This window comes from Glaciihabitans sp. GrIS 2.15, assembly GCF_035984695.1.
GTDB lineage: Bacteria > Actinomycetota > Actinomycetes > Actinomycetales > Microbacteriaceae > Lacisediminihabitans.
In genome coordinates this window covers 57,021-169,521 of record NZ_JAXCHU010000008.1, presented here as the reverse complement: position 1 = coordinate 169,521, position 112,501 = coordinate 57,021, and the positions used below count along the sequence as shown (strand labels likewise).

The 112,501-nt window shown below is 64.2% G+C and carries 111 protein-coding genes, 2 tRNA genes, 1 other RNA gene and 1 pseudogene; 74 read left to right on the top strand and 41 right to left on the bottom strand.

Translation table 11 applies throughout. From position 1 onward, the window contains the following. Positions 1-48 precede the first annotated feature (48 nt). Positions 49-516, bottom strand: a complete 468-nt coding sequence (locus RCH11_RS12950; RefSeq protein ID WP_327057430.1) for an Rv3235 family protein — start codon at positions 514-516, stop codon at positions 49-51. A gap of 165 nt (positions 517-681) precedes the next feature. Between RCH11_RS12950 and RCH11_RS12945 the strand changes: the two genes are divergently transcribed. Next, positions 682-1,275, top strand: a complete 594-nt coding sequence (locus RCH11_RS12945; RefSeq protein ID WP_327057429.1) for a hypothetical protein — start codon at positions 682-684, stop codon at positions 1,273-1,275. A 3-nt stretch (positions 1,276-1,278) separates the two neighbouring features. On the opposite strand, the gene RCH11_RS12940 is transcribed toward RCH11_RS12945, so the two are convergent. Beyond that, on the bottom strand, positions 1,279-1,587 hold the full coding sequence (locus tag RCH11_RS12940) for a helix-turn-helix domain-containing protein (protein ID WP_327057428.1): 309 nt from the start codon (positions 1,585-1,587) through the stop codon (positions 1,279-1,281). A 122-nt stretch (positions 1,588-1,709) separates the two neighbouring features. Between RCH11_RS12940 and RCH11_RS12935 the strand changes: the two genes are divergently transcribed. Together RCH11_RS12935 and RCH11_RS12930 are read left to right on the top strand one after the other, a co-directional pair. Further along, positions 1,710-2,405, top strand: coding sequence for a hypothetical protein (locus tag RCH11_RS12935; protein ID WP_327057427.1), 696 nt, complete (start codon positions 1,710-1,712; stop codon positions 2,403-2,405). A gap of 3 nt (positions 2,406-2,408) precedes the next feature. Beyond that, entirely contained in the window at positions 2,409-3,635 is a 1,227-nt protein-coding gene (locus tag RCH11_RS12930; protein WP_327057426.1) for an AAA family ATPase, read from the top strand. 85 nt (positions 3,636-3,720) lie between these two features. On the opposite strand, the gene RCH11_RS12925 is transcribed toward RCH11_RS12930, so the two are convergent. Continuing rightward, a complete protein-coding gene (locus tag RCH11_RS12925; RefSeq protein ID WP_327057425.1) occupies positions 3,721-4,119 on the bottom strand; it encodes a Rho termination factor N-terminal domain-containing protein in 399 nt (132 codons plus the stop codon). A gap of 178 nt (positions 4,120-4,297) precedes the next feature. Further along, positions 4,298-4,456 (bottom strand): hypothetical protein, encoded by a 159-nt coding sequence (locus RCH11_RS12920; RefSeq protein ID WP_327057424.1) that lies wholly within the window; start codon positions 4,454-4,456, stop codon positions 4,298-4,300. Positions 4,457-4,620: 164 nt separating this feature from the next. On the opposite strand from RCH11_RS12920, the gene RCH11_RS12915 reads away from it, so the two are divergent. Both RCH11_RS12915 and RCH11_RS12910 read left to right on the top strand, forming a co-directional pair. Beyond that, on the top strand, positions 4,621-4,824 hold the full coding sequence (locus RCH11_RS12915) for a hypothetical protein (RefSeq protein WP_327057423.1): 204 nt from the start codon (positions 4,621-4,623) through the stop codon (positions 4,822-4,824). Between the two features lie 47 nt (positions 4,825-4,871). Beyond that, positions 4,872-6,362 carry a sensor histidine kinase gene (locus RCH11_RS12910; RefSeq protein ID WP_327057422.1) on the top strand — a complete coding sequence of 497 codons (1,491 nt, stop codon included), beginning with the start codon at positions 4,872-4,874 and terminating at the stop codon, positions 6,360-6,362. Positions 6,363-6,424: 62 nt separating this feature from the next. On the opposite strand, the gene RCH11_RS12905 is transcribed toward RCH11_RS12910, so the two are convergent. Continuing rightward, positions 6,425-6,673, bottom strand: a complete 249-nt coding sequence (locus RCH11_RS12905) for a WhiB family transcriptional regulator (protein WP_147784762.1) — start codon at positions 6,671-6,673, stop codon at positions 6,425-6,427. 185 nt (positions 6,674-6,858) lie between these two features. On the opposite strand from RCH11_RS12905, the gene RCH11_RS12900 reads away from it, so the two are divergent. Further along, positions 6,859-7,275, top strand: coding sequence for a hypothetical protein (locus tag RCH11_RS12900; protein ID WP_327057421.1), 417 nt, complete (start codon positions 6,859-6,861; stop codon positions 7,273-7,275). A 20-nt stretch (positions 7,276-7,295) separates the two neighbouring features. Here RCH11_RS12900 and bcp read toward each other — a convergent pair whose 3' ends face one another. After that, the gene (bcp, locus tag RCH11_RS12895) at positions 7,296-7,775 is read right to left on the bottom strand and encodes a thioredoxin-dependent thiol peroxidase (RefSeq protein ID WP_327057420.1); all 480 of its coding nucleotides are present in this window, start codon (positions 7,773-7,775) and stop codon (positions 7,296-7,298) included. Between the two features lie 134 nt (positions 7,776-7,909). Between bcp and RCH11_RS12890 the strand changes: the two genes are divergently transcribed. Continuing rightward, positions 7,910-7,982 (top strand) — tRNA-Lys (locus RCH11_RS12890). Between the two features lie 265 nt (positions 7,983-8,247). On the opposite strand, the gene RCH11_RS12885 is transcribed toward RCH11_RS12890, so the two are convergent. Beyond that, on the bottom strand, positions 8,248-8,580 hold the full coding sequence (locus RCH11_RS12885) for a hypothetical protein (protein WP_327057419.1): 333 nt from the start codon (positions 8,578-8,580) through the stop codon (positions 8,248-8,250). A 573-nt stretch (positions 8,581-9,153) separates the two neighbouring features. Beyond that, positions 9,154-10,665: an APC family permease gene (locus RCH11_RS12880; RefSeq protein ID WP_327057418.1), complete on the bottom strand. Its 1,512-nt coding sequence runs from the start codon at positions 10,663-10,665 to the stop codon at positions 9,154-9,156. Positions 10,666-10,834: 169 nt separating this feature from the next. Between RCH11_RS12880 and RCH11_RS12875 the strand changes: the two genes are divergently transcribed. After that, a complete protein-coding gene (locus RCH11_RS12875; protein ID WP_327057417.1) occupies positions 10,835-11,644 on the top strand; it encodes an acetoacetate decarboxylase family protein in 810 nt (269 codons plus the stop codon). A 292-nt stretch (positions 11,645-11,936) separates the two neighbouring features. Here the strand turns inward: RCH11_RS12875 and RCH11_RS12870 are convergent, their stop codons facing one another. Next, on the bottom strand, positions 11,937-13,289 hold the full coding sequence (locus tag RCH11_RS12870) for a glutamine synthetase family protein (protein ID WP_327057416.1): 1,353 nt from the start codon (positions 13,287-13,289) through the stop codon (positions 11,937-11,939). 133 nt (positions 13,290-13,422) lie between these two features. Here RCH11_RS12870 and RCH11_RS12865 point away from each other — a divergent pair, with 133 nt between their 5' ends. Next, positions 13,423-14,148 carry a type 1 glutamine amidotransferase gene (locus RCH11_RS12865; RefSeq protein ID WP_327057415.1) on the top strand — a complete coding sequence of 242 codons (726 nt, stop codon included), beginning with the start codon at positions 13,423-13,425 and terminating at the stop codon, positions 14,146-14,148. Here RCH11_RS12865 and RCH11_RS12860 read toward each other — a convergent pair. Together RCH11_RS12860 and RCH11_RS12855 are read right to left on the bottom strand one after the other, a co-directional pair. Continuing rightward, positions 14,145-15,530 carry a pyridoxal phosphate-dependent decarboxylase family protein gene (locus RCH11_RS12860; protein ID WP_327057414.1) on the bottom strand — a complete coding sequence of 462 codons (1,386 nt, stop codon included), beginning with the start codon at positions 15,528-15,530 and terminating at the stop codon, positions 14,145-14,147. The genes RCH11_RS12865 and RCH11_RS12860 overlap by 4 nt on opposite strands. Then, a complete protein-coding gene (locus RCH11_RS12855) occupies positions 15,527-16,786 on the bottom strand; it encodes a cytochrome P450 (RefSeq protein WP_327057413.1) in 1,260 nt (419 codons plus the stop codon). The genes RCH11_RS12860 and RCH11_RS12855 overlap by 4 nt, the downstream gene beginning before the upstream one ends. Positions 16,787-16,936: 150 nt before the next feature. On the opposite strand from RCH11_RS12855, the gene RCH11_RS12850 reads away from it, so the two are divergent. After that, entirely contained in the window at positions 16,937-17,437 is a 501-nt protein-coding gene (locus RCH11_RS12850; protein WP_327057412.1) for a MarR family winged helix-turn-helix transcriptional regulator, read from the top strand. A 42-nt stretch (positions 17,438-17,479) separates the two neighbouring features. Here RCH11_RS12850 and RCH11_RS12845 read toward each other — a convergent pair whose 3' ends face one another. Continuing rightward, the gene (locus tag RCH11_RS12845) at positions 17,480-18,769 is read right to left on the bottom strand and encodes an alpha/beta hydrolase (protein ID WP_327057411.1); all 1,290 of its coding nucleotides are present in this window, start codon (positions 18,767-18,769) and stop codon (positions 17,480-17,482) included. Positions 18,770-18,977: 208 nt separating this feature from the next. Here RCH11_RS12845 and RCH11_RS12840 point away from each other — a divergent pair, with 208 nt between their 5' ends. From RCH11_RS12840 to RCH11_RS12775, 14 genes are read left to right on the top strand one after another with little or no spacing between them, the layout of a single operon-like run. Next, positions 18,978-20,492, top strand: a complete 1,515-nt coding sequence (locus tag RCH11_RS12840) for an aldehyde dehydrogenase (protein WP_327057410.1) — start codon at positions 18,978-18,980, stop codon at positions 20,490-20,492. A gap of 3 nt (positions 20,493-20,495) precedes the next feature. Continuing rightward, positions 20,496-21,407, top strand: coding sequence for a catechol 1,2-dioxygenase (locus tag RCH11_RS12835; RefSeq protein WP_327057409.1), 912 nt, complete (start codon positions 20,496-20,498; stop codon positions 21,405-21,407). A 4-nt stretch (positions 21,408-21,411) separates the two neighbouring features. Beyond that, entirely contained in the window at positions 21,412-22,293 is an 882-nt protein-coding gene (locus tag RCH11_RS12830) for a fumarylacetoacetate hydrolase family protein (protein ID WP_327057408.1), read from the top strand. Then, the gene (locus RCH11_RS12825; protein ID WP_327057407.1) at positions 22,290-22,481 is read left to right on the top strand and encodes a ferredoxin; all 192 of its coding nucleotides are present in this window, start codon (positions 22,290-22,292) and stop codon (positions 22,479-22,481) included. Before RCH11_RS12830 ends, RCH11_RS12825 begins: the two co-directional genes overlap by 4 nt. A gap of 4 nt (positions 22,482-22,485) precedes the next feature. Then, the gene (locus tag RCH11_RS12820; RefSeq protein WP_327057406.1) at positions 22,486-23,712 is read left to right on the top strand and encodes an NAD(P)/FAD-dependent oxidoreductase; all 1,227 of its coding nucleotides are present in this window, start codon (positions 22,486-22,488) and stop codon (positions 23,710-23,712) included. Between the two features lie 17 nt (positions 23,713-23,729). Continuing rightward, positions 23,730-24,548, top strand: coding sequence for a carbon-nitrogen hydrolase family protein (locus RCH11_RS12815; protein WP_327057405.1), 819 nt, complete (start codon positions 23,730-23,732; stop codon positions 24,546-24,548). Between the two features lie 56 nt (positions 24,549-24,604). Continuing rightward, entirely contained in the window at positions 24,605-25,687 is a 1,083-nt protein-coding gene (locus tag RCH11_RS12810) for a response regulator (RefSeq protein WP_327057404.1), read from the top strand. Beyond that, positions 25,684-26,673, top strand: coding sequence for an ATP-grasp domain-containing protein (locus RCH11_RS12805; protein ID WP_327057403.1), 990 nt, complete (start codon positions 25,684-25,686; stop codon positions 26,671-26,673). The genes RCH11_RS12810 and RCH11_RS12805 overlap by 4 nt, the downstream gene beginning before the upstream one ends. Next, a complete protein-coding gene (locus RCH11_RS12800; RefSeq protein WP_327057402.1) occupies positions 26,673-27,389 on the top strand; it encodes a PHP domain-containing protein in 717 nt (238 codons plus the stop codon). The genes RCH11_RS12805 and RCH11_RS12800 overlap by 1 nt, the downstream gene beginning before the upstream one ends. Beyond that, positions 27,386-28,876 (top strand): glycosyltransferase, encoded by a 1,491-nt coding sequence (locus RCH11_RS12795; protein ID WP_327057401.1) that lies wholly within the window; start codon positions 27,386-27,388, stop codon positions 28,874-28,876. Before RCH11_RS12800 ends, RCH11_RS12795 begins: the two co-directional genes overlap by 4 nt. After that, positions 28,873-29,049, top strand: a complete 177-nt coding sequence (locus RCH11_RS12790) for a hypothetical protein (RefSeq protein ID WP_327057400.1) — start codon at positions 28,873-28,875, stop codon at positions 29,047-29,049. Before RCH11_RS12795 ends, RCH11_RS12790 begins: the two co-directional genes overlap by 4 nt. An 8-nt stretch (positions 29,050-29,057) precedes the next feature. Continuing rightward, positions 29,058-29,426 carry a response regulator gene (locus RCH11_RS12785; RefSeq protein WP_327057399.1) on the top strand — a complete coding sequence of 123 codons (369 nt, stop codon included), beginning with the start codon at positions 29,058-29,060 and terminating at the stop codon, positions 29,424-29,426. Then, complete coding sequence (locus RCH11_RS12780) at positions 29,423-29,821, top strand: response regulator (protein WP_327057398.1); 399 nt, start codon at positions 29,423-29,425, stop codon at positions 29,819-29,821. The genes RCH11_RS12785 and RCH11_RS12780 overlap by 4 nt, the downstream gene beginning before the upstream one ends. Next, positions 29,818-31,581 carry a sensor histidine kinase gene (locus RCH11_RS12775; RefSeq protein ID WP_327057397.1) on the top strand — a complete coding sequence of 588 codons (1,764 nt, stop codon included), beginning with the start codon at positions 29,818-29,820 and terminating at the stop codon, positions 31,579-31,581. Before RCH11_RS12780 ends, RCH11_RS12775 begins: the two co-directional genes overlap by 4 nt. On the opposite strand, the gene RCH11_RS12770 is transcribed toward RCH11_RS12775, so the two are convergent. Further along, positions 31,578-32,774, bottom strand: a complete 1,197-nt coding sequence (locus RCH11_RS12770; RefSeq protein WP_327057396.1) for an aminotransferase class I/II-fold pyridoxal phosphate-dependent enzyme — start codon at positions 32,772-32,774, stop codon at positions 31,578-31,580. The two genes, RCH11_RS12775 and RCH11_RS12770, sit on opposite strands and share 4 nt — an antisense overlap. A 133-nt stretch (positions 32,775-32,907) precedes the next feature. On the opposite strand from RCH11_RS12770, the gene RCH11_RS12765 reads away from it, so the two are divergent. From RCH11_RS12765 to RCH11_RS12750, 4 genes are all read left to right on the top strand, one after another. Further along, positions 32,908-33,474 (top strand): hypothetical protein, encoded by a 567-nt coding sequence (locus RCH11_RS12765; RefSeq protein WP_327057395.1) that lies wholly within the window; start codon positions 32,908-32,910, stop codon positions 33,472-33,474. A 251-nt stretch (positions 33,475-33,725) separates the two neighbouring features. After that, positions 33,726-34,250: a PKD domain-containing protein gene (locus RCH11_RS12760; RefSeq protein WP_327057394.1), complete on the top strand. Its 525-nt coding sequence runs from the start codon at positions 33,726-33,728 to the stop codon at positions 34,248-34,250. Positions 34,251-34,353: 103 nt separating this feature from the next. Next, a complete protein-coding gene (locus tag RCH11_RS12755; RefSeq protein ID WP_327057393.1) occupies positions 34,354-35,814 on the top strand; it encodes a S1C family serine protease in 1,461 nt (486 codons plus the stop codon). Between the two features lie 139 nt (positions 35,815-35,953). Next, positions 35,954-37,003, top strand: a complete 1,050-nt coding sequence (locus tag RCH11_RS12750) for a glycosyltransferase family 2 protein (protein WP_327057392.1) — start codon at positions 35,954-35,956, stop codon at positions 37,001-37,003. Between the two features lie 43 nt (positions 37,004-37,046). Here the strand turns inward: RCH11_RS12750 and RCH11_RS12745 are convergent, their stop codons facing one another. After that, the gene (locus RCH11_RS12745; protein WP_327057391.1) at positions 37,047-38,552 is read right to left on the bottom strand and encodes a CDP-glycerol glycerophosphotransferase family protein; all 1,506 of its coding nucleotides are present in this window, start codon (positions 38,550-38,552) and stop codon (positions 37,047-37,049) included. Then, a complete protein-coding gene (locus tag RCH11_RS12740; RefSeq protein WP_327057390.1) occupies positions 38,549-39,802 on the bottom strand; it encodes a CDP-glycerol glycerophosphotransferase family protein in 1,254 nt (417 codons plus the stop codon). The genes RCH11_RS12745 and RCH11_RS12740 overlap by 4 nt, the downstream gene beginning before the upstream one ends. 310 nt (positions 39,803-40,112) lie before the next feature. On the opposite strand from RCH11_RS12740, the gene RCH11_RS12735 reads away from it, so the two are divergent. After that, the gene (locus tag RCH11_RS12735; RefSeq protein WP_327057389.1) at positions 40,113-40,421 is read left to right on the top strand and encodes a helix-turn-helix domain-containing protein; all 309 of its coding nucleotides are present in this window, start codon (positions 40,113-40,115) and stop codon (positions 40,419-40,421) included. A gap of 17 nt (positions 40,422-40,438) precedes the next feature. Here RCH11_RS12735 and RCH11_RS12730 read toward each other — a convergent pair whose 3' ends face one another. The 6 genes from RCH11_RS12730 to RCH11_RS12705 form a co-directional block, all read right to left on the bottom strand. After that, positions 40,439-40,735 carry a hypothetical protein gene (locus RCH11_RS12730; protein ID WP_327057388.1) on the bottom strand — a complete coding sequence of 99 codons (297 nt, stop codon included), beginning with the start codon at positions 40,733-40,735 and terminating at the stop codon, positions 40,439-40,441. Positions 40,736-40,943: 208 nt separating this feature from the next. Then, positions 40,944-41,783, bottom strand: coding sequence for a hypothetical protein (locus tag RCH11_RS12725; RefSeq protein ID WP_327057387.1), 840 nt, complete (start codon positions 41,781-41,783; stop codon positions 40,944-40,946). After that, on the bottom strand, positions 41,780-42,526 hold the full coding sequence (locus tag RCH11_RS12720; RefSeq protein WP_327057386.1) for an ABC transporter ATP-binding protein: 747 nt from the start codon (positions 42,524-42,526) through the stop codon (positions 41,780-41,782). The genes RCH11_RS12725 and RCH11_RS12720 overlap by 4 nt, the downstream gene beginning before the upstream one ends. Beyond that, complete coding sequence (locus RCH11_RS12715; RefSeq protein ID WP_327057385.1) at positions 42,526-43,338, bottom strand: ABC transporter permease; 813 nt, start codon at positions 43,336-43,338, stop codon at positions 42,526-42,528. The genes RCH11_RS12720 and RCH11_RS12715 overlap by 1 nt, the downstream gene beginning before the upstream one ends. A 54-nt stretch (positions 43,339-43,392) precedes the next feature. Next, positions 43,393-44,085 (bottom strand): phosphocholine cytidylyltransferase family protein, encoded by a 693-nt coding sequence (locus tag RCH11_RS12710; RefSeq protein WP_327057384.1) that lies wholly within the window; start codon positions 44,083-44,085, stop codon positions 43,393-43,395. A 254-nt stretch (positions 44,086-44,339) separates the two neighbouring features. Continuing rightward, positions 44,340-44,912: a hypothetical protein gene (locus RCH11_RS12705; protein WP_327057383.1), complete on the bottom strand. Its 573-nt coding sequence runs from the start codon at positions 44,910-44,912 to the stop codon at positions 44,340-44,342. An 88-nt stretch (positions 44,913-45,000) separates the two neighbouring features. Here RCH11_RS12705 and RCH11_RS12700 point away from each other — a divergent pair, with 88 nt between their 5' ends. The 4 genes from RCH11_RS12700 to RCH11_RS12685 all read left to right on the top strand — a co-directional run bounded on the left by RCH11_RS12700 (position 45,001) and on the right by RCH11_RS12685 (position 48,817). Beyond that, complete coding sequence (locus RCH11_RS12700) at positions 45,001-45,822, top strand: ABC transporter ATP-binding protein (protein WP_327057382.1); 822 nt, start codon at positions 45,001-45,003, stop codon at positions 45,820-45,822. Further along, positions 45,798-47,375 (top strand): ABC transporter permease, encoded by a 1,578-nt coding sequence (locus RCH11_RS12695; protein ID WP_327057381.1) that lies wholly within the window; start codon positions 45,798-45,800, stop codon positions 47,373-47,375. Before RCH11_RS12700 ends, RCH11_RS12695 begins: the two co-directional genes overlap by 25 nt. A 38-nt stretch (positions 47,376-47,413) precedes the next feature. Further along, positions 47,414-47,677, top strand: coding sequence for a DUF3039 domain-containing protein (locus RCH11_RS12690; RefSeq protein WP_185202991.1), 264 nt, complete (start codon positions 47,414-47,416; stop codon positions 47,675-47,677). 159 nt (positions 47,678-47,836) lie between these two features. After that, entirely contained in the window at positions 47,837-48,817 is a 981-nt protein-coding gene (locus RCH11_RS12685; protein WP_327057380.1) for a hypothetical protein, read from the top strand. A 99-nt stretch (positions 48,818-48,916) separates the two neighbouring features. Here the strand turns inward: RCH11_RS12685 and RCH11_RS12680 are convergent, their stop codons facing one another. After that, positions 48,917-50,221, bottom strand: coding sequence for a nicotinate phosphoribosyltransferase (locus RCH11_RS12680; RefSeq protein WP_327057379.1), 1,305 nt, complete (start codon positions 50,219-50,221; stop codon positions 48,917-48,919). A 44-nt stretch (positions 50,222-50,265) separates the two neighbouring features. Here RCH11_RS12680 and RCH11_RS12675 point away from each other — a divergent pair, with 44 nt between their 5' ends. Genes RCH11_RS12675 through RCH11_RS12650 form a run of 6 tightly spaced genes read left to right on the top strand, consistent with a single transcriptional unit; the run spans position 50,266 to position 55,834 of the window. Continuing rightward, positions 50,266-51,726 carry a cryptochrome/photolyase family protein gene (locus tag RCH11_RS12675; protein WP_327057378.1) on the top strand — a complete coding sequence of 487 codons (1,461 nt, stop codon included), beginning with the start codon at positions 50,266-50,268 and terminating at the stop codon, positions 51,724-51,726. Between the two features lie 52 nt (positions 51,727-51,778). Continuing rightward, entirely contained in the window at positions 51,779-52,633 is an 855-nt protein-coding gene (gene murI / locus RCH11_RS12670; protein ID WP_327057377.1) for a glutamate racemase, read from the top strand. Further along, complete coding sequence (gene rph / locus RCH11_RS12665; protein WP_327057376.1) at positions 52,630-53,397, top strand: ribonuclease PH; 768 nt, start codon at positions 52,630-52,632, stop codon at positions 53,395-53,397. Before murI ends, rph begins: the two co-directional genes overlap by 4 nt. After that, positions 53,394-53,999: an RdgB/HAM1 family non-canonical purine NTP pyrophosphatase gene (gene rdgB, locus RCH11_RS12660; protein WP_327057375.1), complete on the top strand. Its 606-nt coding sequence runs from the start codon at positions 53,394-53,396 to the stop codon at positions 53,997-53,999. The genes rph and rdgB overlap by 4 nt, the downstream gene beginning before the upstream one ends. A gap of 9 nt (positions 54,000-54,008) precedes the next feature. Further along, positions 54,009-55,241, top strand: coding sequence for an Nramp family divalent metal transporter (locus tag RCH11_RS12655; RefSeq protein WP_327057374.1), 1,233 nt, complete (start codon positions 54,009-54,011; stop codon positions 55,239-55,241). Between the two features lie 50 nt (positions 55,242-55,291). After that, positions 55,292-55,834, top strand: coding sequence for a HEAT repeat domain-containing protein (locus RCH11_RS12650; protein WP_327057373.1), 543 nt, complete (start codon positions 55,292-55,294; stop codon positions 55,832-55,834). Positions 55,835-55,894: 60 nt separating this feature from the next. On the opposite strand, the gene RCH11_RS12645 is transcribed toward RCH11_RS12650, so the two are convergent. The 3 genes from RCH11_RS12645 to RCH11_RS12635 all read right to left on the bottom strand — a co-directional run bounded on the left by RCH11_RS12645 (position 55,895) and on the right by RCH11_RS12635 (position 58,454). Then, a complete protein-coding gene (locus RCH11_RS12645; RefSeq protein WP_327057372.1) occupies positions 55,895-56,647 on the bottom strand; it encodes a DedA family protein in 753 nt (250 codons plus the stop codon). A 62-nt stretch (positions 56,648-56,709) separates the two neighbouring features. Next, a tRNA-Leu gene (locus tag RCH11_RS12640) sits at positions 56,710-56,791 on the bottom strand. A 475-nt stretch (positions 56,792-57,266) separates the two neighbouring features. After that, a complete protein-coding gene (locus tag RCH11_RS12635; RefSeq protein ID WP_327057371.1) occupies positions 57,267-58,454 on the bottom strand; it encodes an MFS transporter in 1,188 nt (395 codons plus the stop codon). Between the two features lie 142 nt (positions 58,455-58,596). On the opposite strand from RCH11_RS12635, the gene RCH11_RS12630 reads away from it, so the two are divergent. The 12 genes and pseudogenes from RCH11_RS12630 to RCH11_RS12575 all read left to right on the top strand — a co-directional run bounded on the left by RCH11_RS12630 (position 58,597) and on the right by RCH11_RS12575 (position 67,862). Beyond that, positions 58,597-59,313, top strand: a complete 717-nt coding sequence (locus tag RCH11_RS12630; protein ID WP_327057370.1) for an acylneuraminate cytidylyltransferase family protein — start codon at positions 58,597-58,599, stop codon at positions 59,311-59,313. Beyond that, positions 59,310-59,839: pseudogene (locus RCH11_RS12625) on the top strand (N-acetylneuraminate synthase family protein). Before RCH11_RS12630 ends, RCH11_RS12625 begins: the two are co-directional and overlap by 4 nt. After that, a complete protein-coding gene (locus RCH11_RS12620; RefSeq protein ID WP_327057369.1) occupies positions 59,836-61,164 on the top strand; it encodes a DUF6716 putative glycosyltransferase in 1,329 nt (442 codons plus the stop codon). The pseudogene RCH11_RS12625 and the gene RCH11_RS12620 overlap by 4 nt, the downstream one beginning before the upstream one ends. 151 nt (positions 61,165-61,315) lie before the next feature. After that, the gene (locus tag RCH11_RS12615) at positions 61,316-62,566 is read left to right on the top strand and encodes a CpaF family protein (RefSeq protein WP_327057368.1); all 1,251 of its coding nucleotides are present in this window, start codon (positions 61,316-61,318) and stop codon (positions 62,564-62,566) included. Beyond that, positions 62,563-63,432: a type II secretion system F family protein gene (locus tag RCH11_RS12610; RefSeq protein WP_327057367.1), complete on the top strand. Its 870-nt coding sequence runs from the start codon at positions 62,563-62,565 to the stop codon at positions 63,430-63,432. Before RCH11_RS12615 ends, RCH11_RS12610 begins: the two co-directional genes overlap by 4 nt. Beyond that, positions 63,420-64,367, top strand: coding sequence for a type II secretion system F family protein (locus tag RCH11_RS12605; RefSeq protein ID WP_327057366.1), 948 nt, complete (start codon positions 63,420-63,422; stop codon positions 64,365-64,367). The genes RCH11_RS12610 and RCH11_RS12605 overlap by 13 nt, the downstream gene beginning before the upstream one ends. A 31-nt stretch (positions 64,368-64,398) precedes the next feature. After that, entirely contained in the window at positions 64,399-64,575 is a 177-nt protein-coding gene (locus RCH11_RS12600) for a hypothetical protein (protein ID WP_327057365.1), read from the top strand. Between the two features lie 19 nt (positions 64,576-64,594). Continuing rightward, positions 64,595-64,993: a TadE family protein gene (locus RCH11_RS12595; RefSeq protein WP_327057364.1), complete on the top strand. Its 399-nt coding sequence runs from the start codon at positions 64,595-64,597 to the stop codon at positions 64,991-64,993. Then, entirely contained in the window at positions 64,968-65,432 is a 465-nt protein-coding gene (locus RCH11_RS12590) for a hypothetical protein (protein WP_327057363.1), read from the top strand. Before RCH11_RS12595 ends, RCH11_RS12590 begins: the two co-directional genes overlap by 26 nt. After that, the gene (locus RCH11_RS12585; RefSeq protein ID WP_327057362.1) at positions 65,429-65,875 is read left to right on the top strand and encodes a pilus assembly protein TadG-related protein; all 447 of its coding nucleotides are present in this window, start codon (positions 65,429-65,431) and stop codon (positions 65,873-65,875) included. The genes RCH11_RS12590 and RCH11_RS12585 overlap by 4 nt, the downstream gene beginning before the upstream one ends. Before the next feature lie 161 nt (positions 65,876-66,036). Continuing rightward, positions 66,037-67,248 (top strand): geranylgeranyl reductase family protein, encoded by a 1,212-nt coding sequence (locus tag RCH11_RS12580; RefSeq protein WP_327057361.1) that lies wholly within the window; start codon positions 66,037-66,039, stop codon positions 67,246-67,248. Continuing rightward, complete coding sequence (locus RCH11_RS12575; protein WP_327057360.1) at positions 67,245-67,862, top strand: J domain-containing protein; 618 nt, start codon at positions 67,245-67,247, stop codon at positions 67,860-67,862. Before RCH11_RS12580 ends, RCH11_RS12575 begins: the two co-directional genes overlap by 4 nt. A 34-nt stretch (positions 67,863-67,896) precedes the next feature. Here RCH11_RS12575 and RCH11_RS12570 read toward each other — a convergent pair whose 3' ends face one another. Beyond that, positions 67,897-69,141: an MFS transporter gene (locus RCH11_RS12570; protein ID WP_327057359.1), complete on the bottom strand. Its 1,245-nt coding sequence runs from the start codon at positions 69,139-69,141 to the stop codon at positions 67,897-67,899. Positions 69,142-69,201: 60 nt separating this feature from the next. On the opposite strand from RCH11_RS12570, the gene prfB reads away from it, so the two are divergent. Continuing rightward, the gene (gene prfB, locus RCH11_RS12565) at positions 69,202-70,308 is read left to right on the top strand and encodes a peptide chain release factor 2 (RefSeq protein WP_327057358.1); all 1,107 of its coding nucleotides are present in this window, start codon (positions 69,202-69,204) and stop codon (positions 70,306-70,308) included. Here prfB and RCH11_RS12560 read toward each other — a convergent pair. Together RCH11_RS12560 and RCH11_RS12555 are read right to left on the bottom strand one after the other, a co-directional pair. Next, positions 70,305-71,336 (bottom strand): LacI family DNA-binding transcriptional regulator, encoded by a 1,032-nt coding sequence (locus RCH11_RS12560; RefSeq protein WP_327057357.1) that lies wholly within the window; start codon positions 71,334-71,336, stop codon positions 70,305-70,307. The genes prfB and RCH11_RS12560 overlap by 4 nt on opposite strands. 122 nt (positions 71,337-71,458) lie before the next feature. Next, the gene (locus tag RCH11_RS12555; RefSeq protein ID WP_327057356.1) at positions 71,459-72,709 is read right to left on the bottom strand and encodes a Gfo/Idh/MocA family protein; all 1,251 of its coding nucleotides are present in this window, start codon (positions 72,707-72,709) and stop codon (positions 71,459-71,461) included. Positions 72,710-73,007: 298 nt separating this feature from the next. Between RCH11_RS12555 and RCH11_RS12550 the strand changes: the two genes are divergently transcribed. The 8 genes from RCH11_RS12550 (at position 73,008) to smpB (ending at position 81,583) form a co-directional block, all read left to right on the top strand. Next, the gene (locus RCH11_RS12550; protein ID WP_327057355.1) at positions 73,008-74,273 is read left to right on the top strand and encodes an ABC transporter substrate-binding protein; all 1,266 of its coding nucleotides are present in this window, start codon (positions 73,008-73,010) and stop codon (positions 74,271-74,273) included. An 85-nt stretch (positions 74,274-74,358) separates the two neighbouring features. Further along, the gene (locus RCH11_RS12545) at positions 74,359-75,336 is read left to right on the top strand and encodes a carbohydrate ABC transporter permease (RefSeq protein ID WP_327057354.1); all 978 of its coding nucleotides are present in this window, start codon (positions 74,359-74,361) and stop codon (positions 75,334-75,336) included. Between the two features lie 89 nt (positions 75,337-75,425). Continuing rightward, positions 75,426-76,232, top strand: coding sequence for a carbohydrate ABC transporter permease (locus RCH11_RS12540; protein WP_327057353.1), 807 nt, complete (start codon positions 75,426-75,428; stop codon positions 76,230-76,232). A gap of 139 nt (positions 76,233-76,371) precedes the next feature. Next, complete coding sequence (gene ftsE / locus RCH11_RS12535) at positions 76,372-77,142, top strand: cell division ATP-binding protein FtsE (RefSeq protein ID WP_327057352.1); 771 nt, start codon at positions 76,372-76,374, stop codon at positions 77,140-77,142. Then, a complete protein-coding gene (gene ftsX, locus RCH11_RS12530) occupies positions 77,139-78,053 on the top strand; it encodes a permease-like cell division protein FtsX (protein WP_327057351.1) in 915 nt (304 codons plus the stop codon). The genes ftsE and ftsX overlap by 4 nt, the downstream gene beginning before the upstream one ends. A 256-nt stretch (positions 78,054-78,309) precedes the next feature. Beyond that, positions 78,310-80,574, top strand: a complete 2,265-nt coding sequence (locus tag RCH11_RS12525; RefSeq protein WP_327057350.1) for a carbon starvation CstA family protein — start codon at positions 78,310-78,312, stop codon at positions 80,572-80,574. Continuing rightward, positions 80,561-80,839: a YbdD/YjiX family protein gene (locus tag RCH11_RS12520; RefSeq protein WP_327057349.1), complete on the top strand. Its 279-nt coding sequence runs from the start codon at positions 80,561-80,563 to the stop codon at positions 80,837-80,839. The genes RCH11_RS12525 and RCH11_RS12520 overlap by 14 nt, the downstream gene beginning before the upstream one ends. A 267-nt stretch (positions 80,840-81,106) precedes the next feature. Continuing rightward, positions 81,107-81,583: an SsrA-binding protein SmpB gene (gene smpB / locus RCH11_RS12515; RefSeq protein WP_327057348.1), complete on the top strand. Its 477-nt coding sequence runs from the start codon at positions 81,107-81,109 to the stop codon at positions 81,581-81,583. Positions 81,584-81,765: 182 nt separating this feature from the next. Here smpB and RCH11_RS12510 read toward each other — a convergent pair whose 3' ends face one another. After that, positions 81,766-82,434, bottom strand: coding sequence for an SIMPL domain-containing protein (locus RCH11_RS12510; protein ID WP_327057347.1), 669 nt, complete (start codon positions 82,432-82,434; stop codon positions 81,766-81,768). A 230-nt stretch (positions 82,435-82,664) separates the two neighbouring features. Here RCH11_RS12510 and ssrA point away from each other — a divergent pair. Then, positions 82,665-83,039, top strand: a transfer-messenger RNA (tmRNA) gene (gene ssrA / locus RCH11_RS12505). 81 nt (positions 83,040-83,120) lie between these two features. Then, positions 83,121-83,747, top strand: a complete 627-nt coding sequence (locus tag RCH11_RS12500; protein WP_327057346.1) for a hypothetical protein — start codon at positions 83,121-83,123, stop codon at positions 83,745-83,747. Positions 83,748-83,858: 111 nt separating this feature from the next. On the opposite strand, the gene RCH11_RS12495 is transcribed toward RCH11_RS12500, so the two are convergent. After that, complete coding sequence (locus RCH11_RS12495) at positions 83,859-84,500, bottom strand: CoA transferase subunit B (protein ID WP_327057345.1); 642 nt, start codon at positions 84,498-84,500, stop codon at positions 83,859-83,861. Further along, positions 84,497-85,246 carry a CoA transferase subunit A gene (locus tag RCH11_RS12490; protein ID WP_327057344.1) on the bottom strand — a complete coding sequence of 250 codons (750 nt, stop codon included), beginning with the start codon at positions 85,244-85,246 and terminating at the stop codon, positions 84,497-84,499. The genes RCH11_RS12495 and RCH11_RS12490 overlap by 4 nt, the downstream gene beginning before the upstream one ends. A 222-nt stretch (positions 85,247-85,468) precedes the next feature. Between RCH11_RS12490 and RCH11_RS12485 the strand changes: the two genes are divergently transcribed. Beyond that, entirely contained in the window at positions 85,469-86,266 is a 798-nt protein-coding gene (locus RCH11_RS12485) for a 3-hydroxybutyrate dehydrogenase (protein ID WP_327057343.1), read from the top strand. Positions 86,267-86,276: 10 nt separating this feature from the next. On the opposite strand, the gene RCH11_RS12480 is transcribed toward RCH11_RS12485, so the two are convergent. Then, positions 86,277-87,242 (bottom strand): LysR family transcriptional regulator, encoded by a 966-nt coding sequence (locus RCH11_RS12480; RefSeq protein WP_327057342.1) that lies wholly within the window; start codon positions 87,240-87,242, stop codon positions 86,277-86,279. A gap of 107 nt (positions 87,243-87,349) precedes the next feature. On the opposite strand from RCH11_RS12480, the gene RCH11_RS12475 reads away from it, so the two are divergent. Both RCH11_RS12475 and RCH11_RS12470 read left to right on the top strand, forming a co-directional pair. Continuing rightward, positions 87,350-88,780, top strand: a complete 1,431-nt coding sequence (locus RCH11_RS12475) for an MFS transporter (protein ID WP_327057341.1) — start codon at positions 87,350-87,352, stop codon at positions 88,778-88,780. A gap of 112 nt (positions 88,781-88,892) precedes the next feature. Next, positions 88,893-89,183: a hypothetical protein gene (locus RCH11_RS12470; protein ID WP_327057340.1), complete on the top strand. Its 291-nt coding sequence runs from the start codon at positions 88,893-88,895 to the stop codon at positions 89,181-89,183. Between the two features lie 32 nt (positions 89,184-89,215). Here RCH11_RS12470 and RCH11_RS12465 read toward each other — a convergent pair whose 3' ends face one another. The 4 genes from RCH11_RS12465 to aroA all read right to left on the bottom strand — a co-directional run bounded on the left by RCH11_RS12465 (position 89,216) and on the right by aroA (position 92,991). Further along, on the bottom strand, positions 89,216-89,569 hold the full coding sequence (locus RCH11_RS12465) for a hypothetical protein (RefSeq protein ID WP_327057339.1): 354 nt from the start codon (positions 89,567-89,569) through the stop codon (positions 89,216-89,218). Positions 89,570-89,702: 133 nt separating this feature from the next. After that, complete coding sequence (locus tag RCH11_RS12460; protein ID WP_327057338.1) at positions 89,703-90,539, bottom strand: inositol monophosphatase family protein; 837 nt, start codon at positions 90,537-90,539, stop codon at positions 89,703-89,705. A 22-nt stretch (positions 90,540-90,561) separates the two neighbouring features. Beyond that, positions 90,562-91,587: a ribosome small subunit-dependent GTPase A gene (gene rsgA, locus RCH11_RS12455; protein WP_327057337.1), complete on the bottom strand. Its 1,026-nt coding sequence runs from the start codon at positions 91,585-91,587 to the stop codon at positions 90,562-90,564. Between the two features lie 3 nt (positions 91,588-91,590). After that, a complete protein-coding gene (aroA, locus tag RCH11_RS12450) occupies positions 91,591-92,991 on the bottom strand; it encodes a 3-phosphoshikimate 1-carboxyvinyltransferase (protein ID WP_327057336.1) in 1,401 nt (466 codons plus the stop codon). Positions 92,992-93,232: 241 nt separating this feature from the next. Here aroA and RCH11_RS12445 point away from each other — a divergent pair, with 241 nt between their 5' ends. Continuing rightward, positions 93,233-93,850, top strand: a complete 618-nt coding sequence (locus RCH11_RS12445) for a sigma-70 family RNA polymerase sigma factor (protein ID WP_327057485.1) — start codon at positions 93,233-93,235, stop codon at positions 93,848-93,850. Further along, positions 93,847-94,089: an anti-sigma factor family protein gene (locus RCH11_RS12440; protein ID WP_327057335.1), complete on the top strand. Its 243-nt coding sequence runs from the start codon at positions 93,847-93,849 to the stop codon at positions 94,087-94,089. Before RCH11_RS12445 ends, RCH11_RS12440 begins: the two co-directional genes overlap by 4 nt. Before the next feature lie 625 nt (positions 94,090-94,714). On the opposite strand, the gene RCH11_RS12435 is transcribed toward RCH11_RS12440, so the two are convergent. Beyond that, positions 94,715-98,527: a multifunctional oxoglutarate decarboxylase/oxoglutarate dehydrogenase thiamine pyrophosphate-binding subunit/dihydrolipoyllysine-residue succinyltransferase subunit gene (locus tag RCH11_RS12435; protein WP_327057334.1), complete on the bottom strand. Its 3,813-nt coding sequence runs from the start codon at positions 98,525-98,527 to the stop codon at positions 94,715-94,717. A 152-nt stretch (positions 98,528-98,679) separates the two neighbouring features. Between RCH11_RS12435 and RCH11_RS12430 the strand changes: the two genes are divergently transcribed. From RCH11_RS12430 to RCH11_RS12420, 3 genes are all read left to right on the top strand, one after another. Next, complete coding sequence (locus RCH11_RS12430) at positions 98,680-100,119, top strand: GuaB1 family IMP dehydrogenase-related protein (RefSeq protein WP_327057333.1); 1,440 nt, start codon at positions 98,680-98,682, stop codon at positions 100,117-100,119. A 94-nt stretch (positions 100,120-100,213) separates the two neighbouring features. Continuing rightward, on the top strand, positions 100,214-101,545 hold the full coding sequence (locus RCH11_RS12425) for a hemolysin family protein (protein WP_327057332.1): 1,332 nt from the start codon (positions 100,214-100,216) through the stop codon (positions 101,543-101,545). Next, the gene (locus RCH11_RS12420; RefSeq protein WP_327057331.1) at positions 101,542-102,582 is read left to right on the top strand and encodes a hemolysin family protein; all 1,041 of its coding nucleotides are present in this window, start codon (positions 101,542-101,544) and stop codon (positions 102,580-102,582) included. The genes RCH11_RS12425 and RCH11_RS12420 overlap by 4 nt, the downstream gene beginning before the upstream one ends. 21 nt (positions 102,583-102,603) lie before the next feature. Here the strand turns inward: RCH11_RS12420 and RCH11_RS12415 are convergent, their stop codons facing one another. Both RCH11_RS12415 and RCH11_RS12410 read right to left on the bottom strand, forming a co-directional pair. Continuing rightward, positions 102,604-103,689: an NADH:flavin oxidoreductase/NADH oxidase gene (locus tag RCH11_RS12415; RefSeq protein ID WP_327057330.1), complete on the bottom strand. Its 1,086-nt coding sequence runs from the start codon at positions 103,687-103,689 to the stop codon at positions 102,604-102,606. 2 nt (positions 103,690-103,691) lie between these two features. Then, the gene (locus RCH11_RS12410; RefSeq protein WP_327057329.1) at positions 103,692-104,345 is read right to left on the bottom strand and encodes an HAD family hydrolase; all 654 of its coding nucleotides are present in this window, start codon (positions 104,343-104,345) and stop codon (positions 103,692-103,694) included. A gap of 24 nt (positions 104,346-104,369) precedes the next feature. Between RCH11_RS12410 and RCH11_RS12405 the strand changes: the two genes are divergently transcribed. The 3 genes from RCH11_RS12405 to RCH11_RS12395 all read left to right on the top strand — a co-directional run bounded on the left by RCH11_RS12405 (position 104,370) and on the right by RCH11_RS12395 (position 106,440). Continuing rightward, complete coding sequence (locus tag RCH11_RS12405) at positions 104,370-105,188, top strand: ADP-dependent NAD(P)H-hydrate dehydratase (RefSeq protein ID WP_327057328.1); 819 nt, start codon at positions 104,370-104,372, stop codon at positions 105,186-105,188. A gap of 341 nt (positions 105,189-105,529) precedes the next feature. Further along, complete coding sequence (locus tag RCH11_RS12400) at positions 105,530-105,685, top strand: hypothetical protein (protein ID WP_327057327.1); 156 nt, start codon at positions 105,530-105,532, stop codon at positions 105,683-105,685. 305 nt (positions 105,686-105,990) lie between these two features. Continuing rightward, complete coding sequence (locus RCH11_RS12395; RefSeq protein ID WP_327057326.1) at positions 105,991-106,440, top strand: hypothetical protein; 450 nt, start codon at positions 105,991-105,993, stop codon at positions 106,438-106,440. Here the strand turns inward: RCH11_RS12395 and RCH11_RS12390 are convergent. Next, the gene (locus RCH11_RS12390) at positions 106,434-107,357 is read right to left on the bottom strand and encodes a hypothetical protein (RefSeq protein ID WP_327057325.1); all 924 of its coding nucleotides are present in this window, start codon (positions 107,355-107,357) and stop codon (positions 106,434-106,436) included. The genes RCH11_RS12395 and RCH11_RS12390 overlap by 7 nt on opposite strands. Positions 107,358-107,428: 71 nt before the next feature. Then, positions 107,429-108,085, bottom strand: coding sequence for a hypothetical protein (locus RCH11_RS12385; protein WP_327057324.1), 657 nt, complete (start codon positions 108,083-108,085; stop codon positions 107,429-107,431). A 427-nt stretch (positions 108,086-108,512) separates the two neighbouring features. Between RCH11_RS12385 and RCH11_RS12380 the strand changes: the two genes are divergently transcribed. Beyond that, entirely contained in the window at positions 108,513-110,591 is a 2,079-nt protein-coding gene (locus RCH11_RS12380; RefSeq protein WP_327057323.1) for a S53 family peptidase, read from the top strand. The last annotated feature ends 1,910 nt before the right edge of the window (positions 110,592-112,501 follow it).

Genomic DNA, 112,501 nt, shown 5'->3' with positions numbered 1-112,501 from the left:
ACTCGTAGCTCGTAGCTCGTAACTCGTAGCTCGTTCCTCGTCGCGCCACTACAGTACGTTGATCGCGGTGGCCCGCCACCGGTTATCGAGCCCTTCCAGTCGCAGCGCGACCGCGCGGGTGCGGGCCCGATTGCGCACAATCACGACGGCTTCGACCACGCCGTCTCGCGGTTCGCAAATCGATGTCGATCCGATCGAGAAGGTGGGGCGCCGAACAACCTGGCCTGTGGCCTGGCGCGCGCGAGACGACAAGACCACCCGCTTGAGCAGGTGGCGATAGACATCATCCGTCACCCAGCGAGAGATTTGTTCGAGATCGCGTGCACCAGCGAGGATTTCGATCACGCAGCGCGTGAGGTTCTCGAGCAGCGGCTGGGGATTGGGCAGGGAAGATCGCGATGCCGGCTGCGCACCGAAGAACTCGTCCGGTTGGAATGGTGAACGGATAACTTTGCTCGGGAGGCCGCCGAACGGCGCGACCGGTGTGGGGTGCTGTGCTGGCCGTGCATCGCTCATGTGCGTGTCCCCACGAGGTTTGGGTCGAGGAAGGGTCTACCCCCGAAATGGGGGTGACGTCTTGAGGAGCCACTCAAGCAGCATTGGGGGCTTGCTGTCCATGCCCCAACGCGGGGGTGTGGATAACCCGATCCGCCAGGGCACCGCCGTCGCTAGCGTCGCTGCATGCGCTGGGACAATCTGTTCGATGATCTCGAGGGCCAGCTCGAACAGGAGCTCGCTGCCGAGGAGACCGATTTGCGGGCCGAGGAGGAGCGGCTTCGCCTCGGGCGACTCTCGATTCGCGACCGTCTTCTTGCGCTAGGCACGGAGCGTGACGACGGACCGGTGCGGGTTTCACTCGTGAATGGGTCAACGCTCGATCTGCGTCCGCGTACCTTCGGCCGCGACTGGATTTCGGGGGATGTGGTGGACCAGACCGTGCGAGGTGCGCAGTTCATCCTGCCCCTCGACGCGATCGCCGGCCTCCTACTAACCCGCTCGCAGGTGAGCAACAGCCTCGAAGAGCTTGCCGTGACCGAGTCCGAGCGCGGACTGTCTCGGCGACTCGGTCTGGCCTTCGTGTTACGAGATCTGTGTCGACGGCGTCAGTCGGTCGAGCTCGTGATGAGCGAGGGTGTGATCAGCGGCACGATCGATCGGGTGGGTCGGGATCACCTCGATCTCGCCGTGCACGAGGTAGGCACGGTTCGCCGTGAAAACCTGGTCTCGCACTACCGGATCGTGCCGTTTGCCCGGCTGCTTTTCGTCAGGTTGTGAGTCCTACTCCACCGGGGTGCTGCCCGGTGCTCCGCGCAAGCCGAAGGAATATTCCGAGAGGCTCGCATAGTCGGACTGCTGCCAGAGGCTCATCCGCCTCGACTCCTCATACTTGGCCTCGATGTATGACTCGAGCACCGAGCGCTCCACCCGCCAATGCCCATGTCCCCCCACCTTGATTGCGGGCAGCTCGCCGGACCGCACGAGAGCGTACGCCTGGCTTGCGGAAATATTGAGCACGTCCGCAGTGTCGGCGAGCGTCAGGAATCGGCCGAGAGCGGCATCCTGGCCAGGGGAATCCGAGTGCGTCATGCCTCGATTATGGAGGGCGGACAATCCGCACGACGGGGGTGTGGATAACTTTCCCGCGGGGCCGCCGTGGTGGCGAATATGGAGTCCTGCAGCACGGATGCCGCAGGGACCGGAGGAATGTGGTGAGCACGATGAGGGTGCCGCGGCGCAGGACGGTGTCGAGCCGCCCGGAACCGTCCGGACGTGGCGCCGGCGACTCCGAGCGCACACCACGAGCGTTTTGGTTCGATCCGCGCTTCGCCATCGGCATTGCGCTCGTCGTCGGCTCGGTGCTCGGTGTGGTGGCCGTTGTCTCGGCCGCAGAGAGCAGCGTGTTCGTCTATGCCGCCCGATCATCCCTCAGCCTCGGCGACCGGGTACATGCCTCCGACTTCGATGCGCGTAGCGTGCGCCTGGGGTCCCTTGGGGGTAAGTACCTCGTCGACGGTGACATCCCGCGCACTGGTTTCGTGGTCACGCGCGCGGTATCGGCGGGTGAACTCATTCCCGTCTCCGCCGTCGGCGATGTCGTCGGGTCGGCCGTTGCTTCGATCGTGGTGAGTGTGAGAGGCGAGCTCGCGCGGTCTATCGGAGACGGCAGCGTCGTCGATCTCTGGTGCGCGAAGGAGACAGAAGACAGCGTGTTCGGGCCCCCATCTGTGCTGGTCGCATCCGCGACGGTAGTTCGGGTGATCACCGCGGAAGGCGTGATCGCAGACCGATCGGAACAGTCGGTGGAACTGCTCGTGCCCCGCACGAAGACCGCGGCAGTGCTCGAGGCGATCGCCAACGCCGCCGCCCTGTCGCTCGTGCCGTCGAGCATCCCTGTGAGGGGCTGAGCAATGTCCACGGTTGCACTGGCTCTCCCCCTAGAGCTCGAAGACAGCATTTCGATGCAGCTCGTGCGCCAGGGGTTCGAGCTATCGGTGCGGTGTTCCAGTGCCGACGAGCTCGCATCTCAGCTGGCCCAGACGGTACCGGACTTCGTGATCCTCGCAGCCTCAACTCGCTACCTCAACAACCGCCTCATAGTTGAAGCGGATGCCACCGGAGTGCGCATCGTCGCACTGGTCGCCACCGATTCGGAGCGTCGCTATGCGGCAAGCCTTGGCCTTCTCGAGGTGGTTGCCGCCGATGCCGACTGGGCGGAGATCGAGATGCTGTTGCTCGGGCATCCGGGTGCACAGGATGCCGCCGCGCAGCCGCGCAACGGTACGGTTATCGCCGTGTGGGGTCCAGCCGGCGCTCCGGGACGCACGTCGATGGCGATCTGCCTCGCCGCCGAACTCGCGACCGCCGGAGTGACGGTGGCTCTCGCTGACGTGGACACGCACAGCGGATCGATCGCCCCGGCCCTCGGCCTGCTCGATGAGGCTCCCGGCTTCGCGGCGGCCTGCCGTCTGGCCGGCGCCGATGCGCTCACGAGGCTCGAGCTCGAGCGCATTGGCCAGCGCTACCTCACGGCACGCGGCAGCTTCTGGGTGTTGACGGGAATCGGCCGTCCGAGTCGTTGGCCGGAGCTCTCCGGGGAGCGGGTGACTGCCGCCATCGCCTCCTGTCGAGAGTGGGTGGACTATACGATCCTCGATACCGGGGCAAGCCTCGAGAACGACGAAGAGATCAGTAGCGACCTGTTCGCGCCTCGGCGAAATGGAGCGACGATCGCGGCGCTGAGGGCCGCCGATGAGGTGGTTGCCGTCGGCGCGGCGGATCCCGTCGGACTCTCTCGCTTCCTCCGAGCACACGTGGACCTGTTGGAGACGATCGACACCGATCGCATCACGGTTGTAATGAATAAGCTGCGGGCGAGCGCGATCGGCCCCGGGGCATCAGGCCAAGTGCGCCAGACCCTGCAGCGTTTCGGTGGAATCGCAAATCCCGTTCTCGTGCCGCACGATCAGGCGGCTTTCGACGGCGCGATCCTCACCGGGCGCACAATCGTAGACATCGCGCCAAAGTCTCCCGCACGAATAGCAGTCGCTGCGCTTGTGCGACAGAAACTCTTGCCGCAGCCCGCACTGGCAGTTCGGCGAAACTGGTTGCACCGCACTGCAGTGCTGCCGGTGTAGTCGATCTGCCGCATAGGCTTGAGGGTACCGGTCCCTGACGGGCTCACCTTCGAGACGCTGGCCCCAGTCTTGGTGCGCGCCGGGGCTAGTGTGCCCGAAGCCCCTCGAGAAGCTCGTCCTTCTTCATCCGCGAGTATCCGACGATTCCAGCAGCACGGGCGTGCGCCCGAAGCGCGACGACGGTCCAGGCGAGGGAGGGTTCGGCAGGTTTCGGGGCCGGAGTCCGTCGCACGCGGGTCGCAGGGACTTTCGTTGCCGGGGCGACGTCGCGGGCTGGCGCCGCTTTCTTGGCCGATGCTGTCTTTTTCGACGGTGCTGTCTTTTTCAGCGCAACAGCCTTCTTCGCGGCGGTCCCGGCAGCCCGGGCTGCCTTCTTCTCGCTCTTTGCTGCATCCTTCTTTCGCTCGGACTTGGCGGCCTTCACCAGCTTCTTCTTGCCAGAGGCCTTCTTCGAGAGCTTCTTCTTCGAGTCTTTCTGTGCCACGCGTTCTCCTCGGGCCGGGCGCGGGGTGTTCCGCGCATTCGCCCCATTGTCTCGCAATACAGCTCGTAATACAGTTCGCGTGCGCAGTATCTCTTTCGGTTCGTTCGCGGAGTGGCTTACCCAACGCTCATGAGCGGAAGTCATCCGATTCGTGCGGTGGCCGAATCGGGCGCGGCTGTCAGGCTGGGGTGAGGGTGAGAGCGAGGCGCGGCTTCTGCTCCTTGAGCAGCAATTGGATCGAGACGCGGGAGCGCTCGACGATGCCATCTTCGCGGCTCGTCAGGCGATCGAACCACACGAGGGTGAGGCCCCGCGGAGACCCGCTCCGCGACTGCACCTCCCGGCACCTTCGTGTCGACGCGGCGCCGCCATCGGACGATCATCTTCTCTGCGGCGGCGACAGTGCTTGTGGTGCTCGTGATTCCACTCGCTTTGTCGGGGTGTACTACGGGGTTCGAGTCTTTGCCCATCGCAATCCCCCCCCCCCCCGACGAGGTGTGCATGCTCAGCACCGCCGCCGGCGATCACGATGACACAGTCTGCGCTAACGTGCGCTCTTTCGCTTGCTCGGAGCTCTCCAGCGCGCCGGTGAGCTATCACCTGAACCACGGGGTGACCGACTCCGCGGCGGGTGTGACCGAGGCATCCTGTCTGGCGTTTCGCTGGGGACCAGACTCCGGCCTCACCGTGCGCGTCATCGGCTGACACGGGCTGAAACCGGCCACCTCGCCAGCGCGCCTAAACTTGGACCCGTGTCGACGCTCTCAGACCTCGTTCTCTCCCAGGGTCGTTCCAACGACGCCGACGTCGAATGGCTGCATCTCCTCGTCGGTGACTGGCAACTCCTTGCCGACCTCGCATTCGCCGACATTGTGCTGTGGATTCCGACTCACGACGATGACTTCGTCGCGGTCGCGCACGCGCGACCGTCGAGCTCGGCAACGCTCTTTTATCGCGACTTCGTTGGCCAGGTGATAAAGCCAGAGTGGAAGGGCCAGGTAACCGAGGCGTTCCGCTCCGCGCAGATCGTGGATTCCGCCGCACCCGACTGGTACGAGGAGACTCCCACTCGAGTGCGGGCGGTGCCGGTGCTCCGACGGCTTTCGGTGACGGGAGCACAGACCACGGAGCATCCGATCGCCGTGATCACTCGCCATACCAACCTGAGCGAGGCACGAACTCCGAGCCGTCAGGAACTCACCTTCAATGAGTGCGCTAACGACCTGTTCGCGATGATCTGTGCCGGAGATTTTCCCGACCTCGGTGCCCCGACGGGGCCGCGGCGTGGCGCCCCTCGGGCATCCGACGGACTCCTGCGATTGGATGTTGACGGCATCGTCACCTTTGCCAGCCCGAATGGACTCTCGGCCTTCAACCGCATGGGCTTCGCCGGTGAACTCGAGGCCGAGTCGCTCGCCGAGGTCACCAACTCCCTGCTGAGTGGCAAGCTCGTGGTCGACGAGTCGCTGCCGCTCGTGGTTACAGGCCGGGCCCCGTGGCGCACCGATATCGAGGCCAAGGGGGTCACGGTCTCACTGCGCGCCATCCCGATCCGGGACCGCGGTGAGCGGGTCGGTGCAATCGTGCTCTGCCGGGATGTCACGGAGCTGCGTCACCAGGAGCGCGAACTCATCACCAAAGACGCGACTATCCGCGAAATCCATCATCGAGTGAAGAACAACCTACAGACCGTGGCGTCGTTGCTGCGGATCCAGGCACGACGTTCTCATTCGGACGAGGCCCGCGATTCACTCAACCAGGCGATGCGTCGGGTCGCGGCCATCGCGGTCGTTCACGACACCCTGAGTGAAGGGCTCACCCAGAATGTCGACTTTGACGTGGTCTTCGACCGGGTGCTCAAGCTCATCGCCGAGATAGCGTCCACGCATAACACCAAGGCGCATCCCACCTTCACCGGCAGTTTTGGCGCACTTCCGAGCGAATATGCGACGCCGCTATCCCTCGCGCTTACCGAACTTGTGACCAATGCAGTGGAACACGGCCTAGCCGGTCGCGAAGGCAACGTGGAGATTACCGCCGAGCGCTCAGAGGAGACCCTGACCGTGCAGGTGCGCGACAACGGCGGCGGTTTACCCGAGGGTAAGGTCGGCTCAGGACTCGGCACCCAGATCGTGCGCACCCTTATTCAGGGTGAATTGGGTGGCACGATCGATTGGCACACCATGGTCGGCAGCGGCACCGAAGTGACCATCGAGATGCCGCTGGCTTGGCTCACCAAGTAGCTAGCCAGCGGTCGTCCCGCTTCGTTGCGCAGGCCCCACGCGGGGGTCGAGCGAGTCGAGAGCTAGGAGGCGCGACGGGCGCGAGCAGCGCGACGCTTGAGGGCACGTCGCTCGTCTTCGCTGAGGCCGCCCCAAACGCCCGAGTCCTGGCTGGTCTCGAGCGCATACTGGAGGCACATCTCGGTGACGCTGCACCGGGCACACACAGCTTTGGCTTTATCGATCTGGTCGACAGCCGGACCGGTGTTCCCAACGGGGAAGAAGAGTTCGGGGTCGGCCGTGAGGCATGCGGCTTTGTCGCGCCAGTCCATCTGGGGGTGCTCCTTTTGTTGCGAACGCAGGGCCGTAGAGCCCTGAGCAGAGGTCATAGACCCAAGCTTGGGGAAAGTTTTCAGGGGGTTCGGTGGATGCTCACGGCCCTGTGAGTGCAAATCAACCTCACATAGAATCTCATACTGAGTGTCGCAAATCAATAGTCAGGTGGGGTTCCATAGTGATGAGTGAACCGAGAGTCTCGCGCCGACCGGCGCTGTTACTCCTGCTGGTGGTTCTGCTGGCGCTCGAATGCGCCGCTCTGGCAGCGCTCGCTTGCTACCTCGTAGTCGAACTCCTGATTGCGCGCCCGGACTCCGTGGCGACGGCGATCGCTCTGCTGCTACTCGACCTGTTGGCGGCGATCTGGGTCGGAACAATGGCGGTCCACACCCTCCGGGGCAGGTCCTGGATTCGCGGTGGAGCGATCACCTGGCAGATCCTGCAGATCGCGGTGGGCATCGGCAGTTTTCAGGCCCCGTTCTCACGCCCGGACATCGCTTGGCTGCTCATTCTGCCCGCCGCAGCGGTAATCATCCTTCTGTTCACCCCGACCGTGATCGCGGCGACCCGACGACGCGACGAACTGCCCGAGGCCTGAACACTCAGGCGCAGGTCGATTCAGGCATCGAGGCCGAGCTTCTTTCGCAGCGACGCGACGTGGCCCGTCGCCTTCACGTTGTAGAGCGGCAGAGTGATGGAACCGGTCTCGTCAACGACGAAAGTCGACCGGATCGTGCCCATCACAGTCTTGCCGTAGAGCGATTTCTCACCGAAAGCACCGTAGGAATTGTGTACAGCGAGGTCGGGGTCGCTCAGCAGCGGGAAGTTGAGGCCTTGCTCTGACTGGAACTTCTTGAGCGCCGGTGCGGCGTCCTTCGAGATGCCGATGACCGTGTAGCCGGCCGATTTGAGGGAGTTGATGTTGTCGCGGAAGTCGCAGGCTTCGGTCGTGCAGCCCGGGGTTGATGCCGCGGGGTAGAAGTACACGACGACCTTGTCTCCGGCGAAATCACTGAGCGAAACGCGCGCGCCATCCTGGTCGTCGAGAGTGAAGGCGGGGGCGGTCTGCCCCACCTCGAGTCTGGTCGATGTAGTCACTTGCTTCTCCTTCGGCTGCGGCGAATACTGTCCACAATCCTACGGATCGGGCCGCTGCTGCGACCTGTTCGCGACAACCGGTTCTCGATGCTAATCTTTACCCTTGGTTCCCACGTTTCTCATGGGGACCGATCGCACCTCTAGCTCAATTGGCAGAGCAACTGACTCTTAATCAGTGGGTTCCCGGTTCAAGTCCGGGGGGGTGCACTTTCTCAACAAGGGGAAGTAGGCGAACAATGGCCACTTTGCTTTTCTAGTTTTTTACCATTGCCCGTCTGAGGGCAAAAAAGCAATCCGCCGCCCTCTCGAAATGAGCGGACGACGGGACCGTAGAGGTCGAACTGGCAGGCTATGTGGGCTGAAGTGGGAAGGCAACTACGCGACCCTGAACCGCACCCTCCACGCCAAGTAGGGCTATGGAGAGGCTTGGTCAAATCCGCCATAACCCAGAGCGCGGCGCAAGCCGAACGAGTTACGACCCACGGCCCAAAATCAGTTCGAATCGACCCAGTTCCTTCACGAGCTCCGCTGGCTCATCGAAATAGTCGCGCAGATCGGGATCTACAGCCTCCGTACCAGGATCGGCGTGTGCTTGCTTGTTGGCCTGCACCCACTCAGTGAGATGCGTTGGACCAAGCACATCTTCTGCGTTCATGATGATCGTGGCTCGAGTATTGGGCGCACCGATCGCACCGATCGCACCGAGCACACCGGAGAGTCGCCGAATTTGTACGAAGAGGGACAGAGCTGCTTCAACTGCACCTGCTCTGACGGAATCAGAGGAAATCTGAAGCGTGACTGCCACGTGGCCTCATTCTGACTCCGGGTTGAGGCAATACTGCGAGGATTTTAGTTTTCACCGAATTGTCGCTCTCTCACGGTTGGAGACGCTAGATGGTCGGGCAACGGGAAGCCTATCGACCGGCCTATTTGTCTCGATAAGGCTGGTGGTCCTCGCAGAGGCGAGGACAGCAGAAGCACCAACCGGAAGGTGGAGCAGTCATTACGATTCCGGACCTTCCGCGTTTTGCCCCGCGATCCCAAGCGGCCTTCGTCGTGCGGGACAAACGGGCACATGATCGCGCCAGCGTTCGCCTGCCGGTCGGCGACGATCGGCCGACTCGCTGACGCCGCTGGCGAACACCCGTGAAGGCGCCAATCCTGAATGCCCCGATGGGCTACGGTGTGCCACACCGTCATTCCGTGGCAAGGGCGGCGTCGGCGTGGTGTGGAGCCGGAGGAAGCCCCAGCGGACGCAGGCAACCGTCACATTCGCGAGGGACCATGCGCCCGTTTGTCAGCCGTGCTGTCGAAAGGAGGACCGCATGGCTGACGAAACGGCGCGCGGTCGCGTCGGCGCGCGCGCTTGTCCCGTCCGCTACGAAATCACGTCCCGGAGCAGCTCCTCATTCACGGAGGTACGGGCGCGCGAGACCACATACCGGACACCGAGCAGCCCGAACGGTAGCAGAACGAGAATCCAGCCGATGGCACTGAGGCCCCAGGCGGTGACTGTCGGATCGACGCCGTCGACCACAGTGCCGGCAAGCAGGCCGAAGCGAGACATCAACAGGTACTCGCCGAGCACGAGGCCGATGGTGGCCAGAACAGGCGCGATCGTCGTCTGAAACACATTCTCCTCACCCTTGTGCGTGCGAAAGTAGGCAATGACGGCGATGCAGACGAGAATTTCAATGAGCACAATCGCCACGACAGACAGCCCGCTGAACCAGTAGAAGAGGGTGAGGATCGGGTCGAGTTTGAGTAGGGCGAAAAGCGCAATGACGATCCCGGTGATGATCGACGTGACGACGGATGCCGCGGCCGGCGCCCCCCGACGATTGACGGTGCCGAGCCTGGCCGGCAGGATCCCACCGCGGCCCATCGCGAAGAGGTAGCGACTGGCCGCATTCTGGAAGGCGAGAAGACCGGCGAACAGGCTCGAGAGCACCAGGATCGACATGACCGTCGCCATCCACGGTCCCACGTATTGCGCGGCTAGTGAGAACAGCACCTCCGCGGGAGCGGCAAGCGGAACTTTGGCGACGGTCGAGAGCGCGACGGTTTTCTCGACCACGTGGGAGGCGCCCATGCCGGTGACCATTGCGAAGGCAGTAAGTGCGAAGAGCACGGTAATCACGATCACCGAAAGGTAGGTGGCACGCGGCACGACCTTCTTGGGATCCCGCGATTCTTCACCGTAAATCGCGGTGGCCTCGAATCCGATGAAGGAGGCGAAGGCGAACGCGAAGGCGATGCCAGCCGATCCGGCGAGCCCGCCAGCGAGGATCGCGGCCGGGTTGAAGGATGCCAGGAAGTTGATGCCCTCCGGCCCGCCGCTCGCCAGGATGACCACCGACGTGACCACGAGCGCGGTGAGTTCGAGGAGCATGAGCACGCCGAGCACCCGTGCGCCCACGTCCACCCGCAGCAACGAGAGCACGGTCACCACCGCCCAAGAAACGAGAGACCACACCCACCACGGCAGGATTCCGACCTGGCCAGCCATGACCGCACCAAAGAAACCGAAGATCGCGAGCTGCACCGCCACGTAAGCGAGAATCGAGACAAACGCCGAGGCGATACCCACATGGCGGTCGAGACCGCGACCGATGTAAGCGAAGAACGCTCCGGCGTTGGTGACCCTCTGGCTCATAGCGGCGTACCCCACGCTGAACAGCAGCAGGGTGATGCCGACGACCAGATAGGCGCCAGGAGCGGCCGCCCCATTGCCGAGCACGATGGCCACGGGCACGGCGCCAGTCATTCCGACAAGCGGAGCAGCGGCCGCGACGACGAAGAACACGATTCCGACAGTGCCGAGGCGACCCTTATTGAGGGAGGTTTGGGCGTCGGTATCGGAGGCGGGGGTCTCTTGCGCAAGTGCCATTGCGATACTCCTCATTGAGTTAGGGCGGGAGTGCAGTTCAGGGAGGCGATTATCGTGCGTATCCGAACGAGTTAGCTAACAATGACGAACGGGAGCCCTGCCGTCAAGTGCTTTCGAGAAGTTCATTTGGATACAAACAAGCGATCGAACTGGACTACACTCTGGCGCTATGACTGCTCTCAACGGATTTCTGGCCCCGCTGACACCGACCGGCGCGAGCGCCCTCGTGCCGAAGCCGCCGTGGTACTACTCCGGCACGTTGCTCACGGTGGAGTACCTCACCGACCCGGCCAATGTGCGGGCTATTCTTCCGTCCGATATCGAACTCGCGCCCGACCGCCCGGGCGCCGTCGCCATCATCTGGGCAGATTGGCAATCTTGCAGCGAAGGCGGCCTGGAATTGCTCGATCCGGTTCGCGCGCAATATCTCGAGGCCTTCGTGGTGGTGCGTTGCTCGCACCGCGGAGTCACCTTTAGCCGCTGCGTCGCCATCTGGGTCACCAAGGATTTCGCCATCGGCCGCGGATGGTTCCAGGGCTACCCCAAGAAACTCGGCTCCGTGCACGTCACGCGGCTGTTCTCGCATGGCAAGGCGACGCCACGGCTCGAAGCCGGGGCTCAGATCGGCGCTTCGCTCGCGGCCTACGATCATCGGCTGGCATCCGCCGTCGTAACGCTGCGCGAACCTTCCGAACACAATGGTTTCGTTAACGGGCACCGGATGCTGCACAACCGTTTCATGCCATCGATCAGCCAGGGGGAGGGCCTGTCACTCGATCAGCTCGTGGCGATGGGCACCATCGACGCTGACCTCGGGCCGGCGTGGCGCGGAGATGCTGAGCTTTCGCTCGCCGACTCACCGTGGGACGAGCTGCACTCGATCCTGCCGGTCGAAGAGATCCTTGGCGGATATTATCGCGAACTCGGTGTCACCTTCACCGGCGGAGAGCTCGTGGAGGATCGCTCCCGCGCGGTGTGAGATCCGACACCGCCGTGGGGTGTTGTGGCGCTGTGCGACATGATGCGGTGTGGTGCTGTGCGTGTCGGCTGATCCTAGGAACTCGCGGCGGTGGTACCCGTGGCCCGCTTGCGCCGCTCCGCGAGGGAGGGTCTTTTGCGAGATCCGCACCTGATGGAGGGGGTTTTTCCGCTATTCGGCAGATTTCCCTCCTTCGCTGCTTATGCAGACGCCTGCAGCCGCAGAGGACTGCAGCTGCAGAGGCATGCACCTCCCTTACCGGGCGCAGGGCCTCCGACACCGACACCGCTCCTCAGTAGTCCTCGAGATACTCTTGCAACTCCCAGGGGGTCACATCGCGGGTGCCAGGGTCGTCGGTGGCGTGCTCGTAGCGCGCCACCTCATCCCGCTTCAACATGCTGAAGACGTCGACGATCGGAGCGCCGAGCGCCCCACGCAAAACGGTATCGGCGTCAAGCGCATCGAGAGCGGCGGTGAGGGTGGTCGGCAGCACTTCGGCGGCCTCATTTTCATAGGACCAGCCATCTGCGCTCGGCGGCACCTGTCGTCTGTGGATCAGTCCGTCGAGCCCGGCCGCGAGCACGGCCGCGATCATCAGGTACGGGTTGGCCGCCCCGTCGCCGATGCGAACCTCGAGACGCGTGCCTGCCCCGCGCTCCGGCGGCACCCGCACCATCGCACTGCGGTTGTCGTGGCCCCAGTTCGCGCGGTACGGCGCGAGCGTGTCCGGACCCAAGCGCTTGTAGGCATTCACAGTGGGATTGGTAAATGCGGCGAGCGCGGGAGCGTGAGCCAGGATGCCTGCCATCAGGTGATTTGCGGTGGCTGAGAGCTGTCCGTCCGGCTCGCTCATCAGGTTGTTACCGGAGGCATCCACCACTGAGAAGTGAAGGTGGAAACCACTGCCGCCCTCATCGCTCCACGGCTTGCCGAGGAAGGTGGCGAGCTTGCCGGTGCGCGCCACGATGTCTTTGATCGCGGTCTTGAACAGGAAGGTGCGGTCCGCGGCGCGGAGAGCTTCGCCATGCCAGAGATTGATCTCGTACTGCGACGGGCTGAACTCGTGATTTCCGGCGACCACTCCGATATCCATGCGGTCGAGCATCCGAAGCAGGTGCAGGAAGGTGCCGTCGGGGTCGACCCAGGCGCCGGTCGTATAGACGCGACCAGTGCGGGTGAGCGCGCGCTGCCATTGGCCGGTCTCCCCGCGTTCGGCGATGTAGAACTCGAGCTCTGGACCGATCACCGCGGTGAGCCCGAGAGCGGTGTACTGCTCGATGACCCCGCGGAGTACCGATCGCGGCGCGAGGGCACTCGCCGCACCGTCGGGCTCGAAAGCGTCCGCAATTGCGAAGGCCACCCCCGGCTCCCACGGCATCAACGTCACGGAAGTCGGATCGATGCGGCTCACGAGGTCCTGAAGCCCGGCGGACAGGATGTCGTTTCCGTCAAGCACCCCGCCCTGGGTCGTAGTCACCCACACGCCCTGGCAGAAGGTCGGGCCGGTGGTCGCGGTGTGCTCCAGGTGGCTCACGAGCAGGTCTTTCGATCTGGTGATACCCAGAATGTCGGCATAGACCAGCCGCAATACGTCGATGCCCTGTTCCTCCAGCTGCGTGTGAAGAGCGGCTGCATCGATACTCATTTGTCCTCCGGCCCGGTAACCAGGGGCACTGGATCGTTCGGCCCTGAACGATTAGTGCGATACTAAGGCTAAATCCGGTCGACGACGACATCTGCGAAATTTTCGGTCCTCCGGATCGACAGGGAGGATGCGGATGCGCGCGCTCTTTGTGCAGCACGATCACGTGAGCCCCACCGGCCCGGTTTCCGATCGATTGCGAGAGCGCGGGTTCGAGGTGGATGAGCTCCTCATCGTGGACGAAAACCATGCCGGCCGCCCCAACGTGCACTTCGACTTTCCGGACGCAGCGGACTACGACCTGCTCGTGCCGATGGGTGCGCCGTGGGGTGCCTGGGACGACGAGGAGATCGGCCGCTGGCTGGTGCCAGAGGTCGCCTGGCTGCGTGCCGCTCTTGACGCGGAGATCCCGGTGCTCGGTATCTGTTTCGGTGGCCAGTTGATGTCCCGTGCCCTTGGCGGGGCGGTCGCCGTCGCACGACGACCGGAGATCGGCTGGACGGCCGTGCACACCGATGATCCCCAGCTCGTATCATCCGGTCCCTGGTTCGAATTCCACTACGACCGCTGGACAGTGCCCGCCGGAGCTCGCGAGATCGCTCGCACAGCCGCTGCCTCCCAGGCCTTCACCCACGGCCGCAGCCTTGCGGTGCAGTTTCACCCCGAACTCACCGCCGCCAGCCTCGAAGGCTGGCTGAACGCGGGTGGGGCTGAGAAGGTGGCGGCAGATGGCCAGGATCCGGACGCCCTGCTCGCACATACCCGCGCCGAGGAGACCGCATCCCGGACTCGCACCGCCGCCCTCGTGGATGCCTACCTGGAACGGGTTGCCGGGCTGCTGCCCGAGTCCGCGGTCGGCTAGCGAAGCGTTTCGAGAATCTCGATCACTCTCGCCGCATCCGTCTCCGGGTTGACGAAGGCGAGCCTCAGCACCGTCGCACCATCGAGAGTCGTCGGAACGCAGAGCATGGTGCCCTCGAGGGCCGTTGCATGGGACCACAGCTCGTAGTCGGCCGGCTGCCATCCGGGACGGTCGAACACGACGACCGAGAGTTCCGGTTCCCGCACGAGCCTGAGGTGATCGGATGCCCGGATCGCCGCCGCGACCGTGCGCGAGGTGTCGAGCGAGCGTTCGATGGCGTCACGATAGCGGTCCGTGCCGTGGGTGGCGAGGCTGAACCAGAGCGGGAGTCCGCGCGCTCGCCGACTGAGGTGAAGTGCGAGTTCGCTCGGATTCCATGATTCGCGGTCGATGTGATCGAGGTAGCTTGCATGCTGCGAATGAGTCGCCCGAGCGAGAGCCGGTTCGCGATAGAGCAGGGCGCAACAGTCGTAGGGGGCGAAGAGCCACTTGTGCGGGTCGACGATGAAACTGTCGGCCGACTCGATGCCGTCGAAGAGCGCGCGCACGCTGGGGGCGGCGAGGCCGGCCCCGCCGTAGGCTCCGTCCACGTGCACCCACACCCCGAATTCGTGGGCGACGGCCGCGACATCCGCGAGGTCGTCGACGATGCCCTCGTTGGTCGTGCCCGCCGAAGCCACCACCGCGAAGACGTCGGGGGAGCGCTCGAGTACTGCTCGCAGGGCCACTCCGGTGAGGTGACCGCGGGCGTCCATCGGCACTTCTACGACGTCGACGTCGAGCGCCTTTGCTGCCGAGCGAATCGAGGAGTGCGCGTTGGCGGTGCAGGCGAGCTGCCAGCCGCCGGCCGGTCGGCCTCCGCGGCGAGCCTTCGCGGTCTCGCGGGCGGTCATGAGGGCCGAGAGATTGCCGGAGGTACCGCCGGCGACGAAGCATCCGCCCGAGCTTTCTGGCCAGCCGAGCATGCCCGTGATCCAAGCCAGTGCCTCGTTCTCGGCATAGATTGCGCCTGCGCCGGCTTCCCATAAACCGGCGAAGATGTTCGCGGCGCTGGTGACGAGGTCGAAGGCGACCGCCGCACGGGTGGGCGCAGCGGCGATGTACGCGAGATTGAGTGGATCTTCCTGTGAGCGGGTGGCGGGCTCGAGTACGCGGTCGAACACGCTGAGCGCAGCTTCCGCTCCGATGCCGGATGCCGTAATCGTTGGCCCGGCATCCGCGGCGAGCGCGGTCGCCGACCGAGCGGTGGTGAGCGGATCGGTGTGCCGAACCACCCGTCGCGCGGCCCAGTCCGCGGCGAGTTCCACCGTCGCAGACTCATCTCCCCAGATGGGGTGAGACTCGGCGGGCTGCGACTCGGGCGGCTGAATTTGGTTGCTCATTTCGCGCTGGCCAACTCGACTCTCACGGGGAACCGTTTGATGCCGTTGACGAAGTTACTGCGCAGCTTGGAAACCTCCCCGAGTCGATGCATTCCGGTGATGCGGGGCAGCAGCTCTTCGTACATCACGCGGATCTCGAGCCTGGCCAGCGCGTTACCGAGACACATGTGCGGCCCACCCCGGCCAAATGCCATGTGTTCATTCGGGTTGCGCGTGACATCCATTCGGTACGGGTCGTCGAAGACTTCGGGATCCCGGTTACCGGCGGCGAACCACGGCACGACCTTGTCACCTTCCTTGATCTCCTGGCCATTGATCTCGGTGTCGTGAGTGGCCGTGCGGCGAAAGTGATAAACCGGACTCGCCAGCCGCAGGAATTCCTCGACAGCCCAGGGGATGAGCTCTGGTTTCTCTTGGAGAAGCGCGAGCTGGTCGGGGTTGTGCATGAGATAGTCCATCGAGTGGGTGATGGTGTGCCGGGTGGTCTCGTTGCCGGCGACGACGAGCAGCAGAAAGTAGCTGTTGAATTCGCGTTCACTCAACGGGATGCCATCCATCGGCGTCTGGTTCACCAATCGCGAGACGAGGTCGGTGCCATCGCCACCGCGCCGCTGACGGGCGAGGTCGTTTCCATAGTCGAAGACCTCTTGGGCGGCGGGGGAGCGGAACGGCAGCAGCCGATATTTCTCGCTCTCCTCCGAATCTGCAAGCACATCGGTGTGCTCCGGATCGGAGTTACCCACCATTCGGTTGCCCCAGTCGATGAGCTTGTGGATATCGGCGTCGGGCACATCGAGCATGCGGGCGAGCACGCGGATCGGAAAGTCTGCGGCCACCTCGGCGACGAAGTCGAACTCGGTCTTGGCGAAGGCGGCATCGAGCGTTGAGGCGGTGAGCCCGCGCAGGAAGGTTTCGTAGCCGGCCACGGCCTTGGGCGTGAACTCGCCCTGCATGAGCCGGCGAAGGGAGCGGTGCCGAACGCCGTCCGTCTCGAGCATCGACTTGCGCGCTTCGATCTGCTCGGCATCCAGCTCCTCGAGGTTGACGGTGCCGCGTTCGCTCGAGAAGGTCTCGGTGTCGCGAAGCACGCCCACGATGTCGTGGTACTTCGTCAGCGACCAGAAGCCGTGGTTCGGGGCATCCTCTTCGTCCCAATGCACGGGAGTGTTCGCGCGAAGTTCGTCGAAGACCCGCCAGGGGTCGCCGGTCTCGAAGAGGTCCAGATCGGCCAGGGTGACACTCGTCGGTGAAGTCAACTCAGTCCTCGCAGTCAGGTCGTGGGATGTTGTTTGGACACGAACAAGTTCACGATAGGGCATCCGACTCTCGCGCGACAGGGCGGCGGAGCGTATCGGGCAGTCAATTAGAGTGAGCGGAGTCAGCATCGTCTGTGAGAAGGAGTCCCGATGGCCGGAGCGCACACCCTTGCCGAGACCGAGCGCCAGGTCGATGCCCGGCTCGGTGACCTGCGGCTCGACTACTCCGCGATGGCCGTCGCCTCCAATCTCTTCCGTGCGGCGAATGCGGTGCGCAATCACTTCGAACGCACCGTTCTTTCCGAGAACAACCTGTCGTGGACGGCCTTCGTCGTGCTGTGGGTCACCTGGATCTGGGAGCCGATCGAAACCCGCCAGATCGCCCTCGAGGGCGGCTTCTCCAAAGCCACCCTCACCGGAGTGCTGTCGACACTCGAGGGGCGTGGATGGCTCATGCGCGAGCGCAGCGCGAACGACGGGCGCCTCGTTGTCGTACAGCTGACACCCGCTGGCCGCACGCTGATGAACACCCTTTTCCCGGCGTTCAACCTCCAGGAGCAGCACATCGCGAGTCCGATCGATCCTTCACGTCGCGACGAATTCGCCGAAATGCTTCGCCTCGTGACCGCACATGTGGAGAAAGCCGAGTAGCCGGGTCGGTCACTTCCTCCGGGTGTTGTCCGTGGTGGAGTACTACTCGAGGCCCCAGTTGCGGCACAGAACCGGCAGCCCGTGTTCGACCGCGTAGCCAACGGTCGGCCACTCATGACCGGAATGTGGGGCCACGATCGTGACGGTTCGCATCCCCGCCACTCTCGCTGCACTTTCCAACGTCGCTGCGGTGCGGCGATACTTCGAATTGGTCGCCCCAACGGCGAAGATCGCCAGCGTGTCGGCAAAGGGTGCGCCCGCGGCGATCAGCGACCGCGGCTTCGCCGCCTCGTAGGCATCCGCTGACCCTCCGAACGCTGCCGCAATTGTCGCCTCTGCGCTTCCTCGGTGGGGCGCGATTTCTCCGGAGACGTCGAAAATACTGCCAAACAAGCCGGGAAATCGTGAGCCGAGCTGAATCGAGCAGGTGCCGCCCTGCGAATAGCCCCCGATCGCCCACTTGGTGCGATTGTTCATCACGTTGAGATGGGCGCGGATCCAGTTGGGTACGTCAACCGAAAGGTAGGTTGCAGAATTTCCGAGTGGCGAGTCCACGCACATCGGATTTGCGTAGGCCATTCCAAGTTGATCGGGAATCACCACGATCGGTGCCAATCCCCGGTGGGTGCGGGCAAATCGATCGAGGATCGTCGGCATGTCGACGGTTGACACCATGTTGGTCGGAATTCCCGGTTGCCCCGACAGCATCACGAGAACCGGAAGGCGCGGAGGATGAGCGACAAGAGCAGCGGGGGGAAGGTAGATCACGGCGTCGCGCACGCTGAAACCAGACACCACACTCGGTATTCGGATGCTCCCGACTCGACCATGGAGTGGCATGCTGCGAGGTTGGTGCCACTCTGACGGATCGCCACGAAAGGTCGGCGTCAACAGCGGAGGGAGGGAGAGGTCGGCGACCACGGTTTTGCCCACCAGCGACCCGACCGCAGGAAACTGATTGGTCTGGATGTTCACTCCCGCCACCCCGGCAACGAGGAGAACGCTCGTGGCGACGACAACCCCGATCCAGCGCCGCCGAACACGGGAGTCACTGACAATGACCGCGAGCACCCCGAGCCCGGCCAGGCTGATAGCGAGCAGCAAACGATCACTCAAACCGGAAGTGCCAGTGAAGGTATTCAGCTGATTCCAGAGCAGCCAGCCGAGAATACTCCCGGCGACGGCACCCGCCACGCCGGCCACCAGCGTGATCTTCCGGCGTCCGCGCGGCGTCCGAGCGACCAGCCCGAGCACCGCGATGAGGGCGAGTGCGCTGATGATGGCGGGAACAGGCCCGTCCACCAGGCGAATGCGCCACACAGCTTCAAACACAACACCCTCGACTCATTGCGGCGACGCTCACTTGAGATGCAGAACCTCAACAGGAGCAAAGCAAATGACAATATTTTCACACTGTTCCGGCTGAGAAGGCGCCGGGGACACGGCCAGACGGGATGGTTGTAGAGCCTCCCGAGATTCGCTATGGTCATTCATTAGCATCCGAATGACTTTATGAGGAGTCGCCCGGCAGGAGGGTCGCGTGATAGACAGCACAGAAAGCTCGCAGCGCGCGAAGCCTCACCACGCGACATCTCACTGCATTGAGGTCGCGGGTGTCTCGGTCGACACACGCCATTACATCGGCGGCGAGCGCGTGGCATCCGATGCCTGCTTCTCCAACAGCTCGCCGATCGATGGCTCGTTTCTCGGGGAGATTTCCCGCGGTGGCGACTCAGAGGTGCAGCTGGCCGTCCAGGCCGCCCGGGATGCCTTCCCCGGCTGGGCGGCGACCTCACCGTCGGCGCGCGCCGCGATCCTGCACCGCATCGCTGACCTCGTCGAGCAAAATCTTGATGCGCTCGCCAACATGGAGACCCTCGACAACGGCGGACTGCTGCGCAGTAACCTGCGCGGGGTCATGCCGCGGGTCGCCCACAACTTCCGTTTCTTCGCCGACTGGCTCGTCGAGCACCTGGACGTCGAAGACTTCGAAACCCGCGGCCACACCAACCACGTCTCCTGGGATCCCTCCGGCGTCGCCGCGATCATCACCCCCTGGAACGCTCCGCTCATGCTCGCGACCTGGCGCATCGCCCCGGCGCTCGCCGCTGGAGACACTGTGGTGCTCAAGCCCGCGGAGTGGACGCCGCTCACGGCATCCTTCCTCGCCGACCTCACCAAGCAGGCCGGGCTCCCCGATGGCGTGTTCAACGTCGTGCAGGGCTACGGTGCCGAAGCCGGCGCCGCGCTCGTCGCGCATCCCGGTCTCAGCCGCATCTCCTTCACCGGCTCGGTGCCGACGGCCAAGACCATCGCGCGTGCGGCGGCCGAGAACCTCACCCCGTGCAGCTTCGAGCTTGGCGGCAAGAGTCCGTGCATCGTGCTCTCGGATGCGGACATCGAGCTCGCGGCATCCCTCGCGGTGGAGCAGTACGACAATGCCGGCCAGGTCTGCCTGTCGGGCACACGACTTCTCGTACACGAGAGTATCGCCGCCGAGTTCACCGCCGCGTTCACGCGCAAGGTCGAGTCGCTCGTGCAGGGCGATCCGCGCGATCCGCTCAGCGACATCGGCCCGCAGGTACATCGCACCCATTTCGAACGCATCACCGGATTCGTTGACCGGGCGAAGGCGGATGGCGCGACCATTGTCTTCGGGGGCGAGCAGAATTCTCGGCTCGGCGGTCTCTACTTCCGCCCCACCCTCGTGGACGACCCGACGCCCGGCAGCGAGATCGTGACGCAGGAGGTCTTCGGGCCGGTGCTCACCATGCAAACCTTCGCCACCGACGAGCAGGCGATCGAGCTCGCCAACGGCACAGAATTCGGTCTCGCCGCCGTGGTCGTCGCGGGCAACCGTGTTCATGCGGAGGCGATCACGACACGCCTGGTGGCCGGCACGATCTGGGTCAACTGCTTCTTCGTGCGCGATCTCCGGGCGCCCTTCGGCGGCTCGAAGAAGTCCGGGGTGGGCCGTGAGGGCGGCACCTGGTCTTTCGATTTCTACGCGGACGTGAAAAACACGGTCGTCGCTCCCAACGGATGGAAGGAATAGCTCATGGGTGAAATTGTCGGGGTAGGCCTCATCGCGCACGTGCCCACCATCATGCTGCCGGTTCAGACGCGCATGGAGCTCAACGAAGGCAAGGACTCCACGCTGGTCTCGGGCCTGGAGAAGTTGAGAGCGGATGTTTTCGAGTCCGACGACTACGACACCGTCATCGTGCTCGACAGCCACTGGGCATCCACCGTCGAGTTCATTGTCACGTCACAGGAACGCCGCCACGGGCTGTTCACCTCCGAGGAACTTCCGCGTGGCATGCACGGCGTGCCATTCGATTACCGGGGCGACCCGGAACTCGCCGAGCTCATCGGTGCCCAGGACGAGAAGAACGGCACCTGGATCACCCCGATAGACGACCCGGATCTTCCGGTGATGTACGCGACGATCAACCTCTGGAAGTACCTCGGAGAGGGGCTGCCCGACAAGAAGTGGATCAGCGTGAGTCTCTGCCAGACCGCGACGGATGAGGACTTCCTGCGCGCAGGGCGTGCCATCGGCGAGGCGATCGCGAAGAGCGATCGACGCGTGATCCTGCTTGCCTCCGGGGCCCTCTCGCACACCTTTTATAAGCTGCGCGAACTACGCAAGCACGAGATGGCCGACCCGAGCCATATTTTCTCGGAGGCGGCCCGCGTCGCCGACTACGAGCGCCTCGACTGGTTCACGGCGGGCGACCACGCGAGGGTGCTCGAGACGATGCCAGCATTCCACAAGGTGCGCCCCGAGGGCATGTTCGGGCATTGGCTGCTCACGATCGGAGCGATCGGCGAAGAGGCGTGCACCGCTCCGGGGGTGCTCTACAGCGAGTACGAGAACTCGATCGGCACCGGCCAGGTGCATGTCTGGTTCCCGCGCCCCGATGGCGGATTCCCGGCCGCGAAGAACCTGGTGCTGTCGCGTGAGTGACCCTGTGCTGACTGAGACCCGCCGCATCCTGCTCGACGGATTCGCCACCGAGGTGGTGCGCCGCGGCGACACCCTGGTTGCCGCCGACGGTCGTGAGGTGGGGATGGATGACGCGCCGCACCTGCCGCCAACCGTGCCGTCGAAGATCATCGCGGTGCACCTCAACTATGCGAGCCGCACCGACGAATTCATGACGAAGCTTCCGGCGGCACCAACCTACTTCCACAAGCCGGTGACCGCGCTCAACAGCCACGGGGGATCGGTCGTTCGTCCCCAGGGCTGCAAGTGGCTCAACTTTGAGGGCGAGATCGTCATCGTGATCGGCCGCACCTGCCGCAACGTGTCTCCGGCCGAAGCGGGCGACTACATCGCCGGCTACACGATCGGCAACGACTTCGGCTTGCACGACTTCCGCGACACCGACGCGGGTTCGATGTTGCGGGTGAAGGGCAGCGACACGCTCGCCCCGGTAGGACCCGGGCTCGTGAGCGGCTGGGACTTCCGCGGCAAACAGATCCGCACGCTCGTGAATGGGGTCGTCAAACAAGACGACAACACCGCGAACATGGAGTGGGATATGAATTACCTCGTGGCCGACATCGCCCGCACCATCACCCTGAGCCCCGGCGACCTGCTTTTCTCCGGCACGCCGGCGTTCTCCCGCCCGGTTGAGCCGGGGGATACCGTCGAGGTCGAGGTCGAGGGCCTCGGCACCCTGCGCAACCTGATCGTCACCGGACCGACCGCCATCCGCACCGATGTCGGCGCCCAGCCCACCGAGAGCGAAGAGGTGGTCTCCACCGCGCTCGGGGGCGACTGGGAGTTCCGAGGCATCCGCACCCCCTCTAAAGACCTCTACCCGTCGACAGTGAAGGGCCAACAGTGATCAAGATCGAGGTCAACATGGAGCTCTGCCAGCATTACGGGCAGTGCGTGTTCGAGGCGCCGAACCTCTTCAGCCTCAACGACGATGACAAGCTCGAATACCACGCCGAAGCGGATGACTCGGAGCGCGATAACGTGGAGGCCGCCGTCGACATCTGCCCGATGCAGGCCATCCGAATCGTCGAGTAGAGCCATGGCCGACGCCGGGCCCGTCATCATCGTTGGGGCGTCGATGGGGGGACTCCGAACAGCGGAGGCGTTGCGCCGCGCCAGCTACGCGGGCCCGGTCACCGTTATCGGCGAAGAGCCGCACGCTCCCTACAACCGTCCGCCGCTGTCAAAAGATGTTCTCTCCACCGGCGTCTCCCATGAGGCTGTCGCGTTTCCCGCGCGGGCGGCGACAGCGGACGTCGAGTGGATGCTCGGCGCACCAGTCGTCTCGGCCGATCTCGAGGCCCGCACCGTGACGACCAACGATGGCCGTGAGCATCCGTGGCGCGCCCTGGTGATCGCGACCGGGCTGCGGTCGCGGCGACTTGACTTTCCCGCTATCACCGGCAGGCATTGTGTGCGCACTCTCGACGATGCGATGGCCCTGCGGGACGAACTTGTTCCCGGCGCCCGGGTCGTGGTGGTGGGAGCCGGCTTCATCGGCTGCGAGGTCGCGGCGACCGCACGAAAGCTGGGGTGCGAGGTGGCGATCGTTGCGCCGGGGGCCGAGCCGCTCATCCGTTCCCTCGGGGCGCAGCTCGGTGCGGAACTGCGTCGACGGCACGAAGCGCACGGGGTGACCTTTCATCTCGGGCGCACAGTACACGCCATGCTCGGCGAGTTCGAATTCGGGGGACTGCAACTCGACAATGGCGAGATCGTGATGGGCGACGTGCTGGTCGAGGCGATCGGCTCGGAATGCAACACCGAGTGGTTGGATGCCACGGATCTCGACCTCTCCGACGGCGTACTGGCGGATTCCGCCCTGCGCGCGGTGTCGACCGACGGCACTGCACGCCACGACGTCTTTGTGGTCGGCGATGTCGCGCGCTTTCCGAACCTTCTGTTCGATGAGGTGCCGCGGCGCGTGGAGCACTGGAACATCCCCACCGACACCGGCAAACGGGCGGGCGCTGTACTCGGCGCGTGGCTGGCGCGCGACGGATCCTTCGGCGAGGTCGTGGCGCGCGGATTCACGCCGATGCCCGCGTTTTGGTCGAACCAGTTCGAAGTGAGCGTTCAGGCCTACGGCCTGCCGGCCTTGAACGACGGCGACATCCGCACACTCCAGGGTGACCTGTCCGGCGCGGTCGCCATCGGGTACTACCGGGCAGATCACCTCGTCGGAGTCGTTGGCCTCGGCCTCAAGGCAGAGCTGCTGCCCTACCGACAGGAGATCGCCGCGCACGCGGCCGGCGGATTGACCTAGGCGAATAGGCTGGCCGCATGAGCGACACATTCGGACCCCTAGCAATAGCTGTCGCGCAGTTCGCCCCTGGCGAGGACAAGGCGGCCAATCTTGAAGAGATGCGCGATCTCGCGACGACCGCGGCATCCCGCGGCGCGAAGCTCGTGGTGTTTCCGGAATACTCCTCTTACTTCACGCCCTCGCTCGGTGCGCACTCGGTCGCGGCGGCCGAGGCGCTCGACGGCCCGTTCGTTGCGGGACTCGAGGCGATCGCGAAGGTGCTGGACATCCACATCGTGGCCGGGATGCTCGAGCGTGGCGATGTGGACAACGACCGGTCTTTCAACACTCTGGTGGCGCTCGATCCACACGGTGCCCTCGTCGCCAAGTACCGCAAAGTGCACCTGTACGACGCGTTCGGCCAGAGGGAGAGCGACTGGGTCGTACCCGGGCCGATTGAGGAGCCGGAGACCTTCGAATTCGGCGACTTCAAGGTGGGATTGCAGACCGGCTACGACATCCGCTTTCCCGAGGTGACCCGTCGACTCGTTGATGCGGGAGCGGATGTGGTGGCGCTTCCCAGCGAGTGGGTGCGCGGGCCCCTCAAGGAGCAGCACTGGCGCACCCTCGTGACCGCGCGCGCTATCGAGAACACCGTCTACTTCGCCGCTGCCGATCATGGTCCGCCAATCGGAGCGGGCAACAGCATGATAGTGGACCCTATGGGTGTCGAACTTGCGACAATCGGCGAGGAGTCGGGTATCGCGCTCGCGTGGATATCGACCGGCCGCATCGCGGACGTGCGCGCCGTGAACCCCGCACTGGGGATACGTCGATTCGGGACTCACCCGCTATAAGCCCAAATCCGACCCTAGAGTGGAAACACTGCTGTTCTGCTCCAGGGGGAAATTTGATGGTCCACCCGTATCGCGTCGTCGTGGTGGAAGACGATCCGGATGTCGCGTTCTACACGAAGACCGTACTCGAGAAGCGCGGATGCGTCGTCAGCGTCATCGCCGACCCCCTCTCGGCCCTCAGCGCGATCGGTCGGTTCGACCCCGACGTCGTCATCACGGACATCGAGATGCCGGGAATGACTGGACTCGATCTCATCGACCAGGTCCATGCGAAGCATCCGGGCCTGCCGGTCGTCGTGATGACGGCACACGTATCAGTGGACTACGCCATTGCGGCGCTGCGTGGGCAAGCTGACGAGTTCCTGACCAAGCCTGTGCCCTCCTCGCAGCTCATGGCAGTGGTGTCACGACTTGCCGACGAATTCCGTCGAGCCCAGGCCGAAGCCCCCGCACGCGAGGTGGTTCTGGCGATTGGAGCCCATCCCGACGACGTCGAGATCGGCGTGGGTGGGATTTTGGCCGCACATCGCGCGGCTGGTGACTCCGTGACCATCCTCACGCTCTCCCGGGGTGCTCGCGGAGGCGAAGCGCAAAATCGTCAGGACGAGTCCTTGATGGCCGCAGAACTCATCGGTGCGCGCCTTTTCCTCGAGGACCTCGAAGACACCCGGATCAGCAATGCCGATCCCACAGTGGGAATCATCGAGCGGGTCGTCGCCGAGGTGAATCCGTCTATTGTCTATACGCACAGCAATCACGACCGGCACCAGGATCATCGTGCGGTGCATGATGCCACGCTCGTGGCTACGCGCGGGGTCCGCACCGTCGCGTGCTATCAAAGCCCATCGGCGACGGTTGACTTTCGTCCGAACCGATTTGTCTCCATCGATGGATTTATCGACACCAAGAATGCTCTGCTCGCATCGTTCGCCTCCCAGGCGGAGATCCGCTGGTACCTCGAGCCTGATTTCGTTCTGGCGACCGCGCGGTACTGGTCCCGCTACGGCGGCGGGGTGGCCAGTGAGCCCCTGGAGATTGTGCGGGAGTCTGCCGATATGTCGGTGTCTCGAAACGAGATCTCGGCGGCTATTCGTGAGGAAAAGCAACGTCAGGCCAGAGGGAAGGCTGCTTTCGGATGATTCGTGTCCTGGTCACCGGCGCTGGAGGACCGGCGGGAGTGGCGGTCATCCGCTCCCTGCTATCCAGAGCGGATGTCGAGGTCTATGCCGCAGACATGGACGGCTGGGCGAGCGGCCTCTACCTTGTGCCCGCCGAGCGCCGACGAATCGTGCCACGGGCTCTTGACCCGGAGTTTGTGAACGCTGTCATTTCCCTGTGCGGTGCCGATAGTACAAACGTGCTCTTCTCCACGGTCGATTCCGAACTGCCCGCACTCGCTGCTCGACGCCTCGAGCTCGGCGCCACGGTACTCGCCGCCCCTTCTCTGGAGACCCTCGAGGTCACACTCGACAAATTTGCGCTGTCCGAGCGGGTAGGTTCCGCTGCCCGGGTGCCGACCACCCGGCTCGTGGGTGAGGCAAGCCGGGCGGAGAAATGGGACTTTCCGATCATTGTCAAGCCGCGTCGTGGCGCCGGTTCGCGAGGGGTGCGAGTGGTGCACGATCGCGCTGGTCTCGATGCCCTTGGCGACGACACCAGCCTCATCGCCCAGGAGCTGCTCCCGGGCGACGAATATTCGGTCGACGTATTGGCGAACGCTGTCGGAGACGTGATTGCGGCGGTGCCGCGCACGCGTACCAGGGTCGACTCTGGTGTCTCCATCGCGGGCCGAACCGTGAAGAACGAGGAGCTCGAGGCAACAGCGTCGGCGGTGGCCCGTGCGGTGGGACTGACCGGGGTGGCAAACGTGCAGTTGCGCTACGACTCCAACGGCGCGGCAGCACTCCTCGAGGTCAATCCACGATTTCCGGGTGCGATGCCGCTCACGATAGCGGCAGGGGTCGACATGCCCTCGCTCGCGCTCGATCTCGCGCTCGGACTCCCGTTGCCCGCCCACATCGACTTCCGCGAGGTGGCGAACGTGAGATTTCTCGAGGATGTTTTTCTTGACCCGTCGGAGATCCTCTTTTCGGAGAACGCGGCGCACGATGAATCCGACGGCTGATGTCTGACCCGCTCCGTGTCGACTATCACGTTCATTCGACCTTCTCCGACGATGCAGTGAGTTCTCCCTCTGAAAACATCGCGGCTGCGTACTCGATCGGGCTTCGGGAACTTCGCCTTGTCGACCACGTGCGCCAGTCCACGACGTGGGTGCCGGATTTCGTGGCTGCTGTCGCAGCGGAACGAGTTCCCGATGGGCTCATGATTGTGACCGGCGTCGAGGCGAAGATCCTCGACAGCACCGGCAGGCTGGACATCCCCTCCGACCTGATCATCGGAGTGCGAGGAGTGGATGCGGTGCTCATCGCCGATCACCAGTTCCCGGGGACCGATGGCCCCTGGTCGCCCCGCGAGGTTCGCGAGCGGATCCAGCGCGGCCTCGCCGCCTCGGATGCGGTCGACTTGCTGGTCGGTGCCCTCATCGCGGCGATGGAATCCGTCTCGGCTGGGCAGCTGGCGCACTGCTTTTCAATTCTGCCGAAGATCGGATTGAACGAAGAGGATCTCACCGCGGAGCACCTCGATGCGTGGGCCTCCGCGGCAGCGCGCACGGGCACTCTGATTGAGGTAAACGAGAAATGGGCCTGCCCCGGCCCACGCGCTCTTGTAGCGGCTCGCCAGGCGGGAGCCACCATCGTCGCCTCGACGGATAGCCATATCGCCAGTGACATCGGCCGATATGAGCGAGTCGCGACGGTGCTAGAGGCCATGACATGAATTGGTTCCTCCTCGGCACTCGGGTGCTGGAGATCGTGCTTCTCGCTTTCGTGGCGACGGGTGCGATTCCCGTGGTGGTCGGTGCCTATTCGTTCCTGCTGATCCCCCTGCACGCCATCCGCAATCATTATTCCCGTGCGGCGCCCTATTTTCCTCGAGTGGCGATCGTGGTGCCCGCCTGGAACGAAGGCGCGGTGATCGCGACATCCATCGACCGTCTCATGGCTCTCGATTACCCGCTCGATCGTCTTCGTATTTATGTCGTCGACGACGCGAGCACAGACGATACACCGCGGGTGGTGACGGCGAAAGCGAAGCAGTATCCGGGATCCGTGTTTCACCTGCGCCGGGATAAGGGAGGCGAAGGCAAGGCGCACACACTTAATCACGGCATACGAGTCGTGCTCGAGGACGACTGGATGCAGGCGCTGCTGATCATGGACGCCGACGTCATCTACCTTCCCAATTCGCTTCGTCGGATGACACGTCATTTCGCCGATCCCCGGGTCGGCGCTGTCTCGGCATATGTTCGCGAGGGAAGCGCCGACAAGAACTACCTGACTCGCTACATCGGCCTCGAATATGTGCTGTCACAACCGGCGTCCCGTCGTGCCCACAATGTACTGGGCGCGCAGGCCTGCCTCGCCGGCGGTGCCCAGCTACACACCAGGGAGAACCTGCTTGCAATCGGCGGACGCATCGATACGTCGTCCCTCGCCGAGGACACCATCACCACGTTCGAGACGCAACTCAGGGGCCACAGGGTAGTTTTTGAACCCCATGCGGTGGTGCTCGCGGAGGAGCCCGGCTCGATCGACGCACTCTGGAAGCAACGGCTTCGCTGGGCTCGAGGCAATGTCACGGTCACCGCGCGCTATCGGAAGGTGTGGTTTCGACCCTCCCGAATTCACCGGCTCGGCTCGATCTCCTTTGGGCTTATCTGGTTCAGCCTCTACCTGCTCCCGATCGCCATGATCCTGTCGTCAATTGGCCTGATCGGCCTGCTCCTGATGCACAGCGACCTCGCCACAGTCGTCTTCCGAGCACTCTGGATCCTCGCTGCCTGCACCTACATTTTCATGCTCGGGCTCGGCGCTCAGCTCGACCGGCGCATCAGTCGACAGGCCTGGAGGGAGGTCCTGACATTCCCGGGCGTGATCTCGATGTTCATCATGCTGACCGCGTTCTTCCCCGGTCTCGTCGAACGCCAAATACCGGCACTGTTCGACGTGAAATTCACCCAGGCTGGCCTGTTCGCCCTAACCGAGTTCATCTACACCTGGATCCCGTTCTCCATGCTGGGCGCGCTTCTGGCTCGGCGCGTGGAGAAAACCCGGATCGGTCGTTTCCTCGCTCCGGCGATGATCTACCTCGTGGGTTATGGATCGCTGCTGTGCGCGATAACGCTTGATTCCTACATCAAAGAACTTCAGCGTGCGGAGGCCAAGTGGGACAAGACGGAGAAGACCGGACGGGTCGTCCTATGACACGCCGTGCCGAACTGCCGGTGCCGAAAGATCGTCGAAATCCTGGCGAGGAGTTCCTCGCCAGAGAAATCGATGACAATCGGCGTGCCGAGTTCTGGCTCATCCCAAAAACATTCCTGTCGCTTGCGATTGTCGCCGCGCTCATCGTTCTCCGAGAGGTTTTCAAGCTATGAACCGGCGAGTGCAACTGGATCAGGAGGTAGCGGTACTCATCGTTGACGACAGTGATGATCAACGTGCTCTTCTCCGCCGGTATTTCGAGCGGGAAGGGTGCATGGTGACGACAGCCCAGAATGCGGAAGAGGCGATGCTCGCATATCGCGCCGCAACGCCGGATCTCGCAGTGATCGACCTCGTGCTCCCCGGAATGACAGGCTGGGAACTCACCGACTGCCTTCGGGCCGAGTATCCGGAGTGTGTTGTCGTGATTACTTCGGTGCTCGAAATCAGCCAGTATCCGGATTCCCAGGCAAATCTGCCCAAGCCATTCACCGGTGCGCAGGTGCGCAAGGTCCTTCACGACTACGTTCCGAAATGGAACTCGGCGTGAGCACAGCGGTGGAGGCAGGACCCAAGCGGGTCGTTATCGCGGATGACGACGCGGACATCCGTGTCCTCATCGCGATCGCCGCGAGGAAGGCCGGCCTTGTTGTTGTTGCCGAGGAGTCGGATGGCGTGGCCGCGCTCGATGCCGTTCGACGTGTCCAGCCGGATCTCGCAATTCTGGATGTCTCGATGCCGGCAATGACCGGCATCGAGGTGTGCCGAACTGTGCGCGGGGACACATCGCTCGATAGCGTGCGTTTGGTTTTGTTATCTGCCGGTGCAGACGACCGGGCCAGGGGAATTGGACTCGCCTCGGGTGCCGACCACTACCTGATCAAGCCCTTCAGCCCGAAGGCGCTCGCTGTCACTCTCGCTGAAATGATGGGGCACGCCGAATGAGCATTCTCGCGACCGCTTATGGGGCGGCGATGAAGCGGACCTCGACGAACTCATCGCGGCCATTACTCAAACACTTCCCCACTTTGGCCGCGTTCACAGCTTCCATCCTCGTTGCGTTTCTCTTTCGTGACGTGGTCGTCACCCACCCCCCTGCATTGCTCTGGGCTGCACTGGTAATGGTGGGCGCCACGCTGCTCGCTTCGTACTACTCCGTCGGGACTCGCAGCACTCGGTGGTCTCTGATCGTTCCGGGGATCTCGTTGCTCTCGATCGCGCTTTTGCGCTACGGGACGGGAGGCACGACCTCGCTGTTCGCGGCGCTGATTATTCTTCCCGTGTTGTGGATCTCGGCTCAGCCCGGGCGACGCTGGGTAATCGTGGCAATTTTTGGCACATCCGCGGCTCTGATGCTGCCCTCTGTCATCGACCACCGGTGGCCGTCGGACGCCTCGGAATGGTTGCGTGGAATCGTGGCGCCGGCGATTTTCGGTCTCGCGGCAGTCGTCGTCAACGAATTATCCCGGCAGGCCAGACAACAGGTAGATGATGTGCAACGGCTGGTCAGGGAGGGCGAAAACCTGCTGGTCGAGTCACTCTCCGCTGCGGCCCAGCTCGAGTCCAACGAGGTACAGCTGCGTGCGGCCGATCGCCTCACGCGGAGCGTGCTTGACGCGGTGACCGAGCAGTCCGTCGTCGGTACGGACCTGACCGGGCTCATCGACGTGTGGAATCCTGGCGCTGAAGTGATGCTGGGACTCTCGCCGTTTCAGGCACAGGGCAAGCGTTATGTCTTTGATTTCCACCTGGCCGAGGAGTTGGATGCCCGCTCCCGCGAGCTCAACTATCCGCCCGGCGCCACCGTCCTGAACCCTGGCTTCTCCGCACTCGTCGAGTCAGCCAGGCTCGGTCGGGCCGAGGTGCGGGACTGGACTTACGTTCGAGACGATGGCTCGCAAATTTCTGTCTCGATCGCTGTCACACCCCGCGTTGACGACCAGGGCGAAACCATTGGCTACATCTTTGTCGCCACCGACGTCACTCACGCTCTCGAGTCGTCCCGCCTCAAAGACGAATTCGTCGGCCTGATTTCTCATGAACTCCGTACGCCGTTGTCGTCAATTCTCGGGTACCTCGAGCTCATGAGAGATGATGACGAGGCGCCACTGTCGACAGAACAGCTTCAATACCTGGGCGTGGCGGAGCGCAATGCGCATCGCCTCCTTGGCCTCGTGGGCGACCTTCTCTTCACCGCGCAAGTCAGTTCGGGCAAGTTCCCCCTCACCATCAGCACGGTGAAGTTGGGCGAGGTGGTCTCCGCAGCGGTACTCTCGGCAGGTCCGCTGGCGCTCGGGGCCGGGGTTGAATTGCTCATCGACCTGCCCACCGCTGCCCTGTCAGTGCGTGGGGATTCGGTTCGACTCGGGCAGGCGTGCGACAACCTCATCTCGAACGCGCTGAAATTCACCCCTCGCGGGGGTCGCGTCACGGTGGGTCTCGGGTCGCGCGGTGACTGTGCAGTGGTGACGGTTCGCGATACCGGAATAGGGATTCCCGAGTCGGAACTCGATCAGCTCTATGCGCGGTTCTTTCGGGCTTCCACAGCGACCAGGAACGCGGTGCCCGGAGTCGGGCTCGGACTCACCATCACGAAAGCCATTGTCACGGCCCACGAGGGCGAGCTCGATGTGGAGAGCGAGGAAGGTGTCGGCACCGCATTCATCATGACCCTGCCGCTCACGGAGGCGTCGCTAGACGATTAGCGGGCCAACCCGGCCAGTTGGGCGGATGCTCGCTCGAGCACCTCCACCTTTTTGCAGAACGCGAATCGCACCAGTGATGCGTACCCGCTCTTGTTCTCCTCTTTCACAAAGGCACTTATCGGCACGGCGACCACCCCGGCGAGCTCGGGGAGGTGACGGCAGAGCTCCGCGGCATCCGCGAAGCCGAGAGGCAGAGCATCCGCCACGACGAAGTAGGAGGCTTGGGACTCGCTGACGGTGAAGCCGGCCAGTGACAGCCCGGCAGATAGCAGGTCACGCTTCTGCTGCAGTACGCCGGCGACACCCTCGAAGAAGGCGTCGGGCAGGCCGAGTCCCACGGCGATGGCCGGTTGAAAGGGTGCCGCGTTTACGTAGGTGAGAAACTGCTTCACCGCGAGGATCGCCTGCAACAGGTCACTCGGTCCGGTCATCCAGCCCACCTTCCAGCCGGTGGTGCTGAAGGTCTTTCCACCGCTCGAGATCGTGACGGTGCGATCCCAGGCGCCGGGCAGAGTAGCGATCGGCGCGTGGGTCTGGCCGAAGGTGAGGTGTTCGTAGACTTCGTCGGTCACGATGATGGCGTCATGCTTGTGTGCTAGCTCGACGATCAGTTCGAGGGTCTCACGACCCATCATGGCGCCCGTGGGATTGTGCGGACTATTGATCAGGATAATTCGGGTGCGATCCGAGACGGCATGACGCAGGTCGTCATGATCGGGCTGGAAGTAAGGTGCCCGCAACGCGACAGTGCGGTGAACAGCCCCACTGAGCGCGATCATGGCCGCATAGGAGTCATAGAACGGTTCAAAGGTGACGACCTCGTCGCCGGTCTCGATGAGGGCGAGAATTGTGGCCGCCAGCGCCTCAGTCGCGCCAGCGGTCACGACCACCTCCCGATCGGGATCGGGTGCCAAATCGTAGAATCGCTTCTGGTGCGCGGAGATCGCCTCGCGCAGCACGGGAAAGCCGATCCCCGGCGGATACTGATTGACTCCATCGCTGATGGCCTGTCGGGCGGCTTCGAGAACCTCGGCCGGGCCATCCTCGTCGGGGAATCCCTGACCGAGGTTGATCGCGCCCGTGCTCAGCGCGAGGGCAGACATCTCGGCGAAGATCGTGGGTTTGAGCGCACCACCCGCGCCCAGCAGCATCGCGCCCCGTGCAGCCCGCTGCCATGCTCCGCTGAGATCCATTGACAACTTCCATTCGGGGGAGATGATTTCGTTTCCACCGTAGCTCCTCCACCGCGTGGGTTCGGGCCTCTGCACCCACAGCATGTGGAAACTTCTGGCGAGGTGTGCCCCTGGTGCCCTACCGTCGGTAGTTATGTGGATCATCGCTCGGGTGTCCGGCGCAGCCCTCGTTGTGGCTTTAGTGCTGGTCGGCTGCGTGCCGACGACAACTCCCGCCAGCACTGCCCCGAAGCCCAGCGCGACTCCCGTGTTCGCCACCGAAGCCGAGGCGCTTGCGGCTGCGACAAAGGCGTATGCGGCGTACGTGAGGGTTTCGGACGAGATTTTGGCAGATGGCGGCAAGAATCCTGAACGAATTGAGCAGGTCGCGTCAGGGGAAGCGTTGGACGGAGCGCTGGCAGGCTATACCGACTTTAGACAACAAGGATTGCACTCGGTGGGAGAATCAAAGATTGACCACGTCTCACTACAAAAATTTGCGCCAGAGTCGGTGAGTGGCAAAGAATTAGTGAGCATCTATGCCTGCCTTGACGTGGAAGGAGTGGATGTCCGTGACCAAAGTGGCACCTCTGTTGTTTCGCCTCAACGCCCCTCGCGCCAACCCTTTCAGGTCTCTGCTGACTGGCGCGAATCGAAACAGCAACTAGTTGTCACATCGCGGGATCCTTGGTTGGACGGTGGGATATGCGAAATGGAATGAAGTTGGGAACTTTTGCAGTACTTGGTGTTGTCGTCTGCACAATAATGCTTGAATCCAGCTCTGCTTTGGCAGCAGCGTGCTCAGAATCCGACATATACGTTGGCGGATGCCCATCGAGTAGCGGCACCGTTAATGGCAACGGTGTCGACATTCGCGGATCTGTCGGCGTCCCGGGTTCGGCCGGTAGCGGTAACGGAAGCGGCAGCGGCAGCGGCAACGGCAACGGCAGTGGAGGCGGGAGTGCCGTCACCATGCCGCCGCCTCTGCGGGACGGCTACTCGATCACCGAGCCGATTACTCTCGCCGACCTCGTCAACTTCACACCTGTCGCGGGCATCGACCACATGGAGCCAGACGGCTGGATGGTCGTGGGGCTCGACACCAATTTCTACGCCACAGTCGAGTCCGGTGTGCAGACGGGGCTACTGCTCGACCTGCCCGCATCGGTACGATTCACCGCAGAGCAGTACCGGTGGTCGTACGGCGACGGAAGGGGCGCCACTCGATCGACCCGAGGATCCAGTTGGGTGGCATCCGGGGTAGGGGAATTCGACCACACCGCCACCAGCCACGTTTACCGCACGGCTGGTAGCTATTCCATCGATCTCACCATCGAGTACAGCGCCGAGTATCAGTACGCGGGAGGGCCATGGGTCTCGATCTCCGGCACCATCCCCGTCGCGGCCAATCGGTTGGTTGCCGTAGCGGGTGCCGCGAACACCGTCCTCGTCGGACACGACTGCGCACAACATCCGTCCGGGCCGGGTTGTCGATGACACGATACCGGCTGCTGTGAAGCTTCGGCCCGCTCTCAGCGCGTCCATATAGAGTGCACAGGTTGGCGGTGGAAGCTTGCACCGCTTGGAAGGAGCAGCCCCCATGACCGACGCACCGCAGGATCCCCGTTCCGGAGCCGAAGACGGCGACACAAGCGCCATCGACAACTCAGAAACACTCGGACAGTCCGAGGCGCGATTGAATAATGGTGCCGCCTCAAAGTCGGCGGCTCCTGCAGCTGAGACGCAGCCGCTCAGCCCCGAGTCCGCTGTGGGGAGCCCGACCGCGTCGGCATCCACCCAGCCCCTCGATCGTGACTACGTCTGGTCGCCCGCCGCACCGGCGGACACCAAGCGCTCCAACAAGGTCGGCATCATTGCGGCACTTGCCGTCGGGGCCCTCGTCGGAGGCGTCTCCGGCGCAGGTGTCGCGGCGTGGGCCGTCTCGGCAAATCAAGGCAACAATTCGTCAAGCGCAATTTCGAACAGCACTCCCCAAAACATCACAGTGAATGACACCTCGAAGGTGAACAACGTCACTGCTGTCGCCGCGAAGGCGGCACCGAGCGTTGTCACTATCTCTGTGACGGGCAAAGGTGCATCGGGTACCGGATCGGGCGTGATCCTCACCAAGGACGGCTACATCCTCACCAACACCCACGTCATAACACTCGACGGGGAAACCGCCGACCCCACCGTGCAGGTCACGACCACCGATGGCCACCTCTACGCGGCCTCCGTAATTGGAACCGACCCGATCGCTGACCTCGCAGTCATCAAGTTGAAGGACGCGAGCGGCCTCGTCCCCGCCGAATTCGGTGACTCGAGCAAGCTCAACGTCGGGGAGACCGCGATCGCGATCGGGGCCCCGCTCGGACTCAACAACACTGTCACCGACGGCATTGTGAGCGCCCTCAATCGGAGCATCTCGATCGCTTCCTCGGCGGCGCCGAAAACCGGCGATAGCAGCACGCCCAAGTCGGGCAGCCCCTTCGACTTCTGGCAGTTCGACAACGGCCAGGGCGGCGCGCAGGGACAGTCAACCACCGCGCCAGCAACAATTTCTCTTCCAGTGATTCAAACGGATGCGGCAATCAATCCCGGCAACTCGGGTGGCGCGCTGCTCAATTCCGATGGCAAAGTCATCGGCATCAATGTCGCTATCGCCAGCGCCGGCCAGACCAGTGCATCCTCGCAGTCTGGCAGCATCGGCGTCGGCTTCGCGATCCAGGCAAATCTCGCCCAACGGGTGGCCAACGAGATCATCAAAAATGGCAAAGCCACTCATGGTCTGCTCGGAGCTGGCGTGGGGGATGTCTCACCCACGAGCACCAGCACCGTGGTTGGAGCCAGCATCAAGAACATCAGCTCCGGGGGGGCGGCTGAGAAGGCAGGCCTGCAGTCTGGCGACATCGTCACCGTGTTCAACGGCGCACCGATCACGAGCAGTACCGACCTCACCGCCCAGGTGCGCTTTCTTGCAGCAGGCTCGACCACGTCACTCACCTATGTGCGTGGCGGCAATTCCAGTACCGCCGACGTGACGCTCGGAACCCTCAAGTAGTAGCGCTGCTACGCCGCTATCGAAACGGATGTCCGCTTCAGAGTGAGTCTCTGCAGCGGGTGTCCGTTTTGCGTCTGCCGCGGCTCCAACCAAGGCGGCTGATAGGCTCGACCGACTTGCCGCCCAGACATTGGAACCCATGCCCAACGAGGTACACGCCCCGCCCGGAGTGTCCTATGTCATCCCAGTACTCAATGAAGTCGCCTACATCGAGACTGCCGTTCGCACGGTGCTCGAGCAGGACTATTCGGGACCGACCGAGCTCATCCTGGCCCTGGGGCCGTCGACGGACGGCACAACGGAACTTGTGCAAATGCTCGCTTCAGAAGACGAGCGCATCATCGTTGTCTTCAATCCAGCGACCGACATCCCAGTGGGCCTCAACGTCGCGATCCGTGCGAGCAGGCATCCGGTGATCGTGCGAGTGGATGCCCACTCCGAGCTGGATCCGACCTATACACGCCGCGCCGTGGAGACTCTCACTCGCACGGGCGCCGCGAATGTCGGCGGAGTCATGCAGGCTCGGGGTAAGACTCCCTTCCAGTCCGCGGTGGCCCGGGCCTACAACAGTCGCTTCGGGCTGGGCGGCGGCAGCTATCACGGGGGAGCCGAGGAGGGGCCGGCAGAGTCGGCCTACCTCGGTGTGCTGCGCCGAGATGTGCTCGACCAGGTTAACCTGTTCGATGAATCGGTGCGTCGTGGTGAGGACTGGGAACTCAACCTGCGAATTCGTAACGCCGGTCACTCCGTGTGGTTCGATCCGTCGCTCGAGGTCACCTATTGGCCGCGGGAGAGCTGGTCGAAGCTCGTGCGCCAGTTCACGGCGACAGGTATCTGGCGCGGCGAACTCGTGCGCCGCTATCCCGCACGCAACCCTTGGAGATTTTTCGCGCCTCCGCTGCTCGTTGCGAACGTGGCATTGAGCATCCTGGTTCTGGTATTGCAGCTGGCCGGGGTTTTGCGAGGGTTGCCGAATGTTGTGCTGTCGCTGATTTACCTCGGTCCGGCCGTCTATGTCGCGCTGCTTGTGCTGCTCTGCTTCTCTGGCGCCGGCGGTCCGGGCTGGTCGGACCGCTGGAGGTTCTTCCTCGTGCTGCCCACCATGCATCTGAGCTGGGGCGTGGGATTCATCGTGGGTGTCGTGCGCGGCGCGCGCGACACCGTCGATACCTCTCGCACCGGCATCTGACCAACCCGGCATCTGACCAACCCGACATCTGGCCAGCCCGGCATCAGCCGATGAGACCCTCGGCTAAGAGCCGCTGCACCACGCGGTCGGCCGCGTGACCATCATCCCGGGGGTTGAACCGTTCTCGCCATGCGCGGTATTTCTCGGTGAACTGGCGCCGCACGTTAGCACGATCCCGTACGAGAGCGGCCAGCTCCGCAACCGTGGTGACAACCGGGCCTGGTGCTACCGGGATGAGATCGAAGTAAAACCCGCGAAGCTTCTCGCGATAGTGATCGAGATCCGGCGTGAAGAAGTAGACGGGCTTACCGGTAACGGTGAAGTCGAACATTACCGACGAGTAGTCGGTGATCAGGGCATCCGCCACCAAGAAGAGTTCGGAGACATCGGGATACCCGGTCACGTCGAGCACGTTCGGCGCGCGCACGTCCTCGCCAGGCAGCAGCGTACGGGAGTGCCCACGTATCAGCGTCACGTATTCGTCGCCGAGTAGATCGGCGAAGCGAGCCACGTCGAGATGGTCCACATGGTCGGGCCGATCGTCGCGCCACGTAGGAGCGTAGAGCAGCACGGTAACCCCCGACGAGATGCCGAGCCGATCGCGAACAGCCGCGGCATCTCCCGTGAGCAGCACGTCGTCGCGGGGATAACCTTCTTCCCACACCGATCCAGTAAACGCATACGCCCTACGGAATATACCCCGACTGTAGGGGTTCTGGGCGAGCAGGATGTCCCACCTTCCGCGTTCGCGCAGGGTCGCGATCGCGGAACGAAGTCCCAGCCGCACGCGGCTGAGTGCGAGCTTCTTGAGCATCGTGCCGTGCCAGGTCTGCAGAACGGTCTGGTAGCGGCGTTTGCGGAGTCGCTTGCGAAGCCAGTCGTTTACTACGAGCAGGCGCGCGGAACCGCGGATGCGCCACCACTCGGAACTCCCCTCGATGAGGGCGGTCGCCCCGCTCGGCACGGACACCGAGGCGTCAGTGACACTCCAATACCTCGCGACGTCTGGTCGCAACCGCGCAATGGCCCGATCGATGGCCAGCGGATTGCACGACGCATTCTGGCCGTAGAAGCTCTCGAAAAAGACCGCGTTGAGGGGCTCATCCTTGGCGGCCCGGTAGTCGGATTCTAAAGACGCCTGTTGCAACCGACCGCGTTCTCGATCAGTGAGAGGAGCCGAGAGAGACACCACGAGAGATCCGTCAGCCGACGTCACCACAACTCGAGTCACCCCGGGCAGCAGCTGGGGAGCAGGAAGCTCAGCGGGCTTCTGCAGCGACATCCGCGAGCCGTCGGATGCAGTGGCGACGACGGAATATCGCCCGGATCGGGCGGGGAGAAGCGGCCCGTTCCAATTCGAGACGAGCAACGGAACCCGCGCTGACCAGCGATTGCCCAGCGAGATAAGTTCTGCCGGGAGTACCTGGCGGGAGGCCTGAAGCCGAAACTCCGCGGGCGCTTCTCCCGGTCCCTCGAACACGATCGACGGCAGTTGGCCAGTGGTCACGACAACTGTGTCCACCACTGTTACCGGAGCGGGCGCGGTCATTGGAGCGCCTTCAGGCGGCGCGTGAGCTCGAAATACACTCTCTCAGTATTGCGCCCGTCCCGGAAGGCGAAGTGTCGCGCCTCCAGCGCGGCTGAATGCGCTCGCACACTTACGGCCCACTGCGCGTTCGTGTCGTAGAGGGTGAGCTGGTCGAGGATGCCCGTCCAGGTGCGCACCTCGCGCCCGCCGCTGAACTCGCGGTAGGGCTCGTACAGACCGCGCGAACCGGTGTATCTCTCCTCGTCCGGGGCGATAAACAGTATCGGTCCGCCGGTGAGTGAATAGTCAAACGCGACCGAAGAGTAGTCGGTGATGAGCAGATGTATTGCCGAAAGGATGGGGGTGAGATCGGATTGGCGTGAAGACGACAGCAGGTGAATCCGGCTGGAACCGGCAATTCCAGCCGCGTAGTCCCCGACGCCGTTCGGATGCGGGCGCACAATCAGCACGGCTTGGTTCTCGCGCAGCCAGGCGTCGATTCGCAACCATTCGGCTTCGGTCGGTACCGCTGGATCCGCCTCGCCGTCGCGCCAGGTCGGCGCGTACAGCAGCACGCGGGAGTTACCTAGCTCTACCTCGAGCGCGGCAGCGAGCACGGCGCGCGCGGTCTGCGCACGTTCGCATGGGTCGCCCGATGACAGCACGTCGTCTCTCGGGTCGCCGGTAACAACGACACGATCCGCCGGCAGCGCGAATGCGGTTCGCAACCGCGATGCCGCCAGTTCCGACGCTGCAGGCATAAGCGCGATAGCGCGGTAACCACCCCGGTAGAAGCGACGGAGCAGGCCCCGCACCTGGGCAGACAGGAGCGGCACTGAGATGCGGGTTGTGGCGGCGGAGTCCAACTGGATGAGTTTGAGCGGGATGCCGTGCCACAGCTGCACGATGACGGCACCGCGCAGGCCGTAGCGGTTAACATCCCCGAAACCGTGGGTCACGACGGCAACCCGGGCACGCAGGGCGAGCCATAGTCCGCGGCGGGAGCTTTTCAGCACCGCGGGAATGCCGAGCGCCGTGGCCGTTGCCAGGTCCCGGTCGTCTCGCGCGAGCCAAGTGAGTCGCAGACCGGCATCCGTCTGCCTTGCATACCGGAAGAGAGCGAGGGAGCCTTCCCCGATTCCCGAACCGCAGCCGAACACCCACTGGTCGTCCGCCCGAGGTACGAGCACGCTCGCTGCCGCCCCGAGGGCGTAGAGCGGGAGGGCGGCGAGCTTCTTCGCATTCCCCGTTGCAAAGCTGAAGCCGGGCACGGGGGGAGCCTAGCAGCCGGGCGCCGGGTGCCATTCCTGAAGACCGTCAAAACGGGCGCGCGGATGGTGCGAACCATTGCCGGTGGTAGCAGTGATACGCCCCGCAGGCCCAACTGGCGCAGTCAATCCCGGGCGCCATCATCTCTCCATCGACCGGAACGGCGCTCACCCGCGCGGACGTGTCAATGGCACAGGATCTGCCTCGAAGCACTAGTCAGTGTCGCGCAGATTCGTTTTCGCATAAAAAGGTATCAATGCCTCACTGATTTAGCGTCTGGTAGTTCCCCCCTGCGGCAGATAGCAATGGGGTATGCCCGAACCGATCTCCGAAGCCACCCGCATCCTGGGCGAGCGAATCCGGATTCGGCGCGTGAAACTCGCGTGCAGCCAAGAGGAGATCGCAAATCTCGCAGGCATGAACGTGTCCAACTTCGGCAAGATCGAACGCGGGCTCGGCAATCCGAGCTTTCACACGCTGGTGCGCATCGCATCTGTGCTTGGTATCGATCCCGCCGTCCTGGTCGCGAAGATCGGAGCCGACGCGCTGCCGGATCTGGTGGAAACCTTCACCGCCGCGGACTTCATCCGCGAGCGCCGTCGACGCGAGCACGACGGCTGAGCTCGAGTGTTCCCCGGCTAGAAACTCACCCGCCAGAGAAACTCCTCCCCCGAGGGCCGAAACCAGCGCACGACGAGCACGGTGCTGCGTGCGAGGTCCCTGGCTGCAACTAACACCTCAAGGCTCTCTCCCACCTCGAGAGTGGATGGCGCGGTCGCCGGCATCACGCCGGGCCCGAGCAGGCTCACCGTCACACCGTCCACCGGCTCGCGTCCGCGGTTGGTGAGCAGGTACCGACGCGGGCCGGCATCTCGCTCGAGGAGGAATGGCACGAGGTAGGCGGAATCGAACGTGGAGAAGCGTGGGCCAGTCATGGCTTGAAAGCTACCGACGGCCCACGACGGCACGGCAGAGACTCTCGGACTACGCCGCGGTGGAGGAGAGGTCGCTTGGGAATCGTCACAATTCAGCCGGCGGTCACACCGGAGCGAGTCGACAGCGGGTTCGAGCTGGCAGCCGTTCGACGCGCATTCGCTCCCGAGTCAATCCTGTGGGAAGAACGGAGCACAGGAGCCCCACGACCTATGGCTTCGGCGGTCGAATTTTCCTCGGTGGGCGCGGCGTCTTCGGGGTCTTCGAGTCGGATGTTCCGCTGCCAAACCGGGGAAGGTTGATTCGGGCGCGCCTCGTCAGCACGACGGGGCCGCGCACGACGGGTTCCAACACCAGGGGAAACTGCAGGGGAGCGGGCCCGAAGGCATCTCTCGAACTCGACACGACCTTGCGTCCGAGCACGAGATTGCCGGTGCCCCCGATGACCGCGCCGATTCCGAACGGGATGGCGCGACCAACGGCACTCGCCCCCTGGGTAGCGACAAAACGCTTGACGAAGGACTTCTTGATGCGGTCGCCGATCTGCCCAAGCGCGGCCTGCGGCAGGCTCTTGGTCACAAGCTCACCCCAGAACCGGCCACGCGTCGGACCGATGCCGGCGGCCTGCCCCGCCAGTTGCTTCACGAGGTCGGACCCGGCGGTTCCGAGCATCATCACCATCACGAGCGTGCGTGCGCGCTCTGGGTCCTCGACAGCGATTCCGTGCACCTCGGTTACCGATTGGGCGAACAGTGCGCTCGCCTCGAGAAATCCTGCGGTTTCGACACCGGAGAGGGCGAGCGAGATCCCGACGCCGACGCCGGGGATCACCGCACTCGCACCGACGGCAGCACCACCCGCGGTGACGGCGGTGAGGTAGCGGGTCTCGAGAATCTTGATTACCTGGGCGGGAGAGGCATTCGGATTGCGACGACGGATGCTGCGGATGTGCAGCAGCACGACGGGGCGCTGCACCGACAGAAGCCGATCCACACCCTTCTCCACCTGCGGTGGCAGGTTGCGCGGAAGCTTGCCGGGCACAATACTCATGGCTTCACGCCGTACTCGGCGTTGTACCGGTCGAGCACCTCCGCGATCGGAGCATCGAGCACGAGTGCACCCTTGTCCAGATAGAGGCCGCGAGTGCAGAAACGTCGGAGATCTTTTTCACTGTGGGACACGAAAAACAATGTACGCCCGCCCGCCAAGAGCTCCTCGATGCGGCGGTAACACTTCTCGCGGAACGCCTTGTCACCCACGGCCAACACTTCGTCCACGAGGATGATTGGCTCCTCGAGACGAGAGATCACGGCGAATGCGATCCGCACCTTCATTCCGCTGGAGAGGTGTTTGTAGGGAGTGTCGAGAAAGTCGCCGATCTCGGAAAAGGCGATGATTTCGTCGAATCGCTCATCGATCTCAGACCTCTTCATGCCATGAAGCCCGGCGGTGAGATAGACGTTGTCGCGCACCGTGAGGTCGTCGACAAATCCGCCGGTGATTTCGATCAGCGGCGCGACGCCCGCGTCGACGCGCACACTTCCTTCGTCAGCGAACACCACCTCGGCCACGAGTTTCAGGAGAGTGGACTTGCCCTGCCCGTTCCGGCCGACGACACCGATCGCCTCGCCCGGCGCGACGCTGAACGATACGTTGCGCAGCGGCCAGAATTCGTCGGGGCGACTTCGGCGCTTCGACCCAGCGAAGAGATCCTTGAAGCTGCGACGGGAACGTTGATTGCGTTTGAAGCGGATGCCGGCATCCGTCACTTCGATCACCGGCGCGACGGTCATCAGATCTCCTTCAGAACGGTCTTGATGGTGCGGCGGAAGACGAGCAGCCCGATTCCGAGGATCACCAGGGACAGGATTGCGCTCACGATCACGTCGAACCAGTTGAGTTCCTGGGGAAAGAATGCCGAGCGGTAGAGCGAGAGGATGCCAGACATGGGGTTGAGCGCGGCGAACGGCCGAAAGTCTTTCGGCACATTCACCAGTCCGTAGACCACCGGGGAGGCGTAGAACATAAAGCGCAACCCGAGCTTTACCGCGCGTTCCAGGTCGCGGAAGAACACCACGAGGGGCGCGACGATCAGCCCGACCCCGAGAGTGAGCACGGCCTGCATCAGGATGGCGAGCGGCACGAGCAGCACCTCGATGTGCAGGCGGGCAGGATTCGAGGTCCCGAGAGTGAGCAGCGTGAAGAAAATGATCACCGGGATGCTGACGATGAACTCGATGCCCTTGGACAGCACGAGGCGCGCCACCCAGATCGTGCGGGGGATGCGTGTCGAGCGAATGAGCTTCGCCTCTTTGATAAAGGCCCGCGTGGAGTCCGAGACACTTCCGTTAAACCAGGTCCAGGGTAGAAGCGCTGTGAGGAGGAAGACAATATATGGCTCATGGCCGACGCCGCGCTGGAAGATCACGGTGAAGACGAACCAGTAAATCGCCGCCATCACCAGCGGGTCGAGGATCGACCAGAAGTAGCCGAGGAACGAGGTCGAGTAGCGCACCTTGAGGTCACGTGTCGTCAGCAGCCACAGGGAATGCCGATAGCGCGAAAAATCCGAGCGCTCGGGGCGTACTTCGAGAAGTGCACTCACGCGTTGCGGGTCCTTAGCGTTACGGACTCCGAGTGACGAACGCGAAAGGGGATGCTAGACGAAGAGGTTCGCCCGCTCGAGGTCTTCCGCGAAGTCGATCTCTACGGCGTAGAGGTCGGAGATATCTACCGGCTCAAATCGTAGCTTGTCCTGCTCGATTGCCAACTCGATACCACGTTCGAAGTAGTCCTGGTCGTCGACCCGGAGAAGCTGGCGGATGAGGGCGGCCTTGTCTCCGCGCGCGACGTAGTTGATGCCGACGGCCTCACCGAGGCCACCCTTTACGGTCTTGGAGAGTTTGTTGATGTAGCCCTCGGCATCCACCGTGTACTTGACCTCTTCATCAGAGACCTTCTCGGTATTGACCGAGACGAACGACCGGTCTGCCTCGACCATCTTCGCGGCGCGAACGAGCGCTTCGGGGTCGAACACCACATCGCCGTTCATCCAGAGCACACCGCCCTGTCCGGACGCGCGAAGTGCCCGCATGAGGCTCTTTGAGGTGTTGGTTTGGTCATACTGCTCGTTGTAGACGAAGGAGGCAGTGGGGAAGGCCTCGATGATGTGCTCGAGCTTGTAGCCGACAACGATCGTGACCTTGGCACTTGTGCCGAAAGCATGGTGGATGTTGTCGAACTGCTGCTTCATGATGCTGCGGCCGTCGCTGAGTTCGGTGAGCGGCTTCGGCAGCGAGCGGCCGAGACGGCTACCCATGCCGGCGGCAAGTATCACGATCTGCGTGCTCACGATTGGTCTCCTCAATTGGCGATGGTCTTGACCGGGGCAAGCATCTGAATCGCTGTGACATTCGGCCGCCGGTAGGCGGCGATCCCAGAGAGATTCACCTCTTATTAATCCCCAGACTGTTGCCTGGACACATCCTTGTGCATTATCACTGTACCTTTTCGGGCCAATTTGGCACAGAGGCGGGTGCAGGACGTTTTCAATTTGTGATGAGATACCGGGTTCTCGCACAGGCATCCCAGTCGGCATTGGTACGGTTATCGGGTGGATTCAGAGCCTGAGGAGAAGCCAAAAGGAGCAGCGGCGGCTCCAACTTCCGGCGACGATTCTGAGACCCCGACAACACCTCCCGTATCGGCCCCGAAGGCCCGCAAACCGTCGAATTCTCGTGCGCCTGCCTCCCGTACGACTGCGCCACGCACGACTGCGCCACGTCCTTCCGCATCGAAATCGGCGATCGCGAAGCCGGCGACCGCGAAGCCGGCGACCGCGAAGCCACCGACTGCGAAGCCACCGACTGCGAAGCCGGCAGCAGCGCGAGCTTCGACTCCGCGCTCGGTTACCCCCAGGACTACGACACCTCGGGCTCCGGTGAAGCGCCCAACTCCCGCGCCGACGCCCCCGCCAGCTTTGGCCGCGGCACCCACTATTCCCGAGGTGGACACCGCCCTCCCAGGCGCCGCGTCGGTAACCGCCGCGCCGACAACTACTACCCCGCCGACAACCACCCCGCCCACAACCACCCCGCCGAGGTCGACGATTCCCCGGTCGACGATTCCTCGGTCGACGATTCCTCGGTCAACCTCCGTGCGCGCTCCGGCGCCGCCCACTACCGCACCCGCCGAGCCGGCCCCTTCACCAGCCCCAAGTCGGTCGGCCCAGCGCCCCGTAGCCTCCAACGACGTCGTACCTTCCGCGATGATCGTCGGCGATATCCGCTCGCCTTCCCCGGCGACATCCCCAAATGAAATTTCGGCCAGTGAGGTAGTGCTGGTCGTATCCGAACTGGTGAAACGGTTCGGCGACACCGTCGCGGTCGACCACATCAGCGTCTCGGTGCCCGCAGGCACCATCTTCGGCATCGTCGGTCCGAACGGAGCCGGCAAGACCACAACGCTGTCCATGGTGACCGGATTGCTCCGGCCGGACGGCGGATCCGTGTCAGTTCACGGTGCCGACGTGTGGACCGATCCGGCGGTGGCCAAACGCAATATGGGGGTGCTTCCGGATCGACTGAGGCTCTTCGACCGGCTCACCGGCAGCCAGCTGCTCTACTACGCCGGAACGTTGAGGGGGCTCGACGCCCGCACGGTGAAGCGGCGTTCTGCCGACCTCGCTGCGGCATTCGGCCTCGAAGACGCGCTCGGGCGTCTCGTCTCCGATTACTCGGCGGGCATGACGAAGAAGATCGCCCTGGCCTGCGCAATGATCCATTCCCCGAGGTTGCTTGTGCTCGACGAGCCATTCGAATCGGTGGACCCGGTATCAGCGGTGAACATTACGTCGATCCTTCAGAAGTATGTCGCGGCGGGGGGAACTGTCGTGCTGTCGAGCCACAGTATGGACCTCGTCGAGCGTATCTGCGACCGGGTAGCGATCGTGGTGAATGGCCGAGTACTCGTGTCGGGCACGATGGCGGACGTACGCGGTGCCGGGTCGCTCGAAGCAAGGTTTCTCGAACTTGCTGGAGGTCGCAAGACAGCGGAGGGCATGGAGTGGTTGCACAGTTTCTCGGACTGAAACTACGGCTGATCCTGAACCTGTTTCGCCGCAGTCCGCTGCAGGTCGTCGGCATCGTCATCGGACTCCTGTACGCCCTGGGTGCCGCCGGCGTGACGGTGGAGGGCCTCGCCGCTCTCCGGCGGGTCGACCCGCTGCTGGCGGGCAGCATCACCGTAACGGTCGGGTCGGTGATCGTGTTCGGATTTTTGGCGGTGCCTCTAGCCTTCGGTGTGGACCACGCTCTCGACCCGCGCTCCTTTGCGCTCTTCGGGTTTCCGACCAACCGACTTGCGTCAGCCCTTGCGCTGGCCGGCCTGGTCGGACTGCCCGCTCTCTTCATCACGGCGATCGCGGTCGCGCAGGTCGTAACCTGGGCGCGTGATCCTCTCTCGGTGCTGTTCGCCAGCATCTCCGCAGTCGTGATCATCGCCACCTGCGTGCTCGGTGCGCGAGTTTCGAGCTCGCTCGCCTCGCTGCTGCTCGCCACCCGCCGCGCGCGGGAAATTACCACGCTGATCGTGCTCATCGCTCTCATGTCACTTGCTCCGGTCGTCGCAGTGCTTGCCTCGGTCGACTGGAATCGGGACGGTCTGGCCGTGCTCAAATCCGTCGCGGATGTCGCGGGCTGGACGCCTCTGGGAGCGGTGTGGTCCGCACCGGCTGAGGTGGCATCCGGCAATGTTGGCGCCGCCGTGCTCAAGCTGCTCATCTCCCTCACGGTCGTGGGGCTGCTCTGGTTATCCTGGCGTGCACTGGTGGGATGGCTGCTTATCTCTTCCCCGCGTCGGGAGGGTGGCACGCACTATCGGGGACTCGGCTGGTTCGGTCGGCTGCCGGACTCGCCGGTCGGCGCCATCGCGGCCCGGAGCGTCACCTATTGGATCCGCGACGCGCGGTATCACACTGCCCTCCTGGCCGTGCCGGTTGCGCCGTTGTTGTTCGTGATCGCGCTTGCGGTCGCCGGTGTTCCCGATTCTGTGCTCGCGCTCGTACCGGTGCCGGTGATGTGCCTGTTCCTCGCCTGGTCGACCCACAACGACGTAGCCTTCGACAGCTCGGCGGTGTGGCTGCACCTGGCATCGAACGCCCCGGGCTGGGCCGACCGATTCGGGCGCCTGGTTCCTGCCCTTCTCATCGGCATCCCGCTCGTGCTTATCGGCTCGCCAATCTCGGTGGCGATCTCGGGGGACAACTCTGTTCTGCCGTCACTGATCGGCGTGAGTTCGAGCCTGCTCTTCGCAGGGCTCGGGGTGTCGAGCGTGGTCTCGGCCCGCTTCCCGTACCCGTCGGTGCGCCCGGGAGACAGTCCCTTCGCCCAGCCACAGGCGAGCGGTACGGGCGCAGGCCTCATCCAGTCGGTCGCCTTCTTCGCCGCGATTGTGCTGTCGCTGCCCGCCCTGTTGTTCGCCGCGCTGGGCCTTCTGAACCCCGGCGTGCACAGTTGGCCCCTCGTGACGCTTGTGGTGGGCGTGGGACTCGGTCTGGTGCTTCTCGCACTCGGGGTGTTGTGGGGCGGACGCATCTTCACCCGTCGGGCTCCTGAGCTCCTGGCGTTTACGCTGCGCCAGTGATCGTGACGTCGCCGCCTGCGGCCGCGTAAAATAGTGGAATGAGCGGCGACACACAGCAAGGCGGCGGCGGCACAGACACGCTGGACCGCGAACTCGAAGAACTTCTGAACCAGGAGCAGATCGAGGAGGGTGACCACGAACGCTTCTCGCACTATGTGCAGAAGGAGAAGATCCTTGCTTCGGCACTCAGCGGCAAGCCGGTAATCGCGCTGTGCGGCAAGGTGTGGACGCCGGGCCGCGATCCGGAGAAGTTTCCCGTCTGCCCGACCTGCAAAGAGATCTACGACGGGCTGAAGAAGTAGTTCGCAAGCACGGTGCTGCGCGAGCTCAGGCTGAGCGAACTGCGCCAGATTGTTGGGTGACGGCGCGAGAGGCGACCACGTGGCGCAGTTCGCGTACTCGGCGAAACGCATCGGTGGACAACTTCGGCGCGAAACCGCTTCGAGCGCGAGGCTCGACGGATGGTCCGTCCGTCAGAACTCCCCTCCTGGCTTGAAGCGGCGCCGTTTTCCTGCGCGACCGGTCTGGCAAACGGGGTCTCCCGGCGACGGCTAAGGGCAGGGGATCTGACCGCGCCCTTCCACGGCATCCGGCAGTCACATCCCGTGCCGGAGGGCATCGCCTGGAAGTGTCGGGCCTACCGGGAACGGATGCGCCTGGATGCCGCGTTCAGCCATGAGACCGCGGCGCTATTACTCGGGCTCCCGCTGCCGCTCTACCTGCACAGTCCCTCCCTCGATGTCTCGATCCCGCAGGGACATCATCCACCGAATGGCGCTGGCGTGGTCGGGCACGAGGTGGCGAACCGACTCTGGGCTCATCGCGATCTCGTACACCGGGATTTCGCCCATGATGCCCTGTTCGTGCTGCCGATCGTCTCGGCCGCCCTTATGTGGTCGCAGCTCGCCAGCGCGCTCGATCTCGATGACCTGGTCGCCCTGGGCGACGCGCTGGTGACCGGCCCCGAAGCTCTCGCGACCGTGGATGAACTGCGGCTTATGGCGGTGTCGTGGGCAGGGAATCGTGGTTCGAAGAAGCTCCGCCAGGCAGCGGAGGAGGTGCGTCGGGGGCCACTCTCTCGGCCGGAAAGCCTGATCCGTCTGCAGGTGCTGCGAGCGGGAATTCCCGAACCTCGGCTCAACCTCACGGTTCGGGACCAGACGGGGGAGCACTTGGCAATGACAGACCTGTGCTGGCCGAAATATCGGACCCTCGTCGAGTACGAGGGCGACTATCACCGCTCATCCAGGGCCAAGTTCCGGTCAGACGTCACCAGAATGGAAATGTTTACCGACGGCGGATGGTCCGGATTGCGCGCTCACGCGGATGATGTGTTCGGCGACCCGAATCCTTTCGTCGCCCGGCTCTGGCGTCGTCTCGAACAGCGAGGCTGGCATCCTGACACAGCGCAGCCGCTCTGGGTTCCGCCGGCGAGGCGCTGACCGCACCTCACCGCACAGCGCCGCGAACTGCGGCATAATGTCGCGAATACGAAATCCAAGCGACAAGTCGGCGCGGTTCGCGAAGCTCGCGGGCGGATCTCAGGCGTATCGCGTCGGAATCACCGGGTCGCCGCGGCTGAGACGGAAAGCCTCCTCGGGCAGCTCCGAGATCGCTGCGGCACGATGCTCTCGAGCGAGAGCCGTTCCGGCGACCCCGCGGAATCGCTCCACCGCGACTCCGTCGACCATCAGCGGCACCAGCAACGGACGGTGGGTGGATGTCGCAGCCTCTGGCTCACCGACGTGAATCACTTCGGCGCTCGCCTTCCCTGCCGCGGTGAACTCCCGCACCGGAAACTTGCGTCCCCCGACCGAGACTTTCTCAGGAGACTGCTTGGCCACAGAGATCCATGCGCCCGCGGCATCCTTGCGCGCGGCGAGCTTGTAGACGAGCCCGGCAGCGGGGGAGCCCGACCCGGTCACTACCGAAGTGCCGACCCCGTAGGAGTCAACCGGCGCAGCGCGCAGGGCAGCGATAGTGAACTCATCAAGATCGTTGGTGACCGTGATCTTGGTGTTAACGGCACCGAGACTGTCAAGCTGGCGGCGCACGGCTGCCACCTGCTCGGGCAGGTCTCCGCTGTCGATGCGCACTGCGCCGAGGCCGGTGCCGGCCACCTTCACCGCGAGGTCGACGGCTGCGACCACGTCGTAGGTGTCGACGAGGAGGGTAGTGCCAGGGCCGAGCGCGTTTACCTGGGCGCGGAAGGCATCCTCTTCGGTGTCGTGGAGGAGGGTAAAGGAGTGGGCGGAGGTGCCCATCGTTGGCACCCCCCAGCTGCGACCGGCTTCGAGGTTGCTGGTGGCTGCGAAGCCGGCGATGAACGCTGCCCGGGCTGCCGCAACGGCGCTTCGCTCGCCAGTGCGTCGTGATCCCATCTCGGCGAGAGGGCGGCCGCTCGCGGCCGACACCATGCGGGACGCGGCCGTCGCGACCGCCGAGTCATAGTTGAGCACGCTGAGTGCGAGGGTCTCGAGGATCACGGCCTCGGCGAAGGTGCCTTCCACGATGAGGAGGGGAGAGCCGGGAAAGTAGACCTCACCCTCCTGGTAACCGGAGATGGTGCCGGTGAAGCGATAACCGGCGAGCCAGTCGAGAGCGCGGTCGTACACGACGGTGTTGTCCCGCAGCCAGTCGAGCTCGAGGTCGGTGAAGCGGAAGTCTTCGATGAGATCGAGCAGGCGCCCCGTGCCGGCGACGATCCCATAGCGCCGACCGCCGGAGAGACGGCGGGCGAAGACCTCGAAGACGCACTCGCGATCATGCGTGCCAGCACGGATAGCCGCGTTGAGCATTGTGAGCTCGTAGCGGTCGGTCAGCAGCGAAGATACGGCATCGGTCACGGTAGCCAGCCTAGCCAGCAGATTGTCCGTGTACGGTAACGCGAATGACACGCATTCGCTGGATCTTCCCCGATCAACTTGGCGACGCCTTTGACGATGGGGGGCCGATGCTCCTGGTCGAGTCCCGATCCGAATTACGCCATGCGCCGATCCACCGGGCCAAGGCCCAGCTGCTGCTCTCGGCCATCCGGCACCGTGCTGCGGAGCTCGGCGACCGGGTTGAATTTCACCAGGTCGAACACTACCGCGAGGTGGTGGTGGGTCGCGATGACCTCGAAGTGGTCGATCCGACCTCATACTTCGCCCGTCGCCTCGCGGAGTCGGTGGGTGCGAAGGTGCTCCCCAGCCGCGGCTTCATCACGGCTGAAGCAGACTTCTCCCGGTGGGCTGATGCTCGAAAGGGCAAGCCGATCATGGAGGATTTCTATCGCTGGGTGCGAAACCGCACCGGAATCCTGATGGATGGCGACGCCCCGTCCGGCGGGCAGTGGAACTTTGACCACGAAAACCGGCAGCCGCCGCCGAAGAAGGCCGCTTCGCTCGGACTGCCCGAACCGTGGTGGCCCGAAGAAGACGACATCGACCGGGAGGTGCGCGCCGATCTCGACCGCTGGCAAGCTTCGGGCGAGATTCACCTGGTCGGCGACGATGGCGCGCGTCGGTTTGCGGCGACGCGCGCAGAGGCACAGAGCGCTCTCGACGATTTCATTGAGACCCGTCTCGGCGATTTTGGCCCGTTCGAGGATGCGACGCTCACGGGCGACTGGACCATGGCGCACTCGCTGCTGAGTGCGCCGCTGAACCTCGGCCTGCTGGATCCGCGCGAGGTGATCGATCGGGTCGAAGCCGAGTATCGCGCCGGCCGGGCTCCGATCGGCAGCGTGGAAGGGATCGTGCGCCAGCTCTGCGGCTGGCGGGACTGGGTCTGGCACCTGTACTGGCGGTTGGGGGAAGACTACGTGAACCGCAACGCCCTCGGTGCGACGATACCGGTCCCTCGCGAGCTACTCGAGCTCGAAGCATCCGCGATCGAAGCCAATTGTCTCAGCCAGACGATCGGTGGAGTGCGCGAGCACGGGTGGGCGCATCACATCCAGAGGCTCATGATCATCGGCAACTGGGCGCTGCAGCGCGGCTATGACCCGAAGCAGCTGAACGAGTGGTTCATCGGAATGTTCGTGGACGGCACCCCGTGGGTGATGCCGGCGAATGTCGTGGGCATGAGCCTGTTTGCCGATGGCGGCATCGTCGCGACGAAGCCCTACGCGGCCGGCGGCGCCTATGTCAACAAGATGACGGACTACTGCGGAGGCTGCAGGTTCAATCCAAAGGTGCGGCTCGGACCGGATGCCTGCCCGGTCACCGCCGGCTACTGGGCGTTTCTCGATCGGGTGGAACCCGTGATCCGTGGAAACTTCCGGATGGCTCAGCCGCTCGCTGGCTTACGCCGGCTGAGCGACCGGGAGCAGGTGGTTGAACAGGAGCGTCATCGCACCGGTCTTTAGCACGCGAGGTATCGGCAACCGCGTCGCACTGGCCCGCGTAAACTCAGTGCCTATGGACGACGCGCCGATCGGGATCTTCGACTCCGGCGTCGGCGGACTCACGGTCGCCCGAGCGGTGATCGACCAACTGCCGCACGAATCGCTCCTTTATGTGGGGGACACCGCGCACTCGCCCTACGGGCCCAAGCCCATCGCTGACGTGCGCCGCTACACCCTCGAAGTGCTGGATGACCTCGTCGCCGAGGGTGTGAAGATGCTGGTGATCGCCTGCAACACGGCCTCGGCGGCCATGCTGCGGGATGCCCGTGAGCGGTACACCCAGGCCCTCGGCATCCCGGTGGTCGAGGTGATCCAACCGGCGGTGCGAGCGGCAGTGCGACAGACCCGCAACGGCCGGGTCGGAGTGATCGGCACGGTCGGCACCATCGGCTCCCGCGCCTACGACGACGCGTTCGCGGCGGCTCCGCACCTCTCGCTCTTCAGCGAGGCGTGCCCGCGTTTCGTGGAATTCGTCGAGGCGGGCGTCACGAGTGGCCCGGAACTGTTCGAGGTCGCAGAGCACTACCTGGCACCGCTCAAGCACGCCGGGGTGGACACCCTCGTGCTCGGCTGTACCCACTATCCCCTCATGTCCGCTGCCATCCAATACGTGATGGGCGAGGATGTCACGCTCGTCTCGAGCGCGGAGGAGACCGCGTTCGATGTGTATCGCACCCTCGTGAAGCACGGAATCGAACGGGGCCCAGCCACTCGGCCCATCCACACCTTCGTCGCGACCGGCGACTCGCCGGACGACTTCACTCGCCTCGTGCGCCGATTTCTCGGGCCGGAGGTATCCACGGTCGAACTCGTGGAAACCGGTGCGCTCTCCCTGCCAACTCTCAACCAGAAAGACGACACCCCATGAGCGCAACAGACCCGAGTACGACTCGCCCCCGCGCAGACGGCCGGTCGCTCGACCAGCTGCGACCGATCACCATCGAACGCGGCTGGAGTGACCAAGCAGAGGGATCCGCTCTCATTTCGTTCGGACGCACGAAGGTTCTCTGCACGGCTTCATTCACCAACGGAGTGCCCCGCTGGATGACCGGGAAAGGTAAGGGCTGGGTCACCGCCGAGTACTCGATGCTTCCCCGTTCCACCAATGACCGTATGGATCGCGAATCGGTGAAGGGGCGAATCGGTGGACGCACTCATGAGATCTCCCGTCTTATCGGCCGATCGCTGCGTGCCGTCGTCGACATGAAGTCGCTCGGAGAAAACACCATCGTCATCGACTGTGACGTGCTGCAGGCCGACGGTGGCACCCGCACGGCGGCAATCACCGGGGCGTATGTCGCACTCGCCGATGCCCTCGAATGGGGCCGAAGGAAGAAGTTCATCGGGCAGAATGCGAAACCGCTCATCGACAGCGTCGCGGCGGTCTCCGTCGGTATCGTCGGCGGCACTCCGATGCTCGACCTCGCCTACACGGAAGACGTGCGCGCCGAGACCGACATGAACGTGGTTGTCACCGGCCGTGGCCTGTTCGTCGAGGTGCAGGGAACGGCCGAGGGCGCGCCATTCGATCGCGTGGAGTTGAATGCTCTTCTCGATCTCGCTCTGGGCGGCGCGGCCGATCTCACCACACTCCAACTCGCGGCGTTGCAGGTGGAGAGCTTGGCCCGATGACCGGTGCGCTCGTCCCCCTGGTACTCGCCACCCACAACGCGCACAAGGTTGAAGAATTGCGGCAGATTCTCGGCGCGCGGCTGGATGGGCTCGACCTTCTGGCCTATGACGGGCCCGAGCCGGTGGAGGACGGCGACAGCTTCGAAGCGAACGCGTTGATCAAGGCGCGGGCGGCATCCGCACACACCGGTTTCGCGGCGATTGCCGACGACTCGGGGATCACGGTGGCGGCGCTGGGCGGCGCCCCTGGCATCCATTCGGCGCGGTACGCGGGCAGCAGGGACGACGCGGACAACGTGCGACTGCTCGTCACCAACCTGCAGGGGGCGGATGATCGCAGCGCCGAGTTCGTGTGCGCTGCGGCCCTCGTGCTGCCCGACGGCCGCGAGACTGTCGTGCTCGGTCGTTGGCCAGGGGCCGTGTTGCTTGAACCGATTGGCGGAGGCGGCTTCGGTTACGATCCCGTGTTCAGAGCCACCGGATACAGCGTCTCGGTGGCGGAACTGCACCCGGATGAAAAGAACTCGGTCAGTCATCGCCGTCGCGCCTTCGAGGCTCTGATTCCGATCGTTCGCGAATTGCTGTTAGGTCAGCCCACGTAGAATTTCGGCGTGAGTACCACCGCCCGCAGCACCCGCCCGGCGGCTCGGGGTCTCTTTCTTCTCGGCCCCGCCTTTGTGGCGGCCATCGCCTACGTGGACCCCGGTAACGTTGCGGCAAACCTCACCGGGGGCGCACGCTACGGCTACCTGTTGGTCTGGGTGCTCGTGGTCGCCAACCTGATGGCCGGGCTGGTGCAATACCAGTCGGCCAAACTCGGCCTGGTGAGTGGCCGCACCCTGCCAGAACTCCTGGGCGATCGGCTCAAGCCCACTGCTCGTCGACTGTTCTGGGTGCAGGCGGAACTCGTTGCCGCGGCCACCGACCTCGCCGAGGTCATCGGCGGTGCCATCGCTCTCAACCTACTCTTCGGGCTTCCCCTTTTCGTCGGTGGTCTCATCGTCGGCGCCGTCTCGACGGGACTGCTCGCCCTGCAGTCGCGGTACGGCCAGCGGCCCTTCGAAACGGTGATCATCGGCCTGCTTGCGATCATCGCGATCGGATTCCTCGCTGGGCTATTCATTACCCCACCCGACGGCTTCGCGGTGCTCGACGGTCTCATTCCGCGATTCGACGGTACGGGATCCGTGCTCCTTTCGGCGAGCATGCTCGGCGCGACAGTCATGCCGCACGCCATCTATGTGCACTCCGCGCTCGCCCGCGATCGTCACGGTCATTCAGCCACTCCGGAGGCGCGGCGCCTCATCCTGCGCACGACGCGCTTGGACGTGATCGTCGCACTCGGTATCGCCGGGATCGTCAACATCGGCATGCTCCTGCTCGCCGCCGTCAACCTTCGGAACATCGACGGCACAGACACGATCTCGGGCGCACATGCGGCAATCGGAGCCTCCCTCGGACCGGGGATTGCGCTTGTTTTCTCCATCGGGCTGCTCGCCTCCGGTCTAGCGTCGACGTCGGTCGGAACCTATGCGGGCGCGACGATCATGGCCGGACTGCTCAAGCGCCGCATCCCGGTCTTCCTGCGTCGCCTGATCACGCTGGTGCCCGCCGTCGCGCTGCTCGCCGCGGGAATCGACCCGACCGCGGCTCTCGTCGTGAGCCAGGTGTTCCTGAGCTTCGGTATCCCATTTGCACTCGTGCCTCTGCTGAGGCTCACGAACGACCCGAACGTGATGGCGGAGCAGGTCAACCGTCGGCCGATGCGTTTGGCCCTTTCGCTCATCGTCGTGCTCGTCGTCGCGCTCAACTTCGCACTCATCGGACTGACCGTCTGGGGCTGAGCGACTCCTCGCGCGGTCGAGAGAGCGCGAACGGTACCCTTGGAATCCTTATGGCTTCCGAATCCGAGTTCACCGTCCAGATTGACGATTCCCCCGGGGATCGCATCACCGCCGCTGTTGCCCGATTCGGTGAGCAGGCGGTCATCGATCGTTGCGCCTCGCTGCTCATGGGGGGCAACGAGGGTGAGGAGTTTCTTCTGGTCGTCGGTGGCCGTCATGCCCAGGGCGTGCTCGATGGTGCGCCACCGCTCTACTGGCCGGAGGTCTGGGGAGCTCGGGCACTCACCTTCGTGTGGGCCGCCACCGCGGCATCCGCAGTACATCGTGGACTCGGCGACCAGGCGTGGCGGGTGCGGGAAATGTGCGCGCGCGTGGTCTTTCTACGCCGTCTCGACGAGCGGGAGGCGCTCGCTGCGCTGTTGACGGATGAGGTCGCCCGAGTACGGGGTGCTGCCGCGCGCGCCCTGGGCGAGGTCGGGGATGCGAGTCACGTCGAAGCGCTCACGCGCCTGCTCAAGGATGACGAGAAAGAAGTGCGCCGATCCGCCCACGACGCCTTGGTGCGCCTCGAGAAGCGCACCGCCGCACCGTAACGCGAGCTCGTCGCGGAATCTGGCGCTCTAGTCACGAGGCGAGCTGTGTGCCCTCAGGCGTCAGTCCTTTTTCTGGTCAAAATACTTGCGATCGATCGTGACCTCGGCATCGGTCGGCATCACGGCTGGCTGGCCGTTGGCCTCTCGAGCGGCCTTTCGCGCCTTGAGCGATGCCTGGACGACATGGAAGACCGTGGGGATGAGAGTGAGGAGAACCACGGCGAGGAGCACAACATCCACGTATTTGATCACGAAGTCGGCGACGGGCTTGATGTTGCCGAGCAGGAAGCCGAGCGTCGTCACACCGGTACCCCAGGCGAACGCGCCGATCGCGTTGTAGAGCGAATACTTGCGGTAGTTCATCTTGCCGACGCCTGCCGCGATCGGCGCGAAGGTGCGTACGATCGGCACAAAGCGGGCGAGGATCACGGCGGAGCCTCCGAAGCGTTCGAAGAACGCATTGGTGCGCTTTACATTCGCGATGCTGAACAAGCCCGTCTCTTTCCGCTCGAAGATGCGGGGTCCGGCCTTCTTGCCGATGTAATAGCCAACCTCGCCACCCAGGAACGCCGCCAGCCCGATGGCGAGTGCGACCCACCAGACGGAGATCTGGATTGTGCCCGTGAAGGTGAGAAGCCCGGTGATGAGCAGGAGGGTGTCACCCGGAAAAATGAACCCGATGAGCAGGCCGGTCTCGGCGAAGATGATCGCGCAGACTAGGAGAAGAGCCCACGGTCCGGCTTGATGGATCAGCAGGGTCGGGTCGAGCCACGGGACGAGTGCATTGTGCAGCAAGGCGAGTACTCCAGTCATCTGTTGGTGTCAGGGTAGCCGATGGGTGCCCGACCGGGCTGGGTAAAAAAATTGGAACTGTGTGCGGAAGAAGGGACTTGAACCCTCACGCCTTGCGGCACAGGTACCTAAAACCTGCGTGTATACCAATTTCACCACTCCCGCGAGTGCGGCCCCAGTGTACCGGGCGCCCCGCGACAGGGCCTGATCGCCGCCTGTTCCGGAAGTCCGAAAAAAAATCAGGGGCCGGATGTCCGGACGACCCGCGGGCACAGTCGTACCTCATCTGCGATGGGTTGGCGGTGGTATTCAGCCGCGGACACCCTGGCGAGCCCAGCGCGACGGAGGAATCGAAGAAAACCCTGACTCCATTTCCTTGGTGGTTTATCCGCGCCTGTGGTCTTGCCGGGTTGAGGCCCAGGAGGTGGTCTCGACCGAGAATGTGGTGCACGCTCGCGACGCGACACCTGACTGCGGGGACTGCGGGAAGCGGACCCCGTAGCGGCAAAACGGTCCGGTCGTTGGCGTTCGCTCGACAGCAGAATCTCGGCGGAATGTCATCCCAACATCAGTTTTTCACCATTCCCGGGGGCTCGGTGATGATGAACTGACGCTGACCAGTGAGTCAGAATCGATCCGGTCAGAGTCGATCATGCTCGGCTGCTTCGCTCGGGATGAGGGGGATCGCCGCTGCCGGCAGCAGCGCGACCGCGGCGAAGGCGAGGGGATAACCGATCAGGCCGATCAGCGCGCCGACCGCGGGACCAGCGACCGAGGCGGCGAGAAACTGGCCCGTGTTCTGGGCGCCGAGTGCGCGACCGGCCCAAAACGATCCGGCCATTTCAGCGACGGAGGTGAAGGCAAGCCCGTTGTCGGCAACGGTGACCGTCATCGCGATTATCAGCACGATTGCCGCGGCACCCCAGCGAGGTTCACCGAGAGCGGCGAGCAACAGCATCACTACGGATGCCGAGATCGCGACCCAGCGCAGCGGACGAACGCGACTGCCGACCCGATCGCTCAGCACGCCGACCCCGATGCGCCCGATCGCTCCCACGAACTGGGCGCCGCCAACCAACAACCCGGCGGCCAGCGCCGACCAGCGGAGCTCGGTGACGAGCCAGACCAACCCGAAGATCGACAGGGTGAACTGGGGGAACACGAGCAGCAGTGACACGGCATGAATTCGCCAGAGGAACCCGCTCGACCGGTAGGGGTTGGCGGTCGGCAACCCCGGAACCCTCTCGGCGCGCGGGGGGTCACGGATGCCGATCGCGCAGGTCGCGGCGAGCACGGCGGTGAGTACGAGCGGCACGATCAGCGCGACCCCGATTCCCCCGGCGGAGGCCAGCGTCGGCACCGTCACCGCGGCGATGGTCACCCCGAGCGGCTGGCAGGTCTGGCGGATACCCATCGCGAGTCCCCGCCGATCCTTGGGAAACCAGCCGACCACAACGCGACCGCTTGCGGCGTTCGAACTGGCGGCGGCCATTCCACCGAGCAGGAAGAAGATGCCGAGGGTCAGATATCCCGTCGAGAGGATCGCGCCGACCGAGGCGAAGGCGACGAGCGCGAGACCTCCCGCGATCACCCAGCGTTCTCCGATGCGGTCTGCGAGGGCACCCCACGCGATGAGCGTGAGCACCATGCCGATCGTGGGAGTGGCAGCGAGCAAGCCGGCCTGCGCGAGGCTGAGACCTCGCTCGGTGTGCAGAAGAGGGATAAGGAAGGCCGGCACGCTGACGAACACCGTTCCGGCGGTCTGGGCGCCGACGCCGAGGGTGAGCACCGTCCACGCTCGGCGCGAATCGGGGAAGGGCATGCTCATCGACAGTGTCTTTCTGGTCCTGTTCGAGTCTAGGGACAATCCGCAACCGCACCGTCGCCCGCCGTTTACCCGGCGGCCAACTGGAGTCCGTTTCGCCTATCTAGGCTCGCAAGAACGTGAGATTCGAAGAGCGGAGAAGCAGATGAGCATCGTCGCAGTCATTCCCGCGAGGGGCGGCTCCAAGGGTATCCCGGGGAAGAACCTGCGCCCGGTTGCGGGCATCCCGCTGGTGGTGCGCTCGATCGCGGCTGCCCGCTCGTGCGGCCTGATCGACCGGGTCGTGGTCAGCACGGACGACCCCGCCATCGAGGAAGCCGCTCTCGCGGCAGAGGCGGAGGTCGTGGATCGTCCGGCACATCTCTCCGGTGACCGGGCGACATCCGAGTCCGCGGTGCTCCACGCGCTCGAGCACATCGATCCTCCCGCGGAGATCGTGGTCTTGCTGCAGCCGACCTCTCCGTTCATTGATTCGGCGGCCCTCTGCGAAGCTATTGAGCGGGTTCGAAGCGGTAGGGAAGACGTGGTTTTCTCCGCCATAGAGACCTTCGCTTTCCTCTGGCAGCTCGACGACCTGGGGCGGGCGACGGGGATCAACCATGACCCCTCCGTGCGTTCCCGACGGCAGGATCGTGAGCCGCAGTTCCAAGAGACCGGCGGCTTCTACGTGATGCGCGCCAGGGGATTCAGCCGGGCCCGCTTCCGTTTCTTCGGCAGGGTCGGTGTCGCCATCGTCGATGAGCGCACCGGCATCGAGATCGATACTCTCGACCAGCTCAGGCTGGCGAATACGATCGCGCCCCTCGTCGATCCGACTTCCTCACTGCGTCCGTCGGCCTCCTCACAATTGGAGCACTCATGACTGTCCAGATCGGCACCTCAGAGCTCGGCGACGGTGCACCGGTCTACGTGATCGCGGAAATCGGCCTCAACCACAACGGCAGCGTCGACACGGCGATCCAGCTCATCGATGTCGCCGCGGATGCGGGCGCCCAGGCGGTCAAGTTCCAGAAGCGCAGCCCGGTGATCTCCGTGATCCTGCACGCAACCTCCCGCTATCCGCTGCCCGCGGAAGAAGCGAACCTGCGCACCATCACCACCCTTCAAAATCGTTACCCCGGTGTGCCGATCGGCTACTCCGGTCACGAGTGTGGGCCGCAAATCTCCATTGCCGAAGTTGCCCTCGGCGCCGCCGTTGTCGAGCGCCAGATCACCCTCGATCGCACCCTGTGTGGGGATCGGACCATGCTTCGTCGCTTGAGCCTCGGGGTTTCGAACACCTGGTGCGCGATATCCGGATCATCGGCGAAGCGCTGGGCGACGGCGTGAAGCGGGTCTTCCCGGGCGAGCTCACCGCCCTGGCGAAGCTCAGGCGTGTTCCCGTATGACCATCACCCGCGCTGTGGCGGACGATGCGGCCGCATCCGGTGCCTCCCCGCGGGAATCCGAATCGGCACTGTCCGACAGGGTCACTGTGCTGGCGATCGCGGACTCTGACTCCTACGTCAAGTGGGGAGCGGCCCTGCTTGGGCAGGCTCCTGGCCACTGGCGGGGGTCGTTGATCGTGCTCGCAAGCCCGGTGCTGCCGAGCGCAGACCAACTCGCTGCTGCTTTGAGCGGAACGGAAGAGACCATCGGCTCGCCGCCGATCCTCGATCTCTCCGCCCTCGCGGTGGCAATCGCCACCCTCAAGCCGGATGTCGTGCTCCTGTCGGTGCGCGGAGCTCTGGTGCCGGTGGTGGTGCGCGCCATTGTCGGAGCCTCGGTCGTGCGGCCGGTGATCGTCAGCGGGCTACCGGGGATCTCGATCCCGGCGACGAAGCTGGCCGTCTCCCATCGCGCGCAGGTCGACTATTTCGTGCTGCACTCGAGGCGGGAGATCCGCGAATTCGAGGAGCTTGCGTCGCACATGGGGATCGAGATGCTCTTCGGGCTCGCCACCCTGCCGTTCCTTCCGCGGAAGCCGCTTCCGCAGAAGACCCGGGGTCGCAATCAGAACGGCGAGGTCATCTTCGCGACGCAGGCGACGGTTCCGGCACGGAAGGTCGACCGTCTCGCGCTGCTCAGCTGGCTCGCTGAGTCGGCACGTCGGCATCCATACCTGCGGGTCGTCGTGAAGGTGCGAGCCGCCCGCGGTGAACAGCAGACGCACGGCGAGCGCTTTGACTACGCCGATTTGATCGGGGAGCTCGACCCACCCGCTCCCCACAATCTCGTCGTGGCTGGGGGCGCTATGTCCGACCACCTCGCCGGAGCCGTCGGGCTCGTCACGGTCAGTTCGACCGCCGCGATCGAGGCCATCGCACTGTCCATTCCGGTGATCATCGTCAAGGACTCCGGGGTCAGTGCTGAGCTCATCAACGTCGTGTTCGACGGCAGCGGACTCTTCGGCGACTGTGGCGACGTGGTCGAGGGGCGATTCCGCCACCCGAACGCCACCTGGCTCGACGACAACTACTTCCATGCCGCCGAGCAGAACGATTGGGTCGAGGGAGTCAACGAGCTCCTCATCAGGCGCGCAACCGGCGACTTCCCGCTCAAGGAATTGGAAAAGGGCGTGCTCGGCGGAGTCCTGCGGCGGGCCTGGGATCGCAAGCGCGCGCTCGGTCGATTCGACCGCTCGTGGAGCGGCATGATCGCCCTCGTGGTGGGCACGCCGCTGCGCTGCGCGATGACCGTGCTACGCGCGGTTCGCCGTCGCCGTACCCGTTAGCGGTTCTCCCCTCTACGCCATGCCTCGCGTCGCTTCCATCGTCCAGGCGATGGCGTTCTTCTCGGTGCCGATCCGCTAGCCGATCGACGCGACAGAGCGCGCCTGTGGATAACCTCGGCACCGGTGCGACTCGTCGATCCATGATGTGGGGATGTCTACCGCCGTCGCGCTGATCGCCGAGCAAGTGCGGGAACGGGTGCGTCGCGACGGGGTCGATCTCGGCGGCGACCGGCACCGGCCGGACCACACCGTCGTCGATCGCTACGTGCGCGAAGAGGTGCGGCGCTACAGCGAACGCGCCCTCGGCGGCTCCCTGCCGATGCTGCTCGATGAGCATCAGGCTGCCCGCGAGATCGTCGCCTCGATCACCGGGTTCGGGGCGCTCCAGCCGTTCTTCGACGATCCGGACATCGAGGAGATCTGGATCAATGGGCCCTCCAAGGTTTTCATCGCTCGCAACGGGGTGCCCGAGCTCACGAGCGTGCTGCTCACCGATACCGAGGTGCGGGACCTGGTGGAGCGGATGCTGCAATCGACCGGCCGGCGGGTCGACCTGTCCTCGCCCTTCGTTGACGCCTCGTTGCCCGACGGATCGCGGCTGCACGTCGTGATTCCGGACGTGACGCAGCGGCACTGGGCCGTTAACATCCGTAAGTTCACCAAGCGCATCCGCGACCTGCAACGTCTGGTGGCACTCGGCTCGCTCAGCCATCAGGCTGCGGAGTTCCTGCGCATGTGCGTGCTGTCCGGGCAGAATATCCTCGTCTCGGGAGCGACCCAGAGCGGTAAGACCACGCTGCTAAACGCGCTGATCTCCGGGGCGCGCACCGGCGAGCGCATCGTCACCGTTGAAGAGACCTTCGAACTCGACCTCGCCGCCCGGGATGTAGTGGGCATGCAATGTCGCCAACCCAGCCTCGAAGGCACGGGCGAGATCACGCTGCGGCGGCTCATCAAGGAAGCCCTGCGGATGCGCCCCGACCGGCTCGTGGTCGGCGAGGTGCGCGAAGCCGAGTCGCTCGACCTGCTCATCGCACTCAACAGTGGGCTGCCCGGCATGTGCTCGATCCACGCCAACAGCGCGCGGGATGCCCTTGCCAAACTCTGCACTCTTCCGCTGCTGGCCGGGCGCAACATCGACTCGTCGTTCGTCGTGCCAACGGTCGCGGCATCCGTCGATATCGTCGTGCATTGCGAGCTCACGCGCAATGGCCAGCGCCGCATCACCGAGATTCTGGCCCCGAGTGGCCTCGTTACCGGCGGCATTCTCGTTGAAGCGAGCCTGATCTTCGGCCTGCAGCGTGGCATTCTCACTGCCACCGGCAGCTATCCGATGCGAACCGCCAAGTTCGACGCCGGCGGGTTCGACCTTGCTTCGATTCTGGCAGGGCTGGCCGCATGACTCTTACCCTGGCGCTCGGGCTGCTTCTCGGATTCGGGATGGTGCTCGTCATGTCGCCCTTCGCCTGGCCGACCTCGGGTGCGGGTCGCGAATCGTCGGCCGGCAGGGTCGGGATGCTGCGCCAACGGCTCGCTCAAGCTGGGCTGCATTCCGTGTCGCTGACCGCCCTCGCCGCCGTCTCGGTCATCGGAGGGCTCTCGGTGGGGGCGCTCATGTTCGCGATCGTGCCCGTCGCGGTGATCGCCCTCATCGCTGGTCTTGCGGCGCTTGCTCTGCCCGTGGCGATCGTGCAGTGGCGGGCGCACGCGCGTCGGCGGGCAGCCCGCGTGCTCTGGCCCGACATCGTCGACCACCTCGTATCGGCGGTGCGCTCGGGGCTCGCGCTGCCCGACAGCGTCGTGACCCTCGCCCACACCGGCCCGGCACCGACCAGGGAAGCGTTCGCTGACTTCGAGCAGGACTACCGTGCCACCGGCAATTTCGGCATCTCCGTCGACGCACTCAAGGCGCGCCTGGCCGACCCGGTGGCCGATCGCATCCTGGAGACGCTGCGGATGTCCCGCGAGGTCGGGGGAAGCGAACTCATCACCGTTCTGCGAAACCTGGCGTCGTATCTGCGACAGGAGGCGGCCATCCGCTCGGAGATCGAGGCGCGGCAGTCCTGGGTAATGAACGCGGCGCGACTCGGAGTGGCCGCACCGTGGATCATCCTGCTGTTGCTGGCCACGCGTCCCGAAGCGGCCGCTGCCTACAACACCGCCGGGGGAGTGCTGCTCATTGTCGGTGGGCTGCTCGTCACCGCAATCGCTTATCGGCTGATGCTCGCGCTCGGCCGCATCCCTGAGGAGCGCCGATGGTTCGTCTAGACGCGCTCTCCGGATGGGGTGTGCTCTGCGGAATCGCCCTCGGCGTCGGTCTGTGGTCGCTCGCGAGCCTCATGCCCCGGTTGAGTCGGCCGCGGCTCGCCACCCGCGTCGCGCCCTACGTCGTCGACGTCTCTGCGGGCGCGCGCGAACTCCTCTCCCGTCGCACCGTCGATCCGCTGCCGGTGGTCGGTGCACTGTTCGCACCCGCTTTCGCGCGGCTTCGATCAATGCTCGGATCGGTGCTCGGGGGGAGTGCGACTATCGAGCTGCGCCTGCGGCAGTCATCCTCCGCCCTCACCGTCGAAGCGTTCCGCTCGCGTCAGCTGGCCTGGGGCATCGGGGCAGCTCTCCTCGGGCTCACCGTGCCGCTGGCCTTGACTGGTGTACAGCCGATCGCGCCGGCCCTGGTCGCCGCGATCGTCGTGGTGGCAGCCGTATCCGGCATCCTGCTGCGCGACCGGCTACTTCAGCGCGCAGCAGCGAAGCGGCTCGCCCGCATCACCAGCGAGCTACCGACCGTGCTCGAATTCCTCACCCTCAGCCTGTCGGCGGGCGAGGGCATTCTTGATTCCCTTCGTCGGGTCGGCCGTGTGAGCCGCGGGGAGCTCGCTGCGGAGCTTTCCGCCGTGGTCACCGAGGTCAACACCGGGGTGCCGCTCGCTGAATCGCTCACCGTTCTCGCCGCCGGGATGCGCCTACCCGCCCTCAGTCGCTGCGTCGAGCAGGTGACCGGCGCCCTCGAGCGCGGCACACCGCTGGCCGAGGTATTGCGCGCGCAGGCCCAGGACGCCAGGGATGACGCAAAGCACGAACTGCTCGAAGTCGCGGGAAAAAAAGAGGTGGCGATGCTTGTACCGCTGGTTTTTCTCATCCTGCCGGTCACCATCGTCTTCGCAATTTACCCGGGCATCTTCGTGCTCCAGTTCGGCCTCTGACAGCGCATCACCACACGAAAGGACAACCATCATGGACACGATCCGCCAGCGGCTCGCCCGTGCGATCCACGGCGACCGGGGGGATGTTCCGGGCTGGGTGCTCATCACCCTCATGACCGCCGGACTCGTCATCATCATTTGGGGACTCGCCGGGCCCGCGCTCAGCGCGGTGTTCCAGCAGGCGATCCAGCGTGTCACCGGCTTCTGATCCGTCAGGGATGGGTGCCGTGCACTATCTGAGATCGATCTTGCGAGAGGATGCCGGGTCCGCCGTAGCCGAATTCGTGATGGTCGGAGCGCTGCTCACGGTGCTCACCCTCTCCGTTATCCAGTTGGGGCTCGCGCTGCACATCCGCAATACTGTGCTCGATGCGGCATCCGAGGGTGCCCGGTTCGCCGCGCTCGCCGATAGCTCGCTCGGTGAGGGCGTGGCCCGCTCCCGCGACCTGATCACCACGACCATCGGGCCCGGCTATGCGACCGACGTGAATGCGACCTATGGCCGGTACCTCGGTCATCCGTCAGCGATCGTCACCGTTCGCACGCCGCTGCCGCTCATCGGCCTGTTCGGTCTCGACGGCGGGCTGGAAGTGAGCGGCCATGCAGCGGTGGAGACTATTCCGTAGGGCGATCGCTGAGGATGTGGGCACCGCCTCACTCGAGTTCGTCACCGCCGGCATGATCCTGTTGCTGCCGATGGTCTATCTCGTGCTCACGATGGCCGCGCTGCAGGCCGGGTCGCTCGCCGTAGAAGGAGCCGCGCGCCACGCCGCGCGGGTCTACGTGCAGGCGCCGGATACCCGGGATGCCGAGGCCGAGGCCGAGCGGGCGATCCGGTTCGCGCTCGCCGACTACGGGCTCGATCCCTCGGAGGCGAGCGTGGGGATCTCCTGCTCACCCCGCCCCGCCGACTGCCTTCGGCGCCGCGCCATCGTGACGATCACCGTTGAGGTCTCAGTCGGCCTCCCGCTCGTGCCGTCCGCTCTCACCATCGGCGGGCCATTGACCGTCCCGCTCCGATCGACCGCGACCGAACAGGTCTCGCGATTCTGGGGTGCGCCGTGACGGTACGACTGGGGCGACTGAAGGGTGAGGAGGGCTCTCTTTTGCCGCTGACAATTTTCTATGGCTTCCTCTCGCTGGTGCTCATCCTGCTGGTCGTCGCGGCGACCTCGCTCTATCTAGAGCGCAAAAGGCTCTTCACGCTCGCGGATGGCGCGGCCCTGGTCGGCGCGGAGGCCTTCGCCCTCGACGACGTGTCGGTCACCGCAGGCGGGCCCCGCCCCACTCTCCATTCCGCGGAGGTGCGGTCGGCCGTAGCGGCGTACCTCGATACGGTGCCGCACGACCGATTCGAGTCGCTGCACCTCGAGTCGGCGACCACGACCGACGGCAGAAGTGCCACCGTGCAGCTCTCGGCCTACTGGCGTCCGCCGGTGGTATCGCTGCTGCTGCCCGAGGGCATCCGCCTCGACGTGACGGCCCTGGGACGGTCGGTGTTCGGCTGAGCCCATCATCGTGAGCGGCTCGGGTTTTGCCTTCGCCGTTTTCGTCGGCGGGTGGGCTGCGGAGTGGACCGCTCGCAGCCGCCCGGCCATGGCTGAGCTCCTGGTGGGAACCACGCCAGCGGGGATCATGCTGGGAGCTTGGGGGTGACCAGCATGAGGGCGTGACGGCTGCGGTACTGTCGGAAATTATGGAGGAGAGTCCCGACCGCACAGCGCACAGCAATGACGCAACAGCGGGCGTCATCTGGGATGTGCTGGTCGTCGGAGCCGGCCCCGCTGGCTCATCCGCCGCCCGTGTGGCGGCCGAGGGCGGGGCATCTGTGTTGCTCATCGATCGTGCTCGTTTTCCGCGCTACAAGACCTGCGGCGGGGGCCTCATCGGAATCTCGCTCGACACCCTGCCTGGCTCCGTTTTGGCGACCGTTGAGCATGAGGTGCGGGAGGTGCGCTTCTCGTTGCGTGGCGGTGCGCCGCGGACGCACCGCCGGGCGCTTCCGTTCCTCGCGCTGGTGCAACGCGAACGCCTTGATGAAGCCCTTGTCCAGGCGGCCATTGCCGCTGGCGCACTCTTCCGCGACTCCGTGGTGGTCAAGTCGGTGGAGGAGTCGGATGGGCTCGTCACCGTCACCACGGATGGCACACCAGAGCGCGCCAGGGTGGTCATCGGCGCGGACGGCACGAGCGGCCGCATCGGGCGTTATGTCGGGGTGCAGAACCGTGGTGTTGATCTGGCTCTCGAAGTGGAACTCTCCCGCACGCCGGAATCCCGCGCCTTCGATGGCAGTATCGCCTTCGACTGGGGTTCGGCTCCCGGGAGCTACGCATGGGTCTTCCCCAAACAGGAGGTGCTCACCGTCGGAGTCATCCAGGCGAAGGGCGAGCCGGAGCAGACCCGTGCCTACCTGGACTCTTGGCTACGAACCACCGGGCTCGACCATCTCGAGACCGAACGAAGCAGTGGTCACCTCACCCAGTGGAGGGCACCCGACTCCCCGCTGCGCCGTGGATCCGTGCTGGTGGCGGGGGACGCCGCCGGCCTTCTCGACCCGTGGACCCGCGAGGGCATCTCGTATGCGTTGCGCTCCGGATGCTGGGCAGGCGAGGCCGCCGCGGCTGCGACCTCTGGCGACTCAGTGAGCGACGCTCTTGAGACCTACGCCCGGCGGGTTCTCCGGGAGCTCGATCCAGACATCCGCGCCGGTGAACGCCTTCTGCACTTCTTTGAGAAGCATCCGCGGATCGTGCACTTCGCGCTCGCACATTCCGGCACGGGCATGAAACTGTTCCTCGCGGTCTGTGACGGTACGAAGACGCTCGGGGGAATCCTGGCTCATCGCCTCCCCAGCCGGGCTCTGCGCGTGTTCGGCTCGTGAACTCGACGGATGCAGCGAGGCTCCTTGGAGTCACTCTCGATGCGACGAGGGGGGAGATCGAGCGAGCCTTCACGCAGCGCGCACGGATGTCGCATCCCGATCGCTTCACCGGAGTCTCGTCGGCACAGTCCCAGGCCGCGGCAGCAGAGTTCATTCGCGCCACTGAGGCGCGCAACCTGCTCCTGCGCCTGGCGGCCGAGCGCGTGGGGGCAGACCGGGGGAGGGCAGACGCGGCGGCAGGTCCTCCCCGCATCACCGAATCCCTTGTGTACACGTCCGCTCCCATTGCCCGCGGGGTGCCTCGGCGCAGTGGTGCCGCCACGATCTGGACCTTCCTGCTGCTGGTAGCGAGTGTCTTCAGCTTCCTCGGTGGCACCTTGCCGCTTTCGCCCTGGAACCTGCTGTTGCTGGTGCCGCTCGACGTCTGCGCGATCGCCTTTGCCCGAACGAGTCGGCAGAGTGCTCTCGTCGGCACGCTCGTCTTCGGGGCGGTCAACGCCGCCGTCGCGGTTGCGATCGCCTCCTTCGGGTCGCTCGTCGCGCTGGAGATCCTGCTCGCGCCGGTGATCGCTCTCGTGGTGATCGGCCAAAGCCGTCGTCGGCATTTGCGCTGAACGATTCTGGCGCGACCCGTCAGCAGGAGGGAATTCAGCGCGGGTGACGTGGCGAGTAGCGCGGCACATAGCGCAGCAGCACGCCGGCGCCGACGAGTCCGACCACGCCGAGAACTCCGCTGGCGAAGGCGATGGAGACGGCCGCAGTGAGCGCCGAAAGGACGAGGGGGGAGACTGCGCCGCCGGCATCCGCGGTGAACCGCCAGGCACCGAGGAATGGCGCGGGGTTGGATTGATCGGCGAGATCGGCGCCGAGGGTCATGAGGATGCCGCTGCCAAGGCCGTTGGCGATGGACATAAAAACTGCCGCAGCAATGAACCACGGCACTGCGGAGGCGAGGTCGTGAGTGATCGCGAGCACGAGGTGACCGACGCCAAGTCCAATCATCGATGGCATCGCGCTCCACAGTCGCCCGAATCGATCCATGATCTGGCCGCTCGCATAGAACAGGCCGAAGTCGAGGGCACCGGCCGCTCCGATGATGAGGGCGGTCTGGGCGTCCGGGATTCCGATGCTCACCGCCCAGAGCGGCAGGATCACCTGGCGGCTCGCCCGCATCGCCCCGACGAGGGCCGCGCCGGTTCCGAGGCGTGCGAGCACCGCTCGACTCGCCCAGACGGTGGTGAACAGTCCGACGGACTCTGCGGCGACGAGCGCGCCATCCTCACTTTTCGAAGCGGGCACACGTTTCTCGGCCAGGGCTTCGGCGGGGTCCCGCAATACGAGTAGCAGCACTGCTGCGCCGACGCATCCCACGATGTGAACCCAGAACACCGATTGTGTCGAGCCGGTGAGGTGGATCACTGCCGCGGCGATGAACGGGCCGATGAAATAGCCAAGTCGGAAGGTGCCACCGAGGGTAGACAACGCTCGCGCCCGGAAGTGCCGAGGGACAAAGCTCGTCATGAAGGCGTGCCTGGCGAGGGCGAAGACGGCAGTGGACAGGCCGATCGCGAAGATACCGAGGCCGAGCACCCAGGGGTTTGGAGCAGCGAGGGAGGTCACCAGCCCGACGATCGAGAGAAGCGCCGCGTAGATCATCGCCGTGCGTTCACCGATGCGGCTCACGATCCAGCCGCTCGGGATGTCGCCGAACAACTCGCCGAGAAGGATCATCGACGCGATGACACCGGCGACGGCGAGTGAGGCGCCGAGGCTGTTGGCTACCTGCGGAATGATCGGGATGATGGCGCCCTCGCCCACCGAAAACAGCAGCGTCGGCAGGATGGCTGGAAGCGCGATCGATCGAAAGCTGAAGTCCGGCGCGCTGCTGCTCATCGGTCTAGAGGCTACCCGCTCAGGAGGCGAACCGCGGCACCCGGTAGGCTCATTGGCGACATGGACGAGCTCGATTTTTCTGAACAGATCGCCGACCTCCGCTCGACCTTCGCGGACATCCGCGCCGTCGTTGGCGTGGAGAAACTCCAGCGCGAGATCGCGCACCTGAGCGAGCAGGCCGGGGTGCCCGATCTCTGGGACGATACCGACAAGGCCCAGAAGATCACGTCCGACCTCAGCCACCGGCAGGCCGAACTCGCCAAGATCGTGAGCATCCAGAGCCGCCTTGACGACCTCGAGATCATGGTGGAACTTGCGAACGAGGAGGCGGATGTGTCGGCCGCGGCCGATGCGCAGACCGAACTCACGAGCATCCAGAAGCTCCTCGGAGAGCTCGAGGTGCAGACCCTCCTCAACGGCGAGTTCGACTCGCGCGCCGCCGTCGTCACGATCCGTGCCGGTGCCGGCGGGGTGGATGCCTCAGATTTCGCCGAAATGCTCATGCGCATGTACCTCCGCTGGGCCGAGCAGCACAACTATCCCGCGAAGGTGCTCGACACGAGCTATGCGGAAGAGGCAGGGATCAAGTCGACCACTATCGAGGTCGACGCGCCCTATGCCTTCGGAACGATGAGCGTAGAAGCCGGCACCCATCGCCTGGTGCGCATGAGCCCGTTCAATTCGGCAGGTAAGCGCCAGACCAGCTTCGCGGCGGTCGAGGTAATTCCGCTCATCGAGACCACCGATGTCGTGGAGGTGCCTGAAGGCGACATTCGCGTGGATGTCTTCCGCTCAAGTGGCCCGGGTGGCCAGTCGGTGAACACCACGGACTCTGCTGTGCGCATCACCCACATCCCCACCGGCACGGTCGTGTCGATGCAGAACGAGAAGAGCCAGATCCAGAACCGTGCGGCAGCGATGCGTGTGCTGCAGTCCCGGCTGCTGCTGATCGAGCGTGAACGCGAGGCCGCGCAGAAGAAAGAACTCGCCGGAGTGATCACCGCGAGCTGGGGCGATCAGATGCGCAGCTATGTGCTCGCGCCCTACCAGATGGTGAAAGACCTGCGCACGGATTACGAGGTCAACAACCCGACAGCGGTCTTTGACGGCGACCTCGACGGTTTCATCAACGCTGGCATCAAGTGGCGCAAGCGCGACCAAAGCTAGGGTAGCGGCGAGCCAGCGAAGGGTGGCATGCCGCATCCGCAGCTCTGGCGCACGATCAGGGTCGTCGTGTGGAGAGTGAACTCCGATGATTCGACTGGGGCGAGGAGTCGATCGATCGCTTCGCGTGCCATATCCGTTACCGGCTGCCGCACAGTGGTGAGGGCGGGCCAGCTGTATTCCGATTCCGGCGACCCGTCAAACCCGACCACCGCGATTTCGCCGGGAATGTTGATTTCGCCCTCGTGCAGTGCCCTCAACACGCCAAGCGCCTGCATATCGGAACTGGCGAAAATGGCCGTCGGGCGGTCGTCGCGCGCCAGTAGGGCCTGTCCGGCCGCGTATCCGCCCTCGCGGGAGTATCCCGCTGGCTCCATCGGACCAATCGGAATACCTGCGGCAACGAGCGCATCGCGCCATCCCCTCTGGCGCTGGTCGCCCGGTCCGAGTTCTCCGACATAGCCGATTCGGGTGTGGCCGTGCCAGATCAGGTGCCGAACTGCCTCCGCGGCGCCTTGGTACAGATCCGGCCCGATTGCGGGGATACCGTCGACGGCGACGAACTGATTGAGGAGCACGGTGCGGATGCCGGTCTCTGCGATTGCCGACAGAATCGGAAGGCTGACCTGCGCGGATACGAGCATGCCGTCGACCTGCCGAAGTGCGAGGCTGCGGATGCCCCCTGCCACGTCATCCGGCGGTCCGTCGAAGTTGACCATGATGAGGGCGTACCCGTTGGTCGCTGCGGCGTCTTCGAGGGCATGGCCGAGTTGTGCGAAGAACGGGTTGCTCGAATCCGGCACGATGACGCCGAACATCTTCGTGAGTCCGACCTTGAGAGTGCGGGCCGCGGCGTTCGGGCGATAACCGAGCACACGGATCGCCTCCAGCACGCGGGCCCTCGTCGCCGGGGCCACATGCCGCGGCCCCGAGTTCACCGTATAGCTGACGACGGCGGAGCTCACCCCGGCATACCGCGCGACGTCCGCACGGGTGGCACGACGGGTCTGGAGGGGATCGATCGAAGTCATCCGTCATTTCTCCCACTGGCCGATCGTCCGGACCCGCCGGTGCGGGATGAATCCGATGCTATCTTCGATTCCCGCCGCTATTTGGCAGGCCCTGGCGCGGCGAAACGGCTAGCGCAATGCGGCTAGATTGTGGCGACCCCCGACGAGCCGATCGGCAACGACGGTCGAGGGAGCGATTCTGGGGCGTCTCCGAAATCATTGATCGGCAAGCGCACACCACCCTGCAGCGCAGATTGGTGCGCGACGATCCCGGGAAGGGTGAAGCGTGCGGCGACCCACGCGTTGACAGGAGGAATGGTGCCAGTCATGACGGCAGTCACGAAGTCGTCAGCGAGAAAGTGATGACTTCCCTCATGTCCGTCGGGGGCACCGAGAAATGAGTCCGGCAGACGGGTGATGTCGTGCACGGCGGCGTGGCCGGAGGTGAATGAGGCTCGAAGTTCCGGCGCGACATGCGCGAGTGTGGCATCATCGGCATCCAGTGTCCGCCCGGTGGCGAGCAGGCTGGAGACGTCTTCAACGCCTTCTTTGTTCTGCCAGACCGAGATCTCGGCGAGCTGCTCGAAACTACCTTCGGTGCCGAAGAACCGAAAACGGGATTCGCGGATGTGCGAGGGATACCCGACGCGACGCATCTCGTTGATTCTCATTGATCCTCCACCCGCGAGTTCAAATAGGGCGGTGGCATTGGAGAAATCGTTGTCGAACATGCTCGTCTCGCGATCGAACACCCCGTCGCCGCGGTCGTCGGTCACGCCGATGCAACTGACGCTGACCGCGTAGGTCGGAAGGGCGCCGAGCACTCCGCCGATTGAGTGGGTCGGGTAGAGCATCGGCGGGTAGCTCGCGGTGCGCTTCCATTCGTCCCCACCGCTGTAGGCGTAGGCAGCATAGAAGCCGAGGTCCATGTCATGGACGTAGTCGCCCTCGGCGTAGAACACCCGGCCGAACGCCCCCTTCTCGAGTTGCCCGCGTGCATAGACGGTCGCGGGATTGTAGTAGCTCGTTTCGCCCATCATGTAGGTGAGCCCGGTCTCGGTGACGACATCGATGATCTCGGCGATCTCGTCCTCGGTGATGGCCATCGGCACTGCCGAGTAAACATGCTTTCCCGCGCGCAGCGCTTGCACCACCAGGCTCCCATGGGTCCACCGCTGGGTGAAGATCGCAATGGCGTCCACATCATCCGAGGCCAGCATCGAATCGAAATCGGGGAAGACGCCGTCGAGATCCTGTTCGGCTCGAAGCTCCTCGGCGCGCTCTGGCAGCAGATCGGTCACATAGACCCGCGAGACACCGGGATGCCGATCGAAGAGCGTCGAAAACTGTCCGGCGAACTGGCCAGCGCCGACAATACCGATGGAAAACGTCATGGGTGAACCTCTCTGAAGGTGCTCGCGAGCGAGCTCGGTCTATCGCGCCCGACGCCGCCCCTCTGGGGGCCGGAACCGACGCAGCACAGCGAGTGTAGTACGGGAATCTACTTGTGTCACTGCAGTAAATACAAGTGCACACCCATATGAAATAGACCAAAATCGAAAAGTATTGCATCGAATGGTCTACTCGTGTAACTTTGCGCCACAAGGGACAGCTGTCGACTCAGACACGGGTCGCTCAAGCCCTTGCCGTCGCGTTCGGCTACAAATTTTTCATCCCAATGGAGGTATGACTATGAAATCGCGCACACTCATCGCCCTCGCAGGCCTCACCGCCCTCACGCTCGCTCTCGTCGGGTGCAGCGGAGGAGATTCCGGTTCGTCGAAAAATGCGACGAAGCTCGAGTTCCAGACCGGGCAGGCCGTCGACTCAACGATCCTCGCTCAGCTCAAGACGATCACGAAGAAGTTCGAGGCCGACCATCCGGGTACCGAGATCGATCTCCGCACCTCGACCTCGAGCTACGAGTCCGATATCAAGGTGCGCCTCGCCTCCGGTAACGTCCCTGATATCTGGTGGACCCACGGCTGGTCGCTTCTGCGTTACAGCAAGTTCCTCACCCCGCTGCAGGGCCAGGCCTGGGCGAAGAACTTCAACCCGGCGCTCGATGCCGCGATGAAGAACGACAAGGGGCAGTTCTTCGCGTTCCCGGTCGACACGGATGTCGCGGGAATCCTCTACAACAAGTCCGTGCTCAGCGACGCCGGCATCGACCCGGCCAGCCTCACCACCTGGGACGCCTTCGATGCGGCCGCAGGCAAAATCAAGGCGAAAGGTGTCGCGCCCATCGTCTCCTCGGGCAAGGCAGCCGGCCCCGCAGGCAACCTGGCCGACTGGATCTCGCCTGGGGCGCACAGCAAGGCGCAACTCGCCGGTTTGAGCAAGGGGACATTCGACAACGCCCAGTACACGAAGGTTCTCGACCTGATCGCGTCGTGGCAGAAGGACGGCTACTTCAACCAGGACTACGTGTCCGCCTCTGCCGACGACATCGCAAAGGCACTCGGAACCGGAAAGGCCGCCTTCGTCTTCAGCCAGAACAACACGGCAAGCCAGGCGCTCACCTACAACCCAGACGCCAAGATCGGCTATATTCCGGTTCCGTCGCTCGACGGGGGGAAGCCGTACCTGATCGGTGGCGAGATGAATGCTTTCGGAATCTCCAAGTCCACAAAGGACATGAAGACTGCCAAGGCCTACATCGCCTACCTTGCATCACCAGAGAACGCCGCCGTGCTCGCCAAGGCCGCTGGGTCCATTCCCGGACTCACCGATGTGAAGCCGGATCTCGGCGTGCTTCAGTCGAGCTATGACACGGTGGTCAAGCCCGGCGACTTCCCGCTGGTGCCGTACTTCGACCGGGTCTACCTGCCCAACGGCATGTGGAACACGATGGTGACGACCGCCGACTCGGTGGTCACCGGCGGCGCGGGCAGCGTAAAGACCGGTGTCTCGACGATGTCGAAGGACTTCGACCGCCTGTACGGACAAAACAAGTAGCACCGTCCCTGCCGGACGGACGGTGGCGTGCGTCGAAGACGCAGTTCTGATTCACGCCACCGTCCCCTGGTGCAAAGGAGCAGTCATGAGCCAGGCAACCGTGTCGCCGCCAGCGGCGCAGAGAACGAGAAGCAGCGCGGATCCAGGCCTCGCGGTGCACCCTCCCGGCCGTTCACGAAAGAAAGGATTCGGTGCCCGCGGAAGCGGGCTGACCAACCTGCTTTATGTGCCAGCGCTGCTGCTATTCGCAGTGTTCGCCGTCTATCCGCTGATCAGCGGAGTTGGCTACTCCTTCACGAACTGGGACGGCTACAGCCAGGACAGGCCCTTCGTCGGCCTGCTGAACTACCTCCGCCTCTTCCGGGACGACACATTCCGTCAGGTGCTGGTCAACACTTTCATCTACGGGATCGGCAGCATGCTGATCCAGCAGATCCCCGGGCTCGCCCTGGCTCTCGCCCTCGATCGCCCGATGCGTGGCCGGGGTGCTGCGCGAGCGATCATCTACCTTCCGGTGCTGGTCTCCCCGGTGATCATGGGCACGATGTACTACCTGCTCTTCCAGTTCAACAATGGGGCGTTCAACGACATCGTCGTCGCGCTCGGCGGTGAGCGGATCGCCTGGCTGAGCCAGCCGTCAGGAGCGGTCGCGATCGTCGTGGCGGTGAACTCGCTCCAGTTCGTCGGAATCTCGATGATCATCTATCTGGCCGGACTGCAGTCCATACCGCAGACCTACTACGAAGCAGCCATGCTGGATGGTGCGGGAGCCTGGCAGCGCTTCACCGGGATCACCGTCCCGCTGCTCCAGCCCGCGTTCGCCACGAGCATCGTGCTCAATCTGATCGGCGGTCTCAAGCTCTTCGACGTGATCAAAGTCATGACCAACGGCGGCCCGGGTTATTCCACCAACTCGGTCTCGACTCTCATCGGTATCACCTACTTCGAGAACCAGAGTGCCGGCTACGCGTCCGCGATGGGCGTTGTGCTCTTCATCATCATCGCAATCTTCACCCTTGCGCTCAACGCCCTTCTCAACCGTCGTCGTCTGGAGCAGCAATGACCGCCAGTACCGTGCAGCCTGCACCGAGCATCCGTCGATCCGACTCATCCCGCGCGAGAGATCGCAGCCGTTCACGTTCGAAGCGGTGGGTGAGCGCCATCATTGGCATCGCGCTCGCCCTCATCGTCATCGTGCAACTCGTGCCGTTTTATGTGACCCTCACCACGGCGCTCAAAGCCAAATCCGACCTGTCATCGCAGTGGTCCTTTCCGTTCGCCACCCTGTTCGTTGGGAACTTCCGGACCGCGATCGAGGATGGCGGCATCCTCCGCTCCATCGGCAACAGTGTGTTGGTCACCGTCGTCGCGACTGCGCTGGTGTGCATCGTCGGGTCGCTGGCGGCGTACCCTCTGGCCCGGCGGCAGACCCGGCTCAACAAAAGCGTCATGCTGCTGATCGTCGGGCTCATCATGATTCCACCCCTCAGCGTGCTTGTGCCCCTGTACTCCCTCCTCAACCAGCTGCATGCCATAAATACCTACTGGGGCATCATCCTGGTGATGACGACCGGTCAGCTGCCGCTGGCCATCTTCCTGTATGCAGCATTCATGCGGTCGCTTCCGCTCGCCGTCGAAGAGGCAGCGGTTGTCGATGGCGCGAACCTGCTCCAGGTGTTGTTCTATGTCGTGTTCCCGATGCTCAAGCCCGTGACCGTGACCGTGGTCATCCTCACCGGCGTGGGGGTCTGGAACGAATTCGCCCTGTCCTCGTACGTGCTGACCGATCCAGCGGTGAAGACGATCGCCCCGGCGATCGGATCGTTCTTCTCGAGCCAGACGAGCAATCTCGGAGCGGCGGCAGCGGCATCTCTCATGGGTGTCGTGCCGGTGCTGATCGCCTACCTGTTCCTGCAGCGCTACTTCATCAAGGGAATGGTCGCCGGTGCCGATAAATGAGTCTGACCGACCGCCACACCCCTGGTGCTATTTCGAGACACCACTCCGCGCGGCTGAGGCCACCCGAATTTCTGAGAGTCAAGGTATCCGGCCTGTCGCTCTTCCCGATTCGGGAGTACGTCCTTAGAGTCGAACGGTCATGATTCGGTTCGATCAAATAACCAAGCTCTACAAAGGGAACGCGCGCCCGGCGCTCAACGCGGTGACGCTTGAGATCCTGCGCGGGGAATTTGTGTTCCTCGTTGGAGCATCCGGCAGCGGCAAGTCCAGCTTTCTTCGGCTCGTGCTGAAGGAGGAGAACCCCTCCACGGGGCAGATCCATGTGCTCGGACAGAACCTCGGGCAACTCACCAGTCGCAAGGTTCCCTATTTTCGGCGCAATCTCGGCGTGGTTTTTCAGGACTTCCGCCTGCTCCCGCAGAAGAACGTCTTCGACAATGTGGCCTTCTCACTCCAGGTGATCGGCAAGTCGAAGGGGTTCATCCAGGAGGCGGTTCCGGATGTCCTGAAGATGGTCGGTCTCGCCGGCAAGACCAACCGGCTTCCTCACGAACTCTCCGGCGGTGAGCAGCAGCGCGTCGCGATAGCTCGCGCCATCGTGAACAAGCCCGCTATCCTGCTGGCGGATGAGCCGACGGGAAACCTCGACCCCTCAACATCCGCTGGCATCATGACCCTGCTCGAGCGCATCAGCCAGAGCGGAACCACGGTGATTATGGCCACCCACGATGCGGGAATCGTCGACCAGATGCAGCGTCGCGTGATCGAGCTGGTCAGCGGCCAGATCGTGCGCGACGAACGCCAGGGCGGCTACCAGACCCAGACCATTCCCGTGCAGGGCTTCGGGCCGGCATCCGTCTCGCGCTCCAATCTCGGCATCGCCGGGCAGGCCGAGGAGGTCACCGGATGAGGTTCGGCCTGATCATGTCCGAGGTCGGTAACGGCCTGCGTCGCAACATCTCGATGGTCGTCTCCGTCGTGCTGGTGACGTTCATCTCGCTCACCTTCGTTGGCGCCGCGATCCTGCTGCAGTTTCAGATCGGGCAGATGAAGGGCTACTGGAACGACCGCGCCCAGGTGTCGGTCTACATGTGCACTGACTCCTCTACTGCGGGACAGTGCAACCTGGTCGAAGCGACGAAGAGCCAAAAGGCTGATGTCGAAGCCCAGCTGAAATCTCCGGCCCTGACCGGGTTGATCAAGACCGTGACATTCGAGAATCACGATCAGGTCTACAAGAACTACAAGACCTATTTCAAAGACACCACCGGTGCAGACTTCATCACCCCCGCCTTCCTCTCCGAGACGTTCTCGATCAATCTCAAGGACCCGGCGAAGGCTGACGTCATCCGCGAGAGCGTGGCGAGCCTCGCTGGAGTCGAGCAGGTCGTCGACCAACGCAAGTATCTCGATCCGATCTTCGCAGCGCTCAATGCCGCCAGTCTCACCGCGGTGAGTATCGCGGTACTCATGCTGGTGGCCGCCGTGCTCCTCATCGCCACCACCATCCGCCTGTCGGCTTTTTCGAGGCGACGGGAGCTCGGGATCATGCGTCTGGTTGGAGCATCGAACCGTTTTATCCAGACACCGTTCATCCTGGAAGGGGTGATCGCCGCGCTCGTCGGATCGATTCTTGCGAGCCTTGCCGTCGTCTCGATCGTGCGTTTCTTCGTGCAGGATTACCTCGGCACCCAGTCGCTTGACACCCCCTTCATCGGCATGTCGGAAGCGTACGTGGTCGTTCCGATTCTGCTCGTGGTTGGCGCCGTATTGGCGGGGGCGTCCGCGAGTTTCGCAATCAGCCGGTACCTGAAGGTCTAGAGCCGCACCTGTTCGGTCCGCCCCGACGAATGTCGCCCGGCGACTGGTGCCAAGTGGTGGGTACTCACACCATCACCGGGTGGTTGTGGAGTGTTGGCCACCGCGATTCTGGTCACCTCGCTAAGCTGACTTGTGACCAGTCCCCCCGAATGGGGGTGGCTGCGGTGGCCGCCCGGATGAGTCGGCGTGTGGTGGGTCCCCGTGCACTGAGTCGAAGTGCACTGAGTCGAAGTGCGCTGAGTCGAAGGAGACCCAAATGTCCAGCACCACCGAAGCTCGGCCCGCTCATCAGGATCCGCGCGAACCATTGCCCGGCGAGACGGTGGAGCTGTTCACCGATCCGGCACAGCCTCCCGTCGGTCTGCTGCAGAAGCCGAAGTGGACTCCGGCCAAAGTGGTGCTCTGGGTTCTCATCGGCCTCATCGGGGCCACCGGCTGGAGCATGGTCGCCCTCGTTCGTGGCGATCACGTCAACGCGGTCTGGTTTGTCGCATCCGCCGTCGGCACCTTTCTCATCGGCTACCGCTTCTACTCGAAGTTCATCGAACGCAAACTCCTGAGGCCGGATGACCGCCGCGCGACGCCAGCAGAGGTGCTCGACAACGGGCGGGACTTCGAACCCACCGACCGGCGGGTGCTCTTCGGACACCACTTCGCCGCGATCGCCGGAGCCGGCCCTCTCGTCGGACCGGTGCTCGCGGCGCAGATGGGGTATCTGCTCGGCACGATCTGGATCATCGTCGGGGCCGTCGCTGCGGGAGCAGTGCAGGACTGGCTCGTGCTGTTCTTTTCGATGCGCCGCCGTGGCCGCTCGCTCGGCCAGATGGCGAGGGAGGAATTCGGAGTGGTCGGTGGTGTCGCCGCGCTCGTCGCAACGCTCGCGATCATGTCGATCATCATCGCGGTGCTCGCACTCATTGTGGTGAACGCGCTAGCCGAGAGCCCGTGGGGTATCTTCTCGATTGCGATGACCATCCCGATCGCCCTGTTCATGGGTGTCTACCTTCGTTTCCTCCGCCCCGGGCGCATCTCCGAAGTCTCGTTCATCGGGGTCGCTCTTCTGCTCTTCGCGATCGTCGCTGGCGGGTGGGTCTCCCAAACGGCGTGGGGTATCGAGTGGTTCACGTTGGATAAGACGACCATCGCGTGGGCTCTCATCGGCTACGGATTCATCGCATCCATCCTTCCGGTCTGGTTGCTGCTCGCACCGCGCGACTATCTCTCGACCTTCATGAAGATCGGAACGATAGGGATCCTCGCCATCGCAATTCTGATCGTGCAACCGGTCGTTCAGACGCCCGCTTTCACGGAATTCGCTTTCAACGGCAAAGGTCCCGTTTTCGCCGGGACCCTTTTCCCGTTCCTATTCATCACGATCGCCTGCGGGGCTCTCAGTGGATTCCACGCTCTCATCTCGTCGGGAACGACGCCGAAGCTGATCCAGAAAGAAACCCAGACCCGAATCATCGGCTACGGCGGAATGCTGATGGAATCCTTCGTCGCGATCATGGCTCTTGTCGCCGCCATCTCGATCGACCGCGGCCTGTATTTCGCGATGAACGCGCCGATCGCCCTCACCGGGGGCACTGCAGAAACTGCATCCCGATTCATCAGCGGGCTGGGTAATGTCGCCGGCGGAGGGATCACCGCCGCCCAACTCAACCAGGCCGCCCAGGCCGTTGGCGAGACGTCGCTCGTGTCGCGCTCTGGGGGTGCGCCGACGCTCGCCGTCGGAATAGCGAACATCCTCGACCGGGTCATTCCGGGGCTCGATTTGCGAGCATTCTGGTATCACTTCGCGATCATGTTCGAGGCCCTCTTCATCCTCACAACGGTGGATGCCGGAACCCGCGTCGCCCGCTTCATGCTCAGCGACACCCTCGGAAACCTGAACCAGCGGTTTCGTGACCCATCCTGGCGAATCGGTGCCTGGATCTCATCGGTGATCGTCGTGGCCGCCTGGGGGAGCATCCTGCTCATGGGGGTCACCGATCCGCTTGGCGGAATCAACACGCTCTTCCCGCTCTTCGGCATCGCCAACCAGCTGCTGGCCGCCATCGCTCTCTCGGTGTGTGTTGCGATCGTCTGCAAGAAGGGGCTCGTGAAGTGGGTCTGGATTCCCGGTGTCCCTCTACTCGTCGATGCCGTCGTCACACTGACGGCCTCATACCAGAAGATCTTCTCCTCGACGCCCGGGCTCGGATACTGGGCGCAGAACGGTGTCTATCGCGCGGCGCTCGCCGAGGGGAAAACGTCCTTCGGTGCGGCGGCCAGCACCGAGGCGATGCAGGCCGTCGTGCGCAACACCGCCGTGCAGGGAACGCTGTCGATCCTGTTCGCGGTGCTCGTTGTCATCGTGCTCGCAACCGCCCTTCGCGTGAGCATCCGTGCGGTGCGGGCAGGCGGCGAACCATCCACCGAGAGCGAAATAGTCGATAGCCACCTGTATGCCCCGCGAAGCCTCATGACCACCGCAGAGGAACGAGCCGTTCAGAAGAGGTGGGCGGATGTCGCACGGTGACGTGTCGCCGACTGTCCCGGTAGCTCACGCGATGCTTTCGCCGCGGAACCGCGTGGGCTGGCTCGTGGCCTGCGGTGGGCGGCTTGTGGCGTGCGGCTCCGGTATCCGCTGGTATCTGCGCGAGCTAATGGGCGATTCGAGTTATGCGCGGTACCTCGCGCACCGGGCAACCCACAACGATCCGACGCCGCCTCTGAGTGAACGCGATTTCTGGCGCCAAAAACACCGCGACGACGAGGCCAGCCCCCGGTCGCGCTGCTGCTGACGCTGTTCCCGCGCGCTGCGGCATTGAGACAATCGGGTCGGGAGCTGTTGCGGGTGTGATTGACTACGACCCACAACAACTTCCGACTCGATCCGTATCACGTCGCGCGCGTATCTGGACCTGAAGTGCTGCGGGCGTTGGTGCCGATCCGATGGAATACCTGTCCATAGTCACGACCGCATCCGTATCCGTCGCTCGCGACAACGGCAGGTTAGAGTGGAGGGCTGCGGGCAGATCGCCTGTGCGCAATCAAATCAGGAGCGAATCGTGCCGAAGGAACGTGGCCAGAAGGTTGTGGCCACCAATCGCAAAGCGCGCCACGACTACACGATCGAAGACACCTATGAAGCGGGGCTGGTTCTCACCGGCACCGAGGTGAAGTCTTTGCGTGAGGGCCGGGCGTCCCTTGTCGACGGTTACGCCTTCGTCGAGTACGGCGAAGCCTGGTTGGATGCCGTGCACATTCCCGAATACAACCAGGGCACCTGGACCAATCATCCGCCCCGCCGCAAGCGCAAACTGCTGCTGCACAAGGCGCAGATCCTCAAGATCCTCAACAAGACCAAAGAGGGTGGATACACCATCGTGCCGCTGAAGATCTATTTCAGTGACGGACGGGCGAAGGTCGAGATCGCCGTAGCCAAGGGTAAGCGCGAGTACGACAAGCGCCAGGCGCTGCGTGAGCGCCAAGACAATCGTGAAGCGGATCGGGCCATGTCGGCCCGGCGTAACCTCGGCGACTGACGGCTCAGCTGGCCTGTCTTCCCGGGGATCGTACCCGGTGACGACCGTGCTGCCATTCGTCAGCCATGCGGCCGAACCTTTGACCGCGAGGCTGACAAATAGCAGCATGGTGCGGCCGGATGCCCGACCACGAGCGCGACCACGAGCCCGACCACGCGCCCGACCACGCGCCCGCGTGAGGTTCAGCTGGCGACGAACCGCGCGTCGACCACCGCGTCGACCTCGATGTCTTCCGGGGTGAGTGACAGGTCCGGCGCGGCGCCGGTGGCCATCAGCCGCGACATCGAGTGGACGCCTCCGTCATCGGATGCCCCAACCCGGTCGCCGAGCATACCCGGATCGGCGAGAGCCACCGCCCGCACCGAGCCGAGTCCGATGCTCTGGGCATAGACGCTCGCTTTCGCCACGGCATCCTTCACCGCCCGAGATCGCACCTCGGCGATGACCGCGGTCTTTCGCCCCTCGGTGAGTGCCCAGGCGATATCGCCGACGGTGACGCCGTCGAGCACGGCGACCCGTTCGATCCACTCGGCCATCGCCGCGAAGTCCCTGAACTTGACGCTGAATCCCACACGCGAGTGGAAGACCGGAGGCAGTTGTACGCCGTCCTGGCTCCACGGCCGGAAGCTCCAGACCTGGATGCTGTCGCTCGACCACCACGCGACCGGGCCGGCGGCGGGGGAGTGAAGCGCGGAGACGAGCGAACGCACCGTGGCTGACGCTGCCACTGTTTCGGAGAACACCGGCTCTCGGTCCGCCCCTTCGAATCCGACCGAGAGCCGCACCGTTGCGCGCTCCGGAGGGGAGAAGGACGAGAATCTGCCCTGCACGGTGATGATGGTGTCGGTCACACTGTCTCCCCATTATCGAAACTGTGGTCGAAGTCGTTATCGAAACTGCTGTCGAAGCCGCAGTCGAAGCTGTCCCCGTATCCTGCCATGCCGTGGGCGGTGGCGGAAGCCGCGCTTCCGACGTATGCTAGAGGGCTGCCGAGAGGCAGCAGGGCCCGCGTGTTGGGCCGTGACAATTCAACAGCGCGCGATAGCTGCTCACACTTCTTGATAGACGAGAAGGTGCACCTGGGGATGATCGGTTTCGACATTGCCTGCGTGAGTGTGAGAAGCGGGTCGAGGATGCAGGGTTATCTCGTAAACGATCTCTGCAAACAATAAGTGCGAAATCTAACCGCGCTGACTTCGCTCTCGCTGCATAAGCAAGAGCACTAATGAAGTCCGTCAGACCGGGGATGCTCCCTAACCGGATCCTGGCGTAATTTAGGGAGATTGCTGCGGTGCTGTGTCTTAGGGCACCGTGGGACTTTTACTGGGGCTGGGCTTGTCGGATTAGATGCCAGTGGCAAATTCCGGAGCCGAGTAGAACGCTTTCACTGGATACACCCGTAGAAGGCATATGACCACAGCAGTGGACGGGGGTTCAATTCCCCCCATCTCCACCCTGGCGACTATCGCGCGTTGTTGACTGTTGCAGAGACCTGCCGACTGTGGCATCCGTGGTGCTGAAGGCGGGAACTCGACGCATGGCCAGGAAGCGCGAGCAGCGCCCGGGTGCGGCCCGTATCACCCCAAGCCGTCCGTATGAGCGGACGCCGGTGGCGGGGCCGATCTCAGTGGAGCGCGCTGTCGAAGAGGGCCTTCTGATCGCCCGATCGGCTCTCACCATGGACGTGAAGAATCGCATCATTGTGAGTGTCCTGCGCGACGATCACCGTTTCGACGCGATCGAGACGGCCTCTTGGGTCGCGCTCGAGCTGAAACATCTCTCGCTCGAGCAGGCCGAGTATGCAGAGCGAATGAATCACCTCGCGGTGGAAGTGACTAACCGGCACGGCCCTCGTCGACATGAACACGACTATGGCCCACGCGACTATCGCCTACTTACCCGCCGGGGGCTCGCTTACGCGTCGCTGTCCGACGAGCTGGCCCGCCTGGTGGATGAGCCGACCTTCGTCGAAAGCGTGGTGGAGGATGCCCGTGCCCAGGCCTGGTCTGAGCTCGGAACCGCCATCCAATCGCGCCTCGATCTCGGACCGATGCAGCAGCCGGATGCTGACTACGTACTCGAACGCGACACCCGCCTGCGCGCCTTTATCGCGATCGACTTCGCCCGTTTACGGCACAGTGCGGGCGAAATCGCTGGCACCTGAGGATCGGTGCGCCTACCCGTCCGCGTCGGTCCACTCGCCCCACCCGTACCCACGGGCTGGGGTGGGTGAGGCCGAGATCCCGGAAGACAGGGACTGTGGCAGTTGGCGCGGTTAGAGCAGAGCGGAGACCGCGAAAGACGGCTCTGTCTTCTCGCGAATCTGCTCGATCGACACCCCGGGGGCTATCGACACCAGGGTGAGTCCCGCGGCCGTCAGATCGAAGACGGCAAGGTCGGTGATGATGCGATCGACCACACCGACCCCGGTGAGAGGAAGCGTGCAGGATGTCACGATCTTCGGTGATCCATCCTTCGCAGAGTGTTCGGTGAGCACGACCACCCGGGGCGTGCCGGCCACCAGATCCATTGCTCCGCCCATGCCCTTGACCATTTTGCCTGGCACTGACCAGTTGGCGAGGTCGCCGGTGGCGGACACCTGCATTGCACCGAGGATCGCCACCTGCACATGCCCACCGCGGATCATGCCGAAGGAGACGGAGGAGTCGAAGAAGCTGCCGCCCGGCAGGATCGTCACAGTCTGCTTTCCGGCATTGATGAGGTCGGCATCCTCCTCGCCGTCTAAGGGGAACGGCCCCATGCCGAGCAGTCCATTCTCGCTCTGAAGGGTCACGCGAACCCCCTCCGGAATGTGGTTGGCCACGAGAGTGGGGATTCCAATGCCGAGGTTCACATAGTCACCGTCGTGCAGCTCTGTTGCCGCGATCGTTGCCATCTCGTCCCGCGTCCAGCTCATGCGCCGACCTCCGTTGTTGTGCTTCTGCCGGGATTCGGGCGCACCGTGCGTTGTTCGATGTCTTTGGGGCGATCCCTAGCGAGCACCACGCGGTGCACGTAGACGCCCGGAGTGATCACGAGGTCAGGGTCGATGTCGCCGACCGGCACGATAGATTCCGCCTCGACCACGGTGAGCCGGCCGGCTGTGGCGACCACCGGGTTGAAGTTGCGGGCCGAGTACCGGTAGACCAGATTGCCCTCGGTATCGGCCAGATGAGCACGGACGAGGGCGATGTCGGCGACGATGCCGCGCTCTCGGATGTGCACGTGGCCATCGAAGGTTTCGTGCTCTTTGCCCTCGGCCACCAGCGTGCCGACACCGGTGCGAGTATAGAAGGCCGGGATGCCTGCCCCGCCCGCCCGCAGGCGCTCCGCAAGGGTGCCCTGCGGCGTGAATTCCACCTCGAGCTCGCCCGCGAGGTAGAGCTCGGCGAACAGTTTGTTCTCGCCGACATAGGAGGCGATCACTTTGGCGACCTGGTGGCTCTCGAGTAGCAACCCAAGGGCCTTGCCGTCGACTCCCATGTTGTTGGAGACGATGGTGAGATTTCGGACTCCGGAATCCCGCACAGCCTCGATCAGGTCTACCGGCACCCCGCTCAGGCCGAAGCCGCCGACGGCGACGGTCATGCCGTCGCTGAGCGCTCCGGCCAGGGACTCCGCCGCACTGTGGTGCACTTTCGTCGATCGACGCACTGTCGACATGCGGTCCTCTCCGTCGAGGCGGGAAGGCCGAAGAGCGCAGCCCGCATGAGATGGACACTAGATAACCGGGAGAGTGGCTGTCAAGTCGCACCCAGACTGTGCACAATCGCAGATACCTAGTGCGAAAACGGCGGTTGACCCGCAATTTGAGTGCAGGAATACTCATTAGGTCTGGGTTTTACCGGCCCGGCACGCTGCCAGAGCTGCCAGGAAAGAGTACTGATGATCACCTCGAGCACCCTCCCCACTCCCACGGAAGCCGGTCCTTTGGCTGGGCTGCGGGCTCTGGTCACCGGGGGAGCGAGCGGCATTGGAGCCGCTGCCTCGCGGGCGCTCGCGGCGCGCGGAGCTCATGTCGTGATCGCGGATGTGGACGGCGAGGCGGCCGAGTCGGTCGCTGCCGAAATCGGCGGCTCGGTCTGGACGGTCGACCTGCTCGATGCGAACGCCGTCACCGATGCGGCTCTCGCCGGACCGCTCGACGGGGTCGATATCCTCGTCAACAACGCCGGTATCCAGAGGGTGAGTGCGATCGAGGAGTTCGACCCGGCTGACTTTCGACGCATCATCTCGCTGATGCTCGAGGTGCCATTCCTGCTGATCCGCGCCGCCCTTCCCGGCATGTACGAGCGCGGGTTCGGTCGCATCATCAACGTGTCGTCGGTGCACGGCATCCGCGCCTCCGCCTTCAAGAGCGCCTACGTGAGCGCGAAGCACGGACTCGAGGGGCTGTCGAAGGTCACCGCGCTCGAGGGTGGAGCACACGGCGTCACGAGCAATTGCGTGGCGCCGGGCTATGTGCGAACCCCGTTGGTTGAAAAGCAGCTCGTGGACCAAGCGGCGGTGCATGGCATCCCCGAGTCAGAGGTGCTCAGCCGCATCATGCTCACCGAGAGCGCGATCAAGCGGCTCGTGGAGCCAGAGGAGGTCGCATCCCTCATCGCCTGGCTCGCCTCTCGGGAGGCCGCGATGGTCACCGGTGCCAGCTACACGATGGATGGTGGCTGGTCGGCGCGCTGAGGCTCTGCAGTCAGCGGCGGGAAAGGCCGAGCAGGGCCGCTTCCGACGCCGCGGTGCGGTCCCGGAGCGCATCGGCCACGGCGGCCACCGCGGGTTGCCGCAGGGACTCGCTGCGTAACACCATCCAATACGGCAGCTGTTCCGCGAATTCATCGGGGAGCAGTCGCATCAGGTCGGCATGACGATCGGCCATGAAGCACGGCAAAAAGCCGATGCCCGAACCGGCACGGGTGGCCTCGACGTGCACGAACACGTTGGTCGAGCTGATCGAGTCCCGCATCGTTGGCACCAGTCGTCGGGGTGCATCCAAATCGTCCACCTGCAGCATCGAGTCGACGAAGTAGACGAGCGGATGCTCCATCAGCTCCGCAGCATCCGCCGGCGTGCCGAATTGCGTGAGATAGTCGCGCGAGGCATACATGCCGAGCACGTACTCACCCAGTTTCACGGCTTCGGCGCGGTGCACCTGCGGGGCGCCAACCACGACCTCGATGTCGAGGCCGGAGCGATGCTGCATCGCGCGGCGCGTCACCGTGAGGATCTCGACGCTGAGATTCGGATGCTGCCGCCGCAGCGCGGTGATGGCCGGGGTGGCGATGTAGGCACTGAACCCATCGGTGGCCGACATGCGCACCACGCCGCTGAGCTGGCGGGAATCTTCCCCGGTGTTTCCGAGCGCGACAATCGCCGACTCCACCTCTTCGGCGGCCAGCACCGCTCGACGGCCGAGCTCGGTGAGCTCCCACCCGCCGACGGTGCGGGAGAGCACCCGGCCGGCGAGCGTCTTCTCGAGAGTAGCGATGCGGCGCGAGACCGTGGTGTGGTTGAGGCCGAGGCTCTCGGCGGCGGAGGTGAACCGACCCGTGCGCGAGACAGCGAGTAGCACGAGGAGGTCGTCGGGGTTGGGGGCGGGGGATGTCGCGGCAGAGTCAAGCACATCTGCAAGTATGCAGATAAAATGTGCGCAAGTGGTCATTGAGGCACCGGCGGTCTGCAGCAATACTCAGTGGAGCCCGACCGCCCGCCCTCACGGGCGTTCGGTCCCATCGACAGGTGTCAGAGACGACACTGGAGGAGAGCGACATGAGCGTCAGTAGAAGCGTCGGAACGGCCCGAAATGTGGAATCTGCGCAGCCGGGGGGCGGGGGACCGGCAGACGGCGCGACCACTACCTCTGGACTGCGCAAGATCGTTGCCGCCTCCATGGCCGGCACGGTCGTCGAATGGTACGAGTTCTTCCTCTACGCCACCGCCGCGAGCCTCGTCTTCGGCACCTTCTTCTTTCCCAACGCCGGCACCCAGCTCGACGGCATCATCGCCGCCTTCCTCACCTACGCGGTCGGGTTCGTTGCCCGCCCCATCGGTGGAATTGTCTTCGGGCAGATCGGCGACCGCCTCGGGCGCAAGCACACCCTCCAGGTGACGATCATCCTCGTGGGCGTCGCGACCTTCCTGATGGGCTGCCTGCCCGGCTTCAACACCATTGGCTACTGGGCGCCGGCACTGCTCGTCGTGCTGCGCTTCATCCAGGGCTTCGCTGTCGGTGGCGAATGGGGAGGCGCCGTATTGCTCGTCGCCGAGCACAGCCCCGAGAAGTCGCGGGGATTCTGGTCGAGCTGGCCACAGGCGGCGGTGCCGATGGGCAACCTCCTGGCCACCCTCGTGCTGCTCACGATGTCGTGGATCCTGCCGAACGACCAGTTCCTCAGCTGGGGGTGGAGGGTCGCCTTCTGGCTCTCGGCCGTCATTGTGGTGATCGGGTACTACATCCGCTCGCACGTCAACGAGGCGCCGATCTTCCTCGAAGCCCGTGCGCAGGTGGAGGCGGAAAAGGCCGTCAGCTACGGCGTGACCGAGGTGCTGAAGAAGTACCCCCGTGGAGTGCTTCAGGCGATGGGACTACGGTTCGCCGAGAACATCCTGTACTACACCATCGTGAGCTTCTCGATCGTCTATCTCGTCACAGTGCACAAGTACAACACCAGCCAACTGCTGCTCGCCCTCCTTATCGCGCACGGCGTGCACTTCCTGGTGATCCCGCAGGTCGGTCGACTCTCTGATCACTTCGGTCGCAAGCCGATTTATTTCATCGGTGCGGTGCTCGGAGCGACCTGGGCGTTCTTCGCCTTCCCGATGTTCGACACCCTGAATCCGGTCGTCATCGTGCTCGCGATCACGATTGGCCTCTGCTTCCATGCCTTCATGTATGCCGGCCAGCCCGCGATCATGTCGGAGATGTTCCCCACCCGCATGCGTTATTCGGGCGTGTCGCTCGGGTACCAGGTCACGTCGATCCTGGCCGGGTCACTCGCGCCGATCATCGCGACCGCACTGCTGCAGCAGTACAAATCGTGGGTGCCGGTGGCGATCTACATCGTGATTGCCTGTGTGATTACCGCCGCGACAGTGGTGACGCTGCGGGAGACACGGGGCGTCTCTCTTCGAGATGTCGACTCGGCGGATGCCCGCAAACACGGGCTCGTTCCGGCGGGTGCCACTTCGTCGCAACGCTGATCGATTCACTTGCAGGCGAGTGACACGACGTGCGGCCCGATCTCCGGATCGGGCCGCACGTGCCTGTGCCTCGTGCCCTGGTCGCGGAGCATCGCCGCCCTAGAGTGTCGAGATGAGTGAACCGAATGCACGGCGCTACCTGCACCTGGATCTCGACTCCTTTCGCCCACCGCCTCGGGTAACGGTCGCCACGCGGGTGATCACGAACGAGCGGTATCCGCAGATCGCAGCCCTGATGGTCGAGGCCTATGCGGTGACCATCGACGACGAGCACGGCGACCTCGAGGACGCTCTGGGTGAACTCGTGGCGACCTGCACCAGCTTCGCCGGCATCCCGTTCGTGGCGTTCACTTTCACGAGCCATCTCGATGCCGAGCGACCGACGCCCACGCCAGACGCTTAGGTGGGAAGAGCCGCTTAGGTGGCAAGAACCGCTTAGGCGAAGATGCGGAAATCGAGCAGCTTGTACACCGGCGTCAGCACGGCAAGGAGCGGTGCGAGCAGGCGGAGCAGATAGGTGATCACTGTCACGTGCAGGAAGTCACCGAAGGCGAACAGCCCGATACCGATGATCGCGAGGATTACCGCGGCCAGCAGCCCGTTGGTGCTCTTGAGGAACGGGGCGGCGAAGCCGACCGAGACGGCGAGGATACCGATGTCCACGAGGAAGGCTCCGGTCTCCGCAGTGGGAGCGAGGTGGGAGACCGACCACAGGGTGATTCCGATGGCCCAGCCGAGCACGAAGACCAGCCCGGCAACCGGCTTGGTGAGATCTCGTGATGCGGGCATATGATCGCTCCTTTTCGTAGCAGCCGAACAGAGACCGACCGACACGATCTTATCGTGTGAGGTGCCAAGGCTTTCGCGAGGGTGCTGCTTGCCCACTGCTGCCCCTCGACCGCGCGCAGGGTGTCGACTTCGCCTAAAGGCTTTCCGCCAGCGCCGCGATCACCCGGTCGTGAAGTAGACCGTTGGTGGCGAGAGCGGAGCCGTGCCACGGCCCGTCCTCGCCGTCGACCGAGGTGAAGGTGCCCCCCGCCTCCTGCACGATCGGCACGAGTGCGGCCATGTCATAGACCTGCAGGTCGTACTCGCCCGAGACCTCGAGCAGTCCCTCGGCGACCATCATGTACGGCCACATGTCGCCGTAGTCGCGGGTGCGCCATACCTCGCGGGTAAGTGCCAGAAACTGCGGAAGCTTGCCCGCGTTCTCCCACCGGGTCAGTCCACTCAAGCTGATCGAAGCATCCGCAAGCTCCGCGACCCGGGAGACATGGATGCGACGAGCCCGGCTGACAGTGTCGGAGCCGGATTGCGCGGTGCCAAGCCGTTCGTCGACGAATGCCCCCTGTCCGGTCGCGCCCCACCAGCGCGTGCCGAGGGCGGGTGCGCTCACCACTCCGACCACCGGCACTCCGTCGATCGCAAGAGAGATCAGCGTGGCCCAGATCGGCACCCCGCGCACGTAGTTCTTGGTGCCGTCGATCGGATCGATAATCCACTGCCGGTGAGAGTCGCCCGCGGCCCCCTGCTCCACGCCGAACTCCTCGCCGCGCACGGAGTCGCCCGCGCGGCTGTCGGCGATCGCCGCGCGCAGGGCGGTCTCGACCGCCCGGTCGGCATCCGATACCGGGGTCATGTCGGGCTTCACGGTGACCACGAGGTCGACGGAACGGAAGCGGTCCATCGAGATGGCATCCGCCATGTCCGCGAGTTCACGGGCGAGCTGCAGGTCGGAAGCACGCGAGTATTCGGTCACGATTGCAAGGTTAGGGCAGGGCTCAGGTGAGAGAGGCCAGGAGGCGCTGGAACGAGTCGAGCCGCAGCTTTCCGGATTCGCCGAGTTCACCGGCGGCCACTCGCTCGTTCATCGCGCAATCCGGTGCGTCCGGCAAGTGCGTACAGCCGCGCGGGCAGTCCTCGGCGATCGCCGCGAGGTCGGTGAACGCGCGCAGGATGTTGTCGGTGTTCACATGCCCGAGTCCGAATGATCGCACACCGGGAGTGTCGACGACCCAGCCGCTTCCCACCCGGTAGGAGATGGTGGATGACGAGGTGTGGCGCCCTCGCCCGGTTACGGCATTGACCCGCCCGATCGCGCGGTTCGCGTCGGGCACGAGGGCGTTGACGAGCGTGGACTTGCCGACACCGGAGTGGCCGACGGCGACGGTCGTATGTCCCTCGAGCAGTGCCGCGATCTCCGCCGTCGGCATCGCCCCGACACCGCTCTGCACGACCGTGATGTCGAGCCCGTCGAAGTTCGCGAGGAACTCGGTGGGGTCGGCGAGGTCGGTCTTGGTGATGCAGAGGATTGGCGTGAGCCCGGCATCGAAAGCAGCAACCAGGTAGCGGTCCACCAGTCGCGGGCGCGGCTCCGGGTTGGCCGCCGCCACGACGATGAGCATCTGATCGGCGTTCGCGACGATGATGCGCTCGACCTCGTCCGAGTCATCCGCACTGCGCCGCAGTACGGTCGTGCGCGGCTGGATGCGCACGATTCGGGTGAGGGTTCCCTCGTCCCCTGAGGTGTCGCCGACCAGGTCGACGTAGTCGCCGGTGACGATCGGCTGCTTGCGCAACTCGCTGGCGCGCGATGCCAGCGCGGCGTGCTCCTCGGCGGTGCCCTCACCGACGATCACGGAGTACCGGCCGCGGTCGACGGTGAAGACCCGTCCCGTTACGGCATCCGTGTGCTCTGGGCGGATCTTTGTGCGCGCCCGATTACCCTTGGGATTCGGCCGGTTGCGGGCCTCATAATCGGCGTACTTGTCGTCGTCTTCGTCGTCGTCCTCGGTGAGCCAGCTCATGCGTCAGATCAGGTCGAGGGGAGAGGTCGATCGGGCGCTACGTCCGAGTAGTGATCCGGCCCAGAGTTCGGGAAACTGGGGGAGCGTCTTGGCCGTCGCGGCGATATCGTCGACCAGTACCCCGTCGACGGCGAGCCCGATGATCGCGCCAGCCGTCGCCATCCGATGGTCTTCGTAGCTGTGCCACAGTCCGCCGTGCAGGGGACGAGGGCGGATGATCAGGCCGTCGTCCGTCTCGGTCACGTCTCCGCCGAGAGCGGTGATCTCCGCGACGATGGCCGCCAGTCGATCCGTCTCGTGACCGCGCAGGTGTGCGATGCCGGTGAGCAACGTCTCGCCCTCGGCGAGAGCAGCCAGGGCTGCAATGGTCGGTGCCAGTTCGCTCGCATTGTCGAGGCGGATGCCGCGCAGGGTGCCCGTTCCGGTCACCGTCAGCTCGCCCAGACCGTCCCCCGCCTCGACGAAGGACACCTCACCGCCCATGTCGGTGAGGATGGTGGCCATCTCCGCCCCGACCTGGGTCGTGTCGGCCGGCCAACCGGTGACCGTGACCGAGCCGCCGGCGACGAGCGCGGCGCCAAGAAACGGCCCGGCATTAGAGAGGTCGGGTTCGATCGCAATGTCGATGCCGGCGATCGCACCGGGTGGAACGATCCAGACTCCGGCCTCGGGGTTTTGCACCACTACTCCGCGGCGGGCGAGGGTGGCGATGGTCATGTCGATATGGGCGAGACTCGGCAGCCCGTCTCCGATGTGCCGGAGCGTAAGCCCGTTCGTGAAGCGAGCGCCGGCCAGGAGCAGACCGGAGACGAACTGGCTCGACGCGGAGGCGTCGATCTCGATCTCTCCGCCCGCGACGGAGCCAGTGGCGTACAGGCTGAACGGGAGCTTCCCCCGGCCATCGTCGCTGACATCCACCCCAAGGGCGCGCAGCGAATCGATCGTGGTGCGCATCGGTCGCTTGCGGGCCGATGCGTCACCGTCGAAAGCGACCGGCCCGAGGGCGAGCGCGGCGATCGGTGGGAGGAAGCGCATGACGGTGCCAGCCAGGCCGCAGTCGATGGAGGTTCCGCCGGAGAGTTCGCCGGGAGTGATGAGCAGGTCGGGTCCAAAGGGGGAGACCGCCGGTAACTCGACGATGCTCGTGCCGAGTGCCCGAAGGGCCTGGATCATGAGGGCGGTGTCGCGCGAGTGGAGCGGTGCCCGCAGGGTCGACGGTCCGATCGCAATCGCGGAGAGAACCAGTTCGCGGTTGGTCAGCGATTTCGATCCTGGCAGTGCGAGCCGGGCAGACAGCGGACCGGTGGCGACGGGCGCGGGCCACGGGCCGGGTTCGCCGCCCACGATGAGACCCTCGTCACCGAAGGGGTTGAATTCTGGGCCGGAATACTTGAATACGTGCATCGGTTACTAAGGGTATCGGCCCCACGGCCAAGAAAGAGGATGCCCCGTGTTAGTTCTGCTCGATCGGCCCGCAGTGTCGGGTCGAACCGTGCGTGACCCACTGTTGTTCAGCGACCAGCCTGCCCGCCCTCGCGGCGACGTAAGCTTGTCAGCGATGACCACTTCGAAGGATGACGCCGCCAACCCCGCCGAGTCTGAGGCCGTGGCACACGAGCCTGTGACGAAAGAGTCTGCGCCTGTGATGGAGGCTTCCGCCGTCGACGTACGAACACTCTTCGAGGCCCAGGCGATCCCGTTTATGGACCAGTTGTACGCCGCCGGTTTGCGCATGACGCGCAACCCCTCTGATGCTGCCGACCTGGTGCAGGAGACATTCGTCAAGGCGTTCGCCGCCTTCGCACAGTTCCAGCAGGGCACGAATCTCAAAGCCTGGCTGTACCGCATCCTCACCAACACTTTCATCAACAGTTACCGCAAAAAGCAGCGCGATCCCTACCAGGGCACTATCGACGAACTCGAGGACTGGCAGCTCGGAGGCGCCCAATCGGTAACCCAGGGTCGTTCGACCCGTTCGGCCGAGGCTGAGGCGATCGACCATCTGCCTGACAGTGCGGTGAAGGACGCTCTTCAGGCCATCCCTGAGGACTTCCGGATGGCCGTCTACTTCGCCGACGTCGAAGGCTTCTCCTATCAGGAGATCGCCGACATAATGAAGACTCCGGTGGGTACCGTAATGAGCCGCCTGCATCGTGGCAGGCGGATGCTGCGGGACCTTCTGTCCGAGTACGCGCTCGAACGAGGCATCAACACTTCCGGCACGCGTGCCCAACCTGCCACTGCTGGGAGCAAAAAGAAATGACCGACTGCGGATGCGAGAAGGCGAAAGCCGAACTCGAAGAGTACCTACACAACGAACTGGCGAAGGCGGATGCGGCGGACATCGCCGAGCACATCGCCAACTGCGACGACTGCACCGGTGACGCCCACGTCGGCATTGTGCTGACCCAGGCCGTGCAGCGCGCTTGCCGCGAAACCGCTCCGAGCGACCTGCGCGACCAGGTGCTGCTCACGCTGCGCACCCTGCAGTCTAACCACTAGCCCTCGCTCGACTGCGGCCGGGGCATCCGCCTGTCCGACCGTTCTGATGCGCCCTCCGGTCACCCGTCATCGGCCTCGGTCTCCCGCAGTGGTCTCCGACCGCAGGCTTCCGTCGCAAATGCAGGAACATGTGTGACTGGTGCGGCGGGTGTGCCCCTCCAGTCACTGTGGTAACGTCCGGTCCTGCATTTCGCACGGGGGATCGCGGCGAAGCTGTCGGAACGAGACCGGCCGAGCAGCGGCCGCACCCGCGGGCGACGGCCTTCTCCGACCGCAGGCTTCCGTCGCAAATGCAGGAACATGTGTGACTGGCGTGGCGGGTGTGCCCTTCCAGTCACTCTGGTAACGTCCCTTCCTGCATTTCGCACGGGGGATCGCGGGGAAGCTGTCGGAAGGAGGCCGACCGAGCTGCGGCCGCACCCGCGGGCGACGGCCTTCTCCGACCGCATGCTTCCGTCGCAAATGCAGGAACATGTGTGACTGGTGTGGCGGGTGTGCCCCTCCAGTCACTCTGGTAACGTCCGGTCCTGCATTTCGCACGGGGGATCGCGGGGAAGCTGTCGGAAGGAGGCCGACCGAGCAGCGGCCGCACCCGCGGGCGACGGCCCTCCGTCAAGCGAAGCGACTACCGGACGGTCAGCGCATGGTCCATCAGGTCGATGAGCTCCTGGGCGCTGCGCTTGGACGATCCCGTTGCCGGAGACGCGGATGCCGGGCGCGAGGCGACCGAAATCGAGCGGCCGGGCGTGAGCCGCTTGGCCAATTCGAGGCAGATGAACGGCCAGGCACCCATGTTCTCCGGCTCCTCCTGCGCCCAGACCAGTTCGGCCTCCGGATACTGCGAGAGCACGGCCTTCAGCTGTTCTTGGGGCAGAGGGTAATACTGCTCCAGGCGCACCAGCGCGACATCCTTCTGCTGGCGCTTATCCACCTCGGCCAGCAGGTCATAGTGGATCTTTCCGGAGTGCAGCACGACGCGCTTCACGGCACTCTTGTCGGTGATTGCCGCATCGTCGATCACTGGTTCAAACTTGCCGCTCGTGAATTCGGCGATGCTGCTCGTCGCGCCTCGCAGCCGCAGCATCGCTTTCGGGGTGAACACGATCAGCGGGCGACGAGGACGCGCATAGGCCTGGCGGCGCAGGAGATGGAAGTACGACGCTGGCGTCGACGGACGCGCCACGGTCATGTTGTTCTCGGCGCACAGTTGAAGGTAGCGTTCGATCCGGGCGGATGAATGGTCCGGCCCCTGACCCTCGTAGCCGTGCGGAAGCAACAGCACCACGCTCGAGCGCTGGCCCCACTTCTGCTCGGCGCTGGAGACGAACTCGTCGATGATGATCTGGGCACCATCGGCGAAGTCGCCGAACTGGGCTTCCCAAAGCACGAGCGCGTCGGCCCTTTCGACCGAATAGCCGTATTCGAAACCCATCGCGGCGTACTCGCTCAGCAGGGTGTCGTAGATCCAGAAGCGAGCCTGGTTGTCGCTGAGATTACCGAGCGGCAGCCATTCCTGGCCGTTGAGCCGGTCGTGCAGCACCGCGTGACGTTGCACGAAGGTGCCGCGACGGGTGTCTTGTCCGGCCATGCGCACGGGCGTTCCCTCGAGCAGCAGTGAGCCGAGCGCCAACAACTCGCCGAAGCTCCAGTCGATCGATCCGCTTCGGCTCATCTCGGTGCGCTTCTTGAGCAATTGCTGGAGCTTCGGATGCACCGTGAAGCCGGCCGGTGGATTGTCGTGAGCATCGCCGATGACGCCGATTACGGCCTCGCTCACCGCCGTGGAGGTCGGTTCCCCTGAGCGATCATCCTGCTGGGATCCCGGGCGCTCGAGGTCAGCGACCGCGTTGCCATCCGCGGTGATGATCGGCATCGAGCCGGTCTGCGCCGCGTGGGTCTCGGCAAAGGCGCGCTCGAGACGGTCCTGGAAGTCCTCGTGGGCCGCGTCGTACTCCTCCTGGGTGATGTCGCCGCGGCCGACCAGAGCCTCGACATACAGGGTGCGAACGCTTCGCTTGGCCTCGATGAGGTTGTACATGAGCGGCTGGGTCATCGAGGGGTCATCGCCCTCGTTGTGCCCGCGACGGCGATAGCAGATGAGGTCGATGACGACATCCCTGTGGAACTCCTGGCGATAGGCGAATGCGAGCTCCGCCACGCGGATGACGGCCTCCGGATCATCGCCGTTCACGTGGAAGATCGGCGCTTGGATCATCTTCGCGACATCCGTGGAATAGATCGACGTGCGACCTTCGCCGGGAGGCGTCGTAAAGCCGACCTGGTTGTTGATGTTGACATGAACGGTACCGCCGGTGCGGTAGGCGCGTAGCTGCGACATTTGCAGGATCTCCGCGACGATGCCCTGGCCGGCCATCGCGGCATCGCCATGCACCATCACCGGCAGCACGCTGAAGGTGCCAATCGGTTTGCGATCCTGCTTCGCCCGAACGATGCCCTCGAGCACGCCGTCGACGGCTTCGAGGTGCGACGGGTTAGCCGCGAGATAGACCGGGATCTGGTCGCCCTTCGCGCTGGTGAAAGTGCCCTCGGTGCCGAGGTGGTACTTCACGTCGCCCGAACCCTGCACAGTACGGGGATCCTGCGTACCCTCGAACTCCCGGAAAATCTGGCCGTAGGTCTTGCCCGCGATGTTGGTGAGCACGTTGAGACGACCACGATGGGCCATACCGATGGCGACCTCGTCGAGGTCGGCTTCTGCGGCAGCCCGCAACAGTGCATCCAGGAGAGCGATGGTGGATTCGCCGCCCTCGAGGCTGAAGCGCTTCTGCCCGACGTATTTGGTCTGCAGGAATGTCTCGAAGGCCTCGGCTTCATTGAGCTTGCCGAGGATGCGAAGCTGTTCGTCTTTGGTTGGCTTCGTGTAGACCTTTTCCACGTGCTGTTGGATCCAGGCCCGCTGGGCCGGATCCTGAATGTGCATGTACTCGATGCCGAGCGTGCGGCAGTAGGAGTCGCGCAGCACACCAAGGATTTCGCGAAGGAGTGCGGCAGGCTTTCCGCCAAATCCGCCGGTCACGAACTCGCGGTCGAGATCCCAGAAGGTGAGGCCATGACTGGAGATCTCGAGGTCGGGGTGGGTGCGTTGTTTGTATTCCAGCGGATCGATATCCGCCATGAGGTGTCCGCGCACCCGGAACGAATTGATGAGCTCTTGCACGCGAGCGGTCTTCCCCACCTGGTTGCCGAGATCCACGTGGATGTCGCTGGCCCAGTGGATCGGGTCGTAGGGGATGCGCAGGTCGGAGAAAATCTCCTGGTAGAAATCGCGCTGGCCGATGAGCAGCTCGTGCACCTTCTTGAGGAACTCGCCGGAGCCGGCACCCTGGATGACGCGGTGGTCGTAGGTGGAGGTGAGCGTGATCGTCTTGCCGATGCCGAGATCGGAGAGTGTCGTGAGCGCCATGCCCTGGAACTCGGCGGGGTATTCGAGGGCGCCTGCCCCGATGATGGCGCCCGCCCCCTTCATGAGGCGGGGAACGGAATGTTCCGTGCCGATGCCGCCCGGGTTGGTAAGGGAGATGGTGTTGCCGGCATAGTCGGCGGCCGTGAGCTTGTTGTTGCGGGCGCGGGTGACGACGTCCTCGTAGGCGACAAGGAACTCCTGGAAGCTCATCGACTCGGTGTTTTTGATCCCGGGCACGAGAAGCGCACGAGTGCCGTCGGGCTTGGGGATGTCGATCGCGATCGCGAGATTGATGTGCGCCGGAGCGACGACCGATGGCTTGCCGTCGACCTCGTCATAGAACACGTTCTGGCTCGGGAACTCCTTGAGAGTCTGCACGAGCGCCCAGGCGATGAGGTGGGTAAACGAGACCTTCCCGCCGCGGGCACGCTTGAGGTGGTTGTTGATCACGATGCGGTTGTCGATCATGAGTTTGGCCGGGATGGTGCGCACGCTCGTTGCCGTTGGCACGGTGAGGCTGGCGTCCATGTTCGCAGCGAGAGACTTCGACATGCCCTTGAGCGTCGACACTACGTCCTGGCGCTCGGAGCTCGCGGGATCCGCAGTCGCGGCCGTCGGCGCCTGGGGCAGTGACGCCGGCGCCTGGGCCGGAATGGGCTGCGGCTTTGGTTGGATCGAGGTCGTGCGTGCGACGGGCTGGCTACCGGTGGTGGTTGGGGGCTCGATCGGCGCCACATCGACCGGTGCCGGCGGGGCCACAGGCTCGGCTGGGGCCGGCGGTTCGGCTGGTGCGCTGGGCTCGGCGGGAGCGGTGGGTGGGGTCGGGGCGGGAGGAGTGGAGGACGCTTCGATCGTGGTCTGGTGGTAGCTCTCCAGAATCGGCCACCACGACTGGTCTACCGAATTGCGGTCGACGATGAACCGTTCGTACATCTCATCCACGAGCCACTCGTTCGCTCCGAATTCGCCGGAGGACCCGTCTTCAGATGCCACTCCGGTCACTTGGCTAGACACGGCTGATCGCCCACTCTCTTGTGAATTGCTACAGTCCTTGGTCACCGCTTCGGTGACGTGGCCTCGGATTCCTCGCTGGCCGCAGACGATCCAAGCTTAATCGCATTGGAGCGGCCAACCGACTCGGACCGTGAGGGATTACCCTTAAAAGCATGGAGTTTTACGAGACGACGCCGACGCACGACCTCACCTATTCCGACGTGTTCTTAGTGCCGGGGCACTCGGATGTCGGCAGCCGTCTCGGGGTATCACTCGCGCCGCAGGACGGTACCGGAGCCACCATTCCGATCGTCTCTGCGAACATGAACTCGGTGACCGGGCCGCGTCTCGCCGCGACCCTCGCCCGGCGCGGCGGACTGGCCGTGCTGCCACAGGACCTGCACCTGCAGGACCTGGATGCTGCCATTCGCTGGGTCAAGGCGCAACCGGTGGCCTTCGATACCCCGCTGTTCCTCTCCGGGGGGCAGACCGTGGCCGAAGCGCTGCGCCAGATGCCGCCGATCGGCGGCCACGGAATCGTCATCACCGACGCGCGCGGTGGGTACCTCGGGTGCATCTCGGCGCTCCGTCTCGGTACGGCGCTCCCCGATGCGCGCCTTGGTGACCTGCTGCACGGGCAGCTTGCTTCGATCGATGCAGACGACGTGGCGGATGCGCGCGCCGCTTTCGACCTGATGGTCGCCGCAGACCTCGAGTTCGCCCCTGTTCTGCACCATGGGGCGGTCATTGGCACGCTCAGTCGGACAAGTGCCCTTCGCTCAACGCTCTACCAGCCCGCCCTGGATGCCAATGGGCGTCTGCGCGTCGCAGCAGCGGTCGGCATCACCGGGGATGTCGCGGGAAAGGCGGCCGCGCTGGCTGCGGCAGGCATCGATGTGCTGGTGGTCGACACCGCCCACGGACACCAGGAGGGCATGCTGCGTGCCATTCGCAGCGTCAAGGCGCTGGGGCTTTGCGTGCCGATCGTCGCCGGCAACGTCGTAACAACCGCTGCAGTGAAGGATCTTGTGGATGCGGGGGCGGATATCGTCAAGGTGGGGGTCGGCCCCGGCGCCATGTGCACCACTCGCATGATGACCGCGGTCGGGCGCCCGCAGTTCTCTGCCGTTCTCGAGACGGCCGCGGCCGCTCGCCAACTCGGCGCTCACGTGTGGGCGGACGGAGGGGTGCGTTATCCGCGGGATGTGGCGCTTGCGCTTGCCGCCGGCGCGGCATCCGTCATGATCGGATCCTGGTTCGCCGGCACGATCGAGGCGCCGGGAACACTCGAGACGGATGCCACCGGTCGGCTCTACAAGGAGAGTTGGGGCATGGCATCCACGAAGGCTGTTCACGATCGCTTCGATCGCCTCGACCCGTATGAGTTGGCTCGCAAGACGCTTTTCGCGGAAGGAATCTCGTCGTCGAAGATCTACCTCGATCCACTGCGCCCCTCGGTTGAGGACCTGCTCGACATGATCACGTCTGGGGTGCGATCGTCATTGACCTACGCGGGAGCTTCAAACCTCGCCGACTTCCACGAGCGGGCACTGGTGGGGATCCAGTCGGCGGCGGGGTATGAGGAGGGCAAGGCGCTTCCGGTCAGTTGGTAGGCGCGGTCCCGTACACTTGATCGAATAATGGACGACCCCCCTTCATGGCGCCGTGCCCCGTTCGCCCCTGTTGGCGAATTCGTCGCTTGCGGTGATGCCCGTGTATGAGTTGGTCATGCTCGGAGTCGGACTCCTGCTCACTGTCGGCACCGGATTCTTTGTGGCCTCCGAGTTCTCGCTGGTCAATCTCAACCGATCTGATCTCGAGTCCCGGCTCGCGCGGGGTGAAAAGCGCCTCGGCCTCACCATCGGCGCGCTCAAGGTCACGTCGACCCATCTCTCGAGTGCCCAGCTCGGTATCACCCTCACGACCCTTCTCACTGGCTACACGATGGAACCAGCGATCGGTGCGCTCCTCTCCGGGCCGCTCGGCGCGTTCGGCCTCTCGACCGCGCTGACCACCGTGGTCGCCTCCGCACTGGCAATCATCGCCGCGACCCTTGTCTCGATGATCGTGGGGGAACTGGTGCCTAAGAACTTCGCCCTTGCGCTTCCGTTGCCCACCGCCAAACTGGTGATTCCCTTCCAGGTGGGATTCACGGCGGTATTCCGTCCGTTCGTGACACTGCTCAACAACACCGCGAACGTGATCCTCCGGTCGATCGGGATCGAGCCGAAAGAGGAGCTCTCGTCGGCACGGACGGCAGAGGAACTGCGCTCTCTCGTGCGTCGATCGGCCACCGAAGGCAGCCTTGACCGCGATACGGCCACTTTGCTCGCCCGCACTCTCGTATTCAGCGAACACATCGCCGCCGACGTGATGACACCCCGGCCGCGCGTCTCCAGTGTCGATCGCTCCGACTCCGCTCACACCGTCATCGCTCTGGCCCAGCAGACGGGATTTTCGCGGTTCCCGGTGATCGACGATTCTCTTGACGATGTGGTCGGCCTTGTGCACGTGAAGCAGGCCGTGGCCGTGCCGCGTGAGAAGAGACCGGATGTGCCGGTCTCCGCCCTGCAGACCGACGCCTTGCGCGTGCCAGAGACCATGAAACTCGACGTGCTGCTCGGAGAGTTGCGCGGCCGGGGCTACCAGATGGCTGTCGTCGTGGATGAGTATGGCGGCACCGCCGGGGTCGTCACCCTCGAGGACCTCGTGGAGGAGCTCGTCGGCGAGGTCTCCGATGAGCACGATCGCACCCTCGCGGGGGTTGTTCGCTCGCGGGACTGGCTCACTTTCCCCGGCATGCTGCGCCCGGACGAATTGCTCGAGCGGGCGGATGTCGTGATCCCTGAAGAGGGACCCTACGAAACTGTCGGTGGCTTCATGATGAGCGAACTCGGGCGCCTGCCATTTGTCGGCGACAGCGTGGCGGTCGAGGGCGGCGAGTTCCGGGTCGAGCGGCTGGACGGGCGTCGCATCGATCGCGTGCGATATACGCCAACGGCGGATCCGTCGGCGGCCCCGGATGGGGCATCCTCATGACAGGCGGCTGGGGCATTGCATGGTTGGTGATCCTGCTGCTGATCAATGGCTTCTTCGTCGGCGCGGAGTTCGCGGTGATCTCGGTCCGACGCTCGCAGATCGAACCCCGGGCTGAGGCGGGAGGTCGTGCTGCGAAGTCGACGCTCTATGCGATGGAACACGCGACGATGATGCTCGCGACCAGCCAACTCGGCATCACCGTGTGTTCGCTACTCATTCTCAATGTCTCCGAGCCGGCCATCCACCATCTGCTGGAGTATCCGCTCGCACTCACCCGACTGCCCGAGGAAGTGGTTGGCACGATCGCATTCATCATCGCGCTGATCATCGTCTCGTTCCTTCATGTGGTGATTGGCGAGATGGTGCCGAAGAACCTCTCCTTCTCAGTGCCGGACCGCGCTGCGCTCATCCTGGCGCCGCCACTGGTCTTCATCTCGATGGTTTTCAGGCCGATCATCTACGCGCTGAACGCAACGGCAAATGGAGTGCTTCGCCTCTTCCGGGTGGAGCCGAAGAACGAGGCCAACAGCGCGTTCACAGTTGATGAGGTGGCAAATATCGTCGCGCAATCAACGAAAGAGGGCGTGCTCACCGACAATATCGGCGCGCTCAACGCCGCTTTCGAGTTCACCGCGAAAAAGGTCAGGGATATCGCGGTGGGGATGCCTGATCTCGTGAGCCTGTCGGAGGCGGCGACCCCCGCCGACGTCGAGCGCGCTGTTGCCCAGAACGGCTTCTCTCGCTATGTACTCGTCAACGACGAGGGAGAGCCCACCGGCTACCTGCATCTCAAGGACGTACTCGACCTCGACGAAGCGGGTGAGTTCGACGAGCCAGTGCCACCGAAGCGCATCCGCAAGCTGATCTCGATCTCCCGCGGCATGGACCTCGAAGACGCTCTCGCCGCAATGCGGCGTTCGGGTGTGCATCTCGCGCGGGTGTTCGATGACACGGATCAGACGAGGGGAGTGCTTTTTCTCGAGGACATCATCGAAGAACTCGTCGGCGAGGTCCAGGACGCGACCCGACGCGCCTGACCAAGCTTCTGCAGGCTCGATTCAGGCTGGCCATTTTGCGCGGAGGTACTGGGCTGGCCAGTAGTCCAGCTCCACGCCCAGTTCGTGCGCGGCACGCAACGGGAAGTGCGGGTCGCGCATGATCGCGCGGGCCAGCATCACGGCATCCGCTCTACCGGAGGTGATGATCTCCTCAGCCTGCCGCGCCTCGGTGATGAGGCCGACCGCGCTGACCTCGACAGATGAGGCATGTTTCACGAAGTCAGCGAACGGCACCTGGTAGCCGGGGGCAAGTGGGATGGTCGTGCCGGAGACGAGACCACCGGTCGAGATATCGAAGAAGTCAGCCCCGGCGTCCCGTGCCCAGCCGGCGACGGTCGCGGTCTGCTCCTGGTCCCAGCCGCCGTCTGCCCAGTCCGTGGCGGAGAAACGAACGAAGAGGGCCGCAGCCTCGCCGGCCTCTGCCCGCACGGCGGCGATCACCTCGAGGAGCAGGCGGGCCCGGTTTTCGAGACTGCCTCCGTACTCGTCTGTGCGGAGGTTCGACAGCGGGGACAGGAACTGGTGCAGCAGGTAGCCGTGAGCGGCGTGCAGCTCGAGCACGTCGAATCCGGCGTCGATAGAGCGTCGGGTGGCCGCGGCGAAGTCGGCGACGATGCCGTCGATTCCGGCCCGATCGAGTTCGGCGGGGACCGCATACCCGGTGAAGGCCACCGCCGACGGTGCGACGGCCAGCCAGCCACCCTCGGACTGCGGCACCGTTCCTCGCTCGGGAGCCCAGGGCCGCCAGGTGGAGGCCTTTCGGCCGGCATGGGAAAGCTGGATGCCGGCGACAGCCCCCTGGGAGTGAATGAATGCGACGATGCGCGACCAGGCATCCCGCTGTTCGTCGCTATAGATGCCCGTATCTTCGGGGGAGATGCGGCCCTCGGCGCTCACCGCGGTTGCTTCCGTGATGACGAGACCGGCTCCGCCTTTGGCGAATCCGCCGAGGTGCACAAGGTGCCAATCGGTCGGCACACCGTCGTGCTTCTCCACCGAGTATTCGCACATCGGCGCCACCCACAGGCGATTGCGCATCGTGACGGAACGAACGGAATAGGGGGTGAAGAGGGTGGGAATCGACATGGTCACCTGTCTGCGCGGCTGTGGAGGACTACGAGGCTGTGGAGAAAACGGCGAAGGCCCGCCGCTTCGACGAAGTGGTAACCCGTGATTCCGAGCGCCACAGCGCCGTCGACGTTGACCTGCCTGTTATCAATGAAGACCATTTCGGCGCAGGTTATTCCGAGCTCATTGGCGACTTCTTGGTAGATGTCGGCCTCCGGCTTCAACTTCAGCATCTCGGCGCTCACGAACATCCGCTCGAAGAATCGGGCGATGGGGGAGTATCGGAACGGGCTCGCGAAATCGAAGCCAGCGTTTGAGAGCAGGGCGATGCGGGTGCCTCCGGCGTGAAGATCGGCGATGATCTCGAACACCTCAGGGTCGATGCTGATCCAGCCGGTGAAGTCGGCAACCCAGAGCTCGTGGATGCGTGCCTCCGACCAGTCCGCTCCGGTGTCAGCAGCTACCAGCATCCAGTAGTCGCGGATGCTGGTGGTGCCGCGATCGAGACCGTCCCGGTGGGCGTTGTAGGACGCGCGAAAGCGCACCGAATCCACCCCGGCCAGTTCTTCGAGAGCGGCGCGCGACGCCTCGCTCGGCGACAGCGAGATGACTTCGCCATAGTCGAAGACGACGACTCGGTCAGGGATGCTCAGGGCGTGCGCGGTGGTGGTCACGTCTTCCAAACTATCGTGAGACCCATGAGCACTTTCACACACTGGACCCCGCGCGATGCCGCCCGATTCATCGCCGTGCCGACACTGGATGACGACAAGTACTCCCGCGGTGTGCTCGGGGTGGTTACCGGATCGGCCGCGTATCCCGGCGCCGCGGTACTCAGCGTGGAAGCCGCGCTCCACACCGGCGTCGGGATGGTGCGCTACCTCGGTGACGAACGGGCGACGACTTTTGTGTTGCAGCGCCGCCCGGAAGCGGTCGCTGCGGCCGGTCGCGTGCAAGCTTGGCTGGTCGGCTCCGGGATGGATGCCGCGATGAGGGACACCGCCACCGCCGACAGGCTCGGCGTTGCCCTGGATTCCGGGCTGCCGATCGTGGTGGATGCGGGTGCCCTCGACCTCCTCGACCGCGTCAGCGGGCCGACGATCATCACCCCGCACTTCCGCGAGCTCTCGAGAGTGCTCGATGAATCCCCAGACGAAATCGCTCAAGACCCCGCCGAAGCGGCGACTCGGGCGGCGCACAAGCTCGGGGTGACCGTGTTGCTCAAGGGACACCGCACCTACGTCGCCGCTCCGGACGGCACCCGGCTCGTCGCGTCATCCGCCCCGGCCTGGCTCGCTACCGCGGGGGCGGGGGATGCTCTCGGCGGCATCCTCGGAGCTCTGGTGGCGACCCACTCGCGCGCGATAGAGAAGGACGGGGCGCTACTCGCGCAACTCGGCGCCACGGCCTCAGTCATCCACGGGTTGGCGGCGTCGCGAGCCAGTGCGGGCGGCCCGCTCACGATCCTTGATCTCATCGATGCGGTGCCGGGGGTGATCGCCGGGCTGCTGGTCTAGCCCGCACGCGGTGCGCCACTTCCACTTCTGGAAGTCGTCAGCGAACTCAACAACCGACCCCGCAAAACACTCGGCGGCATCACATCCGCCCAAGCCATGCGACGATCACTGTCCGACCCAGAGATACCCATCGTTGCAACGACCGGATGAATTCGCTCTTTCATTTGCGCGGCAGCGATATTCTGCGTGGACACACAGCACATCCAGTTTTCGTCAAACGCCGCACGGTATCGGCCCGCGAAGAATAAAGGGTCGATCACGTGATCTGCGATGGGACCGTCCCACCCGATCGCTCGTCCGAAATGCGCTGAGCCCTCGGGCAGGGAGCACAGCGTCGACGCATGGCTTATGACGGACATGAATGGTTCCTCTCGCCGGTGATGGGCACGTCCTGCATGAGTCGGCTGTACTGGCCGATCGGTGGCACGATCCTGAAGCAGCAGAAAGCGGACAGATGGGCAGGTGGCATCGTCGATCGCCTGGCAAACGAAGTGTAGGCCGAGTGTGTCGATCAGAAGGCACACACCTGTATGCCGCAGCTGCGGTCGCACCTGGCTGGTTCCGGAATATGCTGCTCAACCAGGTCAGGAACCGCACCCACGAACGAGTCGGTGCCAGCCCCATGAACTTTGGGCAGGAGCTCACGGCGGCGGATTCCGATCAGGCCAAGCAGGCCACGAAAGTACTGTCTCGCCCGGGTGTGGGGGAGATTCTTGATCCCCTGAAAGGATGAGAGTCACGGCAGCACCATGCTGCCGTGGCATTCCATACGCCGAGCAGCTGAAGCACCACATCGAAGGGGATGCCGATCATCGATCAGAAGCGGAGGCGCAGCCGTACCGTGCGCTCTGCCGTCGGACTGACGCTCATCGCCGCCATCACCTGGGGACTGCTCATCGCCACCATGCCGGCGCAGTCTCTTGCGGGCACTCTCACCCTGACGTTTTACGACGCGTCGGGCGCTGCGATGACCGGCCAAGCGGCACGGGATCTCGCCAGTAACAAGACCGACAACCGGAGGAACGGCTACGCGAGCAAGATCGTCGCGGCGATAGTGAATCCGACGACACTGGAGGATCTCAACACCTCGAATACGCCGATCACGCCCACCGTGAACAGAGCCGACCTCGCTTTCGCGCTGCCGACACCGGTGGCGCCAAATGGCCAGGTAGTTCATGAGTCAATCCAAGACAGAGCAGCCGAAGCTGTTCTGCGAGCCAGCCTCCGGGTAACGACCAAAAACGCTTACTGATGGTCCAGTAGACCAATGGTCTGTGACTTCGCATCGTCAGCGGGCACCACTTGTCTCGACGCTGTGGCGGCGCTGTAGCGGGCAAGTATCAGAGCGAGGGGGATGGCAGCGATTTGCGCAATCACGTTGACCGCTCCCGTGAAGTCGACGGGTTCACCGGCCCCGAGCGTGAGTCCGCCTGCTGTGTCGGCGGCGTGTTCTGAGTCGAGGGGAAGCCCGACGAAGACTGCGTACCCGTAGATGGCGATCAGCGCGACGCTGACGAGCAGTACGAGGTTGAGACCTCGGTCGTCGGCTCTGGTAAGCACTACTGCCGCCGCGCCCAGTTGAACGATTCCGGCGACCAGGAACCCGACGCCAAGGAGCGGGGATTCGCTGAAGTGTTGCGGCGAGAGGATCAGGTGGATGGAGGCGGCAGTGAGCAGGACGAGCGCGAGCAGCAGACGAATCAGCGCTTGTCTGGCCAGTGGACTAATGCGGTGTGGGGCGATCGCGGCCGCGACGAATAGAATTGCGGCGCCTGCTGCCATAACGTAAGGGCCGGGTCCGGCGCTGGGAACGGTAAGAGCGGCCGTGCTTCCGGGGTGCGCGACATATCCCGCAATCCGCCAACCGCTGTAGAGACTGTCGGCGAGGACGGCCGCAGACGCGACGAGGGCGATGGGTCGGAGGATTCGTGCGCCGCCGTGCCGTGCCGCGACGTACAGCACGCAGACCACGGCCACCATAATGCCGGCGAGGAAGCCGCCGTCGAGCGAGAGGCCGGGGACGGTCGTGAGCCCGTTGAACACGACCAACCAAGGTAGTGCTGCTCCGAGGACCATGAGGATCATGGCCGTGCCAATGAACGAGATGGTGAGTCCGCGCCGTGTTGCTACACGAACGGGGAGCAGTGGTGCGAGCGCGTGGGTAGTCATTGTGCGGCCCTTTCATCATGAGGGGCCCACCGGGGTCGCAGCATCACTGCGACCCCGGTGGGTTCACTGCCTTATTTGCGCGGACCGACTACGTTGAAGAACAGGTAGAGGTTCGTCGGGATGGGACCGAGCACACCGCTACCCGGGGTGTTGATTAGGGCGTCCATCGTCGCCTGGGACTTGCCTGCGGCGAGTTTCGCCCAAGCCGCCTGATTGGTGACGGCGACAATTTTCACATCCCACCATCCGCCCGCGTTTCCGTCGAGAATGTGACTGTGGGCCGGAAGGGACACGTTATTCACCGAGATACCCGATGTTGCTCCGAGAGCGCCATAGATCCTCGACAGGTCGATGTTCAACGGGTGATTCGGGCAACTCGCGACCCCACACATGGGTGCGGGGACCGGGTTGGGGAACAGCGGTGTCAGCACGTACAGAACGGACCGACCGGCGTTAGCTACCGGGCCGACGTTCGAGTCCTGTCCGACCTCGCAACCGCTTGGCGCAGCCGATGTGACGCTTTTGTCGCAGAAGAAGTTTTGCGGGTACTGAATCGTCACCGTCTGCCCGTTGCTCCATGCGGGTGTCTGAGCGGAGGAGACGGGTTGCACCGTCGAGCCTGACGCGAAAGCCGCCGTTCCTATCGATAGCGACGCGACGAGCAGACCGGTGAACAACGACGCCACAGCGCCGAAGCGGCGGCTTCGCCTGAGTTTGAATTTTTCCACGATGACAAATTCCTTTCACATGCGCGGCCTCGGGGGGGACAAACACGTTTCGCCTTCGAATGCAGGAGTAAGCGACCGCGGACTCAACTTTGATTCTCGGTAATGCTTGTTCGGCGCGAACATCGAATCAGATTGGTGGAGGTCCACTTTCTCGGCAAACTGTCAAGCCTCGATGGGGTGCAGCCCAGTGGAATATCCGTGCTGGGCCGCCACGGTCCCCATCCTCTTACCGGGGAATCGAGAGCACTGCTTCACCCCAGAACAGTTGCGAAGCGGCACGGGGCCGTTTCTGGAGACCCAAAAAAGCGCACGATTCCTGGGCGAGAGCGTCTTTTCTCGTATTTTGCTTATTGCCTACATCAGCGTTGCGTGCTTGGATTTGGGTGGCACCCGATTGAGTGCCGCCCTCTGTCCTGAAGGGGTTGAAGTGCTCAAAGTTGCGCGCTACCTGACCATCGCAAGCCTTGCTACTTGCGCCGCAGTTGTTGCGGTATCTCTCACCGCGGGTGCGTCGGTTGCCGGCACGGTTCCCGGCCGGAGCATGCTTGACGGTAGCCAGCCAGCGTGGGCCAACGCTCAAGCACTTCGCTCGCCTGCCGCAGCCTCCGATTACGTGAACATTCGCGTCTACCTCAACTGGCGGGACGAAGCTGCCGCCCAATTGACGGCCCAGGCGGTGTCTACTCCGGGATCGGCCAGCTATCGCCACTTTTTGACTCCCGCACAATTCCGGCAGCAGTTTGCCCCCGCCCAGTCGAGCGTCACGGCAGTGCAGCAGTTCCTTCGGGATGCTGGATTCTCGGTGGTGAACACGCCCGGAAATAATCGCTTCGTCGCCGCGGAGGGAACCGTTGCGCAAGCGCAGACCGCTTTCAGCGTGCAGCTCGGCGAGTTCGCGACATCCGGAAAAACTCTCCGTGCCCCGGAGTCGGCCGTCTCAGTCCCTTCCGCTCTGGCCGGGATAGTGCAGGGCGTGACCGGGTTGGATCAGAGTTCTGAGCTGATGGCTCCGACGAACAGCGCTGGGAACGGGCCGAGCCAGAGCCATGGCGCTCCCGGTATCGGGTTCCGGGCCGGACAGCCGTGCTCCCTGTGGTTCGGCGAGAAGACTGTCGCCACGCCGAACGCTTCCGCATACGGCACGGCCAGCAAACCCCTAGCGCCGTGTGGGTACACCCCGGCACAGGTTCGCGGCCTGTACGGGCTCGATACTGTCAAGGCGGACGGCAGCGGTCAGACCGTCGCGTTCGTGGGCGCCAATGCCAGCCCCACCCTGCAGAATGACGTGGCGCAGTACAGCAGACTGCACAGCCTCCCGGCGCCCTCGATCACGGAAATAGTCGCGCCGGGCGTTTACCGGCACCCGGATACCCCCAAGCAGGTGCCGGGGGAGTTTTACGGGGAAGAGACACTCGACGCGGAAGCGATCCACACCACAGCCCCCGGGGCCAATCTCCTTTTCGTCGGTTCCTCCAACGCCAATCAGGATTTTGACGCGAGCATCAATCACATCGTTGACAAGCACCTGTCCAATATCATTTCGATCAGCTACGGCTTCTCCGGCGAAAACGTGCCTCGTGGCTTCATCAACAGCCTGAACGGCACCTTCATTCAAGCGGTGGCTACCGGCATCGGTGTTTATGTGTCCAGCGGCGATAACGGCGACGAGACCAGCACGTTCGGAACGCCAGCCGTCGACTTCTACGCCGACAGCCCCAACGTCACAGCGGTTGGGGGCACATCTGCCGCAGTGGTCCCGACTGCGGCCCTTCCCACCGCTGCGTACGCCTCAGTCGATACCCCTGGATCGGCGGTGAATCAGCCCGGCTGGCGGCGCGACTTCGAGGTGGGTTGGCAAACAGGGCGCGACGTCATCAGCTCCACTTCGAGCGACAATCTCACAACGGCACCGTTCAGCCTGGGTGGCACGCTCGCGACTGCGCCGCCTGGCGACTTCTTTGGTGGTGGTGGTGGTGGGGTGAGCCGGATCTTCCCCCAGCCCGCCTATCAAAGCGGCGCTATTGGCTCCTCCACGGGGAGGGTAGTGCCGGACATCAGCGCACTCGCTGACCCAAACACGGGGTTTCTCGTCGGCCAAACCCAGTCCTTCAGCAACGGTACTTACTACGACGAGTACCGCATCGGCGGTACCTCCGTCGCAGCCCCGCTCACTGCGGGCATGGCGGCCGTTGCCGATCAGATTGCGGGATCACCCCTTGGATTCCTGAACCCGCGCATTTACCAGGCCTACAAATCCGCGAACAATGCCTTCTACGATGTGAATCAAGCCGCGATGTTCGGCACGTCAGTAGATCAACCGCTGCCCTCCGTCGTCCGGGTCAATTATAAGAACGGCGAAAACCTGGCCGGTGGTCTGAGCTACAGTTTGCGCACCCTCGAAGAACCGAACCAGACCCTGCATTCCACCCGCGGATTCGACACTGCCACTGGCGTCGGGACTCCCAATGGTTCCAACTTTTTCACCGCCATCAGCGCGCCACAGTAAGCGGACGACGAAACTGCTCAGCGGGACTGTCGTTCAGCTGCCCGGTGCCTGCCCACCCGAACCTTCGAGCGTGAGCGGCGGGTAAAAAGACCCCTGCCCAGACCGCGGGTAGCTCAGTTCACTCCGTAACCTTTCCGCCCTCTTCGACGATTACTGAAATGTGACCGAGCAATCGGATCGATCACGTCACGTGTTGAATCGCCGGTGCGGTTCTCGACGAATGAGGGCGCCTATGTTTTCTGTCCGCACCATGATTGGCGGGAAGACCGCTGGCCCCAACGGACGAGCCAACCGTGGCGCCGACAGCAGTGCAAACCGCGACTACCAAGCCGGTTGGACCCGACGCGACAGGACCAGCCGCCGATGGGCTGTGCACGGCCTTCACGCACGGCGGGCTCACGGCATTCTCGACCGGCTATGCCTCGCTAGCCAGCGCTGCGAAAGGAGCATCCAACATTGCGACCTACTGTGCCACGATCCCGAAGTCGGGACCGAAAGCAACCCACGGGCCGCAAAGCAATGACTTCACAAAGGCACCGAAATTACCCCCTTTACTACCCAGTTCGGCACACAAACCCACGCCAGGAGTGAACCCCAATCGCGATCACGGCAACGATCGGCGGACATAAGTCGGTTCTTGCTTGCTGTCGATAGTCGCCAAGCACCGTGTCAGCAGTTGAAGGGGCTATGTGACTGAATCGTCTTCAGTCGATCACTCCTTCGAGAATATCTATCGTGCGTCTCGCACCCGGTGTGATGGGCCACTTTCGAGCGCGAGGCGTCGAGGATCCGGAGGCAGTGACGCAGGAAGTCTTCATCGCTGTCCTTCCTAAAATCGGCAAAATTATCGGTGGAGAGGATGGCATTCGCACCCAGCTTTTCTCCACAGCGCACGCTCGCGCCGTCGATCAACCTGCTCTGCTGAAGAAATCCTGCTGGATCAGGTCGACCGCGAATCGACGGTCGCTCTCCTGGCTGCACTCAAAACGGAACACCGGGATGTTCTGCTGCTCCGCGTCGTTGCCAACCTACCGTTGGAACAGGTGGCCAAGGCATGGGTAATTCTGTTGGGTCTGTCGCGCAGCTCCCACGGCGCGCACTCCTGGCGCTCGGGAGCTACCCGAACCTCGTGGAAGAAATATTCCGGTGATCCCCTCCAGCGATCGGAGTGAGAACATCCGGGACTTGCTCTCCGAACTCGCCGAGGACGATGCCGAGGCGCTACGTCCGCTGTTGTTGTCACTGCACTCCATGTCACTGCACTCCATGTCGCTGCAGTCGGCGCCCGTAACGTCGCCCGAATTGGCGGCCAAATTCGAAACAGGAACCGCCGCCGCAGCATCGGGATTATCAACGCGGTCCCGTTCGCACATTCGGGGGTTACGCGCACTGGTGCGTCCCGCTCGCCAGTGATGGTTCACACGCCGGCAGTGCCCGCGAACGGCCGAGGCACGTCGCATCCGGCCCCTTCGCCTGGGGTTTCGACCCACCGAAACGGTGAGGCTCAGCACTCATCGGGTCACGTCAACCCGAAGTCAACTGGTCATCCCGCTCCACCGGCGGATCCATCGGGTGACAGGCACGGCCGCGCTGGTCCGTAACGGCCCTGCAAGAAGGCCTCACCGTTCTCGCCTCGTTGTTCGGCATCCGGCGGGAGGCCTCGGATGCCGTCGAGTTGGTCGGTGCGCAAGTCGGTCAACTCGCACCCGAGAGCCAACTTGGCGAATTGCTCATAAATGTTGCCGCAAGAACCGACGCCAGCGGTCTCGTCTCGAGAGGAGTCTTCGTGGTCGACGGAGGTTTTGACTATTTTGTCGGTGAGCCTTTGATTTTATCAGCACTGATGTGCGAGGCGACCGGCCGGGGTGAGGGTCAGTTGTTGGCCCGTCTCGCCGGCAACGTTGTCCTAA

Excerpts from the sequence above, each read along its gene's own strand:
- RCH11_RS12950 (WP_327057430.1), bottom strand. The coding sequence starts at position 516 with ATGAGCGATGCACGGCCAGCACAGCACCCCACACCGGTCGCGCCGTTC.
- RCH11_RS12945 (WP_327057429.1), top strand. The coding sequence starts at position 682 with ATGCGCTGGGACAATCTGTTCGATGATCTCGAGGGCCAGCTCGAACAG.
- RCH11_RS12940 (WP_327057428.1), bottom strand. The coding sequence starts at position 1,587 with ATGACGCACTCGGATTCCCCTGGCCAGGATGCCGCTCTCGGCCGATTC.
- RCH11_RS12930 (WP_327057426.1), top strand. The coding sequence starts at position 2,409 with ATGTCCACGGTTGCACTGGCTCTCCCCCTAGAGCTCGAAGACAGCATT.
- RCH11_RS12915 (WP_327057423.1), top strand. The coding sequence starts at position 4,621 with ATGCTCAGCACCGCCGCCGGCGATCACGATGACACAGTCTGCGCTAAC.
- RCH11_RS12905 (WP_147784762.1), bottom strand. The coding sequence starts at position 6,673 with ATGGACTGGCGCGACAAAGCCGCATGCCTCACGGCCGACCCCGAACTC.
- RCH11_RS12900 (WP_327057421.1), top strand. The coding sequence starts at position 6,859 with ATGAGTGAACCGAGAGTCTCGCGCCGACCGGCGCTGTTACTCCTGCTG.
- RCH11_RS12880 (WP_327057418.1), bottom strand. The coding sequence starts at position 10,665 with ATGGCACTTGCGCAAGAGACCCCCGCCTCCGATACCGACGCCCAAACC.
- RCH11_RS12875 (WP_327057417.1), top strand. The coding sequence starts at position 10,835 with ATGACTGCTCTCAACGGATTTCTGGCCCCGCTGACACCGACCGGCGCG.
- RCH11_RS12870 (WP_327057416.1), bottom strand. The coding sequence starts at position 13,289 with ATGAGTATCGATGCAGCCGCTCTTCACACGCAGCTGGAGGAACAGGGC.
- RCH11_RS12865 (WP_327057415.1), top strand. The coding sequence starts at position 13,423 with ATGCGCGCGCTCTTTGTGCAGCACGATCACGTGAGCCCCACCGGCCCG.
- RCH11_RS12860 (WP_327057414.1), bottom strand. The coding sequence starts at position 15,530 with ATGAGCAACCAAATTCAGCCGCCCGAGTCGCAGCCCGCCGAGTCTCAC.
- RCH11_RS12850 (WP_327057412.1), top strand. The coding sequence starts at position 16,937 with ATGGCCGGAGCGCACACCCTTGCCGAGACCGAGCGCCAGGTCGATGCC.
- RCH11_RS12835 (WP_327057409.1), top strand. The coding sequence starts at position 20,496 with ATGGGTGAAATTGTCGGGGTAGGCCTCATCGCGCACGTGCCCACCATC.
- RCH11_RS12820 (WP_327057406.1), top strand. The coding sequence starts at position 22,486 with ATGGCCGACGCCGGGCCCGTCATCATCGTTGGGGCGTCGATGGGGGGA.
- RCH11_RS12815 (WP_327057405.1), top strand. The coding sequence starts at position 23,730 with ATGAGCGACACATTCGGACCCCTAGCAATAGCTGTCGCGCAGTTCGCC.
- RCH11_RS12810 (WP_327057404.1), top strand. The coding sequence starts at position 24,605 with ATGGTCCACCCGTATCGCGTCGTCGTGGTGGAAGACGATCCGGATGTC.
- RCH11_RS12805 (WP_327057403.1), top strand. The coding sequence starts at position 25,684 with ATGATTCGTGTCCTGGTCACCGGCGCTGGAGGACCGGCGGGAGTGGCG.
- RCH11_RS12800 (WP_327057402.1), top strand. The coding sequence starts at position 26,673 with ATGTCTGACCCGCTCCGTGTCGACTATCACGTTCATTCGACCTTCTCC.
- RCH11_RS12795 (WP_327057401.1), top strand. The coding sequence starts at position 27,386 with ATGAATTGGTTCCTCCTCGGCACTCGGGTGCTGGAGATCGTGCTTCTC.
- RCH11_RS12790 (WP_327057400.1), top strand. The coding sequence starts at position 28,873 with ATGACACGCCGTGCCGAACTGCCGGTGCCGAAAGATCGTCGAAATCCT.
- RCH11_RS12775 (WP_327057397.1), top strand. The coding sequence starts at position 29,818 with ATGAGCATTCTCGCGACCGCTTATGGGGCGGCGATGAAGCGGACCTCG.
- RCH11_RS12770 (WP_327057396.1), bottom strand. The coding sequence starts at position 32,774 with ATGGATCTCAGCGGAGCATGGCAGCGGGCTGCACGGGGCGCGATGCTG.
- RCH11_RS12765 (WP_327057395.1), top strand. The coding sequence starts at position 32,908 with ATGTGGATCATCGCTCGGGTGTCCGGCGCAGCCCTCGTTGTGGCTTTA.
- RCH11_RS12760 (WP_327057394.1), top strand. The coding sequence starts at position 33,726 with ATGCCGCCGCCTCTGCGGGACGGCTACTCGATCACCGAGCCGATTACT.
- RCH11_RS12755 (WP_327057393.1), top strand. The coding sequence starts at position 34,354 with ATGACCGACGCACCGCAGGATCCCCGTTCCGGAGCCGAAGACGGCGAC.
- RCH11_RS12750 (WP_327057392.1), top strand. The coding sequence starts at position 35,954 with ATGCCCAACGAGGTACACGCCCCGCCCGGAGTGTCCTATGTCATCCCA.
- RCH11_RS12745 (WP_327057391.1), bottom strand. The coding sequence starts at position 38,552 with ATGACCGCGCCCGCTCCGGTAACAGTGGTGGACACAGTTGTCGTGACC.
- RCH11_RS12735 (WP_327057389.1), top strand. The coding sequence starts at position 40,113 with ATGCCCGAACCGATCTCCGAAGCCACCCGCATCCTGGGCGAGCGAATC.
- RCH11_RS12730 (WP_327057388.1), bottom strand. The coding sequence starts at position 40,735 with ATGACTGGCCCACGCTTCTCCACGTTCGATTCCGCCTACCTCGTGCCA.
- RCH11_RS12725 (WP_327057387.1), bottom strand. The coding sequence starts at position 41,783 with ATGAGTATTGTGCCCGGCAAGCTTCCGCGCAACCTGCCACCGCAGGTG.
- RCH11_RS12720 (WP_327057386.1), bottom strand. The coding sequence starts at position 42,526 with ATGACCGTCGCGCCGGTGATCGAAGTGACGGATGCCGGCATCCGCTTC.
- RCH11_RS12700 (WP_327057382.1), top strand. The coding sequence starts at position 45,001 with ATGATCGTCGGCGATATCCGCTCGCCTTCCCCGGCGACATCCCCAAAT.
- RCH11_RS12690 (WP_185202991.1), top strand. The coding sequence starts at position 47,414 with ATGAGCGGCGACACACAGCAAGGCGGCGGCGGCACAGACACGCTGGAC.
- RCH11_RS12685 (WP_327057380.1), top strand. The coding sequence starts at position 47,837 with ATGGTCCGTCCGTCAGAACTCCCCTCCTGGCTTGAAGCGGCGCCGTTT.
- RCH11_RS12675 (WP_327057378.1), top strand. The coding sequence starts at position 50,266 with ATGACACGCATTCGCTGGATCTTCCCCGATCAACTTGGCGACGCCTTT.
- murI (WP_327057377.1), top strand. The coding sequence starts at position 51,779 with ATGGACGACGCGCCGATCGGGATCTTCGACTCCGGCGTCGGCGGACTC.
- rph (WP_327057376.1), top strand. The coding sequence starts at position 52,630 with ATGAGCGCAACAGACCCGAGTACGACTCGCCCCCGCGCAGACGGCCGG.
- rdgB (WP_327057375.1), top strand. The coding sequence starts at position 53,394 with ATGACCGGTGCGCTCGTCCCCCTGGTACTCGCCACCCACAACGCGCAC.
- RCH11_RS12650 (WP_327057373.1), top strand. The coding sequence starts at position 55,292 with ATGGCTTCCGAATCCGAGTTCACCGTCCAGATTGACGATTCCCCCGGG.
- RCH11_RS12645 (WP_327057372.1), bottom strand. The coding sequence starts at position 56,647 with ATGACTGGAGTACTCGCCTTGCTGCACAATGCACTCGTCCCGTGGCTC.
- RCH11_RS12635 (WP_327057371.1), bottom strand. The coding sequence starts at position 58,454 with ATGAGCATGCCCTTCCCCGATTCGCGCCGAGCGTGGACGGTGCTCACC.
- RCH11_RS12630 (WP_327057370.1), top strand. The coding sequence starts at position 58,597 with ATGAGCATCGTCGCAGTCATTCCCGCGAGGGGCGGCTCCAAGGGTATC.
- RCH11_RS12620 (WP_327057369.1), top strand. The coding sequence starts at position 59,836 with ATGACCATCACCCGCGCTGTGGCGGACGATGCGGCCGCATCCGGTGCC.
- RCH11_RS12615 (WP_327057368.1), top strand. The coding sequence starts at position 61,316 with ATGTCTACCGCCGTCGCGCTGATCGCCGAGCAAGTGCGGGAACGGGTG.
- RCH11_RS12610 (WP_327057367.1), top strand. The coding sequence starts at position 62,563 with ATGACTCTTACCCTGGCGCTCGGGCTGCTTCTCGGATTCGGGATGGTG.
- RCH11_RS12605 (WP_327057366.1), top strand. The coding sequence starts at position 63,420 with ATGGTTCGTCTAGACGCGCTCTCCGGATGGGGTGTGCTCTGCGGAATC.
- RCH11_RS12600 (WP_327057365.1), top strand. The coding sequence starts at position 64,399 with ATGGACACGATCCGCCAGCGGCTCGCCCGTGCGATCCACGGCGACCGG.
- RCH11_RS12590 (WP_327057363.1), top strand. The coding sequence starts at position 64,968 with ATGCAGCGGTGGAGACTATTCCGTAGGGCGATCGCTGAGGATGTGGGC.
- RCH11_RS12570 (WP_327057359.1), bottom strand. The coding sequence starts at position 69,141 with ATGAGCAGCAGCGCGCCGGACTTCAGCTTTCGATCGATCGCGCTTCCA.
- prfB (WP_327057358.1), top strand. The coding sequence starts at position 69,202 with ATGGACGAGCTCGATTTTTCTGAACAGATCGCCGACCTCCGCTCGACC.
- RCH11_RS12560 (WP_327057357.1), bottom strand. The coding sequence starts at position 71,336 with ATGACTTCGATCGATCCCCTCCAGACCCGTCGTGCCACCCGTGCGGAC.
- RCH11_RS12555 (WP_327057356.1), bottom strand. The coding sequence starts at position 72,709 with ATGACGTTTTCCATCGGTATTGTCGGCGCTGGCCAGTTCGCCGGACAG.
- RCH11_RS12550 (WP_327057355.1), top strand. The coding sequence starts at position 73,008 with ATGAAATCGCGCACACTCATCGCCCTCGCAGGCCTCACCGCCCTCACG.
- RCH11_RS12545 (WP_327057354.1), top strand. The coding sequence starts at position 74,359 with ATGAGCCAGGCAACCGTGTCGCCGCCAGCGGCGCAGAGAACGAGAAGC.
- ftsE (WP_327057352.1), top strand. The coding sequence starts at position 76,372 with ATGATTCGGTTCGATCAAATAACCAAGCTCTACAAAGGGAACGCGCGC.
- ftsX (WP_327057351.1), top strand. The coding sequence starts at position 77,139 with ATGAGGTTCGGCCTGATCATGTCCGAGGTCGGTAACGGCCTGCGTCGC.
- RCH11_RS12525 (WP_327057350.1), top strand. The coding sequence starts at position 78,310 with ATGTCCAGCACCACCGAAGCTCGGCCCGCTCATCAGGATCCGCGCGAA.
- RCH11_RS12520 (WP_327057349.1), top strand. The coding sequence starts at position 80,561 with ATGTCGCACGGTGACGTGTCGCCGACTGTCCCGGTAGCTCACGCGATG.
- RCH11_RS12500 (WP_327057346.1), top strand. The coding sequence starts at position 83,121 with ATGGCCAGGAAGCGCGAGCAGCGCCCGGGTGCGGCCCGTATCACCCCA.
- RCH11_RS12495 (WP_327057345.1), bottom strand. The coding sequence starts at position 84,500 with ATGAGCTGGACGCGGGACGAGATGGCAACGATCGCGGCAACAGAGCTG.
- RCH11_RS12490 (WP_327057344.1), bottom strand. The coding sequence starts at position 85,246 with ATGTCGACAGTGCGTCGATCGACGAAAGTGCACCACAGTGCGGCGGAG.
- RCH11_RS12485 (WP_327057343.1), top strand. The coding sequence starts at position 85,469 with ATGATCACCTCGAGCACCCTCCCCACTCCCACGGAAGCCGGTCCTTTG.
- RCH11_RS12480 (WP_327057342.1), bottom strand. The coding sequence starts at position 87,242 with ATGACCACTTGCGCACATTTTATCTGCATACTTGCAGATGTGCTTGAC.
- RCH11_RS12475 (WP_327057341.1), top strand. The coding sequence starts at position 87,350 with ATGAGCGTCAGTAGAAGCGTCGGAACGGCCCGAAATGTGGAATCTGCG.
- RCH11_RS12470 (WP_327057340.1), top strand. The coding sequence starts at position 88,893 with ATGAGTGAACCGAATGCACGGCGCTACCTGCACCTGGATCTCGACTCC.
- RCH11_RS12465 (WP_327057339.1), bottom strand. The coding sequence starts at position 89,569 with ATGCCCGCATCACGAGATCTCACCAAGCCGGTTGCCGGGCTGGTCTTC.
- rsgA (WP_327057337.1), bottom strand. The coding sequence starts at position 91,587 with ATGAGCTGGCTCACCGAGGACGACGACGAAGACGACGACAAGTACGCC.
- aroA (WP_327057336.1), bottom strand. The coding sequence starts at position 92,991 with ATGCACGTATTCAAGTATTCCGGCCCAGAATTCAACCCCTTCGGTGAC.
- RCH11_RS12445 (WP_327057485.1), top strand. The coding sequence starts at position 93,233 with ATGGAGGCTTCCGCCGTCGACGTACGAACACTCTTCGAGGCCCAGGCG.
- RCH11_RS12440 (WP_327057335.1), top strand. The coding sequence starts at position 93,847 with ATGACCGACTGCGGATGCGAGAAGGCGAAAGCCGAACTCGAAGAGTAC.
- RCH11_RS12430 (WP_327057333.1), top strand. The coding sequence starts at position 98,680 with ATGGAGTTTTACGAGACGACGCCGACGCACGACCTCACCTATTCCGAC.
- RCH11_RS12425 (WP_327057332.1), top strand. The coding sequence starts at position 100,214 with ATGCCCGTGTATGAGTTGGTCATGCTCGGAGTCGGACTCCTGCTCACT.
- RCH11_RS12420 (WP_327057331.1), top strand. The coding sequence starts at position 101,542 with ATGACAGGCGGCTGGGGCATTGCATGGTTGGTGATCCTGCTGCTGATC.
- RCH11_RS12415 (WP_327057330.1), bottom strand. The coding sequence starts at position 103,689 with ATGTCGATTCCCACCCTCTTCACCCCCTATTCCGTTCGTTCCGTCACG.
- RCH11_RS12405 (WP_327057328.1), top strand. The coding sequence starts at position 104,370 with ATGAGCACTTTCACACACTGGACCCCGCGCGATGCCGCCCGATTCATC.
- RCH11_RS12400 (WP_327057327.1), top strand. The coding sequence starts at position 105,530 with ATGGCTTATGACGGACATGAATGGTTCCTCTCGCCGGTGATGGGCACG.
- RCH11_RS12395 (WP_327057326.1), top strand. The coding sequence starts at position 105,991 with ATGCCGATCATCGATCAGAAGCGGAGGCGCAGCCGTACCGTGCGCTCT.
- RCH11_RS12390 (WP_327057325.1), bottom strand. The coding sequence starts at position 107,357 with ATGACTACCCACGCGCTCGCACCACTGCTCCCCGTTCGTGTAGCAACA.